Genomic DNA, 115,343 nt, shown 5'->3' with positions numbered 1-115,343 from the left:
CAGCATTTTCGCTCAGGTCGCCTTTGTCACGGGCTTCGCGCAGGTCATCAGCTGCTTTGGCCCGGCCGCGGATTTTCAGGTCCTGAAGCTCATCTTTCAGCTTCTGAAGACCTTCCGGAGTGTAATAGTTGATAGTAGCCATGGTGGGGTGATGTAAGCTCAAAAAACAAGGAGAACGGCCAGCGCGGCTGGCCGTTCTCCCCGAACAGGTTTAGGCAAATATACGAAATGCGGGGAAATAATGCGCGCTTCCTGTCCAGCGGCCTACCCCGGAATCTGCCGCTATCGGCTCATAAACTCGCGCAGCTTACGGGCCAGCACCTGATTGATGCGCTCATAGCTCTGGAAGCTCCAGCCACCCACATGCGGCGAAAGCACCACGTTGGGGGCAGTGCGCAGGTAATCGAAACGGGCTTGCTGCTCGGGGCTGAGGGTAGCCAGCTTTTCATTTTCGAGCACATCCAGGGCGGCCCCGCGCAACTGGCCGGTTTGCAGCCGCTGGACCAGGGCTGCGTGGTCGAGCACTTCGCCGCGGGCAGTGTTCAGCAGCCACAACGCGTTCCGAAAACCCGCCAAAAGCTCTTCGTTCACGAAGTGGTGGTTGGCTGGCGAATAGGGAATGTGAATGCTTAGCACTTCAGCCCGCGCCTGCAGTTCCGGCAGGCTCACGAGGGTAGCGTGGTGGTTGGCTTCCACATTGGGGTCATGGTCGTAGGCTAGCACGGTGCAGTCGAAGGCCTGCAGGCGCTTTGCAAAGGCCTTACCCATATGCCCATAGCCCAGCAGTCCAATAGTTTTGCCCCCCACCTCTTCGCCCCGGTTGGCTTCCCGCTTCCACTCCCCGGCGCGTACCTCCCGGTCGGCGCGCACAATGTTGCGAAACAGGGCCAGCAGCAGCCCCACGGCGTACTCCCCTACCGCGTCGCGGTTGCCTTCCGGCGCATTGAGCAGCGTTACGCCCGCCGCAGCCAGGGCTTCTTCATCAATATTATCAACTCCGGCCCCGGCCCGGCACACGTAGCGTAAGGAGGGGCCGTGGGCTAACAACTCGGAGGTTACGCGCACTTTGGAGCGCACGATCAGCCCCTCGTAAGAATGCGCGGCCAGAGCAACTGGCACTTCGGCGGCCTTCAGGTCAGGGCGGTAGTGGAGTTCTACCCCCACTTCCTGCAGTAAGTCCGGCAAGCCGGGATGCATTTCGTCAATTACTAAGCAAAGGCTCATCAGCAGACAAAAAACAGTTAAAGAAGTTCTGCTTGCCAGAGGTAGTGCCTGCTGGCAATTGCAGCAACGGATGCTGCTATTTCGGTTCCGGAAGGCGAGCCCAGCCACTTACTGGCTCGATATGATTGACAAAGAGGCCTAGCCCGGAACAGTACTTAGCTTACTGCCGGGCTTGCTCCACGCGCTGCGTGAGGCCCACGAAATCCTGCACGCTAAGCTGCTCGGCCCGCTTGTCGAAAATCGGGTCGGTGGTAGCTTCGGGGGGTAGGCCGAAGGGTTTAAGGGCATTGCGCAGGGTTTTGCGGCGGGTCTGGAAAGCCTGCTTCACCACCTGAAAAAACAGCTTTTCGTCGCAGGCCAGCTGCTCGGTTTTGTTGCGGGTAAGGCGAATGACGGCCGACTGTACCTTGGGCGGCGGGTTGAATACGTGCGGGGGCACCGTGAACAGGTACTCAATGTCGTAGAAGGCCTGCAGCAGCACGCTCAGGATGCCGTAGGTTTTGGTGCCCGGCCCCTCGGCCAAGCGGTCGGCTACTTCCTTCTGAATCATGCCCACACACTCGCGCACCTGTTGGCGGTGAGCCAGCACCTGGAAATAAATCTGGGAGCTGATGTTGTAAGGGAAGTTGCCGATAATGCTGATTGGCTGGCCTTCGTAGAGCTTCCCTAGGTCCATCTTCAGAAAATCCTGAGAGTAGATCCGGCCCTGCAGCGCGGGGTAGTGCTTGCCCAAGTACTCCACCGATTCCCGGTCGATTTCCACTACCGAGGTCCGGTACTCGGGGTGCTGAATGAGCGTTTGGGTCAGTACGCCCATCCCCGGCCCGATTTCCAGCACTTCCGCTACCCCATCGGGCAGGCGCAAGGCCTCCACAATGTTGCGGGCAATGTTGGGGTCGGTGAGGAAGTGTTGCCCGAGGTGCTTTTTGGCTTTAACGGAATCCATGTACAGGGAGGGGGTAGGTGGCTGAAGACAGCAGGATAGGGTACTGAATAAAGGTCGGTTGGAAGTAAGGTTCACGGCTTAGTCCGCTTCCGACTAGTACCGCTTCAATTCACTTTCCTCTTCCGGCCTACTAGCAACTACGTGCTACCTGTTACCTTCACGCCCAAAGATACGCGGGCTGCTGCCGTTTCTCCGTGCTTAGGTTCCGGGGAGAGGTAGCCGCTGGCTTTACTCGACCCTGCTCTATGCCTTTATCACTCGCCTACGCCACGGATTTCCCTTCCTTCGCGGACACTGTGTTCATCTTGCCCGCCGGTACTACTGAGCTCCCCATTAGCGCCGCCGCCGACCTGCCCGAGCCCGCCCGCCAATACGTGGCCGACCAGTTGGCAGCCGGTGAGAAGCTCCTGGGCATCAACCAATACACCCACCGCCATTACTATGTAGTGGCCGAAACTAAGAAGACGGCCGACCTCACCGCGGAAGCTCTTCGCAAGGCCGGTCATCAGCTGCACGCCCGGCTGAAAGCCGACAAGGTACCCGAACTATTCATCAACGACCTCACCGGCACCGGGGCCCTACCCCTCGCCGAAGGTTTAGCACTCACGGCCTATCAGTTTGAAGGCTATAAGACCGACGAGAAATCGAAAAAAGCACCCGACCTCCAGCTTCTGACCTTGGTTGGCCCTGAACTGACCGCCGAGAAAGTGCAAGAGCTCGACAACGTGTTGCAGGGCGTGTACCTGGCCCGCGACTTGGTAAACATGCCTTACAACTACCTCAATGCCACTCAGCTGGCTCAGCGCTTCCAGGAAGCCGGGGAGGTAGCTGGTTTTCATGTAGAAGTGCTGGACCTGGTGCGCATTGAGGCCCTACGCATGGGCGGCCTTCTGGCCGTAAATCAGGGTAGCCCCGAGCCACCAACCTTCTCTATTATGGAGTACAAGCCCGAGGGTGCTACAAACACGAAACCTATTGTACTGGTAGGCAAAGGGGTAGTGTTTGACACCGGCGGACTTAGCCTCAAGCCCACGCCCAACAGCATGGATTTGATGAAGTGCGACATGGCCGGCTCGGCGGTGGTAGTAGGTGTATTATCGGCGCTGGCCAAAAACCGGGTTCCTCTGCACGTCATCGGGTTGGTGCCCGCCACCGATAACCGCCCCGGCGGCCCCGCCCTGGCCCCCGGCGACGTTATTACCATGTATAGCGGCCTTACCGTGGAGGTAATGAATACCGACGCAGAGGGTCGCCTGATTCTGGCTGATGCCCTGGCTTTCGCCAAAAAGTACGAGCCCGAGCTGGTGCTCGACTTTGCTACTCTCACTGGGTCGGCCGCCCGGGCTATTGGTATCGAGGGCATCGTGTGCATGGGCACTGCCGAAGAAGGAACTCTCAGTGCTCTCAAAAAAGCCGGCAATGCTACCCATGAGCGTCTGGTGGAGTTTCCTCTCTGGGATGAATACGCCGACCATATCAAAAGCAGCATTGCCGACATTAGCAACCTGGGCAAAGCTGAGGCTGGCGCCATTTCGGCCGGTAAGTTCCTGGAGCGCTTTACCGAAGGCTACCCCTGGGTTCACTTCGATATTGCTGGTCCTGCCTTCCTCACCGCCCCCGATTCCTACCGCGGCAAAGGCGGCACCGGAACAGCCGTACGTCTTACGTATGAGTTTTTGAAAAATCGGGTGTAGAGCTTCCGCTCGTCTTCCTGCGCATTTGGTGTGCCAAGTCCACAACGCGAGGGCTCTGCATTAACTCCTACCCCCCTATGGTGGTTAGAGCTAGGTAAGCTGATAAGTGAACCCCTACCCCCCTCCTCTTCCCTCATTCCCTAATTACCTTCCATGCTTCCACGCATTGGCATTTCCGTCGGCGACCTGGCCGGCATTGGGCCGGAAATTATTTATAAAACGTTTCTCGATCAGCGCCTGCTGAAGTTCTGCACGCCTGTGGTGTATGGTACTGCTACGGTACTGTTCGATGATTTTCCGGCCGACGCAACCCACGAGCCCCTTACCTTCCGCCAAGTGCGCGAAGCAGCCGATATTGCCCCAGGCAAGCACAACGCCGTAACGTGCTGGGATGAGGACTTCACCCTCACGCCCGGCCAACCCAGCCAGGCTAGTGGCGCCGCCGCTCGTCAGAGCCTGCTTGCCGCCGCCCGCGACCTGAAAGCTGGTCTGCTCGATGCTCTGGTTACCGCGCCTATCAGCAAGGAAAATACCCAGGCCGACGACTTCCGCTACCCCGGCCATACCGAGTTCCTGACTGCTTTCTTTGAGTCCAAGGAAAGTCTGATGCTGCTGGCCAGTGAAGACCTGCGCGTAGCCACCGTCACCGGCCATATTCCGCTCAAGGATGTGCCCAGCCGCGTAACGCGCGAGCTGCTGACTACTAAGCTGCGCATCTTAGTTGATTCCTTAAAACAGGATTTTGGTATCGAGAAGCCGCGCGTAGCGGTATTGGGCCTCAACCCACACGCCGGCGAGAAAGGCCTGCTGGGTACCGAAGAAGCTGACGTAGTAACCCCCATACTGCAGCAATTTCAGGAAGAAGGGCACCTAGTTTATGGTCCTTTCCCTGCCGATGGATATTTCGGCACCGGCCAGTTCCGCCAGTTCGATGCTACCCTTTCCCTCTACCACGATCAGGGCCTGATTCCGTTCAAGACGCTGGCCTTTGAGCGCGGCGTGAACTTTACGGCCGGCCTACCCGTCATTCGCACCTCGCCCGACCATGGTACCGCCTATGGCCTGGCCGGGCAGTATAAAGCCGATGAAACCTCTTTCCGGGAAGCGCTTTACATGGCTTGTGACCTAGTGCGCAAGCGGAAGGCCCTAGCAGAAATTAAGCCTCTCATTCCCGGGCCGGCGCCACGCGGCGGCCGCCACGAGTAAGCTCACAAAAGTTTTCCCACTGGATAGCTTAAAATTTGGGATGGGGTAGCCCTCATTGACGAGTCAATGAGGGCTACCCCATCCCATTTATTTATATAGGGTGCTCACACTCTGAATATCACCTGCATCATTCAGCCTCAGGCAGAAATCCTCTGCATCTGAATTGCTGCACAAAAAGAAAACATTCTTTTCAAAATCGAAATTTACTTTGCTGTTTTAAAATCAGTCTGTACATTTGCAGCCGTAATCAGCGGAGCCGTTTTCGGTTCCGTTTTGCTTTCTACCTCCTTTCATGACGCTGACTACCCCTTCTGATTACCGCACTGCCCTCCGCCGCCTCGACGCGCTGGTAGCCGCTGGTATTGAGGGCAACGCCACGCTAGAAGCGGAGTTTCGGGAGCTGATTACCGCCCTGGATACCTACGAGAGCAAGCTGGGTCTCCTACCCATCCCCAACCTGCCAACCTCTCTGGCCGAGATGATTGAGCTAAAGCGCCAACAAATGCGCCTTAAGCAGAAAGATCTGGCTGAGCTACTGGAGGTACCGGCTGGGCGCCTTTCACAAATCCTAAATGGCAAGCGGCGCGTAACCCTTGATTTAGCCAAGCGGCTGTATGAGCGGCTCGGTATTCCGTCAGACTTTATTCTGAAAAACGCCTAGACGGCTACCCTAACCCCGCATCTGCTTTTACAAACCGGGCAAAACTTTCTACTTTTGCCCCCTGCTACAAACTAGCCGTGAAGAAGGACTCGCAATACGACATTAACATTGCCAAGCTGGCCGACAAAACGCACCACTTCGCGTTTGACCTGGACAAAGCCTTTTTTGAGCAGTTTGACCAGCAGCTTATCCCCGATGGCCAGGTGCACGCCGATGTAACCCTGACCAAAACCGACCGGCTTATCACCGTTGATTTCGACCTGCACGGCACCGTGCGTCAAATCTGCGACCGAAGCCTGGACGAATACGACCAGGAGGTAGAAGCGCAGGAGCAATTGCTGGTACGCTTCGGCGACCAGAATTTGGAGCTGGACGACAACGTGCTGCAAATCACGCCTGATACCCAGACCCTACCCCTAGCCCAACACCTGTTCGATTATATCGGTCTTTCTCTGCCCATGAAGAAGCTGCACCCGCGCTTCCAGGACGAGCCCGATGAAAACCCTGAGGCCGATGCCAAGCTCATCTTTACTACCCGCCAGGAAGGCGAAGATGATGAGGATGACGACAATGATGGCATTGACCCGCGCTGGAATGCGCTGCGCAACCTCAACTAGACGAGCGCACCTCCGCTGACTTCCGTTTGTAAATTTTCTCTTTGCTTTTAATCACCCCTTTTTTTAACCATGGCACATCCTAAGCGCCGGACCTCCTCCGCAACCCGTGACAAGCGTCGTAGCCACTACAAACTGACCCCGAAAGCTGTTTCGGTTTGCTCTACCACCGGTGAGCTGCACCTGCGTCACAAAGCCTATGTAGTTGACGGCGACCTGTACCTGAACGGTAAAGTAGCCATTAAGGACTACGCTCCCGTAACTGCTCCTGCCGCCACCGACAACGACGACGAATAGTCACCCGTTAGCGGCTTACCCGCTTTGCGGTGCGGCCTGGCATATGCGCCCCCAGCTTCTCTGCTGTTAAAAGCAAGGCTGGGGGTGTAGTGGCCGCCACAAAGTTTCTCTCCCGGACCTCTTTGATTTCCCGTTCATGAAGATAGCCCTGGACGCAATGGGGGGCGATTTCGCACCTCAGGCCGCCGTCGATGGGGCCGTACTGGCCACCAAAGCGCTGGCCGGCAAGGCCCAGATTGTGCTCATCGGCCAGGAAGATGCTGTGCGCCCCTTGCTGGCACAGCACGGCCATGACGCTGCCGACCTGCAGGTAGTACCCGCTTCGCAAATCATTGAGATGGGCGAGCATCCCGCTAAAGCATATCAGCAGAAGCAGGATTCCAGCATTGCCGTAGGCTACCGCCTGCTGGCAACCGGTGAGGTAGAAGCGTTCTGCTCTGCTGGCAACACCGGTGCCATGCTAGTAGGCGCTATGTTCAGCGTGAAAGCGGTTCCCGGCGTGATGCGTCCGGCCATTGCCAACTTTGTTCCGAAGCTGCACGGGGGCATGGGCATTATGCTCGATGTAGGAGCTAATGCGGAATGCAAACCCGAAATGCTGGAGCAGTTCGGAGAATTAGGTTCTTTGTATGCCCAATACGTACTCGGAATTGAGAAGCCCAAAGTGGGTCTCATGAATCTGGGAGAAGAAGAAGGCAAAGGAACTGCTATTACCCAGGCTGCGCACCAGTTGCTGAAAGTGAACCCACATATTCACTTTATTGGCAACATTGAGGGTCGCGACCTGTTCAATGATAAAGCCGACGTGATTGTCTGCGACGGCTTTACGGGCAACGTGGTGCTGAAAATGGCAGAGTCGGTGTACGACATCATTGCCGAAAAGAATATCCACGACCCCTTCCTCGACAAATTTAACTACGAAGCTGTGGGTGGGTCTCCCATCCTGGGCATCAACGACAACGCCATTATCGGGCACGGCGTGAGCACGCCCTTGGCCATCTGCAACATGCTGCTGCAAGGCTACCAAATGGCTAGCTCTGGCATCGCCGACCAGATAAAAAACACCTTCAAGTCCTAAGGGCAACTATGAGTCCGGCCGCTGAGCCGGACTTTTCCTTTGCCGCGTTTTCCGTCCCCCTCTAATGAAGATTACCGCTGCCATCACCGGAGTCGGCTCCTACGTGCCCGACTACGTGCTTACCAATCAGGAGCTCGAAACCATGGTCGACACGACCGACGAGTGGATTATGAGCCGAACCGGAATTAAGGAGCGACATATTCTGAAGGGCGAAGGTCAGGGCACCTCTGTAATGGGCATTAAGGCCGTAGAGCAGTTGCTGGCGAAAACGGGCAACAAAGCCGAGGATATTGACCTGATCATCTGCGCTACTACCACCCCGGACTTGGTATTCCCGGCTACGGCCAATATCATTTCGGCCGCCGTGGGCGCTACGAAAGCTTTCAGTTTCGACATGCAGGCGGCTTGCTCGGGCTTCATGTACGCGCTGGCTACCGGCTCACAGTTCATTGCAACGGGCGCTTACAAGAAAGTAATCGTCATTGGGGCCGATAAGATGTCGAGCATTATCGACTATTCGGACCGCGCTACCTGCATCATCTTCGGTGACGGTGCAGGCGCCGTGCTGCTGGAGCCCAACACCGAAGGCTTAGGTCTTCTCGACCAGGAGTTGCACTCTGATGGCAACGGCGAGCAGTATCTGCACCAGAAAGCCGGTGGCTCCCGCCGCCCGCCGTCTTCGGAAACGGTAGCCAACCGCGAGCATTATGTGTACCAGGAAGGTGCTGCTGTATTCAAGTTTGCCGTGAAAAACATGGCCGATGTAGCAGCTCAGGTAGCTGACCGCAACGGCCTGAATCCTGATACTATTGATTGGCTGGTACCGCACCAAGCCAACAAGCGCATCATTGATGCTACCGCCAACCGGGTAGGCATTGGCCCCGAAAAAGTGATGCTCAACATCCACAAGTACGGCAATACCACCAACGGCACCATTCCGTTGTGCTTGGCTGACTACGAGCAACAACTGCGTAAGGGCGACAACCTAATTATTGCCGCCTTTGGCGGAGGCTTTACCTGGGGCTCTTTATACCTGAAGTGGGCCTATGACCCCAAACCCGACCCCACAGCAGCCTAATTTGGCGGCCCACAAGTAGAAAACTTCTATACTTGCACTCCCGACGAGCCGCCCCGCCATCTTTCCGGGGCGGCTCGTTGCGTTTCCACCCTAGTAACTCACTTTCTGACTGTTGAAAATACAGGTTTGAACCCGCCGTTTCCGGCCTTCCCTACCTGGTTTTCCCTCTCAAACTCTTTTCCCACCATGGCCACGACCGCAGACTTTCGCAACGGGCTCGTTCTGAACTACAACGGCGAGTTGCACGTCATCACTGAATTCCAGCACGTTAAGCCCGGTAAGGGCCCGGCTTTCGTACGGACGAAGCTTCGCAACATCAAAACCGGCCGCACTATCGACAACACCTTCAACGCCGGCGTGAAGGTAGAAACGGCCCGCGTAGAGCAGCGCCCTCACCAATACCTGTACAAGGACGACTACGGCTACACGTTCATGGACAATGCTACCTTCGAGCAGGTAGTATTGCCCGAGGCCATGGTACCGTTTGCCGATCTAATGAAGGAAGGCCAAGAGGTTAGCATTCTGTTCCACGCTGAAACTGAGCAGCCGCTTACCGCTGAGCTGCCCACTACAGTGGAGCTGGTGGTAACCTACACCGAGCCCGGCCTAAAAGGCGACACAGCGACTAACACGCTCAAGCCCGCCATTGTGGAAACGGGGGCCCGCATTCAGGTGCCGCTGTTTATTGATACCGACACCAAAATTCGCATCAAGACGAGCGACTACTCCTATGTCGAAAGAGTCAAGTAAGCAGCCTAACAAGCCCACCGACGCCCTCATGAAAGCCAAAGAACTACAGGAACTCATCGACTTCATTGCTAAGTCGGGTCTGAACAAAGTCAACATCGAAACCGAGGAATTCAAAATCTCGGTTCAGCGCGAGCCCAACACGAAAGTAGTAAGCGGTGGCATGATGGCTCCGGCCGCGGCTGCTCCGGCTCCCGTAGCAGCGTCAGCTCCGGCGGCAGCTACCCCAGCCGCTCCGGCCGCACCAGCTGCCCCGGCCGCTACAGAAGCCGCCGGTGGCAACTACGTGCCGCTGAAAGCTCCGATGATTGGTACCTTTTACCGTAGCAGCAGCCCCGATTCGCCGGCCTTCGTGCAGGTAGGCGACCTGGTGGAGAAAGGGCAGGTTATCTGCATTATCGAAGCCATGAAGCTCTTCAACGAAATTGAAGCTGAGCAGTCGGGCCGGGTAGTGAAAGCCATGGTAGAAAACGCCTCTCCCGTGGAATTCGACCAGCCTCTGTTCCTGATTGAGCCGATGTAATTTGAGAACGTAGAAGCTAGAGCTTAGAGCTTAGACTGCGGGGTAGCACAGGCTGCCGCATCTAAGTTCTAAGCTCTAGCTTCTCTTATCTACTTCAGACCTGTGTTCAAGAAAATACTGATTGCCAACCGGGGCGAAATTGCGCTGCGCGTAATTCGGACCTGCAAGGAAATGGGCATCAAGACGGTAGCCGTTTACTCGACTGCTGACAAGGAAAGCCTGCACGTTCGCTTTGCTGACGAAGCTGTGTGCATTGGTCCGCCCAGCTCGGCGCAAAGCTATCTGAGCATTCCTACCCTGATTGCCGCCGCTGAAATAACTAATGCCGATGCCATTCACCCCGGCTACGGCTTCCTGAGCGAAAACGCCGAATTTTCGCGCGTATGCCAGGAAAATGGTATTAAGTTCATCGGGGCCTCGCCTGAGATGATCAACCAGATGGGCGACAAAGCCTCGGCAAAAGCTACCATGATTGCTGCCGGCGTACCGTGCATTCCGGGCTCAGTAGGCCTACTGGAATCAGTGGAGCAGGGCAAAAAGGTGGCTGCTGAAATCAAATATCCGGTAATTCTGAAGGCTACGGCTGGAGGTGGTGGCCGTGGTATGCGCATCATCAACTCGGAGGATGAGTTTGAGAAAGCGTGGAACGATGCCCGTACGGAAGCAAAAGCGGCTTTCGGCAACGACGGCGTGTACCTGGAAAAGTTTGTAGTGGAGCCCCGCCACATCGAAATTCAGGTGTGCGGCGACCAATACGGCCATGTGTGCCACCTCTCGGAGCGCGACTGCTCAATTCAGCGTCGTCACCAAAAGCTAGTTGAGGAGGCTCCCTCACCGTTTATGACGGAAGATCTGCGCGAGCGGATGGGTGCGGCCGCCATTGCCGGCGCTTCGGCTATTGGCTACGAGGGGGTAGGCACCATCGAGTTCTTGGTGGACGCCAACCGCGACTTCTACTTCATGGAGATGAACACCCGAATTCAGGTGGAGCACCCCGTGACAGAAGAAGTCATTAACTACGACCTGATTAAGGAGCAGATTAAGGTAGCGGCCGGCATTCCGATTACGGGTAACAACTACGGCCCGAAGATGCACGCCATGGAGTGCCGCATCAACGCCGAAGATCCAGCCAATGGCTTCCGTCCTTCGCCCGGCAAAATCACGGTGCTGCACATTCCGGGTGGCCATGGCGTGCGTGTGGATACACACGTGTACGCTGGCTACCAGATTCCGCCGAACTACGACTCCATGATTGCCAAGCTTATTACGGTAGCGCAAACTAGGGAGGAGTGCATTGTGAAAATGAAGCGGGCTCTGTCGGAGTTTGTGGTAGAAGGCGTGAAGACGACCATCCCCTTCCACCTGAAGCTCATGGACAATGAAGAATTCAAAGCTGGCAACTTCACTACGAAGTTCCTAGAAACATCCTTTGACTTCTCAGAGCTGTAGACTCTTATAACCACTCATGAAAAGGGTTGCCTCCTAGGAGGCAACCCTTTTTTATTTCTCTTGCAAAAGGAATCCATGTCAATCCAGAACCACTCCGCGCAAATAGAACATTATCGATAACAAGGCAAGCAAGCAATTATAGCGTTTCAGTTAATACAGCATTATAAATATGCCTAAAAACGGGCAAAAATAGGTTAGTAACCACTTACTATTTATTTAGCAATAGCCAAAATAGTATTGCACAATTCCAGCTATGCTCTTCTATACTTGCCTTGTTCTTTTCCACAACCAAACCCACCCACTATGTTTAAAGGATCAGCGGCAGCTCTGCTTGGGCTGCTGACTGCCGGCACAGTATTGTCGTCGTGCAGCAAGGAAACCGCTACGCCGGGAACCCCTACCCCCGTTGTAACTACTAAAGCGAATGATGCCGTAGCGGTAAACGGTGTTATGATGCAGGGCTTTTACTGGGATACGCCCATCAGCAACACTCAGGGTACTTGGTGGCAGGTGCTGGGCTCCCGCGCCTCGGAGTTCAAGACGGCAGGCTTTACGGCCATTTGGCTGCCTCCGGCTTACAAAGGGGGTAGCATTAATGATGTAGGCTATGGCGTGTACGACCGGTATGACTTGGGCGAGTTCAACCAAAAGGGTACGGTAGCAACCCGCTACGGCACGCTGGCCCAGTTGCAGTCGGCTATTACGGCGCTGCACGGGCAGGGTATTCAGGTATACGAGGACATGGTGATGAACCACCTGACCTCGGCCGACGCTCAGGAGCAGTTTACCTACAACGGCCAGAATTACAACGTGTGGACCAGCTTTACTTACCCCGGCCGCGGCAACACCTACAGCTCATTTAAATGGCACTACTACAACTTCAACGGCACTCAGCAGGCGCCCAACAACGGCTGGTACCAGTGGAATGCCTGGGATTTCCAGCCCTACGCTAACAACGATGCCTACGACAATCTGCTGGGCTCAGAAATTCGCTACGCCGACGTTAACCAGCGCACTGAAACCAAGAACTGGGGCAACTGGATTACCACCAAGCTCAGCCTCGATGGGTACCGCCTCGACGCCACTAAGCACATTCAGACCAGCTTCGTGAATGAGTGGCTGGATGCGGTAAAGGGCACCCGCTTTGCCGTGAGCGAGGCCTGGTTCCGCAACCTGACTGACCTGAAAAACTACGCGTCGGCTACCGGCGGGCGCACCAGCCTTTTCGACGTGCCTTTGCATTACACCTTCCAAAGCATGAGCAGCGGCAATGGCAGCTGGGATATGCGCGGGCTGCAGTTTGCAGGCTTCACGGAGTCGAACCCTACCCTCTCGGTTTCCTTTGTCGACAACCACGACACCGACCATACAACCGGTGCGCTGTACTCGCCGGTAGTTAACCTGAAGATGCTGGCCTACGCCTATATCCTGACCCGGGCCAACGGCTACCCCTGCGTATTCTACAAAGACTACTACAACTATAACCTGGGCAATCAGATCAAAACCCTGATGGCAATTCGTAAGGCCAACGCCTACGGAGCCGCCTACGAGTACACCAGCGTAGATGACGCCGACTACTACGCCTACTCCCGCGCCGGCGACTCAACCCATAAGGGCCTGATGATGATTCTGAATGACGGCAGTACGGCCCGCACCAAAGGCATCACCTCTCCCTTCAAAAGCGCCACCCTCACCGACAAAACAGGCAACTACAGCGGCACCATCACCACTGACGCCAACGGCTACGGCAACTTCCCGGTGCAGGCCCGAAGCTATTCGGTGTGGGTACCCAACTAGGTAATTCGACAGTGGGTTTCTGCTCGCTTCATCCGTAAGTGACCTCTGTCAAAAATGAGCTAATAAGCATCTTTGACAGAGGTTATACTTTTATCAATTTACCTGCTGCATCGAACAATAGATGGGGTAGCACATACGCTCCGAGCAAGACTACGGGTTTAGAATCTGGCTCTCCACATTCAGTTCTACCATCATCCGCCAGATAACTTTCTCCGTCTTGAAATATGATATCATAATATGGGTAATGCGGCTTCTCAGGATGAGTGAACGGCACCATGACATTCGTTTTAAACTGTTTTGACAGAAGTTGGCCTAACCACAAAGCTCTAGCTTCCCAGTCTTCGTTTGGTGTGCGATAAATGGCCAGATGCTGGGGAAATTGCTGAACGCCCGATTTAGTAGTTTCAAAAAATATGTGAGTTGGGTTACTTAAGTCAAACCCAATTGGTTCTTCTTCTCCCGACATTATAGACCAAGCAAATACAGTTAACTGTCGCATTGCCTTCTGCAAAAGCTACTGAATTTGAGTAGCACTATGTTCTGTACTTATGTACATATCTTCCATTTCATGAAGAAAAACAAAAAGGCTAACTCTGCAGAATTAGCCTTTTTGTTTTTCTTCATTTATCAATGATGAAGTCTCATCTAACCTGCGCGTCGCCGTGCTCGATTTCGTGCACCAGTTCGCCGTACCAATCCTGGCCGTACTTGCGAATCAGGGGCTCCTTCAGGAACTGATATACGCGCACACCCAGATTGGCGCCGAAGGAGCAAGCAGGCGAGCAAATGCTCCACCGGTCGTAGTTCAGGGCTTCGAAGCCGTCGTATTTGGAGATACGGATGGGGTATAGGTGGCAGCTGATAGGCTTTTTAAAGGAAGTGACGCCCGCCAGATACGCCTGCTCGATGCCACATTTCAGGATGCCTCGCTCGTCGTAGAGGGCGTAGGCGCACTCCCGGTCGTTGATGGTGGTGGTGCTGAAGTCGCCTTCCCAATCCTTGATGTACAAGCCCTGCTGCTCAATAGCCTGCCGACCGGCTTCGGTCAGGAAGGGCTTAATTGCTTCGTACTCGTTTTGCAGGATCTGCAACTCATCTTCTTCCAGCGGCGCGCCCAGGTCGCCTTCCACGCAGCAGGCACCTTTGCAGGCTTCGAGGTTGCACACAAAGAAATTATCCCGAACATCGTCGGAAATCAGGGTATTCTGAATCTGAATCATGGGATTGTGTCGGGCTCGGGGGTTCGGGGCCGTTGGGGCACTAACACGCGAGAAGCGCGGGTAGTGCCGTTGCTACCGAGCAAACAATCCGCAAAGATACCGGAATTAGATCAGCGCCCGTAGTACGTTTTCCGTCAGCTCGCACTGGCGATGGTGCGAGTAAGTGGCCAAGGCCTCCTGTCGGGCCTGTCGCCCCAGGCGTCGGGCCAGCTCCGGTGCCAGAAGTAACCGCTCCGCGGCAGCAACAAACGCGCCCTCATCGCGCAGTGGAAACAGCAAGCCAGTGTTACCATCGCGCACAATTTCCAGCGTACCGCCAGTTGCGGAAGCTACCACGGGCAGGCCGGCAGCCATGGCCTCAATGGTAACCATACCATAGGTTTCGTTCACGGAAGCCGTGATGGAGATGTCGAGGGCCCGGTACGCTACCTCAGGTTTCAGGGTAAACTCCCGCACATGCACCACCTCCGTCAGGCCCAGCTCCTGCACTCGTTTCTGCACGGCTTCGCGGTAAGCGTTGCCCTCGTTGCGAGTAGGCTCACCCACGAACAGCATATGCAATTGGGGGTAGCGCCGGCGGAGGGCAGCCAGTGCTTCCACCACGAAATCCTGGCCCTTGCCATCGTCGAAGCGCCCGATCAGACCCATTAGCACAGCATTGGGGGGTAGTGGCAAGCTCAACTCAGCGCGGGCTTCAGCTTGCGAAAAGACAGGCTGCGCAAACTTCTCCAGCTCAATTCCCAGCGGCACAACGTGCAGCTTGCTGGCCGCAAGGCGGGTTTTCTCCAGCACTTGCCGGGCCAAACCGGGTAGTGGAGCCAGCCAGGCATCTAAGGCACGGTAGCGCAAGGTGTGCAGGAGCCCGCGCTTAGCCAGCCCAAGCTGCATGTGCTGCTGGTAAACCAGCCGGAGTTGCGGTAGCCGGAAGGTTTTACAGAGCACTGCTACGCCCAAATCCCCATTCCGCGTGACGATGAGCACCCGCGTACCAAACCCTCGCAACAGCCCTGCCAAACGCCCCGCAGCCAGCATATCGGCTGCTTTCCAGGGGTTGCGCAGGGGAGCAAGGGGTAGGCCCAGCTCGGCGGCGCGGGTAGCAATAGGAGAATCGGCTAAGGTGATAATCTGTACGGGCCAGCCCCGCTGCCGCATCCAGTCGGCAAAACGAACAGTGTTCAGTTCCAGGCCGCCCCAGCTATTGGAAAGGCATAGCAGCGAGATGGGAAACACGGCAGGAGTAGCAGAAGCAGCGGCAGAATTCACGCCGCGAAGATACAGCAGGCGCCCTACTGCGCGATAAATCAGCCGAAGCGCACCAAATAGCGCAGCTCTCGGTTAGTACTTTTCGGGGTGGTGCTTTGCGCACCTACGTCGTGCGCGTAGGACAGACCAGACGCCAGATTGCGTTTCGCTACCCCACCCGAAAGCCCTACCTTTGCTAACAAGCCAAAAAGCTTAGTTTCCGATCTGACTGACACGCATGGCACTGGATTATCACTCGTTATTGAACCCCTCCCAGGCGGCGGCCGTGCTGCACACCGAAGGCCCCTGCATGATTATAGCCGGCGCGGGCTCCGGTAAAACCCGGGTGCTTACGTACCGTATTGCTCACCTACTAGAAAAGGGAGTAGATCCGTTCAACATCCTGGCCCTGACCTTTACCAACAAGGCAGCCAAGGAGATGCGGGCTCGTATTGAGAAGGTGGTAGGCCCCGAGGCCAAAAATCTGTGGATGGGCACTTTCCACAGCATCTTCGCCCGCATCCTGCGCTCCGAGGCCGACAAGATTGGCTACCCCCGCTCCTTTACTATTTACGATACCCAGGACTCCAAAACCCTGATTGGGCAGATCCTAAAAGAGCTGGAGCTGGACGACAAGCTGTACAAGCCGAACATGGTGCTGGGTCGCATTTCGGCCGCCAAGAACAAGCTGATTTCGGTGCAGCAGTACCTTAACGACCCCGTGATTCGGCAGGACGATGAGGCGGCGCTGCGGCCCAAACTGGGCGTCATTTACCAGCAGTACGCCAGCCGTTGCTTCAAGGCTGGGGCTATGGACTTCGATGACCTGCTCTACCAGACCAACGTGCTGTTCAAGGACCACCCCGACGTGCTGAACAAGTACCAGAATATGTTCCGGTACGTGATGGTGGACGAGTATCAGGATACGAACTACTCCCAGTACTTGATTGCGCGCAAGCTGGCAGCTAAGGAGCGGAATATCTGCGTGGTTGGCGACGATGCGCAAAGTATCTACGCTTTCCGGGGCGCTGATATTCAGAACATTCTCAATTTTGAGAAGGACTATCCCGAGTTGCAGGTGTTTAAGCTTGAGCAAAACTACCGCTCCACCAAAAACATTGTGTGGGCCGCTAACTCAGTTATCAAAAACAACCAGGCCCAGCTACGTAAAGACGTTTTCTCCGACAACGAGGAAGGTCCGCTGATTGAGGTGTTCAAGGCGGCTTCCGACAACGAGGAGGGTAAGCTAGTAGCCAACAGCATCTACGAAGACAAGATGAACCACCACTTGTCCTACGATGACTTTGCCATCCTGTACCGCACCAACGCCCAGAGCCGGGCCATGGAAGAAGCCCTGCGCAAGCTCAACATCAAGTACAAGATTGTGGGCGGTCTGAGCTTCTACCAGCGCAAGGAAATCAAGGACCTGGTGGCCTACCTCCGCCTGACGGTGAACCCCAACGACGAGCAGGCCTTGCGTCGCGTCATCAACTACCCCAAGCGCGGCATCGGCGACACTACCATTGCCAAGCTCATCAGCGCCGCCGAAGAATCGAACCATACCATTTGGGAGGTAGTCGCCAACGCCGACCAGTTTCTGCCTACCCGCGCTGCTAACCCCATCGTGGACTTCGCGGAGAAGATTAAGGCCTACACCGCCGTAGCAGCCAAGGATGATGCCTTTGAGGCGGCCAAGTTCATTGCCAAAAACTCGGGCCTGATTGAGGATCTGTACGCCGATAAGAGCATTGAGGGCCTCTCCCGCTACGAAAACATCCAGGAACTTCTGAACGGCATCAAGGCCTTTGTGGAAGACCCAGAGCGCGAAGACAAGAGCCTCAGCTCCTTCCTGCAGGATATTGCCTTAGTAACGGACGCCGACACCAAAGATGCCCAGAGCGAGGGCGAGCAGGTAACCCTCATGACGATTCACTCGGCTAAGGGTCTGGAGTTCCGCAACGTGTACATCGTGGGCATGGAAGAAAACCTTTTCCCGAGCCAAATGATGATTACCTCGCGGGCCGACCTGGAAGAGGAGCGCCGCCTGTTCTACGTGGCCATCACGCGGGCCGAGAAAAAGCTGACCCTGAGCTACGCTACCTCCCGCTACCAGTGGGGCAACCTGCGCAGCTGCGAGAAAAGCCGCTTTCTGGACGAAATCGACCCCAAGTTTGTTGACTTCAAGTTCTCGGCGGGTCCGGTGGGTAGCGCCGGTCCGGGCGAGTCGCCGTTCGGGCATGTGTTTGAGCGCCGCAGCAACTTAGTGCCGCCCGCTCCGCGCAAAACCGTAGCCACCAAGTACTCCCCTCCTGCCGACTTCAAGCCTTCTGATACCAGCAACCTGCAAACTGGCCAGCGCGTGGAGCACCCCAAGTTTGGCTTTGGCACCGTCACGAAGCTGGAAAACCAGGCCGGTTCGGTAAAGGCCATCATCCAATTTGAGGAAGTTGGGGAAAAAACCTTGCTCCTGAGCTTTGCCAAGCTGCGCGTACACTAAGTGTCCTGCAAGGGGTAGTGAGGCTGGCAGTTTATCCTGCTTCCCTACCCTACTTGAGTAACCGGACGCACCCAAATTGCCCCTTTCGCGTTACTTTAGACGCTGATAGTGCGGCTCTCTCCTACTACGCATTCCTGCTAAACCTTGCCGCTGGCCTTCCTGTGCAAAATAGGATGCCATTGGGGCAAGGTTTGGCGTATATTTGGCCCTTCGAATACCATTTTCATGACGTTACCTTCTCTTCATAAGCACGAGCTGCTCCAGCGCGAATACGGGCAGAGCACTTTTCAGCTCGTGCAACAGCTACGCGACATCGAAGACCGCGCCGAGCGGACGCGCCGCGCCCAGCAAATCGTGCAGCTTATCTTCCGGATTCAGCCTACCCTGCGTGACCAGCCCGACTCTCAGCAGAAAGTCTGGAACCACCTATTCGAAATGGCCGACGGTGAGTTGGATGTGGATGCTCCCTTTGAGCTGGCCGCTCCAGCCAATCAAACGCCGCCCCAGCGTGTGCCCTACCCCAGCAAAGGCCCCAAATTCCGGGCCTACGGCCGGGCTGTGGAGCAACTAGTAGAAAAAGCGCTGACCCTGGAAGACCCCGCCGAACGCGAGCAGGCAGCCATCGTCATTGGCCGCACGATGAAGTTCTTGTATCGTTCCCACAATAAGGAAAACGCCAAGGATGTCACCATCCTGAAGCACCTGAAGGAACTCTCCAACGGCCAGTTGGCCCTCGACCCTGCTCAGGTTGATGCTCAAAATTTGTTTGAGTTCACCAGCAATGGTCGCCCTACCCCCTTCATTGTACCCCAACCCCGCCAGGAGCGCGACGTTCGGCGTGGCAGTGGGGGTAGCAACAACCGGCGCGATAAACAGCGCCGTGGTGGCAAAAAAGGCCGCCAAGAACCCCAACAACCTCCGCAGTAATATCTTTGCAGAAGCCGGAAAATTGAAGCTAGAAGACAGAGTACAGGTTCCTGGCAAGGCAAAAGGCCCTGCCGCTTGTACGCTGCCTTTCAGCTTTCGCCTGCTGGCTCCTAATAACTCTCTCCATGGCCTCTTTTGAAGTTATCGGCGGTAAGCCGCTGAAAGGTGAAATCGTGCCCCAGGGCGCTAAAAACGAAGCTCTCCAGATTCTGTGCGCGGTATTGCTCACGGATGAGCAGGTTACGATTTCCAACATCCCCGACATCCGCGACGTCAACAAGCTGATTGAGCTGCTGCGCGACATGGGTGTAAAAGTGGGCAAGCTGTCGAATGACACGTACCGCTTCCAGGCCGATGACGTGCACCTGGACTACCTCGACACTCCCGAGTTCGTGGCACAGGCCGGTGCTCTGCGTGGCTCCGTGATGATCCTGGGTCCTATGCTGGCCCGCTTTGGCAAGTGCCAGCTACCGAAGCCGGGTGGCGACAAAATCGGCCGGCGGCCCATGGATACCCACTTCTTGGGGCTAGAGAAACTAGGCGGCAAGCTTACTCTGGAAGGTAACGACTTCTACCGTATCAATACCGAAGGCAAGCTACGCGGCGCTTATATGCTGCTGGATGAAGCTTCGGTAACGGGAACAGCCAACATTGTGATGGGTGCCGTACTGGCTGAGGGCACCACAACAATTTATAACGCGGCCTGCGAGCCATACCTGCAGCAGCTTTGCAAAATGCTGGTGCGCATGGGTGCCAAAATCAACGGTATCGGATCCAACCTGCTCACCATTGAAGGGGTAGAGCGCCTGGGTGGCACCGAGCACCGCATGTTGCCCGACATGATTGAAATCGGTTCGTTTATTGGCCTGGCAGCCATGACGGGCTCGGAAATCACCATCAAGGACTGCCAGATTCCGGAGCTGGGCCTGATTCCGGATACGTTCCGTAAGCTGGGCATTCAGCTGGAGTTCCGCGGCGACGACATTTACGTACCTGCTCAGGACCATTATGAAATTGCTACCTACCTCGATGGCAGCATTCTAACCATTTCTGACCACACCTGGCCCGGCCTCACGCCCGACCTGCTGAGCGTGATTCTGGTGGTGGCAACCCAGGCCAAAGGCACCGTACTCATTCACCAGAAGATGTTTGAGTCGCGCCTGTTCTTCGTGGACAAGCTCATCGACATGGGTGCCCAGATTATCCTCTGTGACCCCCACCGCGCTACCGTCATCGGCCTCGACAAACGCACGCAGCTGCACGGCATCACCATGACCTCGCCCGACATTCGTGCAGGGGTAGCCTTACTCATTGCGGCTCTGTCGGCCAACGGCCGGAGCGTGATTGAGAACGTTGAGCAGATTGATCGTGGCTACCAGAACATTGATAAGCGACTGACGGCCCTGGGGGCACAGATCCGCCGCCTCTAAGGTTAAGTCTATTTAGACTACAAAAGCCTGCCTTCTACCAGAGGGCAGGCTTTTTATTTCTGTATACGGTTACCTCTATACTACTCGTTGAATTAACTGCTAGCGTCAGAGAGACTGATAGTTCACCCTTATTGCTTACATCTATGAAAATTGCTCTGTGTAATGTAATTGTGGCTGCCTCACTTTTGCTCAGCGCCTGCAGTAAGTCAGCGGAAAATATTAAACAGGAACCCGCCACAGAGGACGGGGCTCTGGCGGCAATAGAGGGCCCGCCGGCCCCTGAGGCACCAGCGCCTCCTGAAGCCCAGGAGCCCGGCTTACCTACTCGTGGTACAGTTATAACTGCGGCTCCTACTGCGGCACGCAAGCTCATTTACCATGCTCATGTACGCGTGAAAGTTGAGAACTTGGTGAAGACAAATGCGCGCGTGGATAGCCTAGCCCACGCTTACGGCGCCTACATCTCCGATGCATCGGAGGAACGAGAGGAAGGCCAGTGGGAGCACAAGATGACGATACGAGTGCTGCCAGGTCAATTTCAGAAGTTACTCAACAGCCTCAACGGTTTGGGAGTGCTGGAATCAAAAACGCTCAGCACCGATGACGTAACCGCTGAACATGCCGACGTATCAGCGCGACTTCGCACCAAACGGGCTGTAGAGCAACGCTACGTGGCCCTACTGTCGCAAGCCAAAAAGATTACCGACATCCTAGCCATTGAAGAGAAAATAGGCGAGGTACGGGAGCAGATTGAATCTACGGAAAGCCGCCTCAAAACGCTCAACTACCAAATAGGTTACTCTACCATCACACTCACCTATTTCCAAACACTGCCACTAGCCCAACCCGATGCACCTGTATTATCCTTTGCCAGCCGCTTTACACAGGCTGTATATACTGGCTGGGGACTGCTGACTGGCTTAGTACTCGCGGTAGTCACGGCCTGGCCGCTGTTCTTGCTCGGGGCGCTCGGCCTAGTGGCTGTCAGAGCTTGGCGCCGCTGGCGCCGCACGCAATTGCAGGCCAAAGCCTAGTAGTAGAGCCTTCGCTTAACAAAAAGTCCGGCCAGTAGATACTGGCCGGACTTTTTGTTAAGCGAAGGCTCTACTACTTAGTCTACAATAAAATCGACTACGGCAGTTACTACGGAAAGCACCACACTAAATATCAGCGCGGATACAAAGCCGTCCACCTCAAACCCGGTAAGCAGGTAGCTGGCCATCATCACAATCAAGGCGTTGATAACCAACAAGAACAGGCCTAGGGTTAGAATGGTGATGGGAAAGCCGATGATCTTAAGGATTGGCTTCACCACCGCATTCAGGATAGCCAGTACAATCACCAAGATGATGGCATCACCAAAGCCCCCGATTTGGGAGCCGGGCAGAAATTTAGCCAACACATAAGTGATGACCGCCGAGAGCAAAAACTTGAGAATGAATCCCATGATTGGTGTAGGGTTGGAGTGAGGGGAGAGTTACCAGGCTTATAGAAATAAGCCTATACGCCGATACGCAAAAGCGCATCAGGCGTTGGCTTTCCCTATTTCTCCGAGGGCCGGGCCTTCAGTCGTCCCTGCGATACACCCATCCAGTTAGCCATGTGGTAGAGCAGCCGGGCACCCACAATGGCGTTCCACTCTGTATCGCCGGGAGCTACTTCATTCAGGTCGCAGCCGATAATGGTGCGGCCTGAGCGTACAACCATCCGGATCAGGTACAGCGCTTGCTCGAACTCCAGCCCACCTGGCACAGGCGTACCGGTGCCGGGGCACAGCTTGGGGTCGAGACCATCGATGTCAAAGCTCAGGTATACTTTGTCGGGCAGCTGGGCAATAATCTTCTTGCACTCTTTTTTCCAGGATTTACCGCCCAGCATTTCCGCCTGCAGAAACCGGTCGGCAAACAAGGCTACGCGTCCGTTACTCTGGTCAATGAACTCAGCTTCTTGCTGGCAGTAGTCCCGAATGCCAACCTGCACCAGCTTCTTCACCTGGGGCAGCTTCAGAGCGTTGTACATGATGGAGGCGTGCGAAAACTCGAAGCCTTCGTAGGCCGGTCGCAGGTCGCAGTGGGCATCAATCTGAAGAATCCCAAACTCCTGGTGGCGTTCAGCCAGCGCATGGAGGTAGCCCAACGGCGTACTATGGTCGCCACCCAAAACTACTACCCCCTTGCCAGCATCAAGCAGAGCACCGGTCTTAGTTTTCAGCCACTCCAGCAGTGCTTGGCCCCGCTCATTGATGCGAGTCGGCACTTGAGAGAAGCTGCTATGGGTAGCCTCGGGCTCGCCTTCTTCTAGCCAGCCAATGTAGCCTTCAGCAGTTGGGCGCAAGTCCAAGCTTTCGGCCGCAATTTTCTCATCGGGCTCTTCCATGGCCAGACCCATTTTCCAAGCGTCGGGCAGGTCTGGGTCATACAGGTCAACCTGCAGAGAAGCTTCGCGAATAGCCGCCGGGCCTTCGGCGGTTCCGGCACGGTAGGAAACCGTAACCTCCCATGGCACGGGCACGATGATTACTTGTGCTTCTTCTGGTGTAAACGGAAGGCCATAAATCCCTCCGGCAGTATCTCCGAGGGCATTGGGGTCGAAGTTAGCGAGCTTTTGTTCCAGCGCAGACGCAGAATCAGCCATAAACATAAACGAGTTGAAGTGAGAAACAGAAGAAGGCTATAATGGCCGCGGCCTCCGCACCCAGAACATACAACGCCGGATCAGCGCTGTTCTTGGTGTTGAGGCCGCACTTGGTTGCGCCTAAGTCAGACCGGAAGCAGTTAAGAGCCAGCTTGCTGCCCGCCCATAAAATCATAGGTCCGGATGATGTCAAGAATTTTCTCGAAGGTATCCCGATCAAAGAAAATCATGAGAGGTAGCTCTACTGAATTGTCTTTATCGGAGAACTGGGTAACCACAGAGAAGATAAGCGGCTGCACCATGGGCCGGTTCAGAAGCAGACTATTCAGCGAGTTAGCCATATCGCCCCGCGGATGGGTTGGCGGCGCACCGTAGATGCTGGCTTTTAGAATATTGGCAAGCTGTGTTACCAACGCTCCAGTAATGATATTGCTGATTTCTAGCAGCAAAGATTCCTGCATTTCATCAATCTGCGTGGAATCTGAAGTGCTCATGCGCAAGCATACCCGCGAAAGACGCTGGACATGCTGCCCGGAGAAGAACATGAGAGTCGTCCCGTTGAACTCGCCACGGATATCGGACTGAATGATAACGTGTCCGGCCTGCAGGTCACGTACCATATCCAGAATGGTTTTCCCTGACACGATATCGAGGTTCGGTACTTCCAGCAATACCTTCTCCTGGGCGACCACCGCGAATGAATCGGCCGCGCGAGCTAGGCCAATATTCAGGATTTCGCGGATGATATCCCGCTCCAGTTCCGTCATGTGCAAATCCATAGGAATCAATTGAAAAGGGCGGCCAGCCGAAGTAGGCCGCCACAGGTCTGCAATACGTGAGTTATGGTCGTTTGGCCAGAAATAATCGTGTAAGCGCTGGCACATCGAGCACTAGGCATACCTGCCCACTGCCCAATAGGGTAACGCCGCCAAACAAGTCGATGGTATCCAGCGGCTTACTCATGGGTTTAACCACAATATCCTGCTGGCGCAAAAATCTATCGACAATAAGACCAAGCCGACGGTTGTTGTAGTTGACAATGATAATATCCTGCCGACCCATAAGGTCAGCTTTCGTAGCAGGTTGCAACGGCCCGTCGCCGTTATGCAACAAACGACGCAAGGACACAACTGGTACATTCTCTTCCTGCACCCGCGTGAGCAGCACCCCTCCTACCACGTTGAAGTCTTCGGGTAGCAAGGACACCACCGAGTCGGTGTGCATGAGTGGAATGGCATAGTTACGCTGATCAAGCTGGAAGAGCAACGCTCCCTTAACAGCTATGGACGTAGGCAATACCAGCGTAAAGGTAGTGCCTTCTCCCAATACTGACTCTACTCGCAACTGGCCGCCCAATGAATCGATAGCCAGCTTTACTACATCTAAGCCAACACCCCGGCCCGATATTTCGGTAACTTCCTGAGCCATGGAGAAGCCAGGCTCAAACAAAAAGCTGCGAACAGCGTCGTCGTCGAGGTTTGCTGCCGCCTCGGCAGATACCAAGCCGCGCTCCACAGCTTTGCGGCGCACGCTGTTTACATTGATGCCGCGGCCATCGTCGCGCACCTGAATCAGCACGTCGTCGCGCTCGGCCTGGGCCGAAAGGGTAAGGTGGCCCTGCGCAGTTTTGCCGGCTGCTTCTCGCTCTTCCGGCGTTTCTAGGCCGTGCCCGATGGCGTTACGCACGAGGTGCAGCAGCGCATCGGCAATAATTTGCAGGATGTTACGGTCAATCTGGATGTCTTCGCCTATAACTGTTAGCTCAACATCCTTCTTTTCAGTGGTTGCCACATCGCGCACTACCCGCGGGAACTTATTAAACAGCGACCCTACGCCTACTAGGCGGGCATCCATCACGCTGTATTGCAGCTCATCAGCAATACGCGAGAGGTGGGCAGCGGCAGCGGCCAAAGCAGGGTTGCCAATTTCCTGGCTGAGGGTAAGCACCCGGTCTCGGTCAATGGTCAGCTCACCGACGAGGTTCAGCAGATGATCCAGCTTCCGAATCTGGATATAGACCAGATCTGACAGTTCTAGCTTGCGGGTAGCATCTTCTTCGTCTTCCTCTCCTGACTCCAAAATGGGCTCTTCGCCCCGCACCAGTCGGTCAAGGTTTTCGAATAGATTTTCTGCTACCGGCAACTCTTCCCCAGCCCCGACGGCCCGAATCATCTCCCCTATGGTGTCAATTCCGGTGAACAGAACCGGCACCATAGAGCCTGTAAACGTTTTCTCCCGGCTGCGAATCAACCCGAAAATTGTCTCCATATGGTGGGCCAGTTCACCAATAGGATTGTAGCCCATGGCCCGGGCATTGGATTTCAGGTTGTGCATGAGCCGAAACAGCTCATTCAGGGCCGGTTCATCGGTTGGGTTGCGTTCCAGCTCACTAATATGCCGGCTCATGGCATCGTAGTACTCCAACGCCTCCGCCATGAAGATTTCGCGGTATTCCTGCTCTCTTGACTTCATTGCGCGGGCATAGAGTAAGAGAGTGAGGAAAAGCGGTTGAAGCGAGCTACGGGAGTACTCTGCACATGGCGCACCACGAAATCGGCAATAGCATTAAGCGGTAGCACGGCATCGGCCTGCCCGGCCTGAATAACGGATTTGGGCATACCGAACACAGCCGAAGTGGCCTCATCTTGGGCTACTACTACTCCGCCCTGCTGGCGAATAAAGGTTGCCCCTGCCGTGCCATCTTGGCCAAAACCAGTAAGCACTACTCCTAGCACATGACGGCCCAAGGCTCGAACTACGGAGTGCATCAGCACATCTACCGACGGCACATCAGGGCCGGCTTCATTACCAAAATTGGTTTGCCATTCTACCCAGGGGGTAGCAGCAACTGGCTGCACAACCAAGTTACGACCACCAGGAGCAACTAGCACACGACCTGCCTCCAGTCGGCTGCCTGCAGTAGCGGCCATAACAGGCAAGGCCGATACCTTACGGAGCCGCTCTACTAGTGTATCAGTAAATAACTCGGGTAGGTGCACAGCCACAACCACAGCCCATGGGAAATCCTTAGGCAAGTCGCGCAGTACAGCTTCTACAGCCGGAGCCCCTCCCGTGGAACCGCCAATGACTACTACCCCGCGGGGCGGTAGCGGCACTGCTTTACGACGGAGCACGCTCGTCGGCTCCGGGGCAGCTTTGCGGGGACGCGCGGCCAACAGCTTGCGCCGCACCGCAAGGCGCCACTCAGCCAAGGCCAGTCCCGATTCAGGCAGCGGGGTTACGTAGTCGTACACTCCTAAACGAGTTGCCTCACGGAGCATACCTGCCAAGGGCGGATGGGTACTATAAAGCAGTACTGGCACCGGATAATCCCGTTGCAATTGCTCTAATCCCAATAACTCGCTTTCAGTTACTATCACCACTCCAGGCCGTAACCGGCGCGCCATTCTCGGTAGCTCGTCAGCAGCCACGACAGAGCCCACCACTTCCAATTCAGGATCGGTGTGCAGCAGCCGGGTGAGTTCTGCGCGCACAGATGTGGGCAGATTACCGAGCAGTAAGGGGAATGGAGCAGTCAAAAAAGACACGAGAAGAACTAGCTACTGAAAGCAGACGAAGAGCTGGCGGGATGCAGAAGGGACTTATTCCTGCTCAGTAGCAGACGGCGACTCCTGCAGGGCGCTGCCAACAATTTCCAGTACTTTCTCTTCAGAGAAAGGCTTCACAATGTAGGCCGTGGCGCCACTCTCAAGGGCTTCGTTTACAATAACTTCCTGTCCTACGGCCGAGCACATGACAACTTTCACTTCCGGCTGGTCCAGTCGGATGCCTTTCAACACATCTAGGCCTGTATTGTCAGGCAGGATAACATCGAGCGTAATTAGATCGGGCTTCGTCTCAGCTGCCATTTCCAGTGCCTGTTGCCCATTAGCAGCTTCTCCTACCACCTCATAGCCGGCGTCAGTGAGCATATTCTTGAGCATCGTGCGCATGTAAAAGGAGTCGTCGACGATGAGGATGCGGTTTTTCATGGAAAAGGAAATGAGGAAAAGTAAGAAGCTGAACAGTGCAAAAGGACTAGCCCTTTGTACGGCTGCCGGCGGCGGAAGATTCTGCTTTCGGCTGCAACTGCATGATTTCAGAGGGGGTAAGCAGCTTCAGCATATCAAGAACCACAACAATGCGGCCATCGACTTTGGCAATTCCCTCAATGTATTTATCGTGAATGTTGATGTCCTGAATGAATTCGGGGGCCTTTTCAATGCTGGACACCGGAATGGACAACGGCTGAGGCACTTCGCGCACCATTATACCAATGGTGTACTCTTTGGCCTCAATTGCCATGGTGTAGGACATAGAGGGCATTTCCACCTCAGCCGGACGTAGGCGAAACCGCTCTTCTAAGTCGACAATAGCAATAATATCGCCACGCAGGTTCGCAATGCCCTTCACAAACGGAGGAGTTTTAGGCATACGAGCAATTTCCGGAGTGATGGTCACTTCCTTCACCTGCTCAATGCGAATACCGTATTCCTCATCGCCCAACCGAAATACAATCAGTTGAATAATAGGGTCCTGTTTGACGTTCTTTTCCGACTCAGGCATGCCTGAAATTATGGTCGCCTACTCCGGGCCATCCGCAGAAAGCGAAGACCCGGAGCAGAGTTAAAACAATACTTACTTGGCTTTCCCTTTTGAGGACCGAGCCTTGGCCGGGGCTGGAGCAGGCGTTTCGGCCTTAGCCTCTTTCCGGCGGGAGCGGTTATTCTTGGGAGCAGCCGGAGCCGCAGGCTGGTCAGGATTTACTGTCGGCGCAGGGGTAGCAGCCACAGCTCGGCGTGTTGTTTTCCGAGCCGATGTAGCCGGAGCTTCCGCAACTGTAGTGGTTGCCCGGCGAGCAGCCCTGTTGGTAGCGTTAGCCGCCGGAACTGGGGTAGCCACAGCTCGCCGTAACAACGTCCGTCGACGGATAGGCTCTGGTTCTGGTTCGGGCTCTGGTTCCAAGTCTTCCATCAGCTGGAAGGCTGAGAGGCCTAGCTGCAGGTCGTCGGCAATGTCCGTGAGCTTCTGGCTGCTGGTAGTCAGCTCCTGCATGCTTGTGGAAAGCTGCTTGGCGGTGCTGGCAACCTGCTGAGTACCGGAAGCCGTCTGTTCGGCAATGGCTACTACCTCTTCCACGTATTTTACTACGTCGCCAATAGAGGTTTTCTGCACCTCCGTGGCCGTCAGAATGTCGCGGGAAGTGCGGAGCGTTTCGCCGCTGCTGGTGGCAATGTTCTTAAAGGCCGAGCTAGCTTCGAATGTAGCGTTCTTGCCTTTAAGTACTCGGCCTTCCATGGTGCTGATTGCCGTTGCCGCTGAGGTAGTATCCTTTTTAACGTCTTCTACCAGAGTTGCAATTTCACTAGCCGACTTACGAGAGCCCTCTGCCAGCTTACGGATTTCTTCAGCTACTACCGCGAAACCACGGCCAGCTTCCCCGGCACGGGCCGCTTCGATAGCAGCATTCAGAGCCAGCAGGTTGGTTTGCGAGGCAATATCGGTGATAACGCCCAGCGACTTGCTGATTTCCTGAGAGCGGGTGCTCAGTACTTCGATGGTCTTGGAGGTCTGGGCGGCAGCCGAGCTGATTTCCTCCATGTTTTTCACCACTTCTGCTACCGTTTTCAGACCCAGCTGTGAGGTTTGCTCACCGAGGATAGCAGCCTTGATACCAACGTCGGCTTTACCGGCCGTTTCCTTGGTAGCCTGCATAATTTCCTCGATCAGCTTGAAGGCCTGGTCGGTCTTGAGAGCCTGGTTCTGGGCGCCTTCGGCCATCTGCTGCATGGCCAGGGCCACGTCAACGGTCACCCGGCTCATCTCCTGCCCTTTCACCACCATTTCCTCCGACGACTCCCCTACGATCTGCGACGATTCATTAATCTCACCGAGCAACTCGTTGAGGTTGTCTACGGCCAGGTTCAGAGCGTCGGCCATGGCGCGGATGTCGCCGGTGGTTTCGATTTCCACCTGCTGCTGCAGGTCGCCTTCTGAAATGGCTCGTACTACGCGCGATACTTCTAGTACCGGCGACGCAATGGATTCAATCAGGGCGTTCAGGGTGTCCACCAGTTCTTTCCAGGAGCCCGATACGTCGGTTACTGTGGCGCGTTCCGTCAGCTTGCCTTCGCCACCCGCTACACGTGCCACGCGGCTAACTTCCGAAGCCAGACGGTTCAGGTCGTCCACCATTCGGTTGATGGTTTCGGCCAGGTCGGCTACCTCCCCTTTAGCGTCCAAAGTCAGCTTCTGGGTCAAGTCACCCTGCGATACGGCCGTAACTACCTTCACGATACCGCGTACCTGCGTGGTAAGGTTCGAGGCCATGGTGTTTACCCGGTCAGTCAGCTCCTTCCATACCCCGCTCACGCTGGGTACGTTGGCTTGACCACCGAGACGGCCTTCGGTACCTACTTCCAAGGCCACGCGGGTTACCTCGCCGGCAAAGATGTTCAAGGAGTCCACCATCACGTTGATGTTGTCCTTGAGGTCGAGCAGCTCGCCTTTTACATCTACCGATACTTTCTGGCTTAGGTCGCCGCGGGCTACGGCGGAGGTTACGTTGGCAATGTCTCGCACCTGAGAGGTCAGCGAGGCAGCCATGGTGTTTACGTTGTCCGTCAGGTCTTTCCACGTACCGCGCACGTTGGGTACCACGGCTTGGCCGCCCAGGCGACCTTCCGTGCCTACTTCGCGGGCCACGCGGGTTACTTCGTCGCCGAACGTATTCAGCGAGTCCACCATCTGGTTCAAGTTCTCTTTCAGCTGCAACAGCTCGCCGCGTACGTTTACCGTTACCTTTTGGCTTAGGTCGCCGCGGGCTACGGCAGTTGCCACGTTGGCAATATCTCGTACCTGAGAGGTCAGGTTCGAGGCCATCGTATTTACGTTGTCGGTGAGGTCTTTCCACGTACCCGAAACGCTCGGCACGTTGGCCTGACCGCCCAGAATACCCTCGGTACCTACCTCGCGCGCTACGCGGGTTACCTCGCCGGCGAAGATATTAAGCGAGTCCACCATCTGATTGAGGATGTTTTTTAGGTCGAGAATCTCGCCTTTTACATCCACCGTCATCTTCTGGGTCAGGTCACCTTTTGCTACAGCGGTAGCTACGTTGGCAATGTCTCGTACCTGCAAAGTCAGGTTCGAGGCCATCGTGTTTACGTTGTCCGTCAGTTCTTTCCAAGTACCACCTACGCGGGGCACGTTGGCTTGGCCGCCGAGCTTACCCTCCGTACCTACTTCGCGGGCCACGCGGGTTACTTCGTCACCGAAGATGTTGAGCGAGTCCACCATCTGGTTGAGGATGTTCTTCAGCTCCAGGATTTCTCCTTTCACATCTACAGTCATTTTCTGCGACAAGTCGCCGCGGGCTACGGCGGTTGCCACGTTAGCAATGTCTCGCACCTGCAAAGTCAGGTTTGAGGCCATGTAGTTTACGTTGTCCGTCAGCTCCTTCCATACGCCCGCTACATTGGGTACAGAAGCCTGACCACCTAGTTTCCCTTCCGTACCTACTTCAAGAGCCACGCGAGTTACCTCGCCAGCGAACAGGTTGAGCGAGTCCACCATTTGGTTCAGGTTCTGCTTCAGTTGCAGCAGTTCGCCCTTTACGTCTACCGTAATCTTCTGCGACAAGTCGCCTTTTGCTACGGCGGTTGCCACGTTAGCAATGTCTCGTACCTGCAAAGTCAGGTTCGAGGCCATGTAGTTTACGTTGTCGGTCAGCTCCTTCCATACGCCAGCCACGTTCGGTACGCTGGCCTGGCCACCGAGGCGGCCTTCCGTACCTACCTCTTGCGCCACACGAGTTACCTCACCGGCGAATAGGTTGAGCGAGTCCACCATCTGGTTGAGGTTCTGCTTCAGCTGAAGCAGTTCCCCTTTCACGTCCACGGTGATTTTCTGAGTCAGGTCACCTTTTGCTACGGCGGTTGCCACGTTAGCAATGTCTCGTACCTGCAGGGTCAGGTTTGAGGCCATCGTGTTTACGTTGTCCGTCAGTTGCTTCCACACCCCGCCTACGTTTGGTACGCTAGCCTGGCCGCCGAGCTTACCCTCGGTACCTACCTCTTGCGCCACACGGGTTACCTCGCCGGCGAACAGGTTCAGGGAATCCACCATCTGGTTGAGGTTCTGCTTCAGTTGCAGCAGTTCGCCCTTCACGTCTACCGTAATCTTCTGCGACAAGTCGCCGCGGGCTACGGCGGTTGCCACGTTGGCAATGTCTCGCACCTGAGAGGTCAGGTTCGAGGCCATGTAGTTTACGTTGTCCGTCAGCTCCTTCCAGATACCACCCACGTTTGGCACCGAGGCTTGGCCACCGAGCTTACCCTCCGTACCTACTTCCTGGGCCACGCGGGTTACCTCGCCGGCGAACAGGTTCAGGTTGTCGATAGTCTTGTTGATGGTTTCGGCCATCACCTTAAAGTCACCCGACACCGGAATCTGAAAGGTTTCGTCCAGATTGCCTTTGCTGATGTTCTTGAGCACCTTGCCCACCTCCAACACCGGCACGGCAATGCTATCTACCAGGCCATTGATGTTGTTGATCATGTCGCGCCAGAAACCCGCTGCATTGTCAGCGGAAGCGCGAGCCTTCAAGTTACCCTCTACCCCGGCAACTTTCGAAATGCGCGACACCTCGCCGCCTACCCCACCAATCATCTCCACCATGGAGTTGTAGGCCTCGGCTATTTCAGCGAAGATGTCATCGTTCTGCTTGGTCAGCCGTACCGATACGTCGCCTTTCTTAAAGGCGTCGAGGGCATACAAAACCCGGTTCAACTGATCATTAATATAATCAGGATCCTGGTTGCTGTAGCCAGCCGTGCTGGCCGTACCCCGTTTACGGGTATAGTTATTAGGCTGCGACATTGCAGTAGCCCCGTCGTCATCGTCGGCGTTTACCAATGTCGATTCGTCAAATGTATCCGGAGCGGCGGGGGCCGGTTGGTTGTTTTTGGGCGTCTTAGCTGATGCCATAAACTAGAGGTGTAGCGAAACCCACTTAAAGCAGGGTGGTGCCCTAACAGAACCCTAGGTAACAGGGTTCAGGAACGGGCAAAGTTAGCAAATAGACTTGTCTGCGCACAATTCTGCCTGAAAACTTAGCTATTTCTACTAACCTTCGGAATATGAACTATTTGCCGTGCAACAGGGTACTTAGTGCCGCTAACCGCCCGAGCAAACCAAGCTGATATTCTTGTCTTGCTGCTGCTAGGCCGGATTATTCCAGCATCTTTGCGGCAAAATTCAACTTTTGCGCTTCCCCCGCCGTTTCCTACGAAACAAGCCTAGCGTATCCCACCCCTATGGTTAAAAATTTAGTCATCGTCGAATCTCCTGCCAAGGCCAAAACCATTGAGGGCTACTTGGGCAAGGACTTCGTGGTCAAGTCTAGCTTCGGCCACGTCCGCGACTTGCCCAAGGACAATAATGCCATTGATATTGCCAATGGCTTCAAGCCTACCTATGTAGTATCGGCTGATAAGCGGGAAGTAATTAGCCAGTTGAAGAAGCTTGCCAAAGAAGCCGAAACAGTTTGGTTGGCTAGTGACGATGACCGCGAGGGCGAAGCTATTTCATGGCACCTGGCCGAGACTCTGAACCTCAACGACGAGAAGACGCGGCGCATTGTGTTCCGCGAAATCACGAAGAATGCTATTCTTAATGCCATTGCCACGCCCCGGGAAATTGACCTCAACTTGGTTAACGCTCAGCAAGCCCGGCGCGTGCTTGACCGCCTCGTAGGCTTTGAGCTAAGCCCGGTGCTGTGGAAAAAAGTAAAGACTGGCTTGTCAGCCGGCCGGGTGCAGTCGGTGGCCGTGCGGCTGGTGGTAGAGCGGGAGCGGGAAATCAGCCAGTTTAAAACCTCCTCAGCCTACCGCGTAGTAGCACGCTTCGATGCTGGCCGGGGCGCCGTATTGGAAGCTGAACTCCCTACCCGCTTCAAAACCCGTGAGGAGGCCGAAGCCTTCTTGGCCCGGTGCGTGGGAGCGGCCTACCGCATTGAAAACCTCGAGAAAAAGCCTGGCAAGCGCAGCCCGGCTCCGCCGTTTACTACCTCTACCCTGCAGCAGGAAGCTTCGCGCAAGCTAGGTTTCTCGGTGGCTCAGACGATGAGCGTGGCCCAGAAGCTTTATGAAGCGGGCAAGATCAGCTACATGCGGACGGACTCCGTGAACCTGTCGCAGGATGCACTGGCCGCTGCCAAGGAAGCCATTACCGCTGCCTACGGTGCTGAATACGCTAACACCCGGCAGTTCAAAACCAAGTCGGCCTCGGCCCAGGAAGCCCACGAAGCTATTCGTCCTACTGACTTCGCTTTGGTAAAGGCTGGTTCCGATTCTCAGGAGCAGCGCCTCTACGACCTGATCCGCAAGCGCGCCTTGGCTTCGCAAATGGCCGACGCAGTGATTGAACGCACGGTGGCTACCATCGGCATCAGCACGCAACCCGGTACTACCCTCACAGCTACCGGCGAGGTTATCACGTTTGAAGGTTTCCTGAAGGCTTACGCCGAAAGCAAAGACGATGACGAGCAAGACGGCGAATCGTCGTTTTCGCGGGGGTTACCGCCGCTCAACGTAGGCCAGGAATTGCCCCTGCAGCAACTACGCGCCACGGAGCGTTACGCTACGCCGCCCGCTCGTTACACCGAAGCCTCGCTGGTGAAAAAGCTGGAGGAAATGGGTATTGGCCGTCCTTCCACGTACGCGCCTACCATCAGCACCATTCAGAAGCGTGGCTATGTTGAGAAGGACTCACGCGAGGGCAAGGAGCGCAAGTTTCATGTACTGACGCTGGAGGGTGCTGAGGTGAAGACGGAGGTAAAAACCGAAACCTACGGCGCTGATAAAGCCAAGCTTTTCCCCACCGATACAGCCATGGTGGTCAACGACTTCCTGGTAGAGCACTTCCCGGTAATCGTTGATTATCAGTTCACGGCGAAGGTAGAGGACGAGTTTGACCGCATTGCCGACGGGCAGGAACAGTGGACCGATATGCTGGCCGGTTTTTATGGCACCTTCCATGAAACCGTGGAGCGCGGCCAAGACATAGAGCGCAGCACGCTGGGTAGCAACCGTGAAATCGGGACCCACCCCGAAACCGGACAGAAAATTACGGCGCGCCTGGGCCGTTTCGGCCCTTACGTCCAGATTGAACCCAAAGAAGGCTCGGAGGAAAAGGCGGTGTACGCCAGCCTACGCAAGGGACAGTTCATTGAGAGCATAACCCTAGAGGAAGCCCTGGACCTATTCAAACTGCCGCGCATTGTAGGCCAGTTTGAGGACAAGGATATGACTGCTGCCCTAGGTCGGTTTGGCCCCTACATCCGCCACGACAGCAAGTTCTACTCACTTACCAAGGAGCAGGACCCGCACACCATCACGGCCCAGGAAGCCATTGACCTGATTGAGGCCAAGCGCAAAGCTGATGCCGAGCGTCTGATTAAGGAGTTCCCCGAGAACCCCGATGTGCAGGTGTTGAATGGTCGCTTCGGGCCCTACATTGTGGCGGGCAAGAAGAACGTGAAGATTCCGAAGGGCGAAGACCCGGCGGGTCTGACATTGGAGCGCTGCCTGGAGTTGGCGGAGGCTACCCCCGACAAACCAGCCAAAGGGGGCCGCTTTGCGAAGAAGGCAGCACCTGAAGCTGCTGAAAAAGCCGATACCCCAGCCAAAAAAGCAGCAGCTAAAAAACCTGCGGCCAAGAAACCAGCAGCTAAAAAGGCAGCGGGCACTACCGCTAAGAAAGCAACCGGAAAGGCGAAGTAATCTGTATTTCACTTTCCTTGAAAAAGGCTCACCTACAGCAGGTGAGCCTTTTTATTTTGCGCATATCCTCAATATCAGCCCGTACGGCCCGTTATATTAGCTCTACTTAATATCTGCTTTTGTATGCTTGGTAAGATTATCCTGTTGGGTGCCGCATTAAGCGCCGTCACGTCCTATGTACCAATTACTCTTCTGCCTTCCCTACCCCTTCTAGGGAACCACTACCCCTGGCTGCCGGCCGGACGTTACCGCTCGGGCCAGACCCTGGCCGCCCGGTTTCCGGTTCCGGTGGGCTACCAGCGCGTGGCAGTAGCGCCCGGCTCGTTTGGGGCCTGGCTGCGGGAGGTTCCGCTGCTGCCGGCCGGCACCGCGGTACACCTGCACAACGGCAAGCTCAAGGACCGCCAGGATGTGCATGCCGCCGTGCTAGATTTAGATGTAGGAACCCGCGACCTGCAGCAGTGCGCCGATGCTGTCATTCGGCTGCGGGCAGAATATGAGTTCAGTCAGAACCCCGATCAAGTGCACTTTCACCTCACCAGCGGCCACGATATCCGGTTTCAGGACTGGTACCAGGGCCGCGGATTTCGGGTAGAAGGCAACGAGGTGGTGCCTAACCCCAAACCCGTTGAAAAACCCGACCACGCCACCTTCCGCCGCTACCTCGACCAGATTTTCACTTACGCCGGTACGCTTTCCTTGAGCAAAGAGCTGCGGCCGATGCCCCTGGCCCAAGTGCAGCCCGGCGACGTGCTCATTCGGGGTGGTTCGCCGGGGCATGCAGTGCTCGTGCTGGATGTAGCAACCCAGCCGGCCACAGGCCGGCGAATGGTGCTGCTGGCTCAGAGCTACATGCCGGCGCAGCAAGTGCATGTATTAAAAGCCGGGCCGCAGCCAAAAGCCGGGGCGTGGTTTAACCTGGAGGCCGATAAGCAATATGTTTATACGCCGGAGTGGACGTTCAGCCGCAATGAATTAGGGCGGTTTGAATAACTTCTGCCCGCATTTCCTACTCAACCTGTGGGCCTAAAGCCCCGTCTAGCTTCTAAGCACTGCCTCTCGACTTATGAAAAAGAAACTTGTAGCCCTGACCGGGGCCGGCATTTCCGCAGAAAGTGGCCTGGCCACCTTCCGTGGCTCCGATGGACTTTGGGAAGGACACCGGATTGAGGAAGTGGCTACCCCCGAAGGTTGGGCGAAAAACCCGGCGCTGGTGCTGGACTTCTACAACCAGCGCCGGGCTGCGGCCCGGGCCGCTCAGCCCAATGCCGGGCACCTCACATTGGCCGCGTTAGAGGACCAGTTTGAGGTAGTCATCATCACCCAGAACGTGGACGACCTGCACGAGCGGGCCGGCTCCTCGAACGTTATTCACTTGCACGGCAAGCTGTTTGAATCGCGCAGTTCCTACTTTGATCAATTGATTTATCCAATGGATGATGACCTGATTGAGCTGGGCGACCTGTGCGAGAAAGGCCACCAGCTGCGCCCCAACATTGTGTGGTTTGGAGAGGCTGTACCCCTGATGGAACGCGCCGCCGAAGAAGCCGCCACCGCCGATGTATTTCTGGTAGTTGGCACTTCTCTGCAGGTGTATCCGGCAGCGGGCCTCATTGACTATGTATCACGCACTACCCCCGTGTACATCATCGACCCCAGCCGACCGCCCGTCACTTCCCGGCCCAACCTGCACTTCATTACCGAGCCGGCATCGGTGGGTGTCTCGCAAGTGGCAGCGAAGTTGCGACAACATGCATAGTTCTGGCAGCAGACTTCTCGGCGGAAGCGGGGCATGTACGCACCGATATACCAGTCAAGTTTCCGGACTTACAGCAGCCTGCGCCTAGATTCCATAAAATTCTATTTCGCGGCAAAAAAAGACGCCACAAGTCAGAATTTTGAGGAAGACAATTTTACAAACACTCTTTTCAAATCTATGCTAATTTTAGCAAACAAAGAATTGCGTATAGAAGCAGATAAAATAATACAGTGTTAGTCTTTTTATTTTACAAAGTACTTTCTTATTAACAAAATCATAAACCATATTATCAACGATGGAATTACTGGCAATATTAGCAACAAACAAAAATCAGCAATATTCTCACGCAAAATATTGCCCACTGTTTCTTTCTTTATATCACCTACCAAGGCTTGTATCACCCAAGTCATCACTTCAATTCCATTTCCTTTTATTAAAATAAACGGAAATAAGCGATTATGGTAGCTAACTATTGAAGTATAAAAAACTGTAATCAAAAAGCTAAGTATCCAAATCCTAACCAGCCATCGTGGCAGCACATCTAACTTCCCCGTCGTGACATGTATGAGATATATAATTACCGATATTGCTACAACAAAAACCAAAAGAAATCCAAGGATCATACATGCAGAAGTTTAGCTAGAAATTTAAAAATATAATTGGCATTAGGTTAAAATAGCCTATTATTTTGCCGGGTATTGGCAAGATACTACGCCTATTGTTGCTTTTCAGCTTGCTGCCCATTGCCGTGTTAGCAATTGGGTGGAGAACTTTGTAGCGCCTAAGCCACGCACGTACTCTGTAGTGAGGCGCAGTACGTGCGCGCCACTGCCCTATGGCATTGTGTTGCTTGGCCATGCCCTTGCACTCACAGATCCGCGTCAGGCTGGTCTGCCAAACCTCTATGAGGTCCGGGAATTGAAATTAAAGCTGGATTAAATCAGATTAATGATTTCCTGCGTAGAAGCGGACTCTACAATTCCCTCATCTATGCCCTTACGTTACACCTGCGCGCTGCTGACTAGTTTAGGTCTGGCGGCCACTTTCCCAACCTTTGCCCAAACTGCGCCGCCAGCTCATACGGTTTTCCTGCTGGGCAATACGGCCTCAGCCCAACTCCCGGCCAGCCGTTTGCAGGCCCTGCGCCAGGCGCTGGAGCAGCAATCAGGCTCCTTTACGGTTGTCCACCTCGGCGATATTGTGGGCAATGAGGGCCTGGGCAGCCAGAAGGATTCCAGCCAGACCAGCCAAACTGCCCGTGCTGATGCGCTTATTGCCTTGGTGCAGGGTCTGCCCAACGGCAAGCTCTACTTCGTGCCCGGCGACAAGGACTGGGCTAACTCGGGTTCCGATGGGTTGAAGCGCGTACGCCGCCTTGAGAAATACATCGAGGAAAAACTACCCGGCCAGAATGCCTTCGTGCCCACCGGCGGCTGCCCCGGCCCCGAAATTGTGGACGTAGCCCCGCTGGTGCGCCTCGTGGCTATCAACTCGCCCTGGTGGACCCACCCCTTCGACCGGCCTGAAGCCCCGGACACCGACTGCAAAACCATGACCCAGGAGGAGTTCCGGGAGCAGCTGCAAGACGTGCTGGACGACACCAAGGGCCGCAATGTGCTGCTAGTAGGGCACCAGCCCGTTATCAGCAATGGGGTTTACGGCGGGCGTATGCCCCTGAGCCGCCACCTCCTACCCCCCGTGGCTGGCACAGTCTATGCCGCCTACCGCCAGAACGTCGGCTCGCCCCGCGACCTGGCCAACCCTGCCTATCAGCAGTTCCAGAAGGAAATGCTGAACACCCTGAAAGACCACCCCGGCGCCGTGTACGCCGCCGCCCACGACTTCAGCCTGCAGCTCACCCAAGCCGAAGGCAGCTACCACCTGGTTTCGGGTTCGTTCACGGAAAAACAGCACGTAGGCGCCAATGCCCGCTCTCAATTCAATGAGTCGGCCGAGGGATTCTCGAAGCTGGAGTACTACCCCGATGGCACCGTCAAAACCACCTTTTACACCTTCGAGGGGGGTAGCAATAACGTGAAGGAAGCCTATGCGGCGACCCTGTTTCAGTCGGCTTGCCAGGAGCCGCGGCTGCCGCAGGTGCCCGTGAACAGCTTTATTCCGGAGTGCCCTACGGCTCCGAAGGGGGTAGCAGAAACCAAGCCCGATGCCCCATTCCAGGCGACCCAAACCCTGGCGGCGGGCAAGCAATACGCCGGGAAAGGCTCGTCGCGCTTCTGGCTCGGTGATTTATACCGCACTTCCTGGACGCAACCGGTACAGGTGCAGACTCTCAACCTCGCCACTGAAAAAGGCGGTTTGCGCCCCTTCGGTCGCGGCGGCGGGCGCCAGACCACTTCGCTGAAGCTGATTGCCGCTGATTCTTCAGAATTCGTGTTTCGCTCCGTAGATAAGGACGTAACGCGGATTCTGCCCCCGGAACTGCGCCGCTCCTTTGCCGCCGACGTGCTGCGCGACATTACCCCCACGGCTCACCCCTACTCGGCGCTGGTCACCGGCTCCCTGCTCGACAAAACTGACATCCTGCATGCCCGGCCGCGCTTGTTTGTGTTGCCAGATAATCAGCTGCTAGGCCCCTACCGCCAGGAATACGCCGGGCTGTTCGGCACGTTAGAAGACCGCCCCGTAGACCCCAAACCCAACCTGCCCGGCTTTGGCGGCGCCGACGATGTACGACGTTCCTTCAGCTTTTTCCGCCAGCTCTATAAGGACAACGATAACCGCATCGACGCCGTGAACCTGGGTCGGGCCCGCGCCTTCGATATGCTGGTGGCCGACTTTGGCAAGCACGAGGACAACTGGAAATGGGCGGGCTACAAAGACGGAAAGAAAACCGTGTACAAGCCCATTCCGCGCGACCGGGACCAGTCGTTTACCAAGTGGAATGGGGTGCTGACCTACCTAGCGAACCGGGAGTGGGCCGTGCCCAGCATCGAGGATTTCCAGGTGGAATTCCACGATATGAAAAGCCTGAACTGGCCTGCCCGTCACCTCGACCGGTTTCTGCTGCAAAGCCTGAGCCGGGAGCAGTGGCAGGAAATTGCCCGCTACATGCAGGAGCGCATCACCCCGGCCGCCATTGATGAAGCTACCGGCACGCTGCCACCCGAGCTCAAGGCGCTTTCAACCGACGAGCTGAACCGCAAACTTAAAGCGCGTATCCAGTCCCTACCCCAAGCCCTCGACGAATACTACCTGCTCTTGGCCAAGCGGGTGGACGTAGTAGGCTCCAACAAGGCTGAAGTGTTTCGGGTGAACCGGCTGGCCGATGGCAAAGTGCGCGTGCAGATGTTCGACAAGACCAAAGAAGGCAACGAGCCCAACGGCGACGCACTATTCGACCGCACCTTCTCGCCCCGCGAAACCGACGAAATCAGCCTCTACGGCCTCGATGGCAAGGACGTGTTTACTGTTACAGGCACTGCGAAAAAGAGCGTGCTGGTACGCATCATCGGGGGCGACGGCAAAGACCAGATTACAGACGACTCGCGGGCAGGCGGCCTGCGCACTCTGACTAAGGTGTACGATGTGGCCGATACCGACCTGAAGCTGGGCTCCGAGAGTGACAACCGCACCTCTTCCCGCCCCGACGTGAACCGCTACGACCGAGAGGAGTTTGAGTACGACACTTACAAGCCCCGCGCTACCGTCATTGTGAATGCCAACGACGGGCTGGGGGTAGGCGCCGGCGTCGATTTTGTGCGGCAGGGCTTCCGCAAGCCGGGGTTCAAAAACCTATATTCCTTTGATATCAGGGGCTCTAGTGGGGGCAATTTCCAGGTTTCCCTGGCTACGCGCCACCGCCATGCCTTCGGGAAGTGGGACATTGGCGCCCGCACCGAATACGGCAACTTTTTCCCTTTCTATAACTTCTTCGGCCTCGGCAACGATACCCGTAAGGACCAAGACCTTTACGACGATAAGTACTACAAAGCGCGCTACAAAGGCTTCACGCTGAATGCCTTCACAGAGCGGGTGTTCTGGCAGCGCAGCCTCTTCCGCCTGGGGCCAACCTATGAGCAGTACACCTCCAGCTACGCTTCCAGCAGCTTTCTGGGCCAGTTAGAGCGCCAGCAGATTCCCGTACCCGACGACCGGATTCCGAATACCGAGTTTCAGCGACTCATTGGCGTAAATGCCCTGCTGGATGTGGACCTGCGCGACCGGCAGCAGTTTGCCCGCCGTGGGGTGCGCCTGCGCGTGCAGCACGATACCTACCACCAGCTCAACGGCAACAAGGGCAACTTCGGCCTGACCCAGGGCTTTGCCGAATATTACGGCACGGCCCGCCTCGGCATTCCGGTAACGCTGGTCTTGAAAGGCGGTGGCGGCAAGAACTACGGCAACGACGACGATATTCCGTTCTATAAGTTCACCAGCCTGGGCCTACGTGAAAACCTGCGCGGCTACTACCGCAACCGCTTCACCGGCGACGCCAGCCTGTACCTGAACACCGAGTTGCGCCTAGCCCTGGGCCGCGTTCAAACGTCCTTTCTACCGTTCTCCTACGGTGTTTTCGGCTTCTATGACAAAGGCCGCGTGTACTTCAAAGGCGCCTCGCCCGATGGCTGGCACGACGGCTACGGCGCGGGCTTCTACCTCGCGCCCGTTTCTGATCAGCTGGCCTTATCGGTTTCCTACCAAAAGTCGCCAGAAAATGGCCTGATTCAATTCGGGTTAGGGTTCCGTATTGATAACTAAGCGCTTGCAGGCCGAATAAAGCGCCCTGTTTCTTCGGAAGCAGGGTGCTTTCTTTTGCTGAGCCACGTAAATAACAGCCCTACCTGCCCTGAACGGCTATATTTGCCTCATATTCTCCCGTCTTACCCCTTCTGCATGGAATATCCGCTCCTGAAACTGGCTGCCATTGACATCGGGTCCAACGCTGTACGGTGCCAGATTTCGGCTGTGCTACACTACGGCGACCGGTACCGACTCAAGCGCGTGGAGTACGTGCGCTACCCCCTCCGCCTCGGCGAAGATGTGTTTGCCACCGGCCGCATTTCAGAGAAGAAGCAAGAGAAGTTTATCAAGTTTCTGCACGCCCTGCGCCTGCTGATGGAAGTGCACGATGTAGCGCCCAATCACTACCTGATATGCGCCACGTCGGCCATGCGCACGGCTCAAAACGGCCAGGACGTAGCCGCGCGCATTCAACAGGAGCTAGGCATGACGGTGCAGGTAATTGATGGACAGGCCGAAGCTGCCTACATCAACCGGGTCATCGAAAACCTGCTCGAAGACAAAAAACACTACATCCATATCGACGTGGGTGGAGGTAGTACCGAGTTCAACATCTACCACGACCGGCGTAAAGTCGCCTCACAGTCGTTTGAGGTAGGCTCTATCCGGCGCATGCAGCAGGAAGAAGCCGGTCTGAGTACCGAGGCCATGCGCGAAACCTGGCAGCGCATGGAGGAATGGGTAACCGAAAACGCACGGCGCTACCACGTAACCCGCGCCATTGGTACGGGCGGCAACATCAACAAGCTCTACAGCATGGCCCAGCCGTCGGTAGATAAGCCTGTCACGCGCCGTCGCATTGCTACCATCCTCGACCACCTCACCTCTATGAACATGGACGAGCGGGTAAACGTGGCCCTGCTCAATCCTGACCGCGCCGACGTGATTGTACCCGCTGGTCACATCTACCTTTCGGCTATGGAATGGGCCAACGTCAGCCAGATGATTGTACCGGACATTGGGCTGAAAGATGGTATGCTCCAGACCTTGTTTGAGGAGCACTTCGACGAGTTTCGTGCAGCCGGCGACCTGAAACCGGGCCGCCCAAAAACTGCTGTGCAAAGCCGCTCCTCAGAAATTGAGTAGATGCTTCGTGTGTCGCGAGCAGGTAGCCTTGCACGTTTGTGTCAGGGCCGCGCATTCTGAGTGATTCCCTACCCCCTAAAAAACAATAAACCCTTACTTCCAGATTTGGAAGTAAGGGTTTGTTGTTTTATCTCGGTAAGTTACGCTGATAGCTACCTGGTTTATTCCAACGCGGCTTCTTGTTCGGGCTCCGGCTCGGCGCCCAGGTCCACGGCTACCGCCGTTTCATCCGAAGCATTTGGCTCGTCGTCTACCGGCACTGAAGGCGGGTTTTCGGCCGCATCAGAGGTAGCACTGGCCCGAATGGTAGCACACGACAGCCACTCGTCATAAAGCAGTGTTTCCGATACCAGCCCGAAGTTCTTATTATAGAATTCTTTGTGCACGTTAAAAGCCGGCTCTTCAGCCTCGGGCAGCCGCTGGATGTAAGCACCATCCTCGCGCATCACGTAAGTATTCTGGTTGTCCTTCAGGTTGAAATACAGAATGTTGATGGCCTCGCGCTTGAGTTGGGGGTTCACAATCAGGAACAGGGCCTCAATCCGCCGGTCGAAGGAGCGCACCATCAAGTCAGCAGAGCCAGCATATACTTTGGGTTGGCCCGCCTGATGGAAATAGAACATGCGGGAGTGCTCCAGGTAGTCGCCGACAATGCTCCGAACCTCAATGTTCTCACTGAGGCCTGCCCTACCCGGCCGCAAGCAGCAAATGCCGCGCACAATAAACCGGATGGGTACACCCGCTTTGCTTGCTTTGTAGAATTCGTCAATCATCTCCTTGTCTTCCAAGGAGTTCATCTTCATGACAATACCGCTGGGCAGACCCTTTTTAGCGTTGCGCACCTCCTCCCGAATCAGGGAGATGAGCTGCTGACGCATGTCCTTGGGCGCCGTGATGAGGTACTCGTAGTCATCAGGCTGGGAGTGCCCGGTAATTACGTTGAAGAATTCCGACACGTCGTGGCCGTACACGTCATTGGTTGTCAGCAGGCTTACGTCGGTATAAATGCGGGAGGTCTGCTCGTTGTAGTTGCCGGAGCCAATGTGCACGTAGCGCGTCACCTTCTCCCCTTCCTTCCGGATAATCATCATCATTTTGGTGTGCGTCTTGTACTTGCTCACCCCATAAATGACAAAGCAGCCCGCTTTTTCCAGCTTGGCGCCCTCCCGGATGTTGCGCTCCTCATCAAAGCGCGCCTTCACCTCAAACAGTACCGACACGTGCTTACCATTCTCGGCCGCTTTCAACAGAGCTGCCGTTACGCGCGAATCGTCAGCGAGGCGGTAAATAGTTTGCTTGATACCCAGTACGTGTGGATCTTCGGCAGCTTGCTCTAGTAGCCGCACCACCGGCTCAATGTTGTTGTAGGGGTGGTGCAGCAGCACATCGTGGTGCTTCAAGTAGTCGAAGAGGTTGTCTTCGGCACCTTCGGGCAGGCTCAGGGGCGTTACGGCAGCCGGCTGCTTGAACCCTCTGCCCCGGAAGTTTGGGTGCTTCAGAATCTGGAGCAACCCTTTGAGGTCAATGAGGGAATTGATGACGAACACGTTGCCGTTATCGATGTTCCACCGCTCGCGCAGCACTTGCATCAGCAAAGCCGAGGCGTTCGGCTCTACTTCCAGGCGCACTACCCTACCCTTCTTCCGGGTCTTCAGCCCCAGCTGAATTTCTTTGATAAAGTCCACGTCAATATCATCGGACTCCTCCAGGGTAAAGTCACCGTTGCGGGTGATGCGGAACAAGTTAGCCGATACTATTTCCACGTTGCGGAACAGCTTGGGCAGGTTGGCCCGCACAATTTCCTCAATCGGCACGAACATCACTTTGTCCTTGCGCGTGAGCTCAAAGAAGCGCGAAAGGTTCTGCGGAATCTGCACAAAGGTCAGGCGTTCCTGTCCCTTATCAGGCTCCACGTCGAGGATGCTACCAGCCCGTGTCACTACCCCGAAGATGAGCATCTGATTCATCATCAGCGGGAAGCCATGGTAGGAATCGTAGACCATGGGCGTGAGCAGCGGGAAGATGGTATTCTTGAAGTAACCATCGGCCTTTTTCAGCTCCAGCTCGGTAAGCTCCTCCATCTTGAGCACATTGAAGCCGTTCTTTTCGAACAAGGGCTTCAGCTCGTTGAGGTAAGTCAACGACTGATCGTTGATGAAGCGGTGCGCAAAATCCAGCAGCTTGCGCCGGAATGGCATCTCGCGTAGACCCGAGTAGTCAACCCGCTCCTTACCATAATCGATGTAGTTGTAGAGCGAGCCCACCCGAATCATGAAGAACTCATCGAGGTTGCTGCTGGTAATGGCTATAAAGCGCAGTCGGTCAAAGAGGGAGCGGCTGGCATCGCGCGCCTGGTCCAGCACCCGGTAATTAAAGCGTAGCCAGCTCAGGTCGCGGCTGATGTACTTGCTTTTGCGGATGAGGTCGGCGGATTTGAACAGTTTCATGCTAGGAAAAGAAAGGCCGGACAAAATACGAGCAAACGGCCGTAGAAGTATAGCTACTGCGGAATAATAGCGGTGGCTTCTATTTCCACCAGTAACCGCGGGTCGATAAGCGCACTAACCGCTAGCAAGGTAGAAGCTGGCCGGATGGACCCAAAAACTTCCCCATGCGCCCTGCCTACCGCCTCCCAATCGTCTATGCTCACCAGGAATATACGGGTCCGTACGACGTGGCTCAGCGAAGCATCTGCCGCTTGCAGCGCCTCCTCAATCTTCGCCAGTACGCGCTTCGCTTGGGTGTACGCATCGTCGCCCGTGATGGTGTCGCCATCCTGAGCAGTGGTGCCGGCTACTTCCACCACATTGCCAACCCGCACGGCGCGGGAATACCCAACGATAGGCTCCCAGGGCGCCCCGGAAGAAATAAGTTTTCGCATAGAATAAGGGGTAGGAAGGAGATTCGTCAGATTAACGCTGCACCTCCGTTTTGGGCCTAGTTATTATTCCAGGAGACAGTCAGCGGCACATCATCTGCTCTTTACATCTCAATAAAAAAGGCCCGCTTTGCAGCGGGCCTTTCCAAACTCAGTTACACATCGAGTTTCGCGTATTTGGCGTTTTTCTCGATAAAGTCGCGGCGGGGAGCAACCTCGTCGCCCATCAGCATGGAGAACAGGTGGTCAGCCTCGGCCGCCGATTCAACCGTTACTTGCTTGAGGGAGCGAGTAGCCGGCTGCATGGTGGTTTCCCAGAGCTGCTCAGCGTTCATTTCGCCCAGACCTTTGTAGCGCTGCACGTTTACCGTTTCGGGCTTTCCGCGGCCGAGTTCTTCCTGAGCGGTGGCGCGCTCCTCTTCGGTCCAGCAGTAGCGCTCCTCTTTGCCCCGCTTTACCAGGTAGAGGGGGGGTAGGGCAATATAGATGTAACCCCGATCCACCAACTCACGCATGTAGCGGAAGAAGAAGGTCAGAATCAGCGTCCGGATGTGCGAGCCGTCGATGTCAGCATCAGTCATGATGATGACTTTGTGGTAGCGCAGCTTGGCCGTGTTCAGGGCTTTGGCATCGGCTTCTATCCCTTTTTCCAGGTCAGCTGCTACCCCGAAAGTCACGCCAAGAGCCGTAATCATATTCCGGATTTCTTCGTTTTCCAGAATGCGGTGCTCTTGGGCCTTTTCTACGTTCAGGATTTTACCTCGTAGTGGCAGAATGGCCTGGAAGGCCCGGTTGCGGCCCTGCTTGGCAGTGCCACCGGCCGAGTCACCTTCTACCAAGTAAATCTCGCAGATTTCGGGGTCCGATTCTGAGCAGTCGGCCAGCTTGCCGGGCAGGGAGTTGGAACCCAGTACCGTTTTGCGCTGCACCATTTCGCGGGCTTTGCGAGCAGCAATCCGGGCTTTAGCGGCCAGAATTACTTTCTCCACGATGATGCCGGCTTCCTTGGGGTTCTCTTCCAGGTATTGGCTTAGAATCTCACCTACCACAGTATTTACTGCGCCACTTACCTCGTTGTTACCCAGCTTGGTTTTGGTCTGGCCCTCGAATTGGGGCTCGGCCACCTTCACCGAAATAACGGCCGTCAGACCTTCCCGGAAGTCTTCCCCGGAAATCTCCACCTTGGCCTTCTCTAGCTTGCCCGATTTGTCGGCATAGGCTTTCAAAGTACGAGTCAGGGCTGAACGGAAACCAGCTACGTGGGTGCCGCCCTCGTGGGTATTGATGTTGTTGACGTAGGAGAAAATATTCTCCTGGTAAGAATCATTGTACTGCAGTGCTACTTCCACCGGAGTGCTACCCTTCTCACTGATTACGTGAATGGGAGCTGGCATCAGGGCGTGGCGCTCCGAGCCATCAAGGTACTGCACGAACTCGGCCAGGCCACCCGTGGAGTAAAACTCTTCGCCCAGAAACTCTGCACCGTTTTCGCCGGGCTCCCGGCGGTCAGTGAGGGTAATGCGAATACCGCGGTTCAGGTAAGCCAGTTCCCGCAGACGGGAAGCAATGGTAGCATACTTGTACACCGATTCCGTGAAGATGGTATCGTCGGGCAGGAATTCTACCTGCGTACCGTGTTCCTCCGTCTCGCCGATTTCCTTTACCGGATACTGGGGCGCACCAATTTTATATTCCTGCTGGTACACTTTGCCATTACGGCGTACGGTTACCTTCAGGTCTTTGCTCAAGGCGTTCACGCAGCTTACGCCTACCCCGTGCAAACCGCCGGACACCTTGTAGCTGTCCTTATCAAATTTGCCGCCGGCGTGCAGCACCGTCATCACCACTTCCAGGGCCGAGCGGCCTTCCTTCTGGTGGAAATCAACGGGAATACCGCGGCCATTGTCGCGGACGGTTATGGAGTTATTTTCATTGATGGTCACATGGATCGTGTCGCAGTGGCCAGCCAAGGCTTCGTCAATGGAGTTATCGACTACTTCCCACACCAAGTGGTGCAGGCCTTTAATGCCGGTGTCGCCGATGTACATCGAGGGACGTTTGCGCACGGCTTCCAGCCCTTCGAGTACCTGAATGCTGTTCGCGGAGTACTCGGCGGGGGCTTTTTTCTCTTTGGTTTCGCTCATGTTGCGGTTGGTTCAGCGCTTAGTGCGTAAGTAGGCAAAGATACCGAAAAAATTCGGTTTTTACTAGCAAGAAGGCCGATTTACCACCCATTCTACCCAGCATTAGTAACCAAGTGCCTACTACCCTTTTTACAACCAAATCACCCTTCTATATCAAGCTACCGCACACTTAGCTCGGTTGAGCTTGCGCTGAAAATGACCTACTAGACAAACTGTTCATTTGTGCTCGACCACCACTGAAAGCAATAGTGGCTACTCCTGAATCTGACGGTCTTCCATTTTCCTGCATCGTTTGAACAGAATAAGCCCTGCCTGCCGCTGGATTTCCTCTGCAAATGGCTCGGTAGCAGCGTGAGAAAAAGCAGACGGCCAATGTTGCAGCGGCTAGTGCTAGGCCTTATTTCGTACGCCCTTTCCCTTATGTAAGGTAACACGTCCGCGAAACAGCTTTGCCAAACTCTTCCAAGTACTAAACCCCCACCCGCTATAAAAACCCAAGTGCAAGCCTGCTAGCACCTTATGAGAACAGGTAAGCCTAACCCGCTATATACCAAAGATCAACACGAGGCAAGCAAGCAGCAGAGCTACCGCCGCAAGGAGTATCCAACCCAGCTGAGCAGAAGAAATTTCATTCGGCTTTATGTGGCGCGGATTTTTAGGCATAAGCGAGAGTATTGAGGCTTAGGCTGCAGCGTATAAGGCATAAACGCATTACTCTACCCTACCGGATTGCCTATAAGTCCTCCCCTGCTTAGGTCAAAAGATGATTACCCTTCAGGATCTTACCACTTGTGAGGCATCTTGGATAATCAGATAAAATCAAGGCTACTTTTCCGCCATGGCTTTCACAATGCCGCGCGGGTCTGCTATGCTGACCAGACAATGAGACCCTGCCCTACCTGTTTCTCAGACGGCAAGCGAAAACCATTGTAGGCGCAGCAAACAAAAAAGCCACTCAGCAGCTAAGCTAAGTGGCTTAATATCAAGGTGGCCCCGATTGGATTCGAACCAATGACCGGCTGCTTAGAAGGCAGCTGCTCTATCCAGCTGAGCTACGGGGTCAAAAAACAAAAGCCGCCCGCCCCAGAGGCGGGCTGACGGCTATTGTGTGGTCGGGGTGGCAGGATTCGAACCTGCGGCCTCCTGCTCCCAAAGCAGGCGCGATACCGGGCTACGCTACACCCCGAAAAAATATGAGTTAAAAAATGTGCTTCATGAGCCTGATTCAACTCATCACGCACAATTTCTAACTCATAACTATTAAATGCGGAGAGGGGGGGATTCGAACCCCCGGTAGCCTTTAGAGCTACGGCAGTTTAGCAAACTACTGGTTTAAGCCACTCACCCACCTCTCCAGGTGGCAATACTTTCCGGCTGAAAGGTGTGCAAATATACAAGCAGAATGGAGAAACAAACCCTTTTCAAAAAAAATATCTTCCATCTTGCTACCGCAATTACCCTTGCAAGTGGCGTATTTGGTCTTATTCCCGGCGCTGCGTTGTTGCACATATCATGCCTTGCATTTTGAAAAATAGAGAGTTACCGTCGTGCTGAATTGGGCATATCCGCTGGGCTGGCCTGAGGGGCTGGCGGCCATATTTTTTTTTCTTTTGTACCTGGGCTATGTCCTGCGTACCCGACGTTTGGCGGCTCCGCTAGGCCAGAAGGGCTGGCGCTTGGGCTGGAAACTGGTGCTTAGGGCAGCTTACCTGGCCCTGCTAGGAGTTGCCTTGCTAGGGCCAGCTTACGGCGTAACCCAGCGCCCCGTCCGGACCGAGGGCAAGGATGTGTGGTTACTAGTGGACCTCTCCCGCTCGATGAACGCCCCGGATATTGCGCCTTCGCGCCTGCAGAAAGTCAAACAGGAATTAAGTGCCCTGACCAGCCGCTTTCAGGCAGATCGGCTGGGATTGATTGTATTCGCAGGGGAAGCCTATGTACAATGTCCTTTAACGTACGACCAAGCCGCGCTACAACTATTCCTCAGCACCCTACAAACATCCTTGGTACCTGCGGGCAGCACCGACCTGGCACCACCGCTGGAGCTGGTTCTACAGCGCCTCGACAGCGCGCGGGCAGGTGCGCCTACCCCCCAAGCCCGGGCCACTGCCATTGTACTAGTTACTGACGGCGAAGATTTCGGTGAAAAACTGGAAGCAACCGTACGGGTCCTGGCTCGCTCCAGCACCCGGGTCTTCCCCATTGGGGTAGGAACCACCGAAGGCAGCCGCATTCCGCAGTCGGGAGGTCGGGGCTACGTGCGCGACGACCGGGGCCGCGAGGTGGTAACCCGTTTAGCTCCAGCTCCATTGCGCCGCTTGGCGGAGCAAACCGGCGGCCAGTATTTTGAACTTACGGACCAGCGTAACGAGTTTCCGTTGCTGCTGAACGCCCTGAACCGGTTGGAAGGCCAAGCCGAACAAGTGCGAACCGTATCGGTGGCCGACAACCGGTATCGTTACCCCCTAGTGCTGGCGCTGGTGCTGATGCTGCTGGATGTAGTTATTACTGTAAAGGTGATCCGGCCATGAAAAACCTGCTTCTTGGTTCACTTCTTTTGCTTAGCACCTGGGGTGGGCTCACACGCATTCACGACCGGAATGAGGCTATTCGGGTAGGTGAGGAGGCGTATGCGCGGCGGGAATACGGGGTAGCGGCAGCAGCTTATAAAAGAGCCGCCGTGGACCTGGGCTCGCAGGATGAAGCCGTGTGGCTTAACCTAGCTCATGCCACGGCACGCGCCGGCAAGGGTGCTGAGGCCCGCCAGTACTACAGCCGCTTGGTTACCAGTAAAGAGCCTGCTATCCGGAGCGTGGCCCTGCAGCAACTAGCTGCGCTGGCCACTGGACAGGGCGACTATGTACAGGCCATTGGGTTGCTGCGCCAAGCCTTGGTAGCTAACGCCCGCAACCCAATGGCCCGCTATAACTACGAGGTGCTGCGCAACTTTCTGGGCCGACGGGCAGCCGCCCCACCTCCTCCCCCGCCGCCCGGCACGGATGGAGGGCCAACTCCGAAATCCAACAATTCTCAGTCGCGGTCCGGCACTGACGGGCCGGGGGAAGTAGCTGACCCTAGCCAACCCCAGGACCCAAGCGCTACCCCCCAGTCGCGGCCAGATATGGCGGGCCGGCCAGATGCAAATCAGCCGTCAGCTAATACGGGCAACTCGGCGGCGGGCGGTTTGCGGCCGGGCTCGGGGCAGCAGCGGAGCATGGCGCAGGGAACGGAACCCGGCTCGGTACGCGGCCTAAGCAACGCCGAAACTGGCCCCGAAGCTCCGGCGGGCTCCAGCAGCCGTGGCGGCACGGAGGCGGCTACAAATGCTGAGGCCAACATCCAGACGCAGCGGGCCCGCTTGCAACAGTTGAATCTGAGCCAGGGGCAGGCTCGGCAGATTCTGGAGGCCCTGCACGCCGCTGAACAGCAATACCTGCAGCAGCTACCCCGAAAATCTACCCAACCGCAGCCGAAAGGCAAACCTGGCTGGTAGTTTTTTGGCCATGATGTTTGGACCGAATAGAGAGGTAGGAAAAGAACCTCCCTTCTCCCCTATCGGCCGAATTTCTACCTTTACTCCACCAAGTAACCAACCCCACCCAACCTGTTTATGCAAATCAAAGAAGTTGTTATTGTTGCCGCCGTGCGCACGCCAATCGGCTCGTTCGGGGGTAGCCTCGCCTCACTGTCGGCCACGGAACTAGGCGCTATTGCGCTGAAAGGTGCCCTGGAGAAAGCCGACATTGATGGCAAAGAAGTGGACCAGGTAATTATGGGCAACGTTATTTCGGCCAACCTAGGCCAAGCGCCTGCCCGCCAAGCGGCTAAGAAAGCCGGCCTACCCGATACTGTGGAGTGCACCACCGTGAATAAGGTATGTGCTTCAGGCACCAAAGCCATCATGTTCGGAGCCCAGGCTATTATGCTGGGACAGTCGGAGGTGGTGCTGGCAGGCGGGATGGAAAGCATGTCGAACGTGCCTTACTATCTTGATAAAGCTCGTTTCGGTGCCAAGTACGGCCACGGCCAGATGATTGACGGCCTGATGAAGGACGGTCTCTGGGACCCCTACCACGATTTCGCCATGGGCGTAGCCGCTGACCGTACGGCAGCTCACTACGGCATCACCCGCGAGGAGCAGGACGCATTTGCCCAGCAGAGCTATGAGCGTAGCGCCGCTGCCGCTCAAGCTGGCAAGAAAAAAGACGAAATCGTTCCTGTGACCATCACCGTGCGCGGCAAGGAAACCGTTATCAGCGACGACGAAGAGTACACCAAGGCTGATTTCGCCAAGTTTGCCAGCCTGAAGCCGGCTTTCGGCAAGGAAGGCACCGTAACGGCCGCCAACGCTTCTACCCTCAATGATGGCGCGGCCGCCGTGCTGCTGATGAGCCGTGAGAAAGCCGAGGAGCTGGGCGTAAAACCCCTGGCCCTAATTCGAGGCTTTGCCGATGCGGAGCAGGCCCCCGAGTGGTTTACTACCTCCCCGGCCCTGGCCATTCCGAAAGCCCTGAAGCACGCCGGTCTGGAAGCCAAGGATGTCGATTTCTACGAAATCAACGAGGCTTTCTCGGTAGTTTCGCTGGCTAACAACAAGCTACTGGAGCTGGAAGGCACCAAGGTGAACCCCTACGGCGGTGCTGTGTCGTTGGGTCACCCGCTCGGCGCTTCGGGTGCGCGCATTGTTACTACCTTGGTAAACGTGCTGCACAATGAAGGCGGTAAGATTGGGGTAGCCGGCATCTGCAACGGTGGTGGTGGCGCAAGCTCCCTCGTTGTGGAGAAGCTCTAATCACGGATTTTTCGGATTGTACGAATTTCGGTAGCGAAAACGCTCGTCTGAGTTTACTAAGGCCCTGCTGCATCTTTTGCGGCAGGGCTTTTGTTTGGGGGCTGGGGTAGCTGAGGCAACAAGTAACAGAGCTTTGATCGAAGCCTGGTGGTTACGCCTACCCCCTTTGCTTGCCCCAAACCAAAAATACTTTCTGATTTACCGCGTTCTTGCGCCTATGAAACGACTCATCCTTGCGCTGCTGCTCCTGACTTCTATGGCCGCTCAGGCTCAGAAGCTGCGGCGCCTCACCACCTATTTCGACTCTACTAACACGCACAAACGCGAAATATTTTCGGCCGTAGTGGGCCCTGACACCGTGATGCAGGGGCCTTACAAGCGGTTTTACTACTCTGGCAAGCTGGAAGCACAAACCCGCTACACCAACGGCAAGCGCGACTCGGCCTACGTCGAGTTTCACCCCAACGGCGGCCGTCGCCTGGAAGTAACGTATCAACAAGGCGTGCGCCAAGGGCCCTTCAAGACGTTCTACGACAATGGCAAGGTAGCCCAGGAAGGCTCTTATGAGGAAGATGAACCTAATGGGACGCTGCGCTACTACCACCCCAACGGCGAGGTGAAGCTAGAAACCTCCCTCGACCATGGGCAGCCAGCTGGCACCATCCGGGAGCTGTATCCCTCGGGTAAGCCCCGCGCGGAAATCACCTACCAGAACGGGCAGGCCAATGGCCCCGTGAAAACTTTCTACGAGAACGGACAGCTCCAGAGCGAGGGCGTGTTCAGCAAAGGTCTGCTGGCGGGGCCCTACAAAACTTACTACAATAACGGCCAGATAGAAACCGACGTGCAGGCCGACAAATCGGGGCGCGGCAGCTACCGTAGCTACTACCGCTCCGGCAAGCTGCGCACTGAGGGCACCTATGCGCCGGCCACTTTAGTAGGCCGGGCCGTGAAAAACCCGCTGGCCGATGACCTTACCAAGCAAGCCAAAAACCTGGCCGGCGGCACCAGCAACCTCGATGGTCCGGCGAAATCATACTATGAAAGCGGGGCCGTAAAAAGCACCCAAACGTACCGCCAAGGCGTGCTGGTAGGCACCCAGCAGGATTACTATGAGTCGGGGAAGGTGCAGCAGAAGATTGAGTATGCCAACCAGGGCCGCGACCGGAAAATTACTGGCTACTACGAGGATGGCCTACCTAAAGAGGAGCAGCAGTACAAAAACGGCATTCCGGCAGGTACCTGGCGCAGCTTCCACCCCGGTGGCAAACAGGTACAGAAACAGGAAACGTACGTGAACGGCAAACTAGCCGGCGAGCAGCTCACTTACTACCCCACTGGCACCGTGCAAAGCAAGCTGACGTACGAGGCTGGCAAAGCTACCGGGCTGGGTCAGGAGTACTACACCTCTGGCAAGCTCAAAGCCGAAACCACCTACGTGAAGGGCCTGAAGATGGGCCCCTACCGCCAGCTACGCGAAGATGGTACCCCGGAAGTATCCGGCGCTTTCCGCAACGGCAAGGAAACCGGCGTGTGGAGCTACTTTGAGGCGGATGGCAAAACCGTGCGCGAGAAAAAAACTTTCCGCAACGGGCAGGTGGCACCAGCCGGCGCGCCTACCCCAACTCCCGCCCGCAAACCCGCTGCACCGGTGAAGCGGAAATAAGAAGCTAGGAGGTATTGCCAGAACTGTCATTTCAAGCGGAATGAGGAATTTGGGTTGCTATTGAACGGCTTACCCCAGATTCTTCTCCTCGCTTGAAATGACCGTTTTACTTATGGGCTGCTCTTAAACCGACCCGATATTCCGACTAGCACAACAAGTCAACTTCATCGGCACTTAAAACCGGATAGTGAAGGCCGTGCGGCCATTTTCCTGCGTTTCTAGGCTGAACGAGAAGTTGTGCTGAAGCAGAATGTCCCGAATAAGGGTCAGGCCAATGCCTTGACCGTCACGCTTGGTGCTGAAGAAAGGCGTGAACAGTCGGCGCTGCACTTCAGGCGGAATGCTAGAACCATCGTTTTCGATGATAAGCTGCGCGGGTTGCTGCTGGGTGCGTACCCATAGGTTGCCGTTTTCGCCAATAGCTTCCAGCGCATTTTTACAGATGTTCAGCAGAGCCTGCTCCAGCTGTAATGGGTCCAGATTGACTACCAGAGCCCCCGGTGCCAACTCGCAGTGCCACTGAATGCGGCGGCGCTCCACCTGCACATGCAGGAGCCGCTGGGTGGTGCGAAGCAACTCGTGCACATCGGTGGGCTGGCATTGCGGCGCGGGCAGGCGCACTAGGTTAGCGAAGTTGGCAATGAAGTTGGCAAGGTGAGTATTGCGCCCGATAGACACATCCAAAGCCTCCGTAAAGTCGGGCTGGTCGTCGGGGCGGAGCTGGGGGGCGTAGTAGTGGAAGCTCTGCAGGATAGAATTGATGGCACCGATGGAGTTGTTGATTTCGTGCGACATCATCCGAATTAGCTTTTCATAGGCCCGCTTCTCCTGCCGGATCAGGTCCTGCGTCAGCTCTTCCAGCAATATAAACTGGCGCGTAAAGCCCCGATCCACGAAGCGGGAGCAGTGGGCGCGGTAGGTCTGGATGCCGGAGAGCTGCACCACCTGCGGCCCTTGGCTGGAAAGCCCGGCCAGGGCTACCCCCCAGTCGCCGGGCAACTGGGCAGGTTCCTGCCCCAGTAGTTGCTGAGCCGGGAGGCCCAGCATCCGTTCGGCGGCGGGGTTCACGCCCTCAATTCGTCCATCAAAAGACAGGAGCAGCACCCCAGCGGGCGAGGCTTGAATCAGGCTTTCGAGCAAATAACTTTTCTCGTGCTGGGTTACCCGCTTCCGGCGCAGCTCGTCAATCATGTGGTTGTACACATCAATGAGCTGATCCATCTCGCGCTGCCCCACGGGCACAAATTTCATCGAGAAATCCTTGATCCGAATGGCCTCGGTGCCGGCCGCAATCAGCTGAAATGGTCGCACAAAGCCCCTGTATAGCTGTACTGTCAAGATAATACTGATCAGCAGCAGCACTTCCAGCCCCACGAACAACGGCGCATTTGTGCGCATTACCTGCCCCGCCAGCACAATCAGCACAGCATGAATCAGGGTAACGAAAAGCAGGAATTTGACGCGCAGGGTCATGCAGGTAGAATAATCATAGAGCGCTAAGCTAGATGTAAATAGTAGTTCTAGCTTAGCACCCTTAGCAGAAGATAAGGCGGTTGAATGGTCTAGAACAACTATAGAAGGACGTCATGTCGAGCGGAGTCGAGACATCTCGCTTGAATCGTTGAGGTAGCATTGCAACATCAGCACGCGAGATGTCTCGACTTGGCTCGACATGACGTCCTGTTTAAATAACGATTATCAACCACCCCTAGCCCCTTATCAAATGAGGGTAGCTGGCCTAAGCCACTATACCCCCTACTCTGCGTCGAAGGGTATAGCGTACTTTTCCAGCCGGCGGTAGAGGGCCCCTCGGCTTAGGCCCAACGCTTTGGCTACGCGGCTGATGTTGCCGCCGTAGTGTTCCAGGGTGCGCCGAATCATTTGAGCCTCCAGCTCATCCAACGTCATGGTGCCAGGCTCTGGTAGCTCGCCGGTTTCGGCGGGGCGCGGGGGTAGGCGCTGGAACTGAGCCTGAAAATCCTCGGGGCCCAGTTCGTCTTTGCCACTCACGAGCACGGCGCGCTCCACTAAATTTTTCAGCTCCCGGATGTTGCCGGGCAGCGGCTGCTCCTGCAGCCAGTGCTGGGCCCTGACGCCTACTTTCAGGGACGGGCGGTTGTAGGTGGCGCGCAATCCATCTACAAAGTGTTGCACCAGCAGCGGAATATCCTGGGGCCGCTCGCGCAGGGCGGGCAGGCGCACGGTAATCAGGTTAATGCGGTAGAACAAGTCCTCCCGGAAGCGGCCCTGCTGCACCATTTCGGCCAGGTTGCGGTTGGTGGCGCAAATCACCCGGATGTCGAGGCGGCGGGGCTTACTGTCGCCGAGCACTTCGTAGGTGCGGTCTTGGAGCACGCGCAGCAGCTTCACCTGGCTGCTGAGGTCCAGCTCCCCGATTTCATCCAGGAAGATGGTGCCGCCGTTGGCCAACTCAAAGCGACCCACGCGGTCGGTTTTAGCATCGGTAAAGGCCCCGCGACGGTGCCCGAACATTTCGCTTTCAAACAGAGAGGCTGAGATACCGCCCAGGTTCACCTTCACGAAGGGCTGGCGGCGGCGCTGGCTGTTCTGGTGCACGGCCTCGGCAATCAGCTCCTTGCCCGTCCCCGATTCGCCCTCAATCAGCACAGAGGCATCGGTGGCGGCTACCTGTCCTACGTTGCGCAACACCTGCAGCAAGCGTGCATCCTGGCCTACAATGCCCTGGAAGTTGTACTGCTTATCGAGCTGGCGACGCGTGAGAATGCTAGGGTCGGTTTCCTCGTCGGGCTCGTGCAGGGCCAGAATAGTGCGGATGGTTTGCAGCAGGGAATCGTTGTTCCAGGGTTTGGTCACGAACTCGGCGGCGCCGGCCTTCATGCCTTCCACCGCCAAGGCGATGCTACCCCAGCCGGTAATCAGAATCACGGGCAGGGCCGGTGCTAAGCGCTTCACCTGGCCCAGCAGCTGTAGGCCGTCGTGGCCGCTGGTTTCGAGGGAGAAGTTCATGTCCATTAGCACGAGGCGCGGGGCAGCTTCCTGCACCACACGCAGCGCTTCCTCTGGCGTTGCTACACTTTTGGTGGGGTAGCCGGCCTGTTTCAGCAGTAGCCCCAGGGAAGTGCGGACAGCTATATCGTCGTCAACTAGTAGTATCATAGCTCAGAGCACGAAGGACGGAATTTGGGGTATAAAAGAAAATCCCGGGGGGAGTAGCAGATGGGTGGCCGGTCTTTATCGTAGTGCGCAAGCGTGACTTAGCCGGGCTTATTCTTCGCGGAGCGCAACTGCCGGATGAATGCCGGCCGCCTGCCGGCTGGGCTGGAATGCGCAGATGGCCGTGAGCAGGAAAATCAGGGCGGTAGCCAGCACCATGGCCATAAAATACACCGGCGCGGGCAGGCCAAACACGCCCAACAAGGGAAACTGCACGGCCAAGGCCCAACCGCCGATAACGCCCAGCGTAGTCACAACCAGCATTTCGCCCAGAAACTGCCCGCTGATGTTGTTGCCGGTGGCCCCCAAGGCCCGCCGCAATCCAATTTCGGATTTGCGCTGGCTGATGTTGAACCACAGCACCCCGAACAAGCCTAGCGCCACATTCAGAATCAGGAACACCCCTACCATACCCAGGGCAATGAGGGGCGTCATCACGAACTTCATCTTGTCCTTGCGGTTTTCGGCCAAGGTGTTCACGTTGGCGTCCCAGCCCTTGGTTACGGCCTTGATTTTGCGAACCAGCTGCTGCTCCAGCACGGCGGCGCTGCCGGGCTGCACGCGCACCAGCAGAATTGGTTGCTCGTTGTTACCTAACCGGGCTGTATCCTGCAGCGCACGCCGGGAGAATAAGACTGGCTCGTCAGCGGCGAAGTCGCTGCCAGAGCGGTAGGCATCTACTACACCTACCACTTGCCATTCCTCGTCGTGCTTCTCATTGGTCATGACTTTACCCACCGGCGACTCATTCCCGAACATCGCCTTCGCAAACCGCTGGTTCACAACTACCAGATGACGGGAGGAGGCATCGTCGCGGCGGTCAAACCAGCGGCCGGCCACCAAATTTAGGCCTAACACACGCACCATTTCATCGTCGGCATCATAATACTCCGTCAGGGGAGCCTGCTTGTCTTTGTAGAAATACTCGTCGGTGTTCATGTTGCTGAACGAGAACGGTGTATTGTCGCTGGTCCAGGTAACGGCCGCCACACCGGGCGTGGCTTTCAGCTCCTGCACCAGCCGCTGGAGCGTTTCCTTCCGATTAATGGTATCCTGACCGGGGTTGATGCTGAACTCCCACACATTGTCCGAGGTAAAGCCCATGGGCTGACGGTAGTTGTAGTAGTTGTTCACCAGCAGTACGCTCACCACGAACAGCACGAAAAACGAGAGGAGGATTTCGGCCATCAGCAGGAAGTTTGACCGCTTACGGTTCCAGATCAGGGTAAACAGGTGACGTATCATGTGATTCTACTTTTTACACCTTGTGCATGAATTACTTACTACCTCCCTTCAGGGCCTGAACCGGCTGCAGCCGCGACATTTTGAAGGCCGGATACACGCCCGAGAGCACGCCGAAAAGCAGCGTCACGAGCAGGGCACAGCCGAAAATCCGCCAGTTCAGCTCGAAGTGGGCGTAAGCCAGTATCTGGGAACCGCCAATGAGTTGCAAGGCCCCGTATGCCAGGAGCAGACCCAGCAAGCCGCCGATGGCCGTGAGGAAAATATTTTCGACCAGAAATTGCCCAATAAGGGTGCGGCTGGTTGCTCCAAACGCCTTCCGAACCCCAATTTCAGAGGAGCGCTCCATGATGCGGCTCACATTGATGTTCACTAGGTTCAGGGCGGGTAGCATCATGAACAGCAAGGCAATACCCGAGAGAATAGAGAACAGCAGCGTTAAGCCATCGGAGGTGTAATCGGTGAAGGGGTTCATGAGCTGCCGCGAAAAAGAGGCCAGCAGCGGCTCGGCGTGCATTTCCATATACTTCATGTTCTTCGGGTCGGGCAGCGGCACGCGCTTCACCATTCGGTCGAACTCAGCCTGCACGGACGGTATATCCGCTTCCGATTTCACCTGAATGATAGCGGCATAATCGCCGTTGAGCTGCACGCGCTGCAGGTCGTTGGGGCTGGTAGTCAGGGGCACCCACACATCGGCGTAGGAGCTGAAGCGCATCGCCGGCACATCCTCCACCACGCCTTGCACGCGGTAGTTGGTCTGGTTGACTTCAATAGAGCGGCCTACTACCCCCGTGTCAGTCCCGAAGTACTTGCGGGCCGTGGCGCGGTTGATAACGGCCACCCGCGCCGCCGATTTTACTTCGCTCTCTCCGAAAGGCTTGCCTTCATGAAAGGTAAAATCCAGCACCTGCCAAAATACCTCGTCGGTGTACTTCAGATCCAGGTCGAGGCGGTTATTCCCGACGTAGCTGGGCGTGGAGTGAAAGTTGGAGTACACGGCCACCTTCTCGGGCGTTTTGAGGGGGCGCACGTACTTATCAAGCAGGTAGTAGCTAGGCGGCGAGTTCTGGTTGCCCCCGCTCGTCCAGCGGACGTGCATGAAGTTGACGAACAGCATCTTGTTGAGGCGGGTTTCGGGAGCATGCGCGCCCACTAAGTGGTCGAACATAGCCGCCACTACCAGCAGCACCATGAGCGTGAAGCTGATGCCGAACAGACTGATAAAGGTGAAGAACTTGCGGCGCAGCAAGACTTTCCAGGCAATTTTAAGGTAGCTAAGCAACATGAGCGTGGGCGTAGGAAGTAGAAAAGAATGAATGAAGCGCGGCCACCTGCCGCTGCAGCACCGCGCGTGCCTTGCTGAGCTGCGACTTGCTGGTGCCTTCCGAAATGCCGAGCAGCGCGGCAACTTCGGGGTGAGTGTAGCCCTCTAGGGCGCAGAGGTTGAACACGGCCCGGTAGCCGGCGGGCAGTTCCTGCACCAGCCGGAGCAGGTCGGCCGCTTGCAGCTCCACATCGGCGCCAGGCAAGTCGGTGGCCAGGTGACCGGTGTAGCAGTCCTCCAAGCTAAGCGTAAGAGTTTCGCGGCGGCGCAGGTAGCTCAGGGTCTCGTGCACCAGTATGCGGCGCACCCACCCTTCTAGGCTTCCCTTGCCCTCGAACTGACCCAGGCAGCGAAACACCTTCACAAAGCCCCGAGCCAGCACATCTTCGGCATCGAACTCGTGGCGCAGGTAGCGTAGGCAGAGAGCCAACATCTTCGGGGCGAAGCGTTGGTACAGCTCATGCTGGGCTGCGGCGCTACCCCTGCGGCAGGCGGCAACCAGATCCGTATCGGAAAGTGGGCGGGCTAGCATTTTCATACTGGCAAGGGGTAGGGAAAACCGGCCTAGCTTACCTGGCTACCGTCGAAGAAGCGGATGAGGCGTTGGGTTTTGTGGGCCTGCTGCTCGTCGTGGGTCACCATCACGATGGTGGTTCCGTCCTGCTGATTCAGGCCCAGCAACAGGTCCATGATTTCCTCCCCCATCACCGAGTCGAGGTTGCCGGTGGGCTCGTCGGCCAGGATGATTTCGGGGCGGCCGGCCAGGGCGCGGGCAATGGCCACGCGCTGGCGCTGCCCGCCGGAAAGCTGACTGGGAAAGTGATTGGTGCGGGCGCTCAGGCCTACCTTATCGAGGGCGGCGTAGGCCCGCTCCCGGCGCTCCTTGCCGCCTATGCCTTTGCGGTAGAGCAGGGGCAGTTCCACGTTATCAAGCACTGAGAGGTCGTTGATGAGGTGGTAGCTCTGGAACACAAACCCGATTTTGTGGTTGCGCAGCGCGGCCAGCTCCTTATCGGAGTACGACTGCACCGGACGGCCATCCAACTCAATCACGCCGCTGGTGGGCTCATCGAGCAGGCCCATAATGCTGAGCAGAGTCGATTTCCCGCAGCCCGAAGGCCCCATGATGGACACGAACTCACCTTTGTTGATGGTCAGGTTTACCCGGTTCAGGGCTACCGTTTCAATGGTTTTGGTCTGGTATACTTTCTCGATGTCGCGCAGCTGAATAACCGGCTGGCTGGCAGCCGCGAGGGGTGCGCCGGTAGCCTGGGGCCGCACGGCCGATTGGGCGAGGATGTTTTCCATAGGTAGGAAGGCGGAAGAGAAGATGAGGAAGGTGCTGGAAGAGTGTCCGGTTTTGAGCCATGCCCTACCCGGAGTACAGTAGGATAGCCAAGCAGTGTACCAATTTTATAAATGTTTATTAATCAGTGTTTTATCTCATTATAATAAATAACACATTAAGCAAAATATGTCCATTTCCGGACAGGGTGTTCGTTCTTAAAAGTGCATGTATTCATCTGCTTTCTTATCTGTCATCCTGAGCAGCGCGAAGGACCTCTACAGAAGGTAATTTTTGGTTACTCACGGTAGAGGTCCTTCGCGCTGCTTATGATGATAAGGGTGAAGCTGAAAACCTTTAAATATCACCGCCCTACCCCTCTTCAGATAGCTGAAGGAGGTAGGGCGGTGATTCGAGCCTAGGTTTCGGCTACTTCGCGGCCAGAGGCAGTTGCCGCTCGAAATCATAAAGCGTGAGGGCGCGTAGGCGGTAGTGAGCCACCCAGGCGGCGCGCAGGGCCAGAATGTAGGCGCGGCGGGCCTGGTCTTTCTCGGCGGAAGCAATGGTAAGGTCGGTGAGGCTGATGCGGCCGACTTTGTAGGTAGCCTGGGCTATGGTGTAGCGCTGCTGAGCCAGAGAATCGGCGCGGGCCGAGAGGTGTAGCTGCTCCCCGAGGGTAGCGAGTTGGGTGGCCTGCACCTGCACGTTCAGCTCGAAGGAAGTTTCCTCCTGGGCTACATCGGTTTGCACCTGGCGGCGGGTCAGCTCGGCGGTTTTCACAATGGATTTTTGCTTGCCCCAATCCACCAGGGGTAGGGCAAACGTGAGCTGCACCTGCTGCTGGTTTTGCAGGGCCAGGTACGTATCCCAGAGGTTGCCGGCCTGGTTTACGTAGCCCAGGTTAGCCGACAGCGTGGCCTGAAAGCCTGTGGTGCCGCGGGCCAGGGCTACCTCCCGCTCGGCCTGCAACAGCCGCCGCCGGAAGGCCAGCACCGCGCTGCGGTTCTGGCGGGCCTGGGCCAGGGCCTGCTCGGCGGGCACCACCAGGCGCGGGGCGGCGGCCGGTACCGCCAGCCGCAGGCTGGCGGCTTGCAGCCCGGTGTAGCTCTGCAAGCTCACGGCGGCATTCTGGGCATCGAGCTGGCCCTGGGCCATAGCCTGGCGGGCGTTCAGCAGGTTTAGCTCCAGCCGCAGCAGGTCGCTTTGGGAAAGGCGGCCGAGCTGGTAGCGCTCCTTCCCAATCCGCAGCAGCTCCTCGTTGGCCTGCACGTTTTGGCTGGCTACCTCGGCGTTTACCTGCTGTTCCAGCACATCAAAATACAGCTCCGTAATGCGCTGGGCAATGGTTTCGCGCTCCTCCGCGTACTGGCGCTGGCTTTCCTCGTAGCGCAAGGGCTCAATGCGCCGGTCCCACTTCAGGCTGTTGAACTTGCCCAGCGGCTGCGTCAGGCCTATGGCTACGGGCTGGTTGTTGTAGCGTTTCAGGCGGCCGTTGAAATCATCGAAGCGCTGCACCTCGGAGGCCACAAACACCTGCCCGCCCGTCAGGCCAATGTTCTGGGTTACCGACAAGGCCAGGTTGGAGTTGTTGATGCGCACTGCCCGGAAGTCAATGGTGCCATCGGGCTGCACTACGGGTGTCACGGCACGGTTGAAGTCCGGTAGGGTGCCCTGCAGCCCCAGCTGAGGGCGGTAATTGGCCTGGTAAGTGCGCCACACCCAGTAGCTTTTGTCGCGGGTGGTTTGGGTTTGCTTAGCCGCCGCTGATTGGTTCAGGGCCAAGTCGATGACGCTGGGCAAGGTCAGGGCAGGAGCCGGGGCCTGCGCAGCGGCCGGTTGGTGCAGGAGCCCTACTACGGGCAGCAGCCACAGGAAAGGCTTCATGGCTTAGAGATATTCATATAACATGGGCGCACAGGGCAACAGTACAAGCCTAGCGCACCGACTTCGTCAGGCTGGCGCTGGCCACGGGGGGTAGCTCCTGCTTCAGGTACTGCTCCAGCTGGGTCAGACGGCTTTGGCTGATGTTCTCATTTACCAGCAGCACAATGCCCAGCTTCTGCTCGGGGTACAGCACAAAGCGCGTGTTAAAGCCAATAGACTGCCCATCGTGGTAAACCCGGCTGCTGCCGTTGGTATCGGTGTCCAGCATCCAGCTCAGGCCCATGCCAAACTCCCCCTCAGCGCCGTGGGTGCGCTGGTGAGCCAGGCGCACGGCCGGCTCACGCTCCGCCAGGTTGGCCGCGGCATATTTCAGCAGGTCGGCGGCGGTGGAGCTCATGTTGGGGCCACCCCAGTAGCCGGTGTAGTTGGGGTGCTGCTGGGGCTGCTGGCGTTTGTCGTAGCCGGTGGCGTAGCGCTGGTGCTCGGTGGCCGACAGGACACGCTTAGTATCGGCCATGCCAAAGCGGGTCCGGACGTACTTGGTCACGAGCTGCTCGTAGGGCTGCTGGTACACGCGCTCCAGTAGCAGCTGCAGCACCAGCATGGCTACCCCGTTGTAGAGGTAAGTGGTGCCAGGCTTCGTAGCCAGCTGAAACTGGTGCATGTCGCGCAGCAGGCTATCGGCAGAATACTGGTTGTAGTAAGCCGTTCTTTCCACCAGGCTCAGCTTGCTTTGCCACTCCTTCCGGGCCGGGCTGTACACCTGAGCCGTGGTGGGCATGCCGGAGGTATGGTTCGCCAAGTGCAGCACCCGGATAGGCTCCCCTTCGAAGGCCAGATTGGGGTAGGAACCCGGCAGGTACTTCCGGATATCATCGTCAAGTTTCAGCTTTTTATCCAGCACGGCCTGCGCCAGCAGCGTTCCTACAAATGTTTTCGCCACCGAACCCAGGTCGTAGTAGGTAGCGGCAGTCGGCCGGTGACCCGAGCCTTTTTCTACTTCGCCGTAGTTATACACCGACATTTTACCGCCCTGGTAAATACCGATGGAAAGGCCGGCCGCATCAGGATGCTGCATGTAGAGTGTGGCGGCGCGGTGCACGGCCTGGTCCAGTGGGCTTTGCTGGCGGTTGTCCGTCAGGGCCGGGGTAGTGCGGGCGTTGGGCTGGGCAATGAAATCGGAAATGAAGTAGTCATCGAGCACACCCGGAACCGACGATACCAGCATCACGCGCAGGTTTTGCTTTTCGCCCCGCCACTCAAACTCGTGGCGCTTGCCTTGCTCACGCAGCGGCACGGTGGCCGTAATTCGGCCGGTTTTGGCTTTCAGGCCTGTCAGGAATTTGGTCATGCTACCCGCAGCTTCCACCTGGCGCAGGGCCGGGCTGCTGTAAGCTTCACTCGCCTTAAAATCGTCGCGGTTGAATTGGGCAATCAACGAGTCGTTGAACTGCTGGTAAGAAGTAAAGGCGGGAGCCTGGACCTGGGCTTGGGCAGACAAGCCGCACAGCGTTGAAACGGAGAAGGCCAGGGCGGTTGTCAGGGAGCGAAGGGGTAGCATGGGATAGAAAGGAGTATGAGTTTGTATGGATCAGCTTGGCGGAAGAACTAGTCTTGAATGGTCAGCTCGGGGGTTTCTGCATGGTCCTTCATGTCGGACACAATGACTTCCTCCCCGGCCCCGAGGCCCCCGGTTATCTGCACGTAGTCGAAGTTGCTTTCCCCGAACCGCACGGTGCGGCGCACGGCTTTACCGTCCTGCACTACAAACACGGGCTGCTCTTTGCCTCCTTGGTAGAAAGGGCCGTTTTTGACGCGCACCACGTTGTGCAGGGATTTGGTTACCACAAATACATCGGCTCGTAGGTTGGCGCGCAGGGCGGGGTGGTGGTCCTGGGTCAGGGCGGCGTAAAACGTAACTACCCCCTTCTCCACGGCCGGGCTGATGGTGCTGATGACGCCGCGCAAATCGGTGCCGTTCACCCGAATAACTACCGGGTCCTGGAGGTGCAGAGCATCGGCGTAGGTATCGGAAATGGTGGCGCGCACCCGGAAGCGGCTTAGGTCGGCCACGCGTGCCAGGGGGTCGCCGGCCTGCACGGTAGTGCCCAGGTCCTCGTTTACCCAGGTGAGCACGCCGGGCTGCTGGCTGCTGATGTTGGCCTGCTGCAGCTTGCCGGCCAGCTCGGCAATGCTACGGTCCTGAATCTGCATGGTAAAGCCCAGCTCGCGCACATCGGCGGCGTTGGCGGCGCGCTGGTTCCGGATTTGTTCCCCGAGGCGCTGCAGCTCCAACTGGGCTACCCGCAAGTTCAGCTCGGCCTGGCGTACGCTCTCGGCGGTGCCGCCCCCAATCTTGAGCAGGTATTGCTCGTCGCGCAAGGCCGACTGCAGGCTCCGCACCTTCACTTGCTGCACCTGCTCCTGGGAGCGAAGGTCGTTGAGGGCTTTTTCGAGGCTGAGTTGGAGTTGGCCGTTTTTGTTGCGGTTCTGCTGCTGCTCATCATGGAGCTTGGCCAGCGCCGTGTTGGTCAGCTCCTTGTCTAGCTCCAGAATGGTTTGGCCCGGCTGCACCTTGCTGCCCACGGGCACCGCTACCCGCCGGATGGTGCTTTGAATGGGGCTGGTAATTACAGCTTCGTGAGCGGGGATAATGACGCCGGCAGCCGTGAGCGAGGCTTCCACGTCGCCAGTTTCGGTGAGGGCCGTCAGGATGCTGCTGCGGTTGAGGCTGGGCTTGAGCACGCTGCGAAAAGCCAGCAGGCTAGTTGCCAGCGCCACCAGAATGCTTACCCCTATCAGCCAACGGCGGCGCTGGCGGCGAGACTGAGTAGTAGAAGATATAGCTCTGTCCATTTTCGTACAGGAAGGAAAGGGATTCCTGTACTGTCAGCCAAGGGCCGTGCCATTTATACAAATCATTAACAATCAATATCTTATTATCTAAATAACTATTCAACGCTTTAAGAAATATGTCCATAAATGGACATGCTGTTCGGAAACGAAGTGCGGCGTGAGTAATTGGGCAACTGCGGTTAAAGTAGGCAGTCGTATCAAGCCTATCAAAGTTGTTCAAGCTGAAGGTAAACCTCCCCCTGCCCTTTCCTCAGCGAGAGGGGTAGTACGCACTTTGGCAATGTAAGCCCCATGATTCTGTGCCCAGTCCGGCAAGCCGAAATAGTGTGGATGCTTAGCCCTTCTACTCCTACCCCCTAAGTCTCTGTAAACCCTTACAGCTAGCAAGTCCCTACCCCCTCATCATCCACCAAACCTGCCATCAGGCGAGGGCCTTTACATCTATATATCAGATTGATAAGATATTTTCTGCTTTTCAGGCAACGAATAATATCTGCCTTGCATCTATTCCCCTGACAGCCAATTAGCAATGCCGTCCATGCTCCTGTCCTTTGTGTAGCAGGCGCAGTTTGCACAGCCTGAATTCCGCAGAACACAAGCTTTTCACCGAATTGAAAAATAAATTCTGCTAGTACCTTGCGTTGCATAGTACCTTCGCTTACCTTTGGACCATTGATTAGCTGAACTCTTTGCCCCGGCGCTCCTCCTAACCCGAGCTGCCCGCGGCAGACGCCAGACACCACCGCAGGCCAGTCGGGCCGGGTGTTGGGTAGCCCGCCGGAAACGCTGTTTCCTGCCGCTGCGCTTGTGTTCTGGCCGCTTGGCAGCCCGCATTTAGTGCGGCGCGTGTCCCTGCTTTTCGTGTCTGAATTTCTGGCAACCATGCCAGCCCAGCGGAACCGCGGCCGCCGGGCACGGCCTCTCCTTGCCTGATTCGTCCTCCAACCACTCCCTTTTATGACTTCCTCCCTGTCTTCCGGCCGGGCCCTGCGGGGCCTGGGGTTCCTTGCTATGCTCTTTCCGCTGGCCGCCGCGGCCCAGCAGCAACCCGCCGGTTCCGTCAGCGGCACCCTGCTCGACCAAGCCAATGGTCAGCCCCTGCCTTTCACCAACGTAGTTCTGCTCCGCGCTCAGGACTCCAGCTTTGTGGCCGGGGCCGAAACCCTGGAAAATGGCCGTTTTCAGCTGGAAAAACTAGGGTTAGGCGACTACCTGCTGAAGGCTTCGGCCGTGGGATACAAGGGTTTCCGCCGGTCGGTGAGCCTGACCAGTGCTACCCCTTCGGTGCAGCTGGGTACCATGAAGCTGACGCCCACGGCCACGCAGCTGGCCGGCGTAACGGTGCAGGGCGAGCGAGCCGCCGTGCAGGAAAGCCTGGATAAGAAAGTCATCAACGTAGAAAAAGACCTGAGCAGCGTGGGCGGTACGGCCGTAAACGTGCTCCAGAACGTGCCTTCCGTAACGGTAGCCGCCGATGGTACCGTGAGCATGCGCGGCTCCTCCAACATCACTATTCTCATTGACGGCAAGCCCAGCAACTCTGCTAACAGCGGAGCCGGTGGCAACCGCCTGGAGCAGATTCCGGCCAGCGCCATTGAGCGGGTAGAGGTAGTAACCAACCCTTCGGCCCGCTACGATGCGGCCGGGGCCGGTGGGGTGCTCAACATCATCCTGAAAAAGCAGAAAAAGGACGGCTGGAATGGGCAGGCGGTGCTAAACGTGGGCACCCGCGACAAGTACAACACCAGCCTGAGCCTGAACCGCCGCACGGGCAAACTTAACCTGTTCGGCTCCCTCGACCTGCGCGACGACCATTACCGCAGCCGCATGTGGAGCGACCAGTACACCACCCTGGAAGGCCAGGAGCTGCGCACGTATCAGCAGGGCAACAACCTGCGTCACCAGCAGAACTACAGCGGCCGCCTGGGCCTGGACTACACCCTGCCTGCCAATCAGACGCTCACGTTCACAGTGGAGCCCAACCTGAACCGGGGCAACAACACGGGCCGGCAGCTGGCTACCCTCTCCGGCGCCACCGATGCCCGCATCGGGAGCACCTTTGGGGTAAAGGAGGCCGTAGATAATATCGACGCCTCAATGGATTACCGCCGCACCTGGGATGCGCACAAAGGCCGCGAACTGACCGCCAATGCCGTATACACTTACCTTGATGCAGATGTGGTAGTGGCCCAGCGCAACACGGAAGGCGCCGAAGATCTGCGCGAGTGGAAGCAGGACCTGCAGGTAGGCCTGCACGCAGTAGGCGGGCAAGTAGATTACGTACACCCATTAGGCGAAAAGGCCCGCCTGGATGCCGGCCTCAAGACGCAGTACCAAACCAACGAGGGTACCGATGACTTCCTGCGCCAACAAAACGACGGCCCGGGCTTCGACCGCCTCGCCGACCGCTCTTATCAGTACACGTTCCAGGAATATCAGCAGGCTGGCTACCTTACTTACCAACAAGAGGTAGGCAAGTGGCGCATGCAGGGCGGCTTGCGGGCCGAGTACACCAATACCAACGGCGAGGTACTCAACGGCAACGGCCCCTTCAAGCTCAGCTACCTGAACCTGTTCCCATCGGCTACCGTGGAGCGCACCCTTCCTACCGCCGACCAGCGCGTGAAAGTGAGCTACTCCCGCCGCCTGAACCGGCCGAACTTTATGCAGCTGCTGGCTTTCCCGCTCTACCAGGACCAGCGCACCTACCGCATCGGCGACCCTTCTTTGCGGCCAGAGTACATCAATGCACTGGAGCTAGGCCACCAGATTACCATGGGCCAAGCGTCGCTGACCTCCACCTTGTTCTTCCGCCACACCGATAACACCATTCAGCGCTTGGTACGGGTTGATGAAGAAGCCACCCGCCTCTACGGAGCCGGCGCGGTTATCACGGCCCAGTACGTCGATAACTTCGGGCAGGCCACGAGCTACGGCGCTGAGGTTTCGTTGAACCAGCCCCTGGCAAAGTGGTGGCGCCTGACGGCTAGCGGCTCGCTGTTCCAGAACACCGTAACGGCAGCCACGGGCAACGAAGCCAACCGCCGCGTGGTATCGGGCACGGCCCGCGTGATGAACTCCTTTACGCCTACCCCCAAGCTGGACTTCCAGCTCACGGGCAACTACCGCGCCGCCGCTGTCACGGCCCAGGGCCGCATTGCTCCAGTCGGCTCCGTGGACATAGCGCTGCGCCAGCGCCTGTTTAACGACCGCGCCGCCCTGACCCTACGTGTATCCGACATCTTCAACACCCAGCGCAACCGCACCGAGTCGTACACCGAGAACTTCCGGGCTGAGTACTACAACAAGTGGGAGTCGCGGGTAGGCTACCTGGGCTTCAGCTGGTACCTGGGCTCCAACAAACCGCCCAAGAAAATTGAAAACCAGCCCCAGGGCGGTGGTGGCGGCTTCGGCGGCTAACTCTGGTCGGCTTCTGATGATTAGGTTGTCAGGTGCAGTAACACCCCGTTATTAGGCGCCTACCCTTGGCCTTACTTCCAACCGCGCACTCCCCCAGCTACAACCCTTTCTAACCATCTGGCCGACAATTATTTTTCGTCTTTCAGGCATCTATTTCGCTCCCTATATCATCTATTAATTAGTTGCGCATCTTACTGGCAGACAAGTAGCTACTTCTGCTGGTTCTCGCCCCCGCTTCGGTCCGCGACGACTTGCCTCCGCTAAGTCATGGCCACCCGCCTACCGAAGCTGCTCCGCCCCCGGGCGGGGCGTCGTCCCCCACCGTGCTGCGGCGTTTGCTGAAGTACATATCGGGGCCTGCCGCTCACATTTCTTTCTGCTGCTCTTGATTTCTCGGCCAACCCGCAGGTGTGGGTAGCCGGAGAGCGGCTTCTTACATCCTTTCTTTTCCTGCAAAAACCATGAAAACTTCCCTGCTCTCCCGCCTCAGCCTGCTCGGCCTAACCCTCGCCCTCTCCACTACCCTGGCCAGCGCCCAGACCACTTTGTACAGCGAGGCTCCAATCGTAGCCAAATCGGGCTACTGGACCTTGGAAACTAATCCTAAGCAGCAGGATTACACCATCATTCGCTTCCACAACGACGACCACTCGGTGCTGTATGAGGAACGCTTGAACGGGGTTTGCCTCAACCCAATGAAGAATATGGCCACGCACCGCCGCATGGCCCGCATGCTGGGCACGGCCCTGGACCAGGTGCAGCGCACGCAGTCGAACTCAGTAGTGGCGAATAAGATACTGGCCCAGAACCGTCGCTACACCCAGCGCGCCTACGCCTCGCTCCGGTAAGTTACCCCGGCCCGCTAGCTGCTACCACTTCTATCCTTCGTTTGTTCTATAGCCTGGCTACCTGCTTATTTATTTAGGAAGCCCCTTCTGCCCCGCCTTGCGCTGGGGCGCCGCCCCACTGGTGCCTGGCCCGTTGCCACCCACCGCCCTGGGCTCGATGCTACCCCCATTTCCTGCCGACGTGCTACCGCTCCGGAACGACTTTCGTCGTTTCCCTGCCCCTCCCATGCCGGCGCCCCTCCTTTTCCATTATATCTGCCATGAAAACTTCCTTTGCTTCCGCTGCCTTGTTGGCTATGTCTGTTCTGGTTGCTGCTCCTCAACTGCCCGCTCAGGCTACCCCCTCGCCGGCTCGTGGCACGGTATCGGGCCGTCTTTTCGATGGGCAAACCCAGGAGCCCATTCCTCACTCGTATGTGGTAGTGCTGCGGGCCTCCGATGGGCGGTTCGTGAAAGCCGTGGAAACCGATGCTAATGGCCGTTTCCGCGCCTCCGGCCTACCCTTAGGCCGCTACACGGTGCGGACTACAGTGCTAGGTTATCACGGCATTCGGGCGGCGGTGGCCCTGCACTCAGTGCGGCCTCAGCAGGCACTGGGCACGGTGGTAATGGTGCCGCTGGGCATGCAGGTAGCCAAAGCCGACAAGCAAGCCTGGGCCAACCGCAGCCCAGCTGTAGCCGCCGTGGAACCCCGCCGGCCCGCAGTGCGGGTGGGTTCTTAGCTGAGTAGCCTACCCCCTGCACCGGCGCTAAAGCGCCTGTATTACTGCCGTCCGTTAGCTTTCCCTAGAGAGCCGACGGACGGCAGTAGCGTTACGGCTTGCGGGCTCTGGTTTGGCACCGGAACCGTCGGGTCTGTTTCGCGCTGACATTTGCCGTCTTGGAGGGGGTAGGCAGACACATACTTTCGGCATGCATGGCGCGGCGGGGCCTGACGGCTCCACAGGTAGGCCGGACGGGCATAGTCCGAAAAACTACCCGCACAATCCAGAACCAGCCGGACCAAGCAGGGGTTACGCCCAGATAAAACCGGTATCAAGGTGCAGCTTCCTACCCCTTCCTGTGCCCGATGCCCCTACCTTCGCTACGTCTTGTTATCCGCCTGCTGATGTCGGCCCTTGCTGCCTTTATCCTGTTTCTGCTGACCGGCACTTTGGTGCCCGTGAACCGAAAGTTTCAGCAAACGCCCGATGGGGTGCCTATTTACGTGGTGTCCAATGGCTTCCACACCGACGTTGTCCTACCCCTCCGCGACGCCCAAACCGGCCAAGACTGGCTCCAGACGCTAAACCAACCCGCCCTCTCGACCCGGTTTGCGCGCTACCCCTACGTAGCGTTTGGGTGGGGTAACGAGGGGTTTTACCTAGGCTCTATGGGTGGCAAGTTTCCGGGACCCAAGGCCGTTGTGGGGGCTTTGTTTCCGTCCCGCACCCTCATGCACGTCGATTTTTACCGGGCCGCGCCGGCCGCCGGAAACCGGGTGGTGCCTTTGCGCATTTCGCCTGAGCAGTACCGCCAGCTTACAGCCTACGTGCAGCAATCTTTCCTCCCCGACAGCCTCGGCCAGGTGCAGTTGCGGCAGCCGACCGGCTACTCGCCCGAGGATTTTTTCTTTCTGGGCCAGGGCCGCTACCATGCCCTACGCACCTGCAACGACTGGACCAACCAGGGCTTACGAAGGGCTGGACTGCGAGCTGCCCTGAAGGCTCCACTAGCGGGCTCTGTGATTTATCAAATTCGGCGTGCCCGGTAACGTATTAAAATAGTGCTGTTGAGCTTAGATGCAATTCTGTCAAATCATAGCCCAATTTAAGTGCAATAGACCTCAGTATTCAGTTATAAAATGCTATTTATTCTGCTTTTCTCGCAGAACTTTGTTGAATCAAAACGCGCTAGTATACCACGTCCTGAACTATCCAACGTTACATTTTGGCTATGCTAGATGTACACCGTGAGCTACTACCAAACGGCTTTCTTCTTATTCTCTCCCCCGATACTTCCTCTTCCGACGAAGTGAAACTTACTCGGGCCTTGCACCGGGCTAGCCGCAGTGATAAAATGGCTATTCTGGTGGATTTGAGCTTGGTTGATTCGCTTTCCGATGAGGCCATAGATTTGCTACTGGCGTATGCGTTCATGCTGCACGCCCAGGATCGGCGCCTGATTTTGTGCCACGTTCCCCAGCACGCTCAGCACCATTTCCTCTACCTCGACGCCGCCTCTCAACCGTTGCTGGTGCCTTCCCTGCTGGATGCCATGCAGGAAATTGACTTTACCATTGGGCAGAACCAGGCACCGTATATAGGCAACATCGGCACCTCGTACTAGACTTGCAGCGCCCAGGAACGGGTTTGAAATACGGCACTCTGCAAAATCCGATGTAAACCACGAATTTTGCGGCCACATTTCCGCATCCCGATTTTCCTGATGAGCGCCCAGAAACCCAGCATCCCCCGCGGCACCCGCGACTTCGGCCCCGCCGTAGTGGCCCGCCGCAACTATATTTTCGGCGTCATCCGCCGCGTATTTGAGAAGTTCGGCTACGCTCCGCTCGAAACCCCTACCCTCGAAAACCTGTCGGTACTCACTGGCAAGTACGGCGAGGAAGGCGACCAGCTCCTGTTTAAAGTTCTGAACTCTGGCGACTTTGCCAAGGACGTTACGGCCGAGGACTTGGCCGCTGAAGGCCGTAGCAAGCGCATGCTGCCTAAAGTAGCCGAGAAAGGCCTGCGCTACGACCTGACAGTGCCCTTCGCCCGCTACGTGGTGATGAACCGCAACACGCTGGTATTTCCCTTCAAGCGCTACCAGATTCAGCCCGTATGGCGCGCTGACCGTCCCCAGCGTGGCCGCTACCGCGAGTTTTACCAGTGCGACGCCGACGTGGTAGGCACCGATTCTTTGCTTTGCGAGGCGGAAATTGTGCTGATGATGTCGGAGGTGCTTACCACGCTGGGCCTGACGGACCACACCATCAAAATCAACCACCGCCGCGTGCTGGGCGCCTTTTACCAGGCCCTGGGCGGCGAAGGCACCGAAGTGGATCTGTTCACGGCCATCGACAAGCTCGACAAAATTGGCCGTGAGGGCGTGGAGAAGGAACTAGCGGAACGCGGGTTTTCAGCCCCGGCCATTGAGCGGTTGTTTGATCTGCTGGGGGTAGGCGGCGACTTCGAGGAGAAGCTGGAGCGCCTGCTGGCAGCCTTTGCTACGGCCGGCGTAGAGCCCGACAATGCCGATGGCTACAAAGGCCTGCAGGACCTGACGAGGGTGTTGGAATACCTGCGCAGCTTCGGTTTCGAGAAATGGCAGAACCTGGAGTTCGACGTGACCCTGGCCCGCGGGCTGAGCTACTATACCGGCTGCATCTTCGAAATCAAGATCAACAACGTGAACATGGGTAGCGTGTCGGGCGGCGGCCGCTACGACAACCTCACCGGTGCCTTCGGGTTGCCGGGTGTGTCGGGGGTAGGCTTTTCCTTCGGGGTAGACCGGCTGTATGACTGCCTGGAGGAGCTGCAGCTCTTCCCGGAGGCCGTAGCCACTACCACTCGCTGCCTGGTAGCCAACTTCGATGCCGAAAGCGAAGCGGCTGTGCTGCCCGTGCTGCGCCAACTGCGTGAGGCTGGTATCCCGAGTGAGCTGTTTCCGGAGTCAGGCAAGCTGGGCAAGCAGTTCAAATACGCCGATGCCAAGGGCATTCCTTACGTGCTGATTCAAGGCTCTGAGGAGCGTGCAGCTGGCCAGTTCAAGCTTAAAGCCCTGAATACCGGTGCGGAACAGACCGTAACCCTGGAAGAGGCCGTAGCCGAACTGACGAAATAACCTCTTTCTATCTGTCGTCCAGCGCCTACGCACAGGACCTCTGCAGAAGGGCACTCAAGTGAGAAGCCACCAGCAGCAAAGGTCCTGTGCGTAGGCGCTGGATGAATGATTTATTTCAGGCAGCTTCCTTCTGCACTTTTACCATCCACCCGCTCGTCCCTTCGTATCCGCATGGCTCAGGACTTTGCCCTCACCCCGTCTGCCCACCTCGACCTAGCTACCCTTGATGAGCTGCTGCGCACCAAAGCCCGCGTAGTGCTCAGTGAGGAAGCTCGCCAGCGCATTGAGGAATGCTACCAGTACCTGCACAACCGGCTGGATAGCATGCAGGATGCGGCTATATATGGCATTAACACTGGATTTGGAGCGCTGTGTAATCAGGTGATTCCGACGGAGCAACGCCAGCAGCTGCAGGTGAACCTAGTGATGTCGCACGCCTGCGGGACGGGCGAGGAAGTACCGGCCGAACTGGTGCGGCTGATGCTGCTGCTGAAAGCCCAAAGCCTGAGCTATGGCCACAGCGGCGTGCAGATCGGCACCGTGCAACGCCTGCTCGATTTTTATAACCGGGGCATGCTGCCGGTGGTGTACCAGCAGGGTTCTTTGGGGGCCAGCGGCGACCTGGCTCCGCTCGCTCACCTGTGCCTGCCGCTGCTAGGGCTAGGCGAAGTGAATTATGAAGGCTACCGCCTGGCTGCTTCGGACGCCATGAGCCTGTTCAGCTGGCAGCCCCTTACTCTGGAGGCTAAAGAAGGCTTGGCTTTGCTGAACGGCACTCAGTTTATGCTGGCCTATGCCGTACACGCGCTGCTCCGCACCCGCCGCCTGCTGGCCGCTGCCGACGTTATCGGGGCGTTGTCGTTGGAGGCGTTTGATGGCCGCCCCGAGCCGTTTGATGAGCGCCTGCACCGCATTCGGCCGCACGCTGGGCAGCTTACCGTGGCAGCACGGATTCGAGGATTGCTAGGGGGTAGCGAGTTGCAGCAGCAGCCCAAAACCGCCGTGCAGGACCCCTACTCTTTCCGGTGCATGCCCCAGGTGCACGGTGCCTCCCGCGATGCGCTAGCCTACGTGCAGCAGGTAGTAGAAACCGAGTGCAACGCCGTCACCGACAACCCCAACATCTTCCCCGAAGACGACGCCATCCTGAGCGGGGGAAACTTCCACGGCCAGCCCCTAGCTCTGGCTCTTGATATGCTGGCCATTGCCACGGCTGAGCTGGGTAGCATTTCGCAGCAGCGCACCACCCAGCTCATTAGCGGACAGCGGGGCTTGCCGCCCTTCCTGGTGGCTGAGCCAGGCTTGAACTCGGGCCTGATGATTCCGCAGTACACGGCCGCTGGCATTGTCAGCCAGAACAAGCAGCTCTGCACTCCGGCTTCGGTGGACAGCGTGGTGAGCAGCAACGGCCAGGAAGACCATGTCAGCATGGGAGCCAACGCAGCTACCAAGGCCCTACGGGTGGTCCAGAACGTGGAACAGCTGCTGGCTATTGAGTTGCTGAACGCCACGCAGGCACTGGAATTCCGCCGGCCCGCCCGCACCTCAGCAGCCCTGGAGCAGCTAGTAGCTGCTTTTCGGGAGAAAGTAGCCTTCGTGGCCCAAGATCGGGTCCTGTACCCCGATTTGCACGCCGCCGCAGCTTTTGTGCGTGGCTATGAATGGGTCTAATGTATTTGGCTGCTGTAGAATAAGGGCGAACGACGAACAACCTCTCAGCTGCCAAAACCAGGCGGCCCTACTTACCGCGCGGCGAAACCTGCTACTTTAGTTGTGCGCACAGACGCAACCACCCCGCGGCTTCGTTATGGAGATAGTGAAAAAACTACTCGTCTTTCTGCTACTATTAAGTGCAAGCATCCTGGGCCAGCCGTACGCAGCCCAGGCGCAGTGCGACCGGTCGAGGCCGTGCAACCCTACCCCTGGTATTTCCTTCAAGGTGTTCGACGCCGTTACGAAGCAGGAGGTACAGGAGCTGTGTGTAGGCCGCCGGGTCCGCTTCGTGAACACCAGCAGCTCCACGATACCGGGCCAAGAAGACATTGTGCGCTACGCCACCGGCAGCACCGTACTCTGCTGCGGCGCCGACTTCCCCGACACCGTTTCGTTCTATACCCCTACCGCGCCTGGCATCCTGATTATTACCCAAAACAAAAACCCGGCGGGCTCTACCCTGTCTATTATTTCCTCCCGCAATATCATTGTCCGGAACTCTGCCGCCCCGGCCTTTACCCTCACAGCCTGCGCCCCCGGCTCCGTAGAAGTCACTATTACAGACGCTGGCTACGATCAGTACTTGGTGCGCGTAGGCAATAGCGCGCCGGTAGCCGCCGCACGCAACACCCCCACTACCTACCCCACCGGGGGCGCTAATGCCGTAACTGTAATTGGCCGCTATGCCAATGGCAGCTTGTGCGAAGGCAGCAGTACCCGCACGTTTACGCCCCTACCCCCGCCTCAGCGCCCAACCCTTAGCAGCCTAAGCCTTCAGGGCTCTACGGCGCAACTCTTGTTTGGGAATCTGCAACCCGAGTACCAGTACCGCCTGCAAACCGCCGATGCCGCCGCGCCGGGCGGATACCGCACGCTTACCACCCTTTCAGGCACCGCCACTTCGTATTCGCTCAGCAACGCAGGTCCTGCTGGCTGCTTCCGGCTTTTGCAACAGGATGCCTGCCAACCCTCCGTAACGAACACAGCCTCGGTGGCCGTGTGCGCCGTGAGCCTAACAGGCACTTCCCAGGATGGCCGCAATTTGCTGCGCTGGACCAGTGAAAGCGGCGGCAACGCTACCCTCATCCGCACCAATGGTACCACCACTACCCGGATTCCGGTGCCCGGTGGCAGCACCCAGTACGAAGATGCGGCCGTAATTTGCGGCACTACCTACCGCTACCGCGTCAGCCTCGCTACCCCCGATTTCACTTCAACCTCTGATGAAGTTGCCGTGGTTACGTCGGCGGGGCCCGCGCCGGCCGTGCCTCAGTTGGCTGCCACCTTCAACCTGCGCAACCAGGTAGAGCTAACGGCCACCGTGGCTGGAGCCCCGGCCGCCGGGCCTGTTACGTACCTGCGCAACGGCACAGAGCTAGGGACGGCAGGGGCTGGCGTTTTTCTGGACTCTCTGGTTTCTCCTTCCCTCCCGAATGAGCTGTGCTACTCGGTGCGGCAGCTGGATGCTTGCGGCAACCGCTCGGCCAACAGCCCCACCGTATGCCCCGTACGCCTGGAAGCCCGCAAGACCGATGACAACAGCAACACCATTCAGCTTACCTGGACGGCCCTGGGCACGCCTGATGCCGCATCAGCAGTAACCTACCGCGTAGTTACCCTTTCCGCTACCAACGCGGTGCTCAGTGTGCGCCCGGTTTCAACGGGGCTAACGTATCTGGATTTACAGCCCCCGCAGGAGCAACAGGTGGTGCGCTACCGCATTGAGGCCACCACCGGTACCACAACCAGTTACTCCAATGTAGCCTCGGTGGCGCGGCCGGTGGCAGTGTTTGTACCCACGGCTTTCACCCCCAACGGCGACGGCCTAAATGATGTGCTGGAGCTGAAAGGGCGCTACCTCGACAACTTCCGCTTTACGGTGGTGGACCGCAACGGCCGGCAGGTGTTTCAGGCTACCTCCCGCACCCAGACTTGGGACGGCCGCATTGGCACGGCGCCGCCGGTGCAGGGCACCTACGTGTGGCGCTTTGAGTCGACGGACCAGACGGGGAAGCGCACCGTCCAGAACGGCACCGTTACAATTCTGCGCTAGCCCCTAGTTGCACGCCTGAGGCAGCTTATCAGTCGGGGCCGCCGTACTAGAGGCGGCGCCTCCTACCTTTGCGCCCCGCGAAAATGTGTTTCGCGGCAATTTTTCACCTTATCTACGACGCGCTGATGTTTGATATGATGGGCATGATGGGCAAAATGAAAGAGCTTCAGGATAAAATGAAGCAGGCCCAGGACCAACTCCAATACGTAACCGCCACCGCCGAATCGGGGGGCGGGCTGGTGAAAGCTACGGCCAACGGGCAGCGCAGCCTGCTGAAGCTGGAAATTGATGAGAGCCTGCTGCAACCTCAGGACCGCGACATGCTGGCCGACCTAGTAGTTGCCGCCGTGAACAAGGTGATGGAGGAAGCCGGAGAGAAAGCCAAAGAGGAAATGAAAAAGACAACCTCCGGCCTCATCCCCAACATTCCGGGCCTCGACCTCGGCAGCTTTGGTCTCTGATTCGGGAGCCGCCACCGCTGGCTTTTGCGCCGATGTGGCGGTAGTAATTTTGAACTGGAATGGCAGGGACTTTCTCCGAAGGTTCCTGCCTTCTGTGTTAGCACATTCCGATGGCGCGGCGGTTTTCGTGGCCGACAATGCCTCCTCCGATGACTCGGTGGCGCTACTAACCCAAGAGTTTCCGCAGGTGCGCGTGCTGCAAAACCCCAGCAACCTGGGGTTTTGTGAGGGCTACAACCACGCCCTACGGCAGCCCGGACCTGAATTCAGCTACTATGTGCTGCTCAACTCCGATGTGGAAGTGACGGCCGGCTGGCTACGGCCTCAGCGCGAGCTGCTGGAAAGCAACCTGCGCATTGCCGCCTGCCAACCCAAAATTCGCCAGTACAGTGAAAGCCCGGTTGAGCGCCAGCAGTTTGAGTACGCCGGCGCCGGTGGCGGCTACCTCGATCAGCTGGGCTACCCCTTCTGCCGCGGCCGACTCTTCGACACCCTGGAACCCGACGCCGGCCAGTACAACGACCCACGCCCAGTGGCCTGGGCTACCGGCGCCTGTATGCTGGTGCGCGCCACCACTTGGCATGAGCTAGGCGGGCTGGAGCCTACTTTTTTTGCGCATATGGAGGAAATTGACTTGTGCTGGCGCTTGCAGAATGCAGGTTACGAGGTGTGGTACCATGGGGGCGCTACGGTGTTTCATGTGGGCGGTGGCACCTTGCACAAATCCAACCCGCGCAAAACCTACCTCAACTTCCGCAACGGACTGGCGCTGGTGTACAAAAACACCCACCCCACCGAGCTACCAGCCGTGATGATCAGCCGGGTAGCCCTGGATTGGGTAGCGGCCCTGCGTCTGCTGCTACAAGGTGCTACTGCTGACTTTCAGGCCATCCTGCGCGCCCACTGGCACTTTGTGCGGCGGCTTTCCTACTGGCGCACCCAGCGGCAGAAGTTTCCGCCGCGTTTGCGGGCTATAGAGCGGGCCGGCGTGTATCAGGGCAGCTTGGTATGGGCCTATTTCGGGCAGGGCAAACGTCGGTTCTCGGAACTCGACCCACAACGCCTACCCTGATGCAAGCAGTTAAGCGCTATAAAGATGGTTTTGCTGCTAGTGGGCAAGATGTTCCTACCCCTATCACTTTCGCTAATCCCTCACTAGCCGCGGGCTTTCTTACCTAATGAGAAAATAAGAAAGCCCACGGCTAGTGGCTAGCGGCGCGGGCTTTCAGGAAAGTTCAGTAAATCGGGTAGGCGTAAGCCTACAGGTCCCAGACGGTGCTGCGCTGCCGGCGCATGGCGCGCCGCACGTTTATCCAGAACGCTAGGGCAAAGTACAGCACGATGGGCGAGCCAAACGTAAAGAATGACGCATACACAAACGACAAACGGATGCTGCTGGTTGAGAAACCCACCCGCTTGCCAATGGCGTCGCAGACACCGAAGCTCTGCTTTTCAATAAAGTCGGTTAGTCGTTTCATAACTCCTGCTGTATCCAGTTGCCGGCAGTGGCTCACCTGATGTCAAAATACAATGATTTGCGGCCTGTGTCAAGCACTTACGCAGGAAGCCCGCCGCAAGATACGTCTGTTCGCGGCCTTTTTCCGTTTGTTGTCTGAATTTCGCGCACCCGCTTCCTGCCCATGAGAATTTTGTTGTTCCGTATAGTTCCTGCTACCCTCTTTGGCGCCGCCTTGCTGTCGGGCTGTTCCCCACTTTCTAAAGTGCTCAAAAACGCCCAGGCCGGCCAGGAAATTACGGTGCAGCCCACGGTACTGGAAAGCAACGGCGAAAACGTGCTGTTTGAGGTAACGGCCAAGGTGCCGGCCAGCCACCTGCGCAAGGGAGCCGCTTACAACCTAGGCCTGAGCTACCGCTACAACAACGGCCTGCGCGAGGACACAGTAGGCCGCCTAACCTTTATTTCGGGCGAATACCTCTACGATGAGGAGCAGAAAAATAAGCTGGTTATCCGGAAGCAGTTTTCCTTTCCCTACACCCCGCAGAAAAGCCCCGGCGAGCTGATAGCCCTGCCTGATGCCCGCGAAACCAAGCCCAACGGCAAGCGCGTGAAAGGCAAAGAGCTCAAGCTAGCCCGTGGTATTGTAACTACCAGCCGGCTGGTAGTGCGCCAGGACACCGCCATTACGCTGCTACCTGAAACGGCCGATAATAACATGAGCGGCACGCGGGTTATGCCCTTCTTTTTTGATGCGGGCAAGGCTGAAATCCGCAATTACCTAGGTACCAACGTGGCGGCGTTGGAAGATTTCATTGAAGCTAATCAGCACACTGAAAAGGTGATGATTGTGGCGGGCCACTCGCCCGATTCCCTGGACCGCCACGACGCTCGCCTTGCCGATAAGCGGGTGCGGGCGCTGCTGAACTACTATAAGAAGCGCGTTGATACGGACTCCTACCTCAACAAAGTCAGCAACATCGACTTTGAAACAGAAGCCTACCACCGCCGCTGGGACCTATTTCTGAACAAGGTGCAGCAGTCGGCCCTGAAGCCGGCCCAGGTCGATTCGGTCCTCCTGCTCATCAATGATACGCCCGGCTCGTACGCCATCAAGGAGCAGGGCCTGCACAAGCTCTCCTTCTACGATTACCTGGAGCAGTACATTTACCCGGTTATGCGCTTTGGCACCATTGCCGTGCGCTACACCGCCCCTAAGCGCTACGATTCGGAAATCTACCTGCTTTCCAAAAAGATTGTGGAGAAGCAAACCGAAGCCGATGCCCTTACCCCCGAGGAACTGCGCTACTCCGCTACCCTCACCCCCCTGCTGGCCGAAAAGCAGCGTATCTATGAAACCTCAGTGGCTACTACCGGCCTCTGGCAAGCCTACCATAACTTGGCAGTGGTGCTGCTGCTACGTTCTGAAAAAGAGGTAAACCCGAAGGTACAGAAAGCTTACCTCCGGCGCTCGGCCGTCAACTTCACCTTGGCCGCCCACCGTAACCCCACGGCCGAGCTGTTCTACCGCGTGGGCAGTGCCTACCACCGTGCCGGCGACAAACTTGAAGCTCTCCAAAACTACGACTATGCCATTAAGCTAGGTGGTCCTAGACCCGTGCTCAGTAAAGTCTTCGCCGATAAAGCAGCCCTGGAAATTGAGGTAGGCCAGCTTGATGATGCTCTGCGCAGCCTGAGCTACAGCTCTAAAACCTACCAGAACATCATGAACCGGGCCCTTATTTATGTGTTGAAGGGCAATTATCAGGGAGCGGCCAACATCTACGCCGAGGCTATTGCCCTTCGCCCCCAGGACCCACTGCTGTACTACTGCTTGGCTATTGTGGCTGCCCGTCAGCAGAACGAGCCCGCCATGGCTATGCACTTGCGCCGCGCCGTGCAGATTGATCGGGCTTACGCTAACCGTGCCGTGGAAGACCTGGAGTTCCGGGATTTCGCTAAAGGCAAACAGTTTCTAGAAGCGTTACGGTAGCAGAAGTTTGCTGTGTTTTCTGTTAAATGAAAATATTTCTTCATATTCGTAAGTACTTACATTAGTATTTACAACTACTGCTCATGAACTTCTTCAAGCAACTAGGCCCGGCAGCACTGAGCAGCCGCCTACGCCGCCTCAGTGAACTGATGACCAGCCAAGCAGCAGATGTATACAGGTTGTATAATCTGTCATTTGAACCACGCTGGTTTCCTGTATTCTATACCGTTGCTATGCAGCCGGGCCAGCACGTAAATGAAATTGCTGAAAGCGTAGGCCACACCCACGCCGCTGTCAGCCAGGTTCTTAAGGAGCTGATGAAGCACGGCCTGATAACAGTACAGCGTGGAGAGCTTGACCAGCGCCGCAGTGTAGTTACACTCACCGACGCCGGGAAAACTATCTGGCCTACCCTTCAGCAACAGGCCAGTGACGTTGCCCAGGCAACCGACGCACTGCTGGCGGAAACGCGCCATAATCTGCTAAAGGCTATTGAGGAAATGGAGTATGCCCTGGCGCAAAGTACCCTAGCCTTCAGGGTGAAGACTATCCGGGACCAGCGCATAGCTTCCGAGGTACAAATCCTAACCTACACCCCCCAGCACCAGCCTGATTTCAAACAGTTGAACGTAGAATGGATTGAGCAGTACTTCCGTCTGGAACCCGCTGATCTCAAAGCCCTCGATCATCCTGAGCAATACATTCTAGAGCCCGGCGGACAAATTCTGCTGGCCTCGTACCAGGGGCAGATTGTGGGCACCTGCGCCCTCATCAAAATGGATTCAGAAACTTACGAGCTAGCGAAAATGGCCGTATCGCCAAGGGCGCAGGGGTTCGGGCTGGGCTTCCGGCTGGGGGAGGCAGCCATTAACCTAGCCCGCACGCTTGGCGCCAAAAGGGTGTATCTGGAAAGCAACACGAAGCTTGAACCGGCCATCAACCTCTACCATAAGTTGGGCTTCCGCAAAACGGTAGCGGGGCTTCCCTCCCCCTATGAGCGGTGCAATATTCAGATGGAGTTGCCCCTAGCCTGATACCCGGCTATCAGTTGCTGCTTTGGGTTTCCTAAACGCATTACTTGTCCTTCCCGGCTTGTCGTTGTAGCTTTACGCGCCGGATTGCCTCCGGCTTTTTGTTTCTGAACAGTTCTTTTCGACTTTCCTACCGATTATGCGGACCATCCAATTCCGGGAAGCCCTGCGTGAAGCCATGTCAGAAGAAATGCGCCGCGACCCGCGCGTATTTCTGATGGGCGAAGAAGTAGCCGAGTACAACGGCGCCTACAAAGTGAGCCAGGGTATGCTCGACGAATTCGGCCCGGAGCGCGTGATTGACACGCCTATTGCCGAGCTCGGCTTCGCCGGTATCGGCGTGGGCGCGGCGGCCAACGGCCTGCTCCCCATCATCGAGTTCATGACCTTCAACTTCTCGTTGGTGGCCATTGACCAGGTGATTAACTCTGCCGCCAAAATCTATTCGATGTCGGGTGGACAGTACTCCTGCCCCATCGTGTTTCGCGGCCCAACCGGCAACGCCGGTATGCTGTCGTCGCAGCACTCCCAGAACTTCGAGAACTGGTACGCTAACACGCCCGGCCTGAAAGTGGTAGTGCCTTCTACCCCCTATGACGCCAAAGGCCTGCTGAAAAGCGCTATCCGTGATGCTGACCCAGTTATCTTCATGGAGTCGGAGCTGATGTACGGCGACAAAGGCGAGGTTCCGGAAGAAGAGTATCTCATTCCGATTGGCAAAGCCAACGTAGTACGCCCTGGCGAAAATGTAACCATCGTGAGCTTCGGCAAAATGATGAAGGTAGCCCTTGGAGCTGCCGATGAACTGGCCAAAGAAGGCATCAGCGCCGAGGTAATTGACTTGCGCTCAGTTCGCCCCATCGACTATGACACCCTCATCGAGTCGGTAAAAAAAACCAACCGCATGGTGGTGGTAGAAGAAGCCTGGCCGCTGGCCAGCATTAGCTCGGAGTTGTCGTACATGGTGCAGCGCCGCGCCTTCGACTACCTCGACGCTCCTGTGCTGCGCATTACCAACATGGACGTGCCACTGCCCTACGCCCCTACCCTAATTGAGGCTGCCCTACCAAACGTAGAGCGCACTGTGAAGGCGGTGAAGGAAGTGCTGTACGTAAATAAGTAAGCCTTGGGCTTATAAGCCCCGACAGCCTTACCTAATCAAAAAGCCCGCTTTCAGCGGGCTTTTTGATTTTCAGGGGGGTAGGCAGTGGATTGCTGACACAAAGGCCGCAGACCAGAAGCCTGGCTGCACATAATCTGCCGGAGCCTGTAACTCAGTACCAGGCGCTAATGGCATCCAGCGGCTTGCGGCGCTGATCAGGTACTTGGGCATCCTCGGCGGGGTAGCCTACCGGAATCAGTAAGAAGGGCCGCTCGTTAGTGGGGCGCTGCAGCAGGCGGCTTAGGAAGTTCATGGGGTTAGGCTTGTGCGTAAGGGCCACGAGCCCACAGTGATGCACGGCCGCTAGCAATAGGCCAGTTGCCAGGCCCAATGACTCATTCACGTAGTAATTATGGCGGGTCTGGCCGTGTGAGTCTTCATAAATGCGCCGAAACACTACAATCAGCCAGGGTGCCTCCTCCAAAAATGGCTTTTCCCAGCAGGTGCCTAGCGGGGCCAAGTCTTCCAGCCACTCATTGGACATGCGGTGGGCGTAGTTCTCCACTTCTTCCTGCTCGGCAGCTTGCCGAATCTGGCGCTTTAGCTGAGGCTGCTGCACAGCGCAAAACATCCAAGGCTGCTTATTAACCCCGCTCGGCGCGGTACCAGCCGTCCGAATAAGGTTCTCAATAACTGCCCGTGGTACCGGCCGATTAGAGAACTTACGTACGGAGCGGCGCTGCTGCAGGTGTTCGTAATAGGCAGCACTACGGCTTAGCGTTTCTTCATCCGATAATGAGGGGCCTTGATAGGCCCGGAAGGGGTAGGGAGATGGCACGGGCATAGGTGGGCAGACAGGGTAGGGCGGAAGGAATTTACGTACCTTTTGCCCAAAGTACGCTTCTTCTCTTCTCTCCCCATGAATCATCGGTTGCATCTCCAATTCGAGCAGCTAGAACACGCTACTACCCGCCTGCTACAATCCGTATATGCCCTGGGCGAAAAGGCCTACCAGTCGCCGGGAACTGGACAATGGTCGGGGGCGCAGGTGGTGCAACACTTGGTGGTGTCGGAAACGGGTATTGGGCAGTACATGGAAAAAAAACTTCTCCAGGCCGATGCGCTGGCCAAAGCGGGTATTGGTTCCGTGCTGAAGTCGGGGCTGTTGCGGCTGTTGCTACGCCTACCCTTCACGCGCTTCAAAGCCCCGGCCCACCTCACAAAGCTTACCCCTACCGTAGTTCCGCCCTTGCCGGAGCTGCAGGCCGAATGGGAAGCCATCCGCCGCCGCCTGGAGCGCCTGCTGAACGAATATCCTGGCAACCTGCTTAATCGGGCTATTTTCAAGCACCCTCGCTCGGGCATGCTCACCATTTATCAAACCATGGACTTTATGCTGGACCATGTGTTGCACCACCAAAAGCAGGTAGCACGCATCAGCAAAGCCCTAGCCGAAACCGCAAAATAAAAAGCCAAAACCCGATGAACTGCGCAGTCCATCGGGTTTTGGCTTTTGCGGGGGGGTAGCAGCCTGGGGCCGCATCCGGCTTGCTCAGCTAGCTTTCCGAACGATGTCGGCGTACGACTCGTGGCGGGGCAGCTCGTGCATGAGGGCCGTAATTTCGGGGGGCGGCACAATGAGTTTACGGGCTCGCAAATCTAGCCAGGCTCCTTCTACAGAAACCGTAGCGGCTGGGCGGCCATCGGCTTTGTACAGCGTATGGATGATGTTCCAGCGGGAACCATCTTCGCTTAGCCCGGAAAGCTCGCCCGTAACGCGCAGTGCTTCGTTGATGTGCAGTTCCTTTAGAAACCGGGTATCCTCCCGAAAGAGAATCGGGCCTATGCTCAACTGCGCAAAGCGCTGCAGCGTGAAGCCATGCTGGGCTAGGTATTCAATGCGGTGTTGGGCAGCATAATCGGCGTAGGCCGAGTGACGCATATGGCCGTTGGGGTCCATATCGGCCCAGCGTACGGTGTAAGTGCGTTCGAAAGCAGCAGACATAGGAGCAGAGTTGGTAAGACGACAGATAACCCGCCGGCCGCAATTTAGTTGGCAAGCCGAGCTTTGGCTCTAGGTTTTAGCGCAGCGTAAGCCGAACGAGATACTGCTGCTGGTCATCTTCTTCGATAAACTCAACCTCATAGCCAGCGGCCTCCGCGTAATCCTGCAGAATGGCCGGATCAGCAAAAATCCATCGAAAGGGTGCGCCAACTTCCTGGGCGTAGTGCATGGTGTATTCTACCTCGCCGTAGTAAGGGCCGTTTAGGTCGAATACCAGCGCCCCGTCCTCGTCTTCATAGAGGTAGCTGATATCGGATGAGGTAGCCAGAATCTGCCCACCGGGTGCCAGCAGGTGCTTGGCATGGGCCAGAAACCGCTCCAAACCTTCCAGCGTTCCGGTCAGCCCGATGCCGTTCATGAGCATGAGCAGCGTATCAAATTTTTCGCCCTGAGTAAGCGCAGCGTCGTAAATATCGTGGCGGGACACTTCCTTGACACCGCGCTCCTGCATCACCTGCACGGCACCAGCCGATATATCTACGGCTTTCACCACGAAACCCCGCTGCTGCAGTTCCAGGGCGTGGCAGCCCGCGCCAGCTCCCAAATCGAGCACGCGGCCGCGGCATTCTTCCAGCGCTGTGCGCTCCATTTCGGGCATTTCCCATAAGGAGCGAAAGAAATAGGCGGCAGGAAGCTCCTCCTCATCGGCCACGGAGCTGTGCACGGCAATAGTGGCGCTCAGGTGGCCCTGCTGATAAGCGAGCAGTGCCTGGCCTACGGGGTCGGGGGTAGTGGAAGCAGAGTGTGACATGGGGCAAAGATACGCGGCTGAAGCCGGTGCAGTGCCCTCAGACCAACTTCCGGGCTTGTGCTGCGTTATTCAACGAGCTTATTACTCTTACCCCATGCCGTCCTCTACCCTACCCAAGCGCTTGATTAAAGGCAACTTGCCTATTAAAATCTGCCTTACCTGCGGCCGTCCCTTTGAGTACCGCAAGAAATGGCGAGCCTGCTGGGACGAGGTGAAGTATTGCGGGGAAAAGTGCCAGCGCAACCGACCAGCGGCTACGGCTGCTTCCTGAGCAACCATGCCGGTGAGGCGCTAAGTGCATCCTTTCCGGCCCGCCCTGCGTTGGAAAGCTAAACTATTCTTCTGAGCTCCCTTTTCTCCCATGGCCAGCAACCTCGACTACCTTGACCCCGCCCTACAACCTCTGGCTGACAAAGTACAGGCCTATATCCAGTGTGAAAAACAGTTTCAGCGGGCTGAAGTAGAGGCCACCGACCTTACCCACCAAGCGCCTACCACGGCTGCCGACGCCTTCGAGCAGCGCTCCGCAGCGGGCAGCTACAACCAGCCCCACGCAGAAATCCAGACCAAGCTTAGCAACCTGCGCCATGAGCTTGAACACCTCCGCCAAGAAGTTATCGACCTGCTGCCGGTACGCGACGAGTGGGTAAAAGTAAACCTGGGCTATGGCCCCAGCCGGGTTGGAGCTTTCAGCATCACTCCTACTACTGACGATGACCGCTCTGCTACCGCCGCGTACGAACTGCGCGTAGTAGTGTAATCACAAACTATGGCGTTTTATGCTGAAGCCGCTCTGAAACCAGAGCGGCTTTTTTGCGGGCTCTCGTCGCATATTCTTACAATGAAGGACAGCCTGTGCCGCTACAAGTCACCAGCGTTATTCTAACTTCCTGGATATCAGTCAATAAAAAAAAGGGCGACCAGTAGCCGCCCCCTTTTCCACAACCAAAACACCTAAAAAACTATTCTTTCGTTTTTCAGATGATCAAACTTCGGGCCAAACTAAGTAGCTCTCACTTGATTATCTGTGCGAAGAACAGCTTTCGTAGTGTCTACACGTTGTAGAGTCGGGGAAGAGGTAGCGGGGTTGCACAGGCCTTTAAAAAAATTTAAAAATTGATTTAGAGGCAGTGGACACGTAGGAAAAGAGCCTGGCCAGAACTTGTCACGTATTAGGTGACAATGACGCCATGGGCTATTTGCCGTATTTTGCGCAGTTTTTGGCCTGCTCTGCCGGCTCTATTGATAGTTCTTACCTCCGAAATTTCCCTATGGAAGCACCTAACCCCGACTTCATGCGCGAAGCAATTCGCTTATCCATTGAAAAAATGCAGGCTGGCTACGGTGGCCCCTTTGGCGCTGTAGTAGTGAAGGACGGACAGATCATTGCTCGTGGCTTTAACCAAGTAACCAGCACCCACGACCCTACCTGCCACGCCGAGGTGGATGCCATCCGCAAAGCCTGCGCGACGCTGGGCACCTTCCAGCTCGACGGCTGCGACCTGTACACTAGCTGCGAGCCGTGCCCCATGTGCCTCGGCGCTATTTACTGGGCTCGGCCACGCCGCGTGTTCTACGGCAACACCAAACAGGATGCCGCCGCAATTGGCTTCGACGACCAGTTTATTTACGAGGAGTTGGAAAAACCTTTGAGCGCCCGCCATATCCCAATGGTGGAATTGCTCCGCGACGAAGCTATAGCTGGATTCCGGGCTTGGGAGCAGCACGAGGGCCGCACAGACTATTAAACCGCATTTTAGGACAAACTCAGGTACTGGTCCCACCTAACGCCAAGGTCATCCTATTTCTGGAATAGGATGACCTTGGCGTTTTCTGTTGATTATAAACGTTTTTAACTATCGGAATAGGATGAAACTCTTTTGCTACCTGATGTATTAAGGCAGCAGTCTGAAACTAGCAGGCATTCTTTTTTATAACGATACCAATATTAATCTTGAAAAAAGAAGTTCTACTATTCCTTTTGTTTTGGATTCACGTAGCATGTGCCATTGCCCAAACCGGCAATTGGAATCCGGCCGGCGCAGTTACAACTTATCCTCGTACTTTACTTACGCCTGCTGCTATTCCGTCCGGGCGCGAGTTTCTGGCCGCTTCGCAGAATCTGGTTCTGTACAGCAGCTTGTATAACAGCATCTCGGCTGGCCTCCCTCAAGTAAACACTACTTCGGATGGACGCCGGGCCCGGGCCACCTTCGCCAAAAACGCGGCCTTTGTGGTTTTGATGGACCGCAAGCCCAGCGTCACTGCTCTTTCCCCCCTACCCTCCGCTGAGCAGGCAACCTACCAGCAGCAAGTGGTAGAAGCGCTGGAAAGCCTGAACCCGACGGTGGAGCCATTCGCCAGCTTCTCGGGCACTACCTATACTGAGTGGCAGTGGCGCTCAAAGGAACTGATTGATTACCTTATTGCTTACGACTTACTGCGGGGAGCGGGGGTAGAAGAAGCCGTATTACTCAAGAGCAAGGCCAATCTGCAGCAATTTGCGGGAAATCTGTACCGGGAGTCGAATCGTGCTTTTTTAGGCGTGTATTTCTTCCGCCAGATCAAGAACAACCATACCCTGATGACGGCGGCGGCATTGGGAATGGCGGCCGTAGTACTTAATGATGTCACCAGCACCGACACCAACCTGCAGCCGGTTAACTGGATAAACTCCGGGCTCTATCATATTGACAACGTGCTGTGGGCCGATGCCCAGCGCCAGTCAGACCCGGCGGCGGTAGCGGGCTACGCCGAAGGCCCGTATTACTTTAAGTATGCTTTTCTGAACTGCCTGCCGTTCTTCCGGGCCCTGGGCAATTTTGCCCCAGATGCTAGTTTTTCTTGCACGTACAACGGAACCACGCGCAGCATTCGCAACCCCTACTACGACCCGCGCTACGACCAGTTGTACGAATGGATAACCGCCATCCTGATGCCTGATGGTCGTTTTCCGGCGCTGGAAGACTCGTACGTAGATATGGGCATGCCGGAACTGGCTCTCACCGGCAAAAGCCGTTACGTGGTGCCGCTGCACCTGCAGCACCTCTCGGGCGGTCAGCTAAACTCCCTGAATGCTCAACTCCGCGACGCCACGGTAGATATGCGGGCGGCTTACCTGGCCGCGCAGATAACACCAGCTTCTCGTCCCCGCCCTACCCTTACTTACTTACCCCAGAGCGGCAACTTGGTACTGCAGGCCGGGCCCGACTCCGTGGCTACCTACCTGCATTTGTATGGCAAAGGCGGCACTATGCAAACCAACTCGGGTGGTCATAACCAGGCAGATGCTACCAGCTTTATCCTCCACACCCAAGGCCAACTACTGGCCCTCGATGCCGGTTATTTGAGTTATAACCGCCGGGCAGAGGTAGGCCAGGCCACCAACCATAATATGGTGCTGGTAGATGGCGCCGGCCCGGCTATCGGCAACGCTGGAGCGGCTAATGAGGCAAATGCTACGTTGCCCCGCGCTTTTGAGTCTGGTGGCCTGGCCTTCGGCGAAGCGCGCACTACCTACCAGAATGCTTCCGTTACCCGCAAAGTACTGTTCGTGCGGGGCCGCTACTACCTGCTGGCCGACTTCGTGCAGTCAGCGGGGCCGCGCCGCTATACCTGGCAGCTCCACGGCTACGGGCTGGCCGGAGGCACTGAGCAGACGGGCATTTTCCATGATAATCTGGCTCAGCAGGAAGGCTCTTGGGAGAAAAACGGTGCCCGCCTGCTCGCCCACGTTGCTACCCCAGGCACCACGGCAGCTTACAGTACCGCAACCGGAGCACACGAACTAGTTTATAATACTACCGAAAACCACACTACCCTGCTGGTAGAGCAAAACGATGCGGCTCAAACACAGTTTCTGGCCGCGCTCTACCCCAGCGCTGCTACCGCTGCGCCCGCCCAAATAACAACCACCAGCACCCCCGCCACAGCCGGCCTTGCGGCCTCCACAGATGGCTTCCGGGATGTGGCCTTCACCCAGACAGATACCGTGCTGACCACCAGCCCCGGACTGGACCGCCCCATCAGGTCCGATGCGCTGCTGACATTTCTCTCCCTAAACGAAGCAGGAACGCCCGTTCAGGCTTTTCTCGACGAGGGCACTGAACTGCGCTATGGGTCAGAGGTAGTGTTGCAGTCCTCGCGCCGGGCTACCATCAGCTGGCAGCAGTTGCCCGGCAATCAGTTTACTGTGTATGCCAGCCGGCCCACTACCCTTAGCCTGCACGTGGCCTCTGCGGCAGTAGCCGCCACCGGGCCAGGTGTTGCGCATAGTTCGTATAATGCTGAAACGGGTCAGCTGGTAGTTGAGCTTACGCAGGCCTCAGCCGTTACAATACAGCCGATTAGCCGCCCGTTGCCGGTAACGCTTACTTCCTTCACTGCCCGCCGGCAGGGTAGCGCCTCCACTACGGTAGAGCTCAGCTGGCAAACCGCTGCGGAGCTGCAGAACCGCGGCTTCGCGGTGCAGCGCAGCCAAGATGGGGGCCGCACGTTCCGGGACATCGGGTTTGTGACGGGCCGGGGCACCAGCGCCCAGGCTACTACCTATCATTTCACCGACAATGCTGCTCCTACTAGCATAAACTATTACCGCCTGCAGCAGCAGGATCAAGATGGCTCGGTGCAGTACTCCTCTGTAGTTCAGGTAGCCGCCGCAGCTACAGCTGTCACGCTAACGGCAGCGCCCGTTCCGGCCCGCGACTTCCTCACGGTTTCCTACCCCGATCCGCAGCAGCGCATCGACTTGCAGGTGCTGGACCGCAACGGACGGGTAGTATTGCGGGAACAATTTCAGCAGCAAACCCAGCTCAATATTCAAAGTTTAGCGCCGGGAATGTATTTCCTTCGGGCTCTGAATTCAACTGGTCAGATGGTAGCCACTCCCTTTAAAGTTCTGATTGAGAGGTAGGCTGAAGGCTCTACCGCTCTAAAACCGAAAAAGCCCGAACGCTCTAGCGTTCGGGCTTTTTCGGTTTTAAAAGCTAGGTAGCTTATAGTCGCTTAGCGCAGGGGACCTTTCATGCCCATCATCCGGGCCATTTGCTGCATACCGCCTTTGGTCTGGCTCATCTTGTTCATGGTGCGCATCACTTTGCGCATGTCCTCGAACTGCTTCATCAGGTTATTTACCTGCTGGATGTCGGTACCAGATCCTTTGGCTAGGCGGCGGCGGCGCGAGCCGTTCAGCAGCTCGGGCTGGGCGCGCTCCTTGGGCGTCATGCTCTTGATGATGGCTTCAATCGGCTTGAAGGCGTCATCGTCGATTTCCACGTCTTTCAGGGCCTTGCCCATGCCGGGGATCATGCCTACCAGGTCCTTCAGGTTGCCCATCTTCTTGATCTGCTCCAACTGGGAGAGGAAGTCATCGAAGTTGAACTGGTTTTTGCGGATCTTCTGGTTGATGCGCTTGGCCTCTTCCTCGTCGAACTGCTGTTGCGCGCGCTCTACCAGCGAAATCACGTCGCCCATGCCCAGGATACGCTGGGCCATGCGGTCGGGGTAGAACAGGTCGAGGGCTTCCATCTTCTCACCCGTCGAGATGAACTTGATGGGCTTCTCCACCACGGCCCGGATTGAGAGGGCCGCACCACCGCGCGAGTCACCGTCGAGCTTGGTGAGTACTACCCCGTCAAAGTTCAGACGGTCGTTGAAGGTCTTAGCCGTGTTTACGGCGTCCTGACCCGTCATGGAGTCCACCACGAACAGCGTTTCCGAAGGATTGATGGCACGCTTTACGGCCTCAATCTCCTTCATCATTTGCTCGTCCACGGCCAAGCGGCCGGCGGTATCGATGATGACTACCTTCTTGTTGTTCTTGCGGGCAAAGTCAATGGCATTCTGCGAAATCTCAACCGGGTTTTTATTTTCCGGCTCCGAATACACTTCTACACCAATCTGCTCGCCCAACACTTTCAGCTGGTCGATAGCGGCGGGGCGGTACACGTCGCAAGCCACCAGCAGCACATTGCGGCCCTGCTTTTTGATGTGGCTGGCCAGTTTACCAGCGAACGTAGTCTTGCCCGAGCCCTGCAGCCCCGAGAGCAGCACCACGGCCGGCTCGCCTTTAATTACAATGTCCTGCTTTTCGCCGCCCATGAGTTGGGTCAGCTCATCATAGACGATTTTGGTCATCAGCTGGCCCGGCGACACGCTGATGAGCACGTCGCGGCCCATGGCCTCGTCCTTGATTTTGTCGGTTACCTCTTTGGCCACCTTGTAGTTCACGTCGGCGTCCACGAGGGCCCGGCGGATTTCCTTTACGGTGGCGGCAACGTTAATTTCGGTGATACTACCCTGGCCCTTAAGGGTTTTAAAGGCGCGGTCTAGTTTGGTACTAAGGTTATCGAACATGGAGTCGCAGATTTGCGCAGATTTTCCTGATTTCGCTGAAGTATACTCGTGTTGCGTAAGCGCGGCACCGGAATGCTGGGAGGCGTCGGTGGTTCAGCCTCCAAAAGTAACCAGAAAACCCCGAAAGGCCGCAGGTGCTTACCTTCGCGGTTTCATTGCTACCCTCTCTTTGTGTCCGTGTCTGCTGCTCGCCCGCTTCGCCTGCTTGTTCTAACGTACTACTGGCCGCCTTCCGGCGGGGCTGGCGTGCAGCGCAGCCTGAAGTTTGTGAAGCACCTACCCCAGTTCGGGGTTGAGCCGACGGTCATTACCGTGGACCCCAGCCAAGGAGCCTACCCTGTACTCGACCACTCGCTCGCTGCCGACGTGCCGCCTCAGGTGCGCGTGATTCGCACGAGTACCTTCGAGCCTTTCGACAGCTATAAACGCCTGACGGGCAAGCAAGTTCCCTACGGAGGCTTCGTGGGCGAGAGCAAAACCAGCCGCCTGCAGCGCCTGTTCAAATTCGTGCGTGGCAACCTGTTCATTCCCGATGCCCGCCGCGGCTGGAACCGCTATGCCCTGCAGGCTGTAGCCGATTTACTGGCGGCCGGCGAGGAGTTTGACGCCGTGCTGACTTCTTCCCCACCCCACTCTACCCAACTGATTGGCCTGGAGCTAAAGCGGCGCTTCGGCCTGCGCTGGCTGGCCGACATGCGCGACCCCTGGACCGATATTTACTACTATAAAGAATTGAACCACACCCCCCTGGCCCGCTGGCTCGATGCCCGCTACGAGCGCCAAGTGCTGGAGCAGGCCGACGCTGTATTGGTGACAAGCCCTCATACCAAGCGGCTGTTTCTGGGTAAATCAAAGCAAATTGCAGCCGACAAAATTCAGGTAGTGCCCAATGGCTACGATGAAGACGATTTCCGGGCAGTAAGCACACCGCCACCAGATGCGTTGCTCATCACTCACACCGGCACCATCTCCGAAACCTACCACGTTGAGCAGTTGCTGGCCGCCTGCGCCGAGTGCGCCCGCCGCCACCACGAGGTTCCACTGCGCCTGCGCTTTGTGGGGAAAGTATCCGACGGATTGCGGCAGCAGGTAGTGGCGGCGGGGCTTGGTGAACAGACAGAGTTTGTTCCTTTCGTACCGCACGACGAGTCGGTGGGCTACCTGCTGCGGAGCACGGTGCTGCTAATGGCCATTCCCGACGTGGCAAATAACCTGGGTATTCTGCCGGGCAAGGTGTTCGAGTACCTGGCCGCCGGCAAGCCCATCCTGTGCGTAGGGCCGGCTGGCTCCGACGCCGACCTGCTGCTGCGTGAGTGCGGCGCGGGCCAGGCCCTACCCTACGCCGACTACGAAACCATGCTGGCGCATTTGGAAGCATTAGCCGCGCAGTGGCGCAATAACCCTAACCTTGATCTGCCCGCTGGCCGCGCCACCGCCTACTCCCGCCGCGCCCTTACTGAGCGGCTGGCGAAGTTGGTGAGGGTAGGTGAAGAGGTGACCAGTGACAGGTAAATGGTCGGAAGTGAAGGGTGGTAGGTGAATCGCGTGTTATGCAGAGGCGCAGCCGAAGCATCTAGCGTGCTGACGTTACAGGACTATTCACTCTACCTCTCTCTGAGAGGGAGCCGGGGGGTGAGGTTGCCCACGCGAGATTCCTCGACAAGCTCGGAATGACGTTCTGTTTGTAACCTGTTACTTGTCACCTTATCACACTTCAGCTCATCACCCCATCACCTCATCACTTTACTTAAACAAGCCGCGCAGCTTGCTTGGTACTAAGCTGGCGGCGCGGGCTTTCAGGTCGGTCCAGGTGGAATGGTCGAGATGGTGGCCGTGCCACTGGCCGATAGCGGCGGCCAAGCGCTGGGCCAGGGTGCGGTAGTGTTGGCGGTGGTAGTGACGGAGGTTGTTGGTCACGTCGGCGGGCGTCTGCACAAAGTCGCGCACATCTACTACCTGGCAGTTTTCGGCGGAAGCCGCAAAATCCATCAGAGCCTGGTTCATCAGGTAGTGCCGCTCTTTGGCGCCAGTTTCGCCCGAGCCGGGCACCTCTATTTCGGCTCCGTTCAGCAGGAAGATGGGCACCTGAACCGGCACCTGAGCCCGCAGCCACCGCAGGTTTTTCGTGAACTGCTCGGGCGAAATCTGCCCGACGAACTCAAACTCCTGCTGAAACCGGCGCAAGAAGGCTTCATCCATACCCTGAAAACGGCGCTGGACGTACTTGGCTGCCTGCGTGGCGGGGTCCACGGCTGTGAGGTTCTGGTAGCCACCGAACGGAATTTCTAAGCCAGAGGATTTTTCGCGGTACAACTCCTGGGTGTAGTCCATCAGGGGGCTGTACACCAGCACATCGTAGTTGCCGCTCCAAAGCTGCGTTTCGAAGGCTTCGCGGCCGAGGAAGGGTAGCGTGGCAGCTAGGCGCTGCTGCTCGGCGGCAGGCCACTCGCGCCCGGCGCGCAACAGGGCCGTGTGCTCCAGGTGGACGGGAATCTGATGCTCGTTGTTGTAGTTGAATTCTTCAACCACGGCCAGGTCGAACGCCTGCAAGAAGGGCGTGAGCTGGCCCAGGTCGCAGCCGCCTTTCAGCAGCACCCGCAGCCGCTCGCCGGCCGGGGCCGAGGCTGTCGCAACCGGAGCTTCGATTTCGATGGTAACCCAGTCGGGTTTATCTGTGGTATTGAGGGTAGTGGCTACCTCGCCCTGCACCTCCAGCGCCGGAAAGCCGAGGTGGGCGTAGGTGAACTGCTCCACGCCCAGGTGCAGAATCCGGCAGGAAAACACCAGTTGCTCCAACTGCTGGGTGGTTGTATTCAAACAATAAATCCCTACCAGCCCATAGTCCCCGAACCGGTCGCGCACCCGCACGGTGCCCCAGCGGCGGGTAGCATCCGCGAAGCTGGCCTGCAGTTCGTCTTTGGTAACGCGGCGCTTGGTGAAGTTGAGCTGGTTGGAGCGGTTAATCAGCTCCTCGATGCGGTCCAGATCCGACACTACCTCTGCTCCTTCGCGAAACTCAATGCGCACTTGGGCGTCGCGCAGAAAGGCCAGGTTGTCATCATAGGCAGCCCGGGCCTGCTGCTGGCGCTCCAGCAGCCGGTACTGCTCCAGGCGCGAAAACGTGGGGTCGGGCTTGCCGCTGGCGCGCAGCTGCGGGGCCAGCGCGGGCAGGTCGGCGGGGTCGGCTACCTGCAGCTCGGGGTTGTAATACTGAGCCTCAGCCCGGTTCATGGAGTTATCGTCCAGAAACAGGGCGTTGGGGGCGCGTAGCTGCATCTGTTCCAGCAACTGCTTGATGATTGGCCCCTTGGGCTGCCAGCTAATTTGCGGAAACACAAACAGGTCGCGAATGCCCAGCTCCAGCAGCTTGGCTTCGGCCGGCGCGAAATCGTTTTTGCTGACAATGGTGTGCACGATGCCGCGGGCCGCCGTGTCGCGCACCAGCTGCAGATTATCCTCCAGCGCCTCCACCGCGCCCTCCGAGAGGGTGCCCTTCCAGAATGTATCGTCCAGGTCCCAGATGATGACTTTAATAGGTTGGGTGGGGGTAGGCATGGTCATAATAGCAAAGAAAACGTCTGTCATCCTGAGCGGGAGTGAAGGACCCCGCCCACTTGGTTCATGCATTTCACTAGTCCTGAGTATAACCTCAGGCTATGGAGCGATTCCTGTGGCTGGCTTTCTGGGTTAGCCAGCAGTAAAGGCCCTTCGTCCTCGCTTGATGCGCGACATGCTCAGAATGACAAGCAAGATCTGGTAAGCAGGACAAAAGTACGGAAGCTCCCGGCGGAATGTCTATTTTTGCCTGCCTTACCCCGGGAGGTCCGGTTTAGGTGACGTTTCACCTGTTTTCCTCCTCCCCTCATCACTCCCAATGGCCCTCGACCTCAATCATAAATCCATTTTGGTAACCGGCGGTACCGGTTCGTTCGGCAAGCAGTTCGTGCAGACCGTGTTCGAGAAATACCCCCAGGTAAAGCGCTTGGTGGTGTACTCGCGCGACGAGCTGAAGCAGTTCGAAATGTCGCAGATTTTTCCCCACTCCAAGTACCCCGCCATTCGCTACTTCATTGGCGACGTGCGCGACGGGGAGCGGCTGAAGCGGGCCTGCGAGGGCATTGATGTAATTGTACACGCCGCCGCCCTCAAGCAAGTGCCGGCCGCCGAGTACAACCCCATGGAGTGCATCAAGACCAACATTTTCGGGGCCGAAAACGTGATTAACGCGGCCCTGGACTGCGGCGTGAAGGATGTAGTGGCACTGAGCACCGACAAGGCGGCGGCGCCCATCAACCTCTACGGCGCCACCAAGCTCTGCTCCGATAAGCTGTTTGTGGCCGCCAACAACATGAAAGGCAGCCGGGATTTGCGCTTTTCAGTGGTGCGCTACGGCAACGTAATCGGCTCCCGTGGCTCGGTGGTGCCGTTTTTCCTGCAGCGCCGCCACACCGGCGTGCTGCCCATCACCCACCCTGACATGACCCGCTTCAACATTTCCCTAGAGGAAGGTGTGGACCTGGTGCTGTACGCGCTGGAGCACAGCTGGGGCGGGGAGATTTTTGTGCCCAAGATTCCGAGCTACAAGATTACGGAGGTAGCCAAAGCCATCGGCCCCGACTGCCGCCAGGAAATTGTGGGCATCCGGCCCGGCGAGAAGCTGCACGAGGAAATGATTACCGAAACCGATGCCCTAAGCACCGTGGAGCTGGATAAATATTACGTTATCCTACCCTTCACCCCGCGCTGGGACGTGGACGATTTCATCAAGCACTTCGGGGGCCGCCGCGTGGAAGCCGGCTTCCACTACGACTCCAGCAACAACACCGAGTGGATGGACGCCGAGCAAATTCGGGAGGAAATCCGCCTGCACGTCGATGCCGATTTCACGGCGTAGCACCGCGCTGCGTTACTAAAAAAGAAGGCCGCTTTCTGGTGAAGGCGGCCTTTTTTGCGTTTCGAGTTGTTGCTGCACCAGCTACCTTTGAAACTACTATGCCTGCATCTAGCTTCTCCCCTACCCGCCCCATTGCCTACGGTCGCCAGCAAATCACCCCCGAGGATGTGCAGGCCGTAACGGAAACCCTGTATTCCGACTACCTCACCCAGGGCCCCAAAGTGGCGGAGTTTGAGCAGAAGTTTGCGGCTTACGTGGGCGCGAAATACGCGGTGGCCGTTGCCAACGGCACGGCGGCCCTGCACCTGTGCGCCATGGCGCTGGGGGTGCAGCCGGGCCAGCGGGTCATTACTACCCCCATTACCTTCTCGGCCTCGGCCAACTGCGTGCGCTACTGCGGCGGCGAGGTGCATTTTGCCGACATCGACCCCGCTACCGCCCTCATTGACCTGAAGGCCGTGCGCCGCCTGCTGGAAAGCCACCCGAAAGGCTACTTCCACGGGCTGATTCCGGTGGACTTCGCGGGCCTGCCCGTGAATCTAGAAGAAGCTCGCCAGCTGGCCGATGAGTTTGACCTCTGGATTATTGAGGATGCCTGCCACGCACCTGGCGGTTTTTTTCTGGATAGTCAGGGCCGGGAGCAGCGCTGCGGCAACGGGGAGTTTGCGGAGCTGGCCATTTTCAGCTTCCACCCCGTCAAGCACATTGCCACCGGTGAGGGCGGCATGATTACCACCAACCGGCAAGACCTCTACGAGCATCTGCTGCGCCTGCGCACCCATGGCATCACGAAGGAGCCTTCCCAGCTGCAGCGCCCCTCCGATGGCGGCTGGTACATGGAAATGCAGGAGCTGGGCTACAATTACCGCATGCCCGACATGCTCTGCGCGCTGGGCATCAGCCAGCTTACTCGTGCCGAAGAAGGCCTGCAGCGCCGCCGCGAACTGGCTGCCCGCTACGATGCTGCCTTTGCCGAGACGCCCGGCGTACAGCTCCTGACGCCAGCCGCGGGGCACGCCTACCACCTCTACGTCATTCAGGTAGCCGACCGCAAAGGGCTCTACGACTTCCTGCGGGAAAAGCAGATTTTCGCACAGGTACACTACATTCCGGTGCATACCATGCCCTACTACCAGCAGCTCGGCTGGCAACCCGGCGACTTCCCGCTGGCCGAAACCTACTACGCCCACTGCCTCAGCATTCCACTGTTCCCGAGCCTTTCTGATGAGGAGCAGCTGTACGTGATTGACTGCATCCGGGAGTTTGTGGGGTAGGAAAATGATAAAGGCCATGTCATGCTGAGCGGGAGCGAAGCATCTCTGCCGCTTCGTTACTACCCTCTTGGATTAGCCAGAGGCAGAGAGGCCTCAACAAGCGGACGCCAGATCAGATAGGACATGATTGGCAGATGACCGGCTCCAACGACAGTCACCTCCCTTTACTCAGCTACACTGTTACTCTTTGAAGAACGTCGGTATTATTTCTCAGGCCCGCATGACCAGCACCCGGCTGCCGGGTAAAGTGCTGCACCTGGCCGCTGGCCGACCCTTGCTGGACTACCATGTGGCGCGGCTCACGTGGAGCAAGCTGCCGCTGTACCTGGCCATTACGGCCAATGCTTCCGACGATGCCTTGGCCGCCTACGCCGAAATCCACCGCCTACCCTACACGCGCGGCTCCGAGGACGATGTATTGGCCCGCTTTCAGCAATGTGCCCAGCAGCACGACCTGGATGTGATTGTGCGCGTCACCTCTGACTGCCCGCTGCTCGATGGGCATCTCATTCAATCGGCGGTGCAGGAGTATCTAGCAGCAGACAACCCGCGCCTCTACCTCTCCAACGTACTGGAACGCACCTTTCCGCGCGGGTTTGATTTTGAGGTGTTCTCACGGGAGCTGCTGGAGGAAGCCCACGCCCACGCTACCCTGCCTGCCGACCGGGAACACGTCACGCCCTACATTCACCAGAACCGCTCTGGCCGCGTAGAATTCCGCCACGTTCGCCGCCCTGAGGACCGCAGCGCCTACCGCCTCACGGTAGATACGCCCGACGATTTTACCTTGATAAAGACGCTGATTGAGAACTACGGAGCGGCTGACTTATCGGGGGATGAGCTCATTCATCTGCTGGATGCTCACCCCGAGTTGGTAGCCCTGAACGCCCACATAGAGCAGAAGAAAATCTAGGCCGCTGCCGGGGTATCGGGCGCAGGTGGCTACTTTCGGGCCATGCAAACGCCCGCACCTACCCTTGTTCCCGTCCGCAACCCTACCCCCCGCCTCGTGCTGCGGGCCGATGGCAACTCCCGCATTGGGCTGGGCCACGTGATGCGGCTGCTGGCCCTGGCAGAAATTCTGCGGCCGGACTTCAAGGAGCAGCTCTTCTTGATTCGGGAGCCGGACGCGGCGCTAGTCGGGCAGCTCCGGGCGGCAGGCTTGGCAGTGCACGAGTTGCCCACGCAGCCCTTAGCCGAGGAAGCCGCCTGGCTGGTGCGCCACATCTTGCGCCCCTCCGACCTGCTGGTGCTCGATGGCTACGATTTTCGCTACGACTACCAGAACACAGTGCGCGGGGCCGTAGCGCGGCTGGTATACCTCGATGATCTGCACGCTTACCCCCTCGCCGCCGACCTAATCCTTAACCCCGCCGGTGGCCTCACCCTCCGCCACTATGAGCTGCGCCAACCCGGCGCCCGTTTGCTCAGCGGTCCGGCCTTTGCCCCGTTGCGGGCAACCTTCCGCACCCAGCTAACGACTGACTCAGTAGCCCCACCCGATACCGTACTGGTGTGCCTGGGCGGGGCCGACCCCACCCACCAGACCCAGCGCATAGCCGCTGAGCTGCTGGCCTTGCCTTCCGTGCGACAGGTGCACGCGGTGGTGGGCGGGGCCTACCTGGGCTGGGAAAGCCTGAGCAACTGGGCCCAGGAGCAACCCCGGCTCCTGCTCCACCGCAACCTGTCGGGCCCCGACTTGGCGGCGCTTATGCAAGAATGCGGCGCGGCCGTGTGCTCGGCCAGTACCGTGAGCTACGAGTACGCGGCGGCCGGGGGTGGCCTGCTGTTCCTGCTACCCACTGCCGACAATCAGCACGACATTGACCGGTACCTGCGCGAAACAGGCTTGGCCCTACCCTACCCGACGGCCGCTAACGTGTTGACCTCACCCGAGGCCGGGCGTATTGCCGAGCGCCTGCGCCAGCAGCAACGGCAGGTGTTCGATGGGTTGGCTCCCGTGCGCCTGCGCCAGGAGTTCCGAGCCCTGCAGCTGCCCCCACCTCCCTTTTACCTCCGCCCCGTTACGGCTGCCGACTCGGAGCAACTGCTGGCCTGGACCAACGAGCCGACCGTGCGGCAGTTCTCCTTTAACCCTACCCCCGTAGAGCGCCCCAACCATGAGCAATGGTTAGCGGCCCGCCTCCAGGACCCGAACGCCTTGCTCTTGCTAGCCCAGGATGCCGCTACGGGCCGACCGGCCGGCTTAATCCGGTTTGCTATTGAAGAGAAAAAGGCTACCCTCAGCTACCTGCTGGATGCCGCCTTCCGGGGCCGTGGGCTGGCGCCGCTGCTGCTGCTGGCTGGTACGCGGCGCTTAGCGGAGCATTTCCCGCAGGTGCGGCAAGTGGTGGGCCACGTGCAGGAGGCCAATGTAGCTTCGGTGCGGGCTTTTGAGCGGGCGGGGTTTCAGATGCTGTCCAGTGAAAGCCCTGGTACTCTTAGCTTTCTTTGGTATACCGCTGGAGTTTAAGCAACTTTAGAACTTAGCTTTCTTCAAGCAAAAATTAAAGGTCAAATATCTGACGCCTTGCTATTTAAAATGAAGCTACCACAGCGGAGGACTAAGAGAGCCGATGTGGAATCAGTTAATTATTATTCCTACCATAACTTCTTACTTAGATGAAGTATATACTCACCGGGATTTTATTATTCCTGATGCTTGAAGGGCACGGGCAAACTTCTACGGGTTCAATCAGAGTAGGCATTTCAGCTGGAGTAAACAGACAGTTGCTCAATACCTTGAACCACGCCGATTATGGAGAAGGTGAATTTCTTCAGGGCACAGGAACAGTTGGGTTTATTGGCAGTGTGTACGGGCAAAAAGCACTGGGAAATCGAACTAGCCTCTATATAGCTCCAACCTTCTTTTATAACCACTTCGATGCTGCGCTTATCCAGACCATTCCCGTATATGCAGAAGTTCGTTACGGGTGGCTAATTAAGCAGTATACCTACTCGGCTACAGTAGGTGCTACCTACCGGCTGCTGGCTCACAAGGACAAGCAGTTGTATTTGAAAGCCGGATTAATTAATAGTCTAGAATACCGCAACACGCGTTTTACCGGGGTTAGCTTCTCCTTTTCCAGCAACAGGTATAACTCGATTTATACTATGATGGACTATAGTACAGCGCCAACTCCGCAGTGGCTGTCAGGGGCAGAGGCCGGATTAGGCTTGCGCCTGTATGATGGTGTTGACCTAGTTGTAGGGTACACGCACAACTTCACGAGTTCACGTATCCTGACTTATACTACTGAACTGGGCAGCGAACAGAGTGCCGCGGATGTGCGGGATACAATGGGCCGCTTCCGAACTCGCAATAGTTACATCTCAGCTCAGGTAACCTTTTGGCTGAACAAGTAAAGGAGATGGATGTCAATCTAGCTAGGAATAGCGACGAGAGGATGACATGTTGATACGTCATCACCTGCCTCCTAACTCAGACATCCCATTTCGGCGGTAGCTTCGTTTCTTTGCAGCATGAATTTCTCCCTTGGCTCCCGCCTCATCGGCCCCGATCAGCCGCCGCTTATCATTGCTGAGCTCAGCGGCAACCATAACCAGGACCTCAACCGTGGCTTAGCCATTGTGGATGCCATGGCCGCCGCCGGGGCCCACGCCATCAAGCTCCAGACCTACACCGCCGATACCATGACGCTGCCCGGCGCCTACCGCATCGACGACCCGAATTCCTTGTGGTACGGCCGCGAGCTGCACGAGCTCTACCAGGAAGCCCATACCCCTTGGGAGTGGCATAAGCCCCTGTTCGACCGGGCCCGGCAGCATGGCATGCTGGCCTTCAGCTCGCCCTTTGATGAAACCGCCGTCGATTTTCTGGAAACCCTCGACGTGCCGGCTTATAAAATTGCCTCCTTCGAAAACACCGACTGGCCCTTGCTGCGCCGGGTAGCCGCCACTGGCAAGCCCGTGATTATGAGCACCGGCGCCAGTCAACTCTCGGAGGTGGCTGAGGCCGTGCAGGTGCTACGCGAAGCCGGCTGCCGCGACTTGGTGCTGCTTAAGTGCACCAGCACCTACCCCGCCACGCCCCAGAACACCAACCTGCGCACCCTGCCCCACTTCCAGCAGCTCTTCCCCGATGCCCTGGTGGGCCTCTCTGACCACACCATGGGGGTAGGCGCCGCTGTGGCGGCCGTGGCCCTAGGTGCCTGCGTGGTGGAAAAGCACGTAACCCTGCGCCGCGCCGACGGAGGCGTGGACTCTGCTTTTTCTCTGGAACCCGAGGAGGTGGCTCAACTCGTGACGGAAACCGAGCGTGCTTGGCAGGCCCTGGGCCAGGTGCAGTACGGCGTGCAGCGCGCCGAGGAGAAGAGCCGTCTCTACAAACGCTCCCTGTATGTGGCCCAGGACGTTGCCGCCGGCGAGGTATTCACCAAGGACAACCTGCGCGTGGTGCGCCCCGGCGATGGTCTGCCGCCGCGCTACTACGACCAGCTGCTCGGTAAACCCGCCCGCCAGAACCTACGGGCCGGCACCCCGCTGACCTGGGATGCCCTGTAGGCTCCTGAAACCTCACTGATTCTGGTAGCGCGCTGCTCTTGAGCGGCGCGCTATTTTTGTAGCTCTATGCCTGATTCTGCTACCGCCCGCCTGCGCGACATCCTGCAGTTGCGTTTCACCGACCTGTTTGCCTCGCTGCCGCCCCACATGCTGGAAGCCATTTCGCCGGCCAGCCCCTGGAAGCGCCTGGCCAAAGTGGCCGGCTACGCGGGGCTGCGGCTGGTAGGCAACATGTTCCGGCCGGTGCGCAACCCGGAGCAACTGCGCGGCGCGGTGTGGCTGTACGTGGTCAGCCAGAACAATTACGACTCCCTGCACTTTCTGCGGGAAACACTGCCGGAGGCGGTGCTGGTAGCGGGCCAGAGCAAACAGATTGGCCGCTACAACGGGGTAGTAAACCGTCTTTCCCTGCGGCGTAAGTTGCTGTATTACGGTCAGTTCCCTACCCTGTACCAGGGCCTGAAGCGCACGGAAGGCAGGAAAGCCTGGCGGTTTTTCGACTTGATTTTTAACGCCATTGGCTACTATGAGGTGTACGTGCGGGCTCTGCGCCACTACCGCCCCCAGGCCATCATCTTCGCCAACGACCACAACGACGATGCCCGAGCCCTGCTGCTGGCGGCCCGCACCTGCGGCGTGCCCACAGCCTACGTGCAGCATGCCAGCGTCAGCACCAACTTTCCGCCCCTAGGCTTCGATTTCAGCCTGCTGGAAGGCCAGGACGCGCTGGACAAATACCGGCAGTGCGGCCCGGTAGCAGGCCGGGTGGAGCTGGTGGGCATGCCTAAGGCCGATGCGTTTCTGGCCCGCAAAAACCTGAACTCCACCGTGCAGCGCGTGGCCGTGGCCATCAACACCCTCGATGAAACAGAGTCCGTAGCCGCTACTCTGGCTCACCTGCTGCAGGAGTTTCCGAACCTAACGTTCACCCTACGCCCCCACCCTGGCGACTCGCGCGACTTTTCGTTTCTGCGCCAGCGCCACCCGCAGCTGCAGTTTTCCGACGCCCGCCAGCAAACGGTTTTTGAGTTTCTGGCCGAGCACGATGCCCTGATTGCAGGCGACACCAGCACCCATCTAGAAGCTACCCTGCTGAACCTGGCCAGCATCTATTTCCGGTTGGGCACCCACGGCGTGGCCCAAGATTACTACGGCTATGTAGCCCATGGCCTGATAGAAAGCGCCCACACCCTCGATGAGCTGAGCGGACTACTGCGGCGCTACCAGCAGCACAAGCCCACCGATTTGTATCACCGCGCGGCCTACTACAACGCCACCCTGGGCACCCCTGAGGAAGGCCACAGCCAGGAAAGAGCCACCCGGCTGCTACGGGAGTGGCTGGGGCAACAAGCTGGCTGAAAGTAATGCCCGACCAGGGGCGCAGAGTAATTCGATAGCGCTTACTTTGCCATCAATGACTGCTCCTCCTTTCCCCATTGCGCCGCACCCTATTTCTGCTGAAGTTCGCCTAGCCTACGTGCTCCGGCACTTCCGCATGGCCTACGAGGCTGTGCCACAGGTTTCCATTGGGTACGAAGGCCTTCGGCCGCAGGTGGAAGTAGCCGATGCGGCCGAAGGTTTTTTCAATGAACAGCAGCCCTACCCCCCAGCGCCTACCCAAAGGCAGTGGCTAGGGCGCACCATCCCGTTTTTCTTCGACCCCGAGCCGCAAAAGCCCCTCCTGGAACTGCTCCCAGGTAGCCGCGCCTTCATCCACGCCGATGTACTTTCGGCGGCCTTTTATCTGCTCAGCGGCTGGCAGGAATATTTTTCGGAAGAACGAGACCAGCACGGCCGTTTCCCTTACTCGGCCAGCGTGCAGCACCGCTACGGCTTCGTGACGGTGCCGGTAGTGAACTACTACTTCGATGTACTGAAAACGGCCGTGGAGCATGTCACGGGCCAGCAGTTGCAGCTGCGCCGCTGGGCCAACGGTGCCTCCTGGGCAGCTTTCATTACCCACGACATCGACAACTTATACAGCGCCTGGAAAGCCCCCGCCAAAGCCGCCTTGCGCCAGGGTCAGCTCCTGAGCTTTGGGCGACAACTGTGGCAGCATTTCACTACCCCCGATGCCTGGGACAACCTCCGGCAGGTGCAGGAAACCGTGGCCAGCTACGGGGCCAAAAGCACCTTCTTCTTTTTGCCCGAACACCGCAGAGCAGCCGACGGTACGCCTAATGCCGATTATGCCATTCACACCCTTAAGTCAGACATTGCCGCATTAGAGACAGCTGGAGCCGAAATCAGCCTGCATGGGGGTATAGGTGCGGCCAACAACTATTCCGAGTTAATGCGAGAAATAGGGTTGATGGCCGGTCAACATCATTCGTGGCTTCGGCTCTCAACGATAGTAATACGGGAACTGACGCACATGGCACGTCAATACGGCATCAAAAATGGCATCCGCTTTCACTATCTATGTTGGGAACCGCGCCTCACCTCGACTATGCTCGATGATCTAGCTTTTGCCTATGACTCTACCTTAGGCTTTGCTGAACACTACGGCTTTCGCAACTCCTACTGCTTACCGTTCTATCCATTCAACTTCGCTAATGGCGAGCCCTCCACTTTCCTCGAAATTCCGCTGAACGTGATGGATGCTACCCTTTATCATCCGCGCTACCTCCAGCTGGCTCCCGAGGAAATCTTGCCGGCCCTGACGCCGATGTTTCAGGAGATTGAGCGGTTTGGGGGCGTGTGTACCGTGCTCTGGCACAACGAAAACTTCGACCCCGCCAATGAGAATACTGGTCCCCGCCAGTTCGCCGAAATCATGGAGTACCTTCGCAGCCGCCGGGTGGCCTTCGTCAACGGCCGGGAAATTTGCGAGTTGGTGAACTGAACCTATTTGTCATCCTGAGCCAGAGCGAAGGAACTCTACCGTTGGTAATTAATTACCGTCACAACGAAGCGGTAGAGGTCCTTCGCTCCGCTCAGGATGACAAGCGTCCGGGTTGACCAAGTCACATTTCACTCATTCACTCAATTACGCATTCACTGTTTGGGTATCGTTCAGCGGCAGGGGCTACGCAACACCATTATTTCCTACATCGGGCTGGCGCTGGGGTTCGTGAGCACGGCCCTGGTGCTGCCCAACTTTCTGCAGCCTGAGCAGCTGGGTGTTACGGCTACGCTCTCGTCGGTGGCCACACTTTACGCCCAGGTGGCGGCCTTTGGCTTTGCCAGCGTGGGCATTCGGTTTTTCCCCTATTTCCGCCACCCGGAGTCGGGGCACCGGGGGTTTCTGCCGCTGCTGCTAGGCGTACCGCTGCTGGGGTTTGCGGTGGTTACGGTCCTGTATTTCCTAGGAGAGCCCCTACTCCTGAATTGGTACGGGCGGGATGCGCCGCTGCTGGCCCCGTACTACGCCTGGGGCGCCGTGCTGGCGCTGTTTACTATGCTGTACTCGGTGCAGGATGCCTACCTGAAGGCGCTGTACCACACGGCCTTCTCGTCGTTCGTGCAGGATATTCTGCTGCGGGTCCTGATTGTGGCGGGGGCCTTTCTGTTTGGCTTTGGCTACCTGTCCTTCTCGGGCTACGTGCTGTGGTTTGTAGGTGTGAACAGCGCTATTGCCTTGCTGCTGACGGCTTACGTGGCGGCCATTGGAGAGCTGCATTGGCGGCCCACGCGGCAGGTGCTCATGGTGCGCCCTCTGCGCGAGATGCTGGGCATGGGCGCTTTTACTCTGCTCGGCAGCCTGTCAGGCAGTATCATCATGTTCATTGATACCCTGATGGTAGGTGCCCAAGTGAGCGTGGCGGCGGCCGGCATTTACGTGGTGGCCGGCAACATCAGTACGGCCCTGGCTATTCCGGCCCGCTCGCTCAACAAAATAGCCTTTCCCCTACTGGCCGACTACTGGAAGCAACAGGACCTACTGCGCATGGCCGACTTCTACCGCCGCGCTACCCGCCTCAACACCCTCATCGGCTGCCTGTTGTTCCTGGGCATCGCCTTGAATCTGGACTTTATCTACTCCCTGATGCGCAACGCCCGTTACGCCGAGGGCACCGTGGTGGTACTACTCCTGCTGAGTAGCAAGCTCTTCGATGGCATCACGGGTGTTAATGGCCTGATGGTAGTAACGTCTCCGCGCTACCGCTTCGACCTGATTTTCAACGTGTCGTTGGCCCTGCTTACTATTCTGCTGAATGGGCTGCTGATTCCGCGCCTGGGTATGGTGGGGGCGGCGGTGGCCGCCTGCATCGCCCAGGTAAGCATCAATGTGGCGCGCACCTGGTTTGTGTGGCACAGCTACCGCATGCAGCCCTTTACCTGGCGCATCCCCCTGATTTTGGGTATTGCGGCCGTGGCCGGGGTAGCCGGCTGGTTGGTTCCTACCCTCAATTCTCCCCTGCTCACCATGCTATTACGCTCCACCGTATTAACCGTAGTATACGGGGCACTTATTCTTCTGACAAATTCTGCGCCCGAGGCTACTGATTTTCTGCGTAAACTCACCCGGCGCAAGCCCTGATCAACAAACTATTCTTATTCACGGATTACGTACTCCTCCGCGTTATGAGTGCAGTGAAGCATTTTCTGGGGTCAATCTTGGCTATCTTCTTCTTTCTCCTGCTACTTGTTGTTATCAGGGAGCATATACCCGGCAAAAGAAACCAACGTAATTCCTACGAAGTCCGGGCAGGTATGTCGAAGCAGCAAGCATTGCAGATTATGGGCCCACCAGCCCGCAGAATAAGCAGCGCTACTACCGACTCTGCCTACGTGTACAAAGCTTCGCCCGCCGCTTCCGATAACATATACGTGGGCATCGGGGCCGATGGAACTATTACCAGTGTCAGCCACGGGGAATAGCGTGGGTTTTCAATAGCACAGAAAATAAAATTTGGAAGTATAAAATTCTGACCGCTACTTTTGCCCTACCAATTCTTTACCTGAAAGGATTGTTTTTATACAGAGGCGTGGAGAGACAGGCTCGACGAAGCGCCGGCAACCAGCGGACCATCCGAAACGGTGCCAACTCCTGACCATATAAAAACAACTAGCCGTGAACCACTTGTCTAACTCCGCCGCCGCATCCGCCACCTCTAGTGCTCTACAGCATGGGTGTTGTGCTATGCTGGGTATGGCGTGTTGTTGTCAGGCGTAACGCACCCCCTCCTTTTTCCTGGTTTGTGCGCCCGGCACCTACGCTAACACGACTTTTCGTGTAGCTAACTCTGCCCGTACATCCGACTTTTTGCCTTTACCACTGCTGGCTGCGCCTTGCTGTTTGGCCGCTAACGCAGGGTAGGGCTATTCTGTCAGCTGAAGTTTGCGCCTGCGGGCCGGCTTCCCTCTCCCTTCTTGTTATGTCCGCAGCAGATGCTGCGCCGGCCGTCCGGGCTTTGCTCGACGACCTGCGCCCCCGGCTGATTCAGGCTTCCGCTCTGGAGCGGCTGCGCCTTGTGGCTGAGCTTTTCCCCGAGCAGGCTGTATTCTCGACCTCCTTCGGTTTGGAAGACCAGATTATCAGCCATTTGATTTTCAGCCACCAGCTTCCTATCCAGGTTTTCACCCTCGATACGGGCCGGAACTTCCAGGAAACCTACGCCACCTGGAACAAGACCTTGCTGAAGTACGAGCAGCCCATTGCGGTGTACTACCCCCAGCGGGAAAGCGTGGAGCAGCTGATGCTCGCGAAGGGCCCTAACTCTTTCTACGAGAGCGTGGACAACCGCAAGGAGTGCTGCTTTATTCGCAAGGTAGAGCCCCTGAACCGCGCCCTGACTGGCAAGGCAGCTTGGGTTACCGGCATCCGCGCCGAGCAGTCACAGAACCGCCAAACCATGGACCCAGTGGAATGGGATGCGGCCCACAACCTCGTAAAGGTTCATCCGCTCTTCGACTGGACCTGGGAGCAGGCGGTGGCGTTCACCAAGGAGCACAACGTGCCGGTAAACACCCTGCACCAACAGGGATTCGTGAGTATTGGGTGCGCCCCTTGCACCCGCGCCATCCGGCCGGGTGAGGATTTCCGGGCCGGCCGCTGGTGGTGGGAAGACCTCTCGGCTAAAGAATGTGGCCTCCACGCTACCGCCCACCACAACGGCCCCGACCCGGTAGTGGAGCCCGTTCCGGCCGGCTAATTACAGGCCTTTTACCTCTCATTCGCCTCTTCAGAGGCTTCGCTAGGCTAGCTGACCTCTGCACTAAATCGTGTTCTACACATGAGTACCCCTTCTTTCGATTACCTCGACCGGCTGGAAGCCGAAGCCATCCACATCCTGCGGGAAGTGGCCGGCCAGTTTGAGCGCCCAGCCCTGCTTTTTTCGGGTGGCAAAGATTCCATCGTGCTGACCCGCCTCGCGGAAAAGGCCTTCCGGCCCGGCCGCTTCCCCTTCCCGCTGGTGCACGTGGATACTGGCCACAACTTCCCCGAAGTGCTGCAGTACCGCGACCAGTTGGCCGAAAGTCTGGGCGAAAAGCTCATTGTCCGCAAGGTGGAAGACACCATCAAGCGGCAGCGCCTGCGCGAGCCGGGCGGCAAGTACCCCAGCCGCAACCCGCTGCAGACCTACACGCTGCTAGAGGTAATCGAGGAGTTTGAGTTTGACGCCTGTATTGGGGGAGCCCGCCGCGACGAGGAGAAGGCCCGGGCCAAGGAGCGCATTTTCTCCGTCCGCGACGAATTTGGTCAGTGGGACCCTAAGCGGCAGCGCCCCGAGCTCTGGAACGTGTACAACGGCCGCATTCAGAAGGGCGAAAATGTGCGCGTATTCCCCATTTCCAACTGGACGGAGCTAGATGTGTGGCGCTACATTCAGCGCGAAAACATTGCCCTGCCCGACATCTACTTCGGTCATGAGCGCCGCTGCGTGGTACTGCCCACCGGCCAGCTGCTAGGCCTTTCCGAGCACCTGCGCCTCGATGAGGACGATGAAATCGTGACCCGCCAAGTGCGCTTCCGCACCGTGGGCGACTCTACCTGCACCGCCGCTGTGGAAAGCGACGCCGCCACCGTGGAAGACATCATCCAAGACCTGCTGCTGGCCAAGGTGAGCGAACGGGGCGCCACCCGCCTCGACGACAACATCTCGGAAGCCGGCATGGAAGACCGCAAGCGCAACGGGTATTTCTAAGTGGTGAAGTTGTGAAAGGTGAAGTTGCGAATCTGATTCCTCCTTCACCTGCACGACAAACTCACACGTTCACAACCTCACAATTTCACCAAATGGATCTTCTTCGATTTATCACCTGCGGCAGCGTCGATGACGGCAAAAGCACGCTGATTGGGCGGCTGCTCTACGATTCCGAATCGGTGTCGCTGGACGTACTGGCGGCCCTGGAAAAGCGCCAAGCTTCTAATGGCACCGTGGATTTGGCTTTGCTGACCGACGGCTTGCGGGCCGAACGCGAGCAAGGCATCACTATTGACGTGGCGTACAAGTACTTCACTACCCCCCGCCGCAAGTTTATCATCACCGATGCGCCGGGTCACGTGCAGTACACCCGCAACATGGTCACCGGCGCCAGCAACGCCGACTTGGCCATTGTGCTGGTAGATGCCCGCCAGGGCGTGATTGAGCAAACCCGCCGCCACACGCTCATTGCCGCCCTGCTGGGTATCCGGCACTTTGTGCTGGCCGTGAACAAAATGGATTTGGTGGGCTACGACGAAGCGGTTTTCGCCCGGATTGCCACCGATTATGCCGAGCTGACCAACCACTTCAACCTGCCCGTGGCCACGGCTATTCCGCTCAGTGCCCTCAACGGCGACAACGTGGTGAAGAAGTCGGTGCTCTTACCCTGGTACACTGGCCCGAGCCTACTGGAGCACCTGGAAAGCGTACCCGGCGCTTCGGAAACGGCCGCGCCGGGTCGCTTCCAGGTCCAGTACGTCATCCGGCCCCAAACCGCCGAGCTGCCCGACTACCGTGGCTACGCCGGCCAGATCCAGAGCGGCCAGTACCGCCGCGGCGACCGGGTAACGGTGCTACCCTCCGGCCTGCAGTCGGAAATCGAAGCCATTGAAGTAAACCAGCAGGAAGTAGAAACGGCTTCCGCGCCCCAGGCCGTGGTGTTGCGCCTGCGCGACGACGTGGACGTGAGCCGCGGCGACTCCATCGTGCCGCTGGCCGAGGCCCCTACCCCTACCCGCGAGCTGGAAGCTACCCTGTGCTGGATGAGTGAGCATCCCCTCTGGCCCGGCCGTAAGCTGCTGGTGCAGCATCATTCCGCGCTGGTGAAAGCGGCCATTCCAGCCATCCTCTATAAGGTGAACGTGCACACCTTCGCCCGCGCCGCCGCCGATTCGGCCCAGCTCAACGACATCGTGCGGGTGCGCCTGAAAACGGCCCTACCCCTGGCCGTGGACACCTACCTGGAAAACCGCGCCTCCGGTTCCTTTATCCTCGTCGATGAGCTGACCGGCGATACCGTAGCGGCCGGCCTCGTGGAAGCGGCTAACTCCGAGTACTTCACCCTACCCGTGGGTCCACCAGTGGCCTTCTCTATCTAATTGATTTTCTGCCCCTACCTGCTCCTCTCATCCTGAGCAGCGCGAAGGACCTCTACTGCTTCACATGAGTAGTAATTACCCTCAGCAGAGGTTCTTAGCTCCCGCTCAGGATGACAAGGCGCAACAGGCTAGCCGCTGAATCACTTCACTTCCCCTACCCCCATGTCCACCACCAAACTACCGCGCCTGACGGTGCTCGGGGCCGGGCCCGGCGACCCGGAGCTGCTCACGCTCAAAGGGGCGCGGGTGCTGGCCGAGGCCGACGTGATTCTCTACGATGCCCTGGCCAACCACGCCCTGCTCCAGCACGCACGCCCTGCGGCTGTAACCGTGCCCGTGGGCAAGCGCCGCGGTATGCGCAGCCACTCGCAGGACGAAATCAACGCCCTGATTGTGGAGTACGCTCACCGCTACGGCCACGTGGTGCGCCTGAAGGGCGGCGACCCATTTGTGTTCGGGCGGGGCCGAGAGGAAATGCTTTACGCTGAAGCCCACGGCCTAACTGCTGACTATGTACCGGGCATTAGCAGCGCGGTAGCGGCGGCGGGCAGCGCGGGCATTCCAGTTACGCACCGCGGCCTGAGCGAAGGATTTCGGGTGATTACGGCCACTACGGCTACCGGCGAGTTGTCGGGCAGCGTGGCCGAGGCCGCTCAGTCGCGCGCTACTACTGTGATACTCATGGGCCTGGGCGAGCTGGAAAATATCGTGGCCGTGTTCAGCCGTTGCGGGCAGGCCGACACCCCGGCGGCCATCGTGCAGAACGGCACCCTACCCCAGGCGCGGGTAGTAACCGGTACGGTAGCCGAGCTGCCCGCCCGCGCCGCCGCGGCCGGTATCGGGGCGCCGGCCATCATCATTATTGGTGAGGTAGTTCGCTTAGCTACTCCGGCCAGTCTGGCGACTACGCTCCCGCCAGCGGCTTTCGCCGTGTTACCGCCACCCTCCTACGCTGAGGTGGCCTGATTTATTTCTGCTCCGCTTTTCCACAACCAACATTATTCCCGCTCATGTCTTCCCCCACTCTTCCCATCGGCCTTGATGAAGCCACGCTGCAGCAGCTGACGGCCGGCCTCACCGACCGCCAACTGCTCTGGCTGAGTGGCTACCTCTACGGTCGGGCTGGCTCGGACGCTGCTCCGGCAGCCGCTATTCCGGCAGCGGCAACCGCCCCGATTGCCACGTCCGTAGCTCCCAGTCTCACCATTCTCTACGGCTCTCAAACCGGCAACAGCAAGAAGGCAGCGGGTATTGCGGCTGAAGCCGCCCGGCAGCGCGGCCTGGTAGCCACCGTGCGCGACATGAACGACTACCCCACCAAGGACCTCAAAACCGAGCAGCAGCTATTGGTAGTGGTGAGCACCCAGGGCGAGGGAGACCCGCCTATTGCGGCCGAGGAGCTGCACCAGTTCTTACTGAGCAACCGCGCCCCCAAGCTGCCCGACCTGCGTTTCGCGGTGCTGGCCCTCGGCGACAAAAGCTACCTGCAGTTCTGCCAGACGGGTTTTGAGTTCGACCAGCGCCTGGCCGAGTTGGGGGCCAAACGCCTGCTGGAGCGCGTGGACTGCGACGTGGAGTTCGAAGCCGAAGCCCGCCGCTGGGCCGAGCAAGTGCTGGGCCTGATTGCCGAATCGGTGCCACAGGTAGCGGCGCCAGTGGCGGTAGCTGCGGCCCATGCGCAGGTAAAACCGGTTGCCCTTCCGGCTCTGGTAGGCGGTGCAGAAGTGGAACTGGAAGAACAGGTAGAATATACCAGCCGCAACCCGTTTGAGGCGGAGTTGCTAGAAAAGATTCAGCTCAACGGCCGTGGCTCCACCAAGGAAACGTACCACCTGGAGTTTTCCCTGGCCGGCTCGGGCATTCAGTACGAAGCCGGCGACGCCCTAATGGTGCAGCCCCGTAACCGCCCCGGCCTGGTGCAGGAAGTGCTGGCGGCCGCCCGCCTGGATGCCACCGCCCCCGTACGCCTGGAAACCACTGAGCTGGACCTGAGCACGGCCCTCACGGAGCGCCTCGAACTTTCTGTGGTGACCCGCGACGTGCTGGAACGCTACGCCGCCGTAGCTCCGCAGCACCCCAAACTGCGCGAAATCCTGGCCGAAAAAGCGGCCTTGCCCGCTTACCTCTACGGCCGCGACGTAGCCGATTTGCTCCAAGAGTTTCCGGTGGAGCTGTCGGGGCAGCAGCTGGCGGCGGTGCTGCGGCCCTTGCCGGCCCGGGCGTATTCCATTGCTTCTTCCTTGCTGGCTCACCCCGAGGAAGTGCACCTGACCGTGGGGGCGGTGCGCTACCAGAGCAACGGCCGCCACAAGCACGGCGCCTGCTCCAGCTTTCAGGCCGATCAGCTACACCTCGGCGACACGGCCCGGGTGTGGGTGGACCGCAACGAGTACTTCAAGCTGCCCCAGGACCCGAGCACCGACATCATTATGGTGGGCGCGGGCACCGGCATGGCACCCTTCCGGGCCTTCGTGGAGGAGCGGGCCGAAACCGGCGCTACCGGCCAGAACTGGCTGGTGTTCGGCAACCCCCACTTCACCACCGACTTCCTCTACCAAACCGAGTGGCTGCAGCACCTCAAGCGCGGCACCCTCCACCAGCTCGACGTGGCCTTCTCCCGCGACCAGCAGGAGAAAATATACATCCAGCACCGCCTGCTCCAACAAAGCCGCCGCCTCTACGACCAGCTCGAAAACGGCGCCACCTTCTACGTCTGCGGCGACAAAAACCGCATGGCCGCCGACGTGCAACGCGCCCTGCTCACCGTCATAAGCCAAGAAAGCGGCCAGGGCGAAATCTACGCCGCCGATTACCTCAAGCAGCTCCGCAAATCGCGCCGCTACCTGGAGGACGTGTACTAGCCTATTCCACTAAAACTAAAGCTAGAAGCTAGCTCCCCTCCTCAGATGAGGAGGGGTTGGGGTGGTTGACCAGCGCGTCTGAACACCCTAATAAGTCTAGCTCTAAACACCGTCCTACCCCTTTCCTCTGGGTAAGGGATACTAGTTCTAAAAACCGCCCTACTCTTATCAACCACCCCCAACCCCTCCTCATCTGAGGAGGGGAGCTAAGTTCTAATTCTAACCTTCCCTTCTACTCCCTCTAATCCGATGATGCGCCTTCTGCCAAGACGATGTTGTTGTAGCCGGTAACTGCTGCCGCGCGGCCTGACGCGAGTAGCTTCTCC

The 115,343-nt window shown here is 57.4% G+C and carries 91 protein-coding genes, 3 tRNA genes and 1 riboswitch (1 of these 95 only partly in view); of the genes, 58 read left to right on the top strand and 36 right to left on the bottom strand.

The genetic code is table 11. The features are described 5' to 3' along the window. The 3 genes from greA to rsmA all read right to left on the bottom strand — a co-directional run. Positions 1-142, bottom strand: partial view of a transcription elongation factor GreA gene (gene greA / locus DNI29_RS08020; RefSeq protein WP_045688540.1) — the 5' end (the start) only. The gene continues 332 nt to the left of window position 1, outside the view; 142 of the gene's 474 nt are visible here — the first part of the coding sequence; the start codon lies at positions 140-142; its stop codon lies off the left edge, out of view. Between the two features lie 140 nt (positions 143-282). Next, positions 283-1,224: an NAD(P)-dependent oxidoreductase gene (locus DNI29_RS08015; RefSeq protein ID WP_110977566.1), complete on the bottom strand. Its 942-nt coding sequence runs from the start codon at positions 1,222-1,224 to the stop codon at positions 283-285. Positions 1,225-1,384: 160 nt separating this feature from the next. Continuing rightward, positions 1,385-2,170: a 16S rRNA (adenine(1518)-N(6)/adenine(1519)-N(6))-dimethyltransferase RsmA gene (rsmA, locus tag DNI29_RS08010; protein WP_110977565.1), complete on the bottom strand. Its 786-nt coding sequence runs from the start codon at positions 2,168-2,170 to the stop codon at positions 1,385-1,387. Positions 2,171-2,415: 245 nt separating this feature from the next. Here rsmA and DNI29_RS08005 point away from each other — a divergent pair, with 245 nt between their 5' ends. The 11 genes from DNI29_RS08005 (at position 2,416) to DNI29_RS07955 (ending at position 13,314) form a co-directional block, all read left to right on the top strand. Continuing rightward, positions 2,416-3,864 carry a leucyl aminopeptidase family protein gene (locus DNI29_RS08005; protein WP_110977564.1) on the top strand — a complete coding sequence of 483 codons (1,449 nt, stop codon included), beginning with the start codon at positions 2,416-2,418 and terminating at the stop codon, positions 3,862-3,864. 153 nt (positions 3,865-4,017) lie between these two features. Next, on the top strand, positions 4,018-5,070 hold the full coding sequence (gene pdxA / locus DNI29_RS08000) for a 4-hydroxythreonine-4-phosphate dehydrogenase PdxA (protein WP_110977563.1): 1,053 nt from the start codon (positions 4,018-4,020) through the stop codon (positions 5,068-5,070). Positions 5,071-5,362: 292 nt separating this feature from the next. Further along, entirely contained in the window at positions 5,363-5,731 is a 369-nt protein-coding gene (locus DNI29_RS07995) for a helix-turn-helix domain-containing protein (protein WP_110977562.1), read from the top strand. A 77-nt stretch (positions 5,732-5,808) separates the two neighbouring features. Beyond that, positions 5,809-6,348 (top strand): YceD family protein, encoded by a 540-nt coding sequence (locus DNI29_RS07990; RefSeq protein ID WP_110977561.1) that lies wholly within the window; start codon positions 5,809-5,811, stop codon positions 6,346-6,348. A gap of 69 nt (positions 6,349-6,417) precedes the next feature. Then, positions 6,418-6,642 (top strand): 50S ribosomal protein L32, encoded by a 225-nt coding sequence (rpmF, locus tag DNI29_RS07985; RefSeq protein WP_110977560.1) that lies wholly within the window; start codon positions 6,418-6,420, stop codon positions 6,640-6,642. A 136-nt stretch (positions 6,643-6,778) separates the two neighbouring features. Beyond that, positions 6,779-7,720: a phosphate acyltransferase PlsX gene (gene plsX, locus DNI29_RS07980; protein ID WP_110977559.1), complete on the top strand. Its 942-nt coding sequence runs from the start codon at positions 6,779-6,781 to the stop codon at positions 7,718-7,720. Between the two features lie 64 nt (positions 7,721-7,784). Then, complete coding sequence (locus DNI29_RS07975) at positions 7,785-8,798, top strand: beta-ketoacyl-ACP synthase III (RefSeq protein ID WP_110977558.1); 1,014 nt, start codon at positions 7,785-7,787, stop codon at positions 8,796-8,798. Positions 8,799-8,984: 186 nt separating this feature from the next. Next, positions 8,985-9,548: an elongation factor P gene (gene efp / locus DNI29_RS07970; RefSeq protein WP_110977781.1), complete on the top strand. Its 564-nt coding sequence runs from the start codon at positions 8,985-8,987 to the stop codon at positions 9,546-9,548. A 28-nt stretch (positions 9,549-9,576) separates the two neighbouring features. Beyond that, positions 9,577-10,068: an acetyl-CoA carboxylase biotin carboxyl carrier protein gene (gene accB, locus DNI29_RS07965; protein WP_110977780.1), complete on the top strand. Its 492-nt coding sequence runs from the start codon at positions 9,577-9,579 to the stop codon at positions 10,066-10,068. A 102-nt stretch (positions 10,069-10,170) separates the two neighbouring features. Further along, positions 10,171-11,517 carry an acetyl-CoA carboxylase biotin carboxylase subunit gene (gene accC, locus DNI29_RS07960; protein WP_110977557.1) on the top strand — a complete coding sequence of 449 codons (1,347 nt, stop codon included), beginning with the start codon at positions 10,171-10,173 and terminating at the stop codon, positions 11,515-11,517. A gap of 303 nt (positions 11,518-11,820) precedes the next feature. Further along, positions 11,821-13,314, top strand: coding sequence for an alpha-amylase (locus DNI29_RS07955; protein WP_110977556.1), 1,494 nt, complete (start codon positions 11,821-11,823; stop codon positions 13,312-13,314). 82 nt (positions 13,315-13,396) lie between these two features. On the opposite strand, the gene DNI29_RS07950 is transcribed toward DNI29_RS07955, so the two are convergent. The 3 genes from DNI29_RS07950 to DNI29_RS07940 form a co-directional block, all read right to left on the bottom strand. Beyond that, complete coding sequence (locus tag DNI29_RS07950) at positions 13,397-13,813, bottom strand: hypothetical protein (protein ID WP_123823117.1); 417 nt, start codon at positions 13,811-13,813, stop codon at positions 13,397-13,399. Between the two features lie 142 nt (positions 13,814-13,955). Then, the gene (locus DNI29_RS07945; protein ID WP_110977554.1) at positions 13,956-14,534 is read right to left on the bottom strand and encodes a DUF3109 family protein; all 579 of its coding nucleotides are present in this window, start codon (positions 14,532-14,534) and stop codon (positions 13,956-13,958) included. A 105-nt stretch (positions 14,535-14,639) separates the two neighbouring features. Further along, positions 14,640-15,797, bottom strand: coding sequence for a glycosyltransferase family 4 protein (locus DNI29_RS07940; RefSeq protein WP_110977553.1), 1,158 nt, complete (start codon positions 15,795-15,797; stop codon positions 14,640-14,642). 223 nt (positions 15,798-16,020) lie between these two features. Here DNI29_RS07940 and DNI29_RS07935 point away from each other — a divergent pair, with 223 nt between their 5' ends. The 4 genes from DNI29_RS07935 (at position 16,021) to DNI29_RS07920 (ending at position 21,664) form a co-directional block, all read left to right on the top strand. Beyond that, positions 16,021-18,273 (top strand): ATP-dependent helicase, encoded by a 2,253-nt coding sequence (locus DNI29_RS07935; protein WP_110977779.1) that lies wholly within the window; start codon positions 16,021-16,023, stop codon positions 18,271-18,273. A gap of 225 nt (positions 18,274-18,498) precedes the next feature. Next, on the top strand, positions 18,499-19,200 hold the full coding sequence (locus DNI29_RS07930; RefSeq protein ID WP_110977552.1) for a DUF4290 domain-containing protein: 702 nt from the start codon (positions 18,499-18,501) through the stop codon (positions 19,198-19,200). A 125-nt stretch (positions 19,201-19,325) separates the two neighbouring features. Continuing rightward, entirely contained in the window at positions 19,326-20,630 is a 1,305-nt protein-coding gene (gene murA, locus DNI29_RS07925) for a UDP-N-acetylglucosamine 1-carboxyvinyltransferase (protein WP_110977551.1), read from the top strand. A 143-nt stretch (positions 20,631-20,773) separates the two neighbouring features. Further along, a complete protein-coding gene (locus DNI29_RS07920; RefSeq protein ID WP_110977550.1) occupies positions 20,774-21,664 on the top strand; it encodes a DUF4349 domain-containing protein in 891 nt (296 codons plus the stop codon). Positions 21,665-21,741: 77 nt separating this feature from the next. Here DNI29_RS07920 and DNI29_RS07915 read toward each other — a convergent pair whose 3' ends face one another. From DNI29_RS07915 to DNI29_RS07880, 8 genes are all read right to left on the bottom strand, one after another. Then, entirely contained in the window at positions 21,742-22,077 is a 336-nt protein-coding gene (locus DNI29_RS07915; RefSeq protein WP_110977549.1) for a phage holin family protein, read from the bottom strand. Positions 22,078-22,172: 95 nt separating this feature from the next. Beyond that, positions 22,173-23,264, bottom strand: coding sequence for an agmatinase family protein (locus DNI29_RS07910; protein WP_110977778.1), 1,092 nt, complete (start codon positions 23,262-23,264; stop codon positions 22,173-22,175). Between the two features lie 140 nt (positions 23,265-23,404). Continuing rightward, entirely contained in the window at positions 23,405-24,043 is a 639-nt protein-coding gene (locus tag DNI29_RS07905) for a chemotaxis protein CheC (RefSeq protein ID WP_238388042.1), read from the bottom strand. A gap of 61 nt (positions 24,044-24,104) precedes the next feature. Continuing rightward, positions 24,105-25,736, bottom strand: coding sequence for a chemotaxis protein CheA (locus DNI29_RS07900; RefSeq protein WP_110977548.1), 1,632 nt, complete (start codon positions 25,734-25,736; stop codon positions 24,105-24,107). Then, on the bottom strand, positions 25,733-26,758 hold the full coding sequence (locus DNI29_RS07895) for a chemotaxis protein CheB (protein WP_110977547.1): 1,026 nt from the start codon (positions 26,756-26,758) through the stop codon (positions 25,733-25,735). The genes DNI29_RS07900 and DNI29_RS07895 overlap by 4 nt, the downstream gene beginning before the upstream one ends. A gap of 108 nt (positions 26,759-26,866) precedes the next feature. Beyond that, the gene (locus DNI29_RS07890) at positions 26,867-27,256 is read right to left on the bottom strand and encodes a response regulator (RefSeq protein ID WP_110977546.1); all 390 of its coding nucleotides are present in this window, start codon (positions 27,254-27,256) and stop codon (positions 26,867-26,869) included. Positions 27,257-27,302: 46 nt separating this feature from the next. Continuing rightward, positions 27,303-27,830: a chemotaxis protein CheW gene (locus DNI29_RS07885; protein ID WP_110977545.1), complete on the bottom strand. Its 528-nt coding sequence runs from the start codon at positions 27,828-27,830 to the stop codon at positions 27,303-27,305. A 72-nt stretch (positions 27,831-27,902) separates the two neighbouring features. Then, positions 27,903-32,252 carry a HAMP domain-containing protein gene (locus tag DNI29_RS07880; RefSeq protein WP_162303549.1) on the bottom strand — a complete coding sequence of 1,450 codons (4,350 nt, stop codon included), beginning with the start codon at positions 32,250-32,252 and terminating at the stop codon, positions 27,903-27,905. Positions 32,253-32,581: 329 nt separating this feature from the next. On the opposite strand from DNI29_RS07880, the gene topA reads away from it, so the two are divergent. The 3 genes from topA (at position 32,582) to DNI29_RS07865 (ending at position 36,806) form a co-directional block, all read left to right on the top strand. Then, a complete protein-coding gene (topA, locus tag DNI29_RS07875; protein WP_110977544.1) occupies positions 32,582-35,047 on the top strand; it encodes a type I DNA topoisomerase in 2,466 nt (821 codons plus the stop codon). 123 nt (positions 35,048-35,170) lie between these two features. Beyond that, complete coding sequence (locus tag DNI29_RS07870; protein ID WP_110977543.1) at positions 35,171-36,040, top strand: DUF4846 domain-containing protein; 870 nt, start codon at positions 35,171-35,173, stop codon at positions 36,038-36,040. Positions 36,041-36,113: 73 nt separating this feature from the next. Further along, complete coding sequence (locus DNI29_RS07865; protein ID WP_110977542.1) at positions 36,114-36,806, top strand: SIR2 family NAD-dependent protein deacylase; 693 nt, start codon at positions 36,114-36,116, stop codon at positions 36,804-36,806. A 242-nt stretch (positions 36,807-37,048) separates the two neighbouring features. Here DNI29_RS07865 and DNI29_RS07855 read toward each other — a convergent pair whose 3' ends face one another. Then, positions 37,049-37,429, bottom strand: coding sequence for a hypothetical protein (locus DNI29_RS07855; protein WP_110977540.1), 381 nt, complete (start codon positions 37,427-37,429; stop codon positions 37,049-37,051). A 367-nt stretch (positions 37,430-37,796) separates the two neighbouring features. On the opposite strand from DNI29_RS07855, the gene DNI29_RS07850 reads away from it, so the two are divergent. Then, the gene (locus DNI29_RS07850) at positions 37,797-41,525 is read left to right on the top strand and encodes a hypothetical protein (protein ID WP_110977539.1); all 3,729 of its coding nucleotides are present in this window, start codon (positions 37,797-37,799) and stop codon (positions 41,523-41,525) included. Positions 41,526-41,660: 135 nt separating this feature from the next. Further along, positions 41,661-42,653, top strand: coding sequence for a Ppx/GppA phosphatase family protein (locus DNI29_RS07845; protein WP_202910395.1), 993 nt, complete (start codon positions 41,661-41,663; stop codon positions 42,651-42,653). A gap of 161 nt (positions 42,654-42,814) precedes the next feature. Here DNI29_RS07845 and ppk1 read toward each other — a convergent pair whose 3' ends face one another. From ppk1 to DNI29_RS07815, 6 genes are all read right to left on the bottom strand, one after another. Next, positions 42,815-45,100 (bottom strand): polyphosphate kinase 1, encoded by a 2,286-nt coding sequence (ppk1, locus tag DNI29_RS07840; RefSeq protein WP_110977538.1) that lies wholly within the window; start codon positions 45,098-45,100, stop codon positions 42,815-42,817. Positions 45,101-45,153: 53 nt separating this feature from the next. Then, entirely contained in the window at positions 45,154-45,534 is a 381-nt protein-coding gene (locus tag DNI29_RS07835; protein WP_110977537.1) for a RidA family protein, read from the bottom strand. 152 nt (positions 45,535-45,686) lie between these two features. Beyond that, a complete protein-coding gene (gene gyrB / locus DNI29_RS07830) occupies positions 45,687-47,675 on the bottom strand; it encodes a DNA topoisomerase (ATP-hydrolyzing) subunit B (protein WP_110977536.1) in 1,989 nt (662 codons plus the stop codon). Between the two features lie 988 nt (positions 47,676-48,663). Then, positions 48,664-48,737: transfer RNA gene (locus DNI29_RS07825), tRNA-Arg, on the bottom strand. A 47-nt stretch (positions 48,738-48,784) separates the two neighbouring features. Further along, positions 48,785-48,861: transfer RNA gene (locus DNI29_RS07820), tRNA-Pro, on the bottom strand. Positions 48,862-48,942: 81 nt separating this feature from the next. Further along, positions 48,943-49,030, bottom strand: a tRNA-Ser gene (locus tag DNI29_RS07815). Between the two features lie 288 nt (positions 49,031-49,318). Between DNI29_RS07815 and DNI29_RS07810 the strand changes: the two genes are divergently transcribed. From DNI29_RS07810 to DNI29_RS07795, 4 genes are all read left to right on the top strand, one after another. Then, complete coding sequence (locus DNI29_RS07810; RefSeq protein WP_123823115.1) at positions 49,319-50,206, top strand: VWA domain-containing protein; 888 nt, start codon at positions 49,319-49,321, stop codon at positions 50,204-50,206. Beyond that, positions 50,203-51,168 (top strand): hypothetical protein, encoded by a 966-nt coding sequence (locus DNI29_RS07805; RefSeq protein ID WP_110977534.1) that lies wholly within the window; start codon positions 50,203-50,205, stop codon positions 51,166-51,168. The genes DNI29_RS07810 and DNI29_RS07805 overlap by 4 nt, the downstream gene beginning before the upstream one ends. A gap of 117 nt (positions 51,169-51,285) precedes the next feature. Then, positions 51,286-52,467, top strand: coding sequence for an acetyl-CoA C-acyltransferase (locus DNI29_RS07800; RefSeq protein WP_317048746.1), 1,182 nt, complete (start codon positions 51,286-51,288; stop codon positions 52,465-52,467). 217 nt (positions 52,468-52,684) lie between these two features. Next, entirely contained in the window at positions 52,685-54,133 is a 1,449-nt protein-coding gene (locus DNI29_RS07795; RefSeq protein ID WP_110977533.1) for a toxin-antitoxin system YwqK family antitoxin, read from the top strand. 174 nt (positions 54,134-54,307) lie between these two features. Here DNI29_RS07795 and DNI29_RS07790 read toward each other — a convergent pair whose 3' ends face one another. The 9 genes from DNI29_RS07790 to DNI29_RS07750 form a co-directional block, all read right to left on the bottom strand. Next, complete coding sequence (locus DNI29_RS07790) at positions 54,308-55,606, bottom strand: sensor histidine kinase (RefSeq protein ID WP_110977532.1); 1,299 nt, start codon at positions 55,604-55,606, stop codon at positions 54,308-54,310. A gap of 282 nt (positions 55,607-55,888) precedes the next feature. Continuing rightward, positions 55,889-57,271 (bottom strand): sigma-54-dependent transcriptional regulator, encoded by a 1,383-nt coding sequence (locus DNI29_RS07785; protein WP_110977531.1) that lies wholly within the window; start codon positions 57,269-57,271, stop codon positions 55,889-55,891. A gap of 108 nt (positions 57,272-57,379) precedes the next feature. Beyond that, a complete protein-coding gene (locus tag DNI29_RS07780) occupies positions 57,380-58,516 on the bottom strand; it encodes an ABC transporter permease (protein WP_162303548.1) in 1,137 nt (378 codons plus the stop codon). An 88-nt stretch (positions 58,517-58,604) separates the two neighbouring features. Then, positions 58,605-59,858 (bottom strand): ABC transporter permease, encoded by a 1,254-nt coding sequence (locus DNI29_RS07775; protein WP_110977529.1) that lies wholly within the window; start codon positions 59,856-59,858, stop codon positions 58,605-58,607. Further along, positions 59,848-60,435 carry an RNA polymerase sigma factor gene (locus tag DNI29_RS07770; protein ID WP_202910393.1) on the bottom strand — a complete coding sequence of 196 codons (588 nt, stop codon included), beginning with the start codon at positions 60,433-60,435 and terminating at the stop codon, positions 59,848-59,850. Before DNI29_RS07770 ends, DNI29_RS07775 begins: the two co-directional genes overlap by 11 nt. 26 nt (positions 60,436-60,461) lie before the next feature. Continuing rightward, positions 60,462-61,205, bottom strand: a complete 744-nt coding sequence (locus DNI29_RS07765) for an ABC transporter ATP-binding protein (protein WP_110977528.1) — start codon at positions 61,203-61,205, stop codon at positions 60,462-60,464. Between the two features lie 406 nt (positions 61,206-61,611). Then, positions 61,612-63,066 carry a TolC family protein gene (locus DNI29_RS07760; RefSeq protein WP_110977527.1) on the bottom strand — a complete coding sequence of 485 codons (1,455 nt, stop codon included), beginning with the start codon at positions 63,064-63,066 and terminating at the stop codon, positions 61,612-61,614. A gap of 49 nt (positions 63,067-63,115) precedes the next feature. Beyond that, on the bottom strand, positions 63,116-64,627 hold the full coding sequence (locus DNI29_RS07755; RefSeq protein ID WP_110977526.1) for a serine hydrolase domain-containing protein: 1,512 nt from the start codon (positions 64,625-64,627) through the stop codon (positions 63,116-63,118). A 47-nt stretch (positions 64,628-64,674) separates the two neighbouring features. After that, positions 64,675-65,922 carry an efflux RND transporter periplasmic adaptor subunit gene (locus tag DNI29_RS07750; protein WP_110977525.1) on the bottom strand — a complete coding sequence of 416 codons (1,248 nt, stop codon included), beginning with the start codon at positions 65,920-65,922 and terminating at the stop codon, positions 64,675-64,677. Between the two features lie 957 nt (positions 65,923-66,879). On the opposite strand from DNI29_RS07750, the gene DNI29_RS07745 reads away from it, so the two are divergent. The 10 genes from DNI29_RS07745 (at position 66,880) to DNI29_RS07700 (ending at position 79,314) form a co-directional block, all read left to right on the top strand. Next, positions 66,880-69,342, top strand: coding sequence for a TonB-dependent receptor (locus DNI29_RS07745; RefSeq protein ID WP_110977524.1), 2,463 nt, complete (start codon positions 66,880-66,882; stop codon positions 69,340-69,342). Between the two features lie 461 nt (positions 69,343-69,803). Next, positions 69,804-70,190, top strand: coding sequence for a hypothetical protein (locus tag DNI29_RS07740; RefSeq protein WP_110977523.1), 387 nt, complete (start codon positions 69,804-69,806; stop codon positions 70,188-70,190). A 260-nt stretch (positions 70,191-70,450) separates the two neighbouring features. Beyond that, positions 70,451-70,912, top strand: coding sequence for a carboxypeptidase-like regulatory domain-containing protein (locus tag DNI29_RS07735; RefSeq protein WP_110977522.1), 462 nt, complete (start codon positions 70,451-70,453; stop codon positions 70,910-70,912). Positions 70,913-71,259: 347 nt separating this feature from the next. Further along, a complete protein-coding gene (locus DNI29_RS07730; protein ID WP_110977521.1) occupies positions 71,260-71,943 on the top strand; it encodes a TIGR02117 family protein in 684 nt (227 codons plus the stop codon). A gap of 182 nt (positions 71,944-72,125) precedes the next feature. Next, on the top strand, positions 72,126-72,518 hold the full coding sequence (locus DNI29_RS07725) for a hypothetical protein (protein WP_110977520.1): 393 nt from the start codon (positions 72,126-72,128) through the stop codon (positions 72,516-72,518). A gap of 99 nt (positions 72,519-72,617) precedes the next feature. Next, a complete protein-coding gene (gene hisS, locus DNI29_RS07720; protein ID WP_110977519.1) occupies positions 72,618-74,015 on the top strand; it encodes a histidine--tRNA ligase in 1,398 nt (465 codons plus the stop codon). Between the two features lie 171 nt (positions 74,016-74,186). After that, positions 74,187-75,686 (top strand): histidine ammonia-lyase, encoded by a 1,500-nt coding sequence (hutH, locus tag DNI29_RS07715; protein WP_110977518.1) that lies wholly within the window; start codon positions 74,187-74,189, stop codon positions 75,684-75,686. A gap of 136 nt (positions 75,687-75,822) precedes the next feature. Then, positions 75,823-77,781 carry a T9SS type B sorting domain-containing protein gene (locus DNI29_RS07710; protein ID WP_110977517.1) on the top strand — a complete coding sequence of 653 codons (1,959 nt, stop codon included), beginning with the start codon at positions 75,823-75,825 and terminating at the stop codon, positions 77,779-77,781. 125 nt (positions 77,782-77,906) lie between these two features. Then, entirely contained in the window at positions 77,907-78,242 is a 336-nt protein-coding gene (locus DNI29_RS07705; protein ID WP_110977773.1) for a YbaB/EbfC family nucleoid-associated protein, read from the top strand. Positions 78,243-78,276: 34 nt separating this feature from the next. Continuing rightward, entirely contained in the window at positions 78,277-79,314 is a 1,038-nt protein-coding gene (locus DNI29_RS07700; RefSeq protein WP_110977772.1) for a glycosyltransferase family 2 protein, read from the top strand. 187 nt (positions 79,315-79,501) lie between these two features. Here DNI29_RS07700 and DNI29_RS07695 read toward each other — a convergent pair whose 3' ends face one another. Further along, a complete protein-coding gene (locus DNI29_RS07695) occupies positions 79,502-79,720 on the bottom strand; it encodes a PspC domain-containing protein (RefSeq protein ID WP_110977516.1) in 219 nt (72 codons plus the stop codon). 162 nt (positions 79,721-79,882) lie between these two features. Here DNI29_RS07695 and DNI29_RS07690 point away from each other — a divergent pair, with 162 nt between their 5' ends. The 3 genes from DNI29_RS07690 (at position 79,883) to DNI29_RS07680 (ending at position 83,845) form a co-directional block, all read left to right on the top strand. Then, positions 79,883-81,691 (top strand): tetratricopeptide repeat protein, encoded by a 1,809-nt coding sequence (locus DNI29_RS07690; protein WP_110977515.1) that lies wholly within the window; start codon positions 79,883-79,885, stop codon positions 81,689-81,691. 83 nt (positions 81,692-81,774) lie between these two features. Continuing rightward, positions 81,775-82,725: a bifunctional helix-turn-helix transcriptional regulator/GNAT family N-acetyltransferase gene (locus DNI29_RS07685; protein WP_110977514.1), complete on the top strand. Its 951-nt coding sequence runs from the start codon at positions 81,775-81,777 to the stop codon at positions 82,723-82,725. A 136-nt stretch (positions 82,726-82,861) separates the two neighbouring features. Next, a complete protein-coding gene (locus DNI29_RS07680; RefSeq protein WP_110977513.1) occupies positions 82,862-83,845 on the top strand; it encodes a pyruvate dehydrogenase complex E1 component subunit beta in 984 nt (327 codons plus the stop codon). 151 nt (positions 83,846-83,996) lie between these two features. On the opposite strand, the gene DNI29_RS07675 is transcribed toward DNI29_RS07680, so the two are convergent. After that, entirely contained in the window at positions 83,997-84,668 is a 672-nt protein-coding gene (locus DNI29_RS07675; RefSeq protein WP_110977512.1) for a nitroreductase family protein, read from the bottom strand. Between the two features lie 75 nt (positions 84,669-84,743). On the opposite strand from DNI29_RS07675, the gene DNI29_RS07670 reads away from it, so the two are divergent. Then, positions 84,744-85,292, top strand: a complete 549-nt coding sequence (locus tag DNI29_RS07670) for a DinB family protein (protein WP_110977511.1) — start codon at positions 84,744-84,746, stop codon at positions 85,290-85,292. Between the two features lie 84 nt (positions 85,293-85,376). Here DNI29_RS07670 and DNI29_RS07665 read toward each other — a convergent pair whose 3' ends face one another. Both DNI29_RS07665 and DNI29_RS07660 read right to left on the bottom strand, forming a co-directional pair. Further along, positions 85,377-85,829 (bottom strand): acyl-CoA thioesterase, encoded by a 453-nt coding sequence (locus DNI29_RS07665; RefSeq protein WP_110977510.1) that lies wholly within the window; start codon positions 85,827-85,829, stop codon positions 85,377-85,379. A gap of 76 nt (positions 85,830-85,905) precedes the next feature. Then, positions 85,906-86,640 (bottom strand): class I SAM-dependent methyltransferase, encoded by a 735-nt coding sequence (locus tag DNI29_RS07660; RefSeq protein ID WP_110977509.1) that lies wholly within the window; start codon positions 86,638-86,640, stop codon positions 85,906-85,908. A 94-nt stretch (positions 86,641-86,734) separates the two neighbouring features. Between DNI29_RS07660 and DNI29_RS07655 the strand changes: the two genes are divergently transcribed. The 4 genes from DNI29_RS07655 (at position 86,735) to DNI29_RS07640 (ending at position 91,552) form a co-directional block, all read left to right on the top strand. Continuing rightward, positions 86,735-86,911, top strand: a complete 177-nt coding sequence (locus DNI29_RS07655; protein WP_110977508.1) for a DUF2256 domain-containing protein — start codon at positions 86,735-86,737, stop codon at positions 86,909-86,911. A gap of 90 nt (positions 86,912-87,001) precedes the next feature. Next, positions 87,002-87,400, top strand: a complete 399-nt coding sequence (locus DNI29_RS07650) for a hypothetical protein (protein WP_110977507.1) — start codon at positions 87,002-87,004, stop codon at positions 87,398-87,400. Between the two features lie 511 nt (positions 87,401-87,911). Continuing rightward, on the top strand, positions 87,912-88,388 hold the full coding sequence (locus DNI29_RS07645; protein WP_110977506.1) for a nucleoside deaminase: 477 nt from the start codon (positions 87,912-87,914) through the stop codon (positions 88,386-88,388). 206 nt (positions 88,389-88,594) lie between these two features. Then, the gene (locus DNI29_RS07640) at positions 88,595-91,552 is read left to right on the top strand and encodes a T9SS type A sorting domain-containing protein (RefSeq protein ID WP_162303547.1); all 2,958 of its coding nucleotides are present in this window, start codon (positions 88,595-88,597) and stop codon (positions 91,550-91,552) included. Between the two features lie 92 nt (positions 91,553-91,644). Here the strand turns inward: DNI29_RS07640 and ffh are convergent, their stop codons facing one another. After that, complete coding sequence (ffh, locus tag DNI29_RS07635; RefSeq protein WP_110977504.1) at positions 91,645-92,994, bottom strand: signal recognition particle protein; 1,350 nt, start codon at positions 92,992-92,994, stop codon at positions 91,645-91,647. A 177-nt stretch (positions 92,995-93,171) separates the two neighbouring features. Between ffh and DNI29_RS07630 the strand changes: the two genes are divergently transcribed. Then, complete coding sequence (locus DNI29_RS07630) at positions 93,172-94,506, top strand: glycosyltransferase family 4 protein (RefSeq protein WP_238388041.1); 1,335 nt, start codon at positions 93,172-93,174, stop codon at positions 94,504-94,506. Between the two features lie 231 nt (positions 94,507-94,737). Here DNI29_RS07630 and DNI29_RS07625 read toward each other — a convergent pair whose 3' ends face one another. Then, positions 94,738-96,579, bottom strand: a complete 1,842-nt coding sequence (locus DNI29_RS07625; protein ID WP_123823113.1) for a hypothetical protein — start codon at positions 96,577-96,579, stop codon at positions 94,738-94,740. Between the two features lie 289 nt (positions 96,580-96,868). Here DNI29_RS07625 and pseB point away from each other — a divergent pair, with 289 nt between their 5' ends. The 15 genes from pseB (at position 96,869) to DNI29_RS07550 (ending at position 115,017) form a co-directional block, all read left to right on the top strand. Beyond that, entirely contained in the window at positions 96,869-97,888 is a 1,020-nt protein-coding gene (gene pseB / locus DNI29_RS07620) for a UDP-N-acetylglucosamine 4,6-dehydratase (inverting) (protein WP_110977502.1), read from the top strand. 98 nt (positions 97,889-97,986) lie between these two features. Beyond that, a complete protein-coding gene (gene pseC / locus DNI29_RS07615; RefSeq protein WP_110977770.1) occupies positions 97,987-99,162 on the top strand; it encodes a UDP-4-amino-4,6-dideoxy-N-acetyl-beta-L-altrosamine transaminase in 1,176 nt (391 codons plus the stop codon). Positions 99,163-99,349: 187 nt separating this feature from the next. Continuing rightward, positions 99,350-100,075: a cytidylyltransferase domain-containing protein gene (locus tag DNI29_RS07610; protein ID WP_110977501.1), complete on the top strand. Its 726-nt coding sequence runs from the start codon at positions 99,350-99,352 to the stop codon at positions 100,073-100,075. 42 nt (positions 100,076-100,117) lie between these two features. After that, positions 100,118-101,635 carry a UDP-2,4-diacetamido-2,4,6-trideoxy-beta-L-altropyranose hydrolase gene (gene pseG / locus DNI29_RS07605; protein ID WP_110977500.1) on the top strand — a complete coding sequence of 506 codons (1,518 nt, stop codon included), beginning with the start codon at positions 100,118-100,120 and terminating at the stop codon, positions 101,633-101,635. A 149-nt stretch (positions 101,636-101,784) separates the two neighbouring features. Continuing rightward, on the top strand, positions 101,785-102,528 hold the full coding sequence (locus DNI29_RS07600) for a hypothetical protein (RefSeq protein WP_110977499.1): 744 nt from the start codon (positions 101,785-101,787) through the stop codon (positions 102,526-102,528). A 117-nt stretch (positions 102,529-102,645) separates the two neighbouring features. Beyond that, positions 102,646-103,686 (top strand): pseudaminic acid synthase, encoded by a 1,041-nt coding sequence (gene pseI / locus DNI29_RS07595; RefSeq protein ID WP_110977498.1) that lies wholly within the window; start codon positions 102,646-102,648, stop codon positions 103,684-103,686. 66 nt (positions 103,687-103,752) lie between these two features. Next, on the top strand, positions 103,753-105,045 hold the full coding sequence (locus DNI29_RS07590; RefSeq protein WP_238388040.1) for a glycosyltransferase family protein: 1,293 nt from the start codon (positions 103,753-103,755) through the stop codon (positions 105,043-105,045). Between the two features lie 55 nt (positions 105,046-105,100). Further along, a complete protein-coding gene (locus DNI29_RS07585) occupies positions 105,101-106,531 on the top strand; it encodes a DUF7033 domain-containing protein (RefSeq protein ID WP_110977497.1) in 1,431 nt (476 codons plus the stop codon). Positions 106,532-106,690: 159 nt separating this feature from the next. Continuing rightward, a complete protein-coding gene (locus DNI29_RS07580; RefSeq protein WP_162303546.1) occupies positions 106,691-108,169 on the top strand; it encodes an oligosaccharide flippase family protein in 1,479 nt (492 codons plus the stop codon). A 173-nt stretch (positions 108,170-108,342) separates the two neighbouring features. Beyond that, a complete protein-coding gene (locus DNI29_RS24450) occupies positions 108,343-108,510 on the top strand; it encodes a hypothetical protein (protein ID WP_162303545.1) in 168 nt (55 codons plus the stop codon). Positions 108,511-108,602: 92 nt separating this feature from the next. Next, positions 108,603-108,694: riboswitch (SAM riboswitch) on the top strand. Positions 108,695-109,007: 313 nt separating this feature from the next. After that, positions 109,008-109,784 (top strand): phosphoadenylyl-sulfate reductase, encoded by a 777-nt coding sequence (locus DNI29_RS07570; protein ID WP_110977494.1) that lies wholly within the window; start codon positions 109,008-109,010, stop codon positions 109,782-109,784. 51 nt (positions 109,785-109,835) lie between these two features. Next, on the top strand, positions 109,836-110,777 hold the full coding sequence (cysD, locus tag DNI29_RS07565; protein ID WP_262510210.1) for a sulfate adenylyltransferase subunit CysD: 942 nt from the start codon (positions 109,836-109,838) through the stop codon (positions 110,775-110,777). Between the two features lie 92 nt (positions 110,778-110,869). Beyond that, positions 110,870-112,156 (top strand): sulfate adenylyltransferase subunit 1, encoded by a 1,287-nt coding sequence (locus DNI29_RS07560; protein WP_110977492.1) that lies wholly within the window; start codon positions 110,870-110,872, stop codon positions 112,154-112,156. A gap of 162 nt (positions 112,157-112,318) precedes the next feature. Next, on the top strand, positions 112,319-113,122 hold the full coding sequence (gene cobA, locus DNI29_RS07555; RefSeq protein ID WP_110977491.1) for a uroporphyrinogen-III C-methyltransferase: 804 nt from the start codon (positions 112,319-112,321) through the stop codon (positions 113,120-113,122). A 44-nt stretch (positions 113,123-113,166) separates the two neighbouring features. After that, on the top strand, positions 113,167-115,017 hold the full coding sequence (locus tag DNI29_RS07550; protein ID WP_110977490.1) for an assimilatory sulfite reductase (NADPH) flavoprotein subunit: 1,851 nt from the start codon (positions 113,167-113,169) through the stop codon (positions 115,015-115,017). Positions 115,018-115,343 lie beyond the last annotated feature (326 nt).

Origin of the sequence: Hymenobacter sediminis, assembly GCF_003231285.1 — a bacterium.
Taxonomy (GTDB): domain Bacteria; phylum Bacteroidota; class Bacteroidia; order Cytophagales; family Hymenobacteraceae; genus Hymenobacter; species Hymenobacter sediminis.
Note: the sequence above shows the minus strand (reverse complement) of the source record. Positions and strands in the feature narration are given on the sequence as shown.

Bases quoted from the DNA above. Each gene is read 5' to 3' on its own strand.
- DNI29_RS08015 (WP_110977566.1), bottom strand. From the start codon at position 1,224: ATGAGCCTTTGCTTAGTAATTGACGAAATGCATCCCGGCTTGCCGGAC.
- DNI29_RS07735 (WP_110977522.1), top strand. From the start codon at position 70,451: ATGAAAACTTCCTTTGCTTCCGCTGCCTTGTTGGCTATGTCTGTTCTG.
- DNI29_RS07885 (WP_110977545.1), bottom strand. From the start codon at position 27,830: ATGCCTGAGTCGGAAAAGAACGTCAAACAGGACCCTATTATTCAACTG.
- gyrB (WP_110977536.1), bottom strand. From the start codon at position 47,675: ATGAGCGAAACCAAAGAGAAAAAAGCCCCCGCCGAGTACTCCGCGAAC.
- DNI29_RS07780 (WP_162303548.1), bottom strand. From the start codon at position 58,516: ATGGCCGAAATCCTCCTCTCGTTTTTCGTGCTGTTCGTGGTGAGCGTA.
- rsmA (WP_110977565.1), bottom strand. From the start codon at position 2,170: ATGGATTCCGTTAAAGCCAAAAAGCACCTCGGGCAACACTTCCTCACC.
- DNI29_RS07915 (WP_110977549.1), bottom strand. From the start codon at position 22,077: ATGGGATTCATTCTCAAGTTTTTGCTCTCGGCGGTCATCACTTATGTG.
- DNI29_RS07865 (WP_110977542.1), top strand. From the start codon at position 36,114: ATGAAAAAGAAACTTGTAGCCCTGACCGGGGCCGGCATTTCCGCAGAA.
- cobA (WP_110977491.1), top strand. From the start codon at position 112,319: ATGTCCACCACCAAACTACCGCGCCTGACGGTGCTCGGGGCCGGGCCC.
- DNI29_RS07590 (WP_238388040.1), top strand. From the start codon at position 103,753: ATGCCTGATTCTGCTACCGCCCGCCTGCGCGACATCCTGCAGTTGCGT.
- topA (WP_110977544.1), top strand. From the start codon at position 32,582: ATGGTTAAAAATTTAGTCATCGTCGAATCTCCTGCCAAGGCCAAAACC.
- DNI29_RS07995 (WP_110977562.1), top strand. From the start codon at position 5,363: ATGACGCTGACTACCCCTTCTGATTACCGCACTGCCCTCCGCCGCCTC.
- DNI29_RS07745 (WP_110977524.1), top strand. From the start codon at position 66,880: ATGACTTCCTCCCTGTCTTCCGGCCGGGCCCTGCGGGGCCTGGGGTTC.
- DNI29_RS07955 (WP_110977556.1), top strand. From the start codon at position 11,821: ATGTTTAAAGGATCAGCGGCAGCTCTGCTTGGGCTGCTGACTGCCGGC.
- DNI29_RS07570 (WP_110977494.1), top strand. From the start codon at position 109,008: ATGTCCGCAGCAGATGCTGCGCCGGCCGTCCGGGCTTTGCTCGACGAC.
- DNI29_RS07765 (WP_110977528.1), bottom strand. From the start codon at position 61,205: ATGGAAAACATCCTCGCCCAATCGGCCGTGCGGCCCCAGGCTACCGGC.
- pdxA (WP_110977563.1), top strand. From the start codon at position 4,018: ATGCTTCCACGCATTGGCATTTCCGTCGGCGACCTGGCCGGCATTGGG.
- DNI29_RS07755 (WP_110977526.1), bottom strand. From the start codon at position 64,627: ATGCTACCCCTTCGCTCCCTGACAACCGCCCTGGCCTTCTCCGTTTCA.
- pseI (WP_110977498.1), top strand. From the start codon at position 102,646: ATGAATTTCTCCCTTGGCTCCCGCCTCATCGGCCCCGATCAGCCGCCG.
- DNI29_RS07660 (WP_110977509.1), bottom strand. From the start codon at position 86,640: ATGTCACACTCTGCTTCCACTACCCCCGACCCCGTAGGCCAGGCACTG.
- DNI29_RS07725 (WP_110977520.1), top strand. From the start codon at position 72,126: ATGCTAGATGTACACCGTGAGCTACTACCAAACGGCTTTCTTCTTATT.
- DNI29_RS07855 (WP_110977540.1), bottom strand. From the start codon at position 37,429: ATGATCCTTGGATTTCTTTTGGTTTTTGTTGTAGCAATATCGGTAATT.
- DNI29_RS07945 (WP_110977554.1), bottom strand. From the start codon at position 14,534: ATGATTCAGATTCAGAATACCCTGATTTCCGACGATGTTCGGGATAAT.
- DNI29_RS07800 (WP_317048746.1), top strand. From the start codon at position 51,286: ATGCAAATCAAAGAAGTTGTTATTGTTGCCGCCGTGCGCACGCCAATC.
- DNI29_RS07775 (WP_110977529.1), bottom strand. From the start codon at position 59,858: ATGTTGCTTAGCTACCTTAAAATTGCCTGGAAAGTCTTGCTGCGCCGC.
- pseB (WP_110977502.1), top strand. From the start codon at position 96,869: ATGGCCCTCGACCTCAATCATAAATCCATTTTGGTAACCGGCGGTACC.
- accB (WP_110977780.1), top strand. From the start codon at position 9,577: ATGAAAGCCAAAGAACTACAGGAACTCATCGACTTCATTGCTAAGTCG.
- DNI29_RS07795 (WP_110977533.1), top strand. From the start codon at position 52,685: ATGAAACGACTCATCCTTGCGCTGCTGCTCCTGACTTCTATGGCCGCT.
- DNI29_RS07625 (WP_123823113.1), bottom strand. From the start codon at position 96,579: ATGACAGACGTTTTCTTTGCTATTATGACCATGCCTACCCCCACCCAA.
- DNI29_RS07585 (WP_110977497.1), top strand. From the start codon at position 105,101: ATGACTGCTCCTCCTTTCCCCATTGCGCCGCACCCTATTTCTGCTGAA.
- DNI29_RS07835 (WP_110977537.1), bottom strand. From the start codon at position 45,534: ATGCGAAAACTTATTTCTTCCGGGGCGCCCTGGGAGCCTATCGTTGGG.
- DNI29_RS07645 (WP_110977506.1), top strand. From the start codon at position 87,912: ATGGAAGCACCTAACCCCGACTTCATGCGCGAAGCAATTCGCTTATCC.
- DNI29_RS07870 (WP_110977543.1), top strand. From the start codon at position 35,171: ATGCTTGGTAAGATTATCCTGTTGGGTGCCGCATTAAGCGCCGTCACG.
- DNI29_RS07890 (WP_110977546.1), bottom strand. From the start codon at position 27,256: ATGAAAAACCGCATCCTCATCGTCGACGACTCCTTTTACATGCGCACG.
- DNI29_RS07850 (WP_110977539.1), top strand. From the start codon at position 37,797: ATGCCCTTACGTTACACCTGCGCGCTGCTGACTAGTTTAGGTCTGGCG.
- DNI29_RS07740 (WP_110977523.1), top strand. From the start codon at position 69,804: ATGAAAACTTCCCTGCTCTCCCGCCTCAGCCTGCTCGGCCTAACCCTC.
- DNI29_RS07695 (WP_110977516.1), bottom strand. From the start codon at position 79,720: ATGAAACGACTAACCGACTTTATTGAAAAGCAGAGCTTCGGTGTCTGC.
- DNI29_RS07845 (WP_202910395.1), top strand. From the start codon at position 41,661: ATGGAATATCCGCTCCTGAAACTGGCTGCCATTGACATCGGGTCCAAC.
- DNI29_RS07790 (WP_110977532.1), bottom strand. From the start codon at position 55,606: ATGACCCTGCGCGTCAAATTCCTGCTTTTCGTTACCCTGATTCATGCT.
- hisS (WP_110977519.1), top strand. From the start codon at position 72,618: ATGAGCGCCCAGAAACCCAGCATCCCCCGCGGCACCCGCGACTTCGGC.
- ffh (WP_110977504.1), bottom strand. From the start codon at position 92,994: ATGTTCGATAACCTTAGTACCAAACTAGACCGCGCCTTTAAAACCCTT.
- DNI29_RS07900 (WP_110977548.1), bottom strand. From the start codon at position 25,736: ATGAAGTCAAGAGAGCAGGAATACCGCGAAATCTTCATGGCGGAGGCG.
- DNI29_RS07805 (WP_110977534.1), top strand. From the start codon at position 50,203: ATGAAAAACCTGCTTCTTGGTTCACTTCTTTTGCTTAGCACCTGGGGT.
- efp (WP_110977781.1), top strand. From the start codon at position 8,985: ATGGCCACGACCGCAGACTTTCGCAACGGGCTCGTTCTGAACTACAAC.
- DNI29_RS07910 (WP_110977778.1), bottom strand. From the start codon at position 23,264: ATGGCTGATTCTGCGTCTGCGCTGGAACAAAAGCTCGCTAACTTCGAC.
- DNI29_RS07560 (WP_110977492.1), top strand. From the start codon at position 110,870: ATGGATCTTCTTCGATTTATCACCTGCGGCAGCGTCGATGACGGCAAA.
- DNI29_RS07750 (WP_110977525.1), bottom strand. From the start codon at position 65,922: ATGGACAGAGCTATATCTTCTACTACTCAGTCTCGCCGCCAGCGCCGC.
- DNI29_RS07650 (WP_110977507.1), top strand. From the start codon at position 87,002: ATGGCCAGCAACCTCGACTACCTTGACCCCGCCCTACAACCTCTGGCT.
- DNI29_RS07950 (WP_123823117.1), bottom strand. From the start codon at position 13,813: ATGCGACAGTTAACTGTATTTGCTTGGTCTATAATGTCGGGAGAAGAA.
- DNI29_RS07930 (WP_110977552.1), top strand. From the start codon at position 18,499: ATGACGTTACCTTCTCTTCATAAGCACGAGCTGCTCCAGCGCGAATAC.
- DNI29_RS07760 (WP_110977527.1), bottom strand. From the start codon at position 63,066: ATGAAGCCTTTCCTGTGGCTGCTGCCCGTAGTAGGGCTCCTGCACCAA.
- DNI29_RS07690 (WP_110977515.1), top strand. From the start codon at position 79,883: ATGAGAATTTTGTTGTTCCGTATAGTTCCTGCTACCCTCTTTGGCGCC.
- ppk1 (WP_110977538.1), bottom strand. From the start codon at position 45,100: ATGAAACTGTTCAAATCCGCCGACCTCATCCGCAAAAGCAAGTACATC.
- pseG (WP_110977500.1), top strand. From the start codon at position 100,118: ATGCAAACGCCCGCACCTACCCTTGTTCCCGTCCGCAACCCTACCCCC.
- DNI29_RS07975 (WP_110977558.1), top strand. From the start codon at position 7,785: ATGAAGATTACCGCTGCCATCACCGGAGTCGGCTCCTACGTGCCCGAC.
- DNI29_RS07770 (WP_202910393.1), bottom strand. From the start codon at position 60,435: ATGAAAATGCTAGCCCGCCCACTTTCCGATACGGATCTGGTTGCCGCC.
- rpmF (WP_110977560.1), top strand. From the start codon at position 6,418: ATGGCACATCCTAAGCGCCGGACCTCCTCCGCAACCCGTGACAAGCGT.
- plsX (WP_110977559.1), top strand. From the start codon at position 6,779: ATGAAGATAGCCCTGGACGCAATGGGGGGCGATTTCGCACCTCAGGCC.
- DNI29_RS07600 (WP_110977499.1), top strand. From the start codon at position 101,785: ATGAAGTATATACTCACCGGGATTTTATTATTCCTGATGCTTGAAGGG.
- DNI29_RS07785 (WP_110977531.1), bottom strand. From the start codon at position 57,271: ATGATACTACTAGTTGACGACGATATAGCTGTCCGCACTTCCCTGGGG.
- DNI29_RS07705 (WP_110977773.1), top strand. From the start codon at position 77,907: ATGTTTGATATGATGGGCATGATGGGCAAAATGAAAGAGCTTCAGGAT.
- DNI29_RS07680 (WP_110977513.1), top strand. From the start codon at position 82,862: ATGCGGACCATCCAATTCCGGGAAGCCCTGCGTGAAGCCATGTCAGAA.
- DNI29_RS24450 (WP_162303545.1), top strand. From the start codon at position 108,343: ATGTCGAAGCAGCAAGCATTGCAGATTATGGGCCCACCAGCCCGCAGA.
- pseC (WP_110977770.1), top strand. From the start codon at position 97,987: ATGCCTGCATCTAGCTTCTCCCCTACCCGCCCCATTGCCTACGGTCGC.
- DNI29_RS07550 (WP_110977490.1), top strand. From the start codon at position 113,167: ATGTCTTCCCCCACTCTTCCCATCGGCCTTGATGAAGCCACGCTGCAG.
- DNI29_RS07730 (WP_110977521.1), top strand. From the start codon at position 71,260: ATGCCCCTACCTTCGCTACGTCTTGTTATCCGCCTGCTGATGTCGGCC.
- DNI29_RS07710 (WP_110977517.1), top strand. From the start codon at position 75,823: ATGGAGATAGTGAAAAAACTACTCGTCTTTCTGCTACTATTAAGTGCA.
- DNI29_RS07670 (WP_110977511.1), top strand. From the start codon at position 84,744: ATGAATCATCGGTTGCATCTCCAATTCGAGCAGCTAGAACACGCTACT.
- murA (WP_110977551.1), top strand. From the start codon at position 19,326: ATGGCCTCTTTTGAAGTTATCGGCGGTAAGCCGCTGAAAGGTGAAATC.
- DNI29_RS07905 (WP_238388042.1), bottom strand. From the start codon at position 24,043: ATGGATTTGCACATGACGGAACTGGAGCGGGATATCATCCGCGAAATC.
- DNI29_RS07665 (WP_110977510.1), bottom strand. From the start codon at position 85,829: ATGTCTGCTGCTTTCGAACGCACTTACACCGTACGCTGGGCCGATATG.
- DNI29_RS07675 (WP_110977512.1), bottom strand. From the start codon at position 84,668: ATGCCCGTGCCATCTCCCTACCCCTTCCGGGCCTATCAAGGCCCCTCA.
- hutH (WP_110977518.1), top strand. From the start codon at position 74,187: ATGGCTCAGGACTTTGCCCTCACCCCGTCTGCCCACCTCGACCTAGCT.
- DNI29_RS07685 (WP_110977514.1), top strand. From the start codon at position 81,775: ATGAACTTCTTCAAGCAACTAGGCCCGGCAGCACTGAGCAGCCGCCTA.
- DNI29_RS07920 (WP_110977550.1), top strand. From the start codon at position 20,774: ATGAAAATTGCTCTGTGTAATGTAATTGTGGCTGCCTCACTTTTGCTC.
- DNI29_RS08005 (WP_110977564.1), top strand. From the start codon at position 2,416: ATGCCTTTATCACTCGCCTACGCCACGGATTTCCCTTCCTTCGCGGAC.
- DNI29_RS07655 (WP_110977508.1), top strand. From the start codon at position 86,735: ATGCCGTCCTCTACCCTACCCAAGCGCTTGATTAAAGGCAACTTGCCT.
- DNI29_RS07880 (WP_162303549.1), bottom strand. From the start codon at position 32,252: ATGGCATCAGCTAAGACGCCCAAAAACAACCAACCGGCCCCCGCCGCT.